Genomic DNA, 115,343 nt, shown 5'->3' with positions numbered 1-115,343 from the left:
GAAATGATTTTCGTTCCCGCTTGATGGTCACTTTCCACTGACCGTGACTCACTACGCATCGTGACGGGAATTACTTTTTTCCTCAACGTTTTTTAAGTATTGATTGTATTATACGTGGGTGTATATGAAAACGCAATGGTAATTTTAATTATTTTCTCATTTTTCAAAGCGTTGATGTCACACATGAATCTTACCGCTGAAATTCAATTCTAATTTTAAAAAATGGCGATATTTGAATAAACAGCACATAGCATGGCATTATTTATTCAAATATCGCCTAATTTTAAATAAACAGCACCAAATATCCCCCGTTAATCCAAATATCATCCATATTTAAATAAACAGCATTTAACGACTAGCCTACTTCTTGCTATCATCCGCATGCTCACGCCGCCACTGCTTCACATAGTCCAGGCGCTTCTTGAATAGGTCTTCGCGACCCTGGTCCGTTGGCTGGTAATATTCGTGACCCACCAACGAATCCGGCAGCGTCTGCATCGTCGTTAGCTTATCCTTCGTATCGTGAGCATACTGGTAATCCTTGCCGTAATCTAGCTCTTTCATCAGCTTAGTTGGCGCATTACGGATCTGTAGAGGAACCGGTTCATCACGCGTTTCCTTGACGTCCCGTTTTGCCGCTTGCCGAGCCTTGTAAATGGCATTGGACTTCGGTGCCAACGCCAGATAAGTCACGGCCTCCGTCAGATGCACATCACACTCCGGCATCCCCAAGAATTGGCACGCTTGAAAGACGTTGACCGCCACATTCAAAGCATTCGTATCGGCCAAACCAATATCCTCACTGGCAAACCGTACCAACCGCCGCGCGATATACAAGGGATCTTCACCACCCTCCAGCATCCGCGACAACCAGTAAATAGCGGCGTCCGGATCACTGTTACGCATGGATTTATGCAGTGCAGAAATAATATTGTAGTGTTCCTCGCCAGTCTTATCGTAAAGTACAAACTTCTGCGAAATCAGTTGCTTCAGGTCTGCCATATTGACGGTCACCTGGTCACCCTCTTTGTTGCCGTTTAGCACCGCCATCTCCAGCGTGTTCAGGGCACTACGCGCATCTCCATTAGCAAATTCGGCGATAGCCCGCAGCTCATCGTCCCCAATTTTAACGTTTCCTTTGAATCCGTCTGGACTCGCCAGCGCATTAGTCAAGAGTTGCTCGACATCCTGGGTCTCCAACGCCTTGAGCACGAACACCTTACACCGAGAAAGTAGCGCCGAGTTAATTTCAAACGAGGGATTTTCGGTGGTTGCCCCGATCAACACGATACTTCCACGCTCCACGTAAGGGAGGAAAGCGTCCTGTTGGGCCTTATTAAAGCGGTGGATTTCATCGACAAACACGATGGTCTTCTCGCCAATCGCCATATCACTTGCCGCCTGCTTCATGATCTTCTTAATCTGGCTGATACTGCTATCGACGGCACTGAATCGTAGAAATTTAGCCTGTGTCTGCCGCGCAATAATCTCCGCCAACGTGGTCTTACCGACACCTGGTGGTCCCCAGAAAATCATCGACGAGACTTCATCATTTTCAATCAGCTCGCGAAGAATCTTGCCGGGTCCCAGCAAGTGTGCCTGACCAACGAAATCTGCAAGCGACCGTGGCCGCACCCGGCTAGCCAACGGTCTATTCTGTTGATTGTCAAATAACGACTCCTGCTCCATGAGAATCACCACCCTTTTAGGTCAATCATAACCCGTTTAGCCACTGAACAAAAGTCATTAAAACTAGTCTCACCATCATCCAAGCGACAAAGGGTGCAAGACCGGGCTAGCTTTTAGACACGCCCTCGTCCATCACGCCCCAACAGCATTCCCCAATCCACTATCGCCCCACATTCCCTAATTGGGCAACCATATTATCCAGTAAGGCCACAGTGAATTGTCTAGTATTTCTTAACTCTATACCGTATGATGGAGAAAATGTCCAGTCCGAATCTGCTAACTGTGGGTTACATTTACTGGCCAATCAAAGGAGCCTCCTTACTATGGAAGACTACGTTGCAATCGATGTCGAAACGGCAAACGCCTCGCGTGCCTCAATCTGTGCCATCGGTATCGCCCAATTCAGGCACGGCGAACTGACAAACAGTTTTTACAGTCACATCAATCCGCACGAATCATTCGCTGCCCGCAACACCGCCAACCATGGTATTGACGCCGCCATGGTCGCTACAGCGCCAACCTTCAGTGACCTGTTGCCGCTCCTCCATCGCTGGATCGATCACCAATTGGTCGTCTCCCACACCAACTTTGATATCTCAGCATTGCGGCAAACATTGGCCAAATACAACCAACCGCAACTCTCGTTTAAATATTTCGACAGCTATGTCGTCTGCCAGCAACTCGTCGACGCCCCCCACCACCGACTAACTGATATGGCTGCCTACTTCGGCATCTCTAACGCCCACGACCATCACGCTCTCAGCGACGCGCAAACGTGCGGCCACATCATCGCTGCCCTCGTCACTCAGCTCGAAGTCCCCACGCTCAATAGCCTTCTCAACGCGGCGGGCTTTCACCAGCTCGGAGTTTCCTCCCAACTGGAACAGAAGAAATTCCAACGAACCAGCGTTCTCGATCTGATGGACATCTCACCTGACGTGAAAACGGCGACGTTCGAAAAATTCACCCCCGCTGCGCTTTTCTACCAACGCAACGTGGTTCTCACCGGCAACCTACAGCTCATGACTCGGGCTACGGCCTTTCAGAAAATCACCGCAGTCGGTGGTACCCCACAGCACACCCTGACTGCCACGACCAACTTTCTCGTGGTCGGCCACACCAATCCACAAGTCGTCGGCAACGATGGCAAGTCACCCAAGATTCGTAAAGCCGAGGAACTCAATCGGGTATTCCCAGTCATCACCATCATCGGTGAATCCGACTTTCTCAAGGCCATCGCCCAATAAATCCGGTCACTAAAACAGAGCCTGAGATCTTGTCCCAGACCCTGTTGCTGTCCAATCCTATATGGTCGAAACGTGTGCCAAAAGACAGCCGGTTCCGCGCTCTCCTAACGATCGCTTTCAGGTAGCGTTCCCCGTTGACCGGCCCACCGCAAACGCCCCCAGATAATGCCGATAGCAAAACCAATCAGTGTTGGTACTAGCCAACCCAGGCCCAGATTCGCAAACGGAATCGTCGTGTGATACAGCGTCAGCAAGCGCTGAATTGGTGCTAAACCAGAGATTGTGGCCGGGGTATTTGCCAGCATATCGAGAATTGCGGGTAGGATGGTAAACGCAATTGTAACCTTGTAAACGATACCGGCATACGGTCGTTGCGAAATGGTCAGTGACAACAGAATCAGTGCCAAGGCCAACGGGTACATCAGCATCAGTACGGGGAGTGACCAGGAAATAATGGTATCGAGGCCCGCATTGGCCACTAGAAAGGATAGAATCGTCGTTGTCCGTAACCAGGCTCGGTAGCTGACCTTTGGGAATAATTTGTGGAAATCTTGCGCAAACGAACAAACCAACCCAATAGCGGTGGTCAACACGCCCAACGTGACCAGCGCACCCAGCAATAGTGTTCCTACACTGCTGAAATAGTGTCCCACAATTTGAGAAAGCGCAATGCCGCCATTTGCGGATAGCTTGAACTGGTTCATGCTCAACGCACCCAGCATAACCAGACCGAAGTAGATCAAGACCTCTAGTGAGATACTAATCAGGCCAGCCTTTGCCGTCAGCTCGGTCAATGCGCGACCACGGTAGCCCAGACCACGGATAGCGTGAATCAGCGTCACACTCAGTGCCAGTAAGGCCACGGCATCCAGAGTGTTATAACCTTCCAGTAATCCACCAATCGTAGCATTTGCTTGATAGGTAGCGGTCGGTACCTGATTGAAATTGCCCATCGGCTTGATAAAGGCTACCAGAAAGACGATCGCCAGTAACGCCAGAAAACCGGCATTAAGGTACTTACCCACAATCTTCAATAGACTATTTTGATGTGTCGCGGCGAGATAGGTCACCCCGAAGAATAGTCCAGTAAATAGCAACATCCCCAGCGTCGAAAAATGCTTGGGAATAAAGGGTTCCACTGCCATCTGATAGGCAGTTGCGGCCGTCCGTGGCGTGGCGAAGAATGGGCCAATCGTCAAGTGGACCAATACCAGAAAAATAGCGGCGAAGTGTCGTCCCAGTGGCCGCGCAAAGTCGAGCAGGCCATCACTCTTGGTGACCACAACGGCTAAGATAGCCAACAGCGGAAACAGTGATCCGGAAATGGCAAAACCCAAAGCGGCAAGAAACCAGTTGGACCCAGCCATTTGCCCTAAATGTACGGGAAAAATCAAGTTACCGGAACCAAAGAACATGCCAAAGATCAACGAACTGACGACTAATAATTGCCCCCAACTTTTTTGCGGTGTTGCTTCAATTTTCTCCATCTTCAATTCCTCCATAACTTAATTTTTTACCCGTAAACGTGAAAAAGAGCCCTCTCCCATACGGGAAAAGGGCTCTACAAGTAGAACGGTACCACCTTTTTGCGGCAGTCACCCACCACACTCATCGCGAACAAACATCCGCTAGCCAGGTAATGGTGGCGACCACGACGGCCTTAGCAACTGTCGAACTCAGAATTAACCTTCACGAACGCGCGGTGGTCACTTTCCACTTTGCGTGACTCCCTAGGCACCAACGGGTTCGCTACTACTTTCTTCAACGTTTTATAAGTATTGTTGAGTATTATAGACCGTGGATTATTAAAAATCAATGGGTAAATTAAAAAAAGATGAGAGAATTTAGCTTAATCATTTAACACGTGTTATTACACGTGTTATACTTAATCTATTCTTAGGAGGAAATCCCTATCGATTCCCGTGAAATTATCAAAATTCTTCGAAAAGACGGCTGGTTCCTTGCCAGAATTACTGGAGATCACTATCATTTTAAAAATCCAGTCAAACCTGGAATTGTGACTGTCCCTCATCCTCGAAAAGATATTCCCAAAGGAACGCTCAACAGCATTTTGAAACAGGCTGGATTGAAGTAAGCTCTAAAACGTAATCAGAATTAGCACACAATTGGAGGTTCCACTCATGAAATACCTATATGCCGCACTTTTTTCACAAAATACAGATGGTCAAGTAGAGGTTACTTTTCCAGACTTGGCACCCAATGCCGCAACCTTTGGTGAAAATTTATCAGATGCTCTGCACATGGCAAATGATGCACTAACGGGTTACCTACTCACGGCTGAGGATACTCATGAAGAATTACCCCAACCGTCAGACCCAATTAGTATCTCCCACACGGTGCAACAATTGATTGTTCCCATTGAGGTTGACACACGAATTGCACGCGAACGGGAGGATAACCGCAGCATCAAGAAAACGTTGACGATTCCAAAATATCTCAACGATTTAGGTGTCGCTGCCCAAATTAACTTTTCTGCGACATTGACCGACGCTTTACATGCTAAATTAGAGGGTTAACTCTTCTAATAAGTTAGTGGTTATGGTCATCACCTGAAAATTCACCGCTTACACCACGCAATAGTCACCCTTCCCAGTTCATTGACACCACCCGATTAACACTGGCCCCGGTCATTTTATGAATTTATTTATTAATCAATGAAATCATTATCCCCATCTATGGTATGCTAATCAGTGTATCTTAGACCGACAAGATGAGCGGGTGAGTCTAATGGATCTTTTTGAAAATTTTCTTCACGACATCTTTAATATAAAATCAGTTATTATGGCCTTAATCACTGTCGGCCTCATCGCCATTATGATAGTCATGACTTATTTCCTAGCGCAACGGGTCGCGCGACTGTCGCGGACCACCACCATTATTCTAGAGTTGATTGAAGCCGTCATTGTCGCTGCTAGTGTCCTTATTCTTCGACAAACCTTCTGGGTCCTAAACGGCGGTAACGTCCTGAGTTGGGGCTATGCCATTGCCCAGTTGATGATTCTGTTATTTAGTCTCTATGCCATGCACAACTTTGCAGTAACCCTAGTCAACCTGTTTATCCCACTATTCTTCTATAGCCAGGCCCTGTACCTGGGCGCCAGCCCCCAACGCTGGTGGGTGTTCGCCCTTGCATTGGCCATTCTGTTTAGTGTCATTCTCTATATCAGCCACCAGCAAGCGCTGGCATTGGATTCCGAGTGGCGCTTTTTACTCTTACAACTCCTGTATGCTTTTGCCTGGTGCATGGTCATCTGGTCCGTGCGCCCCTTCCATCTCTTCTATACAGTCAACGTCCTCGTCGTCTTCATTATTTACATGTGGCTCATTCGGTTCTTCGTTACGCGGGTCAATCGTGTCATCAATCACTTTGCCCGACTGGATCAGGCGGCCAATTACGACGAATTGACTGGCGTCCGCAACCGCGCCAACTTTGATACAACAACGGTAGGCGTCTTCGGTGTTTATCGTCAGCACCCCACGACACCCATCACCATGGCAATGTTTGACATCGATCACTTCAAACAATTCAACGATGACTACGGCCATCTGACCGGTGATGCTGTGCTCAAGCACGTCGCGCACCACTTCAACGAAGAGTTGACTCGGCAAACCAACAATGGCGAGCTTTTCCGGTATGGTGGTGAGGAGTTTGTCATCATCTTTAAAGACACCTCTCCCACCGATGCCCAGCATATTGTCACGTCAATTCGCGACACGCTGCAACAGCATCCCGTAAAAATAAATAACACGCAGCTGGTCGTGACCGTCTCCATTGGCATCTCAGCTCTACAAGCAGATGATGTTGACTTCAACAGTTGGTTCAAACGTGTCGACCATTACCTCTATCTCGCAAAGGAAGCTGGTCGCGATCGTATTACGGTTGAAGGAGACACACGAGAATTTCAATAAACACGCATTTGACAGTGATGCAGGCAGATCCTAATTTTGTGGACCTACCTGTATTTTTTGGCAAATGGAAACGCGCAAAAAAAATCGGCACGGACAAACCTGTCCGGCCGAAATAATTTAATCCTGTTCAGTAACTTTACATTTCCGATTACGCATAAAGATAGCTGCACAGATACCCCCGACGACGACAATACCAGCCGCTGCTAACGTCACGGCACGGGTACCATTGGCGTAAGCCTGCCAAACTGTTTGTTGAATAGCGTGGCCGAATGGCATATTTGATACGCGCGTGCTAAAGGCAATACTGTGCCCCGAGAATGGCCCCGCACTGACCAAGGCCTTATGAATGCCGCTTGCAGCTGCCTGTGGCATGTTGATTTGACCAAAGTGCGCCGTTAAATATTTTTCGTAAACATTATTTTGAACCAACCCCAGGCTAACGATCCCCAGAGTCACACCTATTTGCCGAAAAACATTAATTAACCCAGAAGCCATCCCCATCTCACTCACGGGTACACCTTCCATGCCCGTACTGTTCAGGAGAGGATTGACCATCCCATTCGTGATTCCCATGAGAACCATTCCGGGCCATAATTCAGCGAAGGAGACTCTCACGGTCATTGCGTTGGCCAGCATGAGGAAGCCAATGCCACCTAAGAAGAGGCTCCCACTAATCATCCATTTCTTCGAATAGCGATTCCCTAAGTATCCGGTCAGCGGTCCCAAAATTAAGGACCACATACTAATCGTCAATTGACGAACCCCCGCCTGTAGCGCTGAATAGCCCATATAGTTTTGCATCAAGGCCGTCAGGTAAGTGTTGTAGGAATAAATTCCGGCACCTAACGCTAAAGCCACGATGACGGTACCGACAAAATGAGGATTCTTGAACATCGCCAGGTTGACCATGGGCTGCTTCAAACGGCTTTCAATCCAGATGAAGAGGGCAAAGAAGAGAATAGCAGCACCAAACCATCCCAGCATCTGTGGACTCGTCCACTGCCAATTCGGGTGATTTTCCTTTAAAATCAAGCCGTAGATGAGCGCAAACAGGCTTCCCGCAGATAGGATCATTCCGGCAAAGTCAATCCGATGACTCCGACTCAGATCCGGTACTTCATCGACGTAGATCAAGGTTAAGATGATAGCGATAATCCCAATTGGAATGTTGACGTAGAAAATTGATCGCCAGCCAAATTGCGCAACCAAATAACCACCAACTAGGGGACCGGAAGCCGAGGATAACCCGATAACGGATCCCAGAATACCGAGAGCCACGCCCCGTTTGCTCCCCTTGAAACTAACAGCAACCAGCGCCATGGCAAGCGCGTTCATCCCGGCACCACCGAGGGCCTGCACCCCACGACCAATATCCAAGACCAAGAGGTTGGGCGCCATCCCATTCACAGCCGATGCCAGAACAAAGATACCCAGGGAAATGACAAAAATTCGCTTTAACCCGAACATGTCCCCAATCTTAGAAACGATCAGTAAGGTGACCCCAAGCACCAGTGAGTAGGCGTTTAACACCCACTGAACATTATTAAACGATTCGTTAAAATCACGAACCATGGTTGGTAGCGCCACGTTAACTATGGTGACGTCCAGTAAGGCCATAAAGACCCCTAAGGAAAGGGCCGCTAGCCCGATCCAATTTCGCGTTGACTTAGTCATTTTGATAACTTCCTCCATTTGCTTCGGTTGATCCCAAGTCAGACAACTGCCGATTAGTCCATTTTACTTTCGTTTCGCTACCCGCGATTTGTAGTTCAAGGGAGCGAATCCCCCACTTCAAGGCATTAATCCGACTTGTCGGTGCTTTTTCTAACTTTTCTTGCAAGTGTAGGTAGACCCGTTGATAAATTTCTAAATCCGTTAAGACGGCTGCCTTATATTCATTGAGAATCTGCAGTTGAACGGCTAGGCTTTCGTTTGCCATTCCTTTAAATTTAAAATGATAGAGTGATTCCCGCTTCGCGTCCACGGCAACGGGGGTCATCAGCATCTGGTGAAGGTGTTCGCGCCCCTGTGCGGTGATCTGGGCCAGGCGCTTCCCCCGTGCATCCTCTTTTGCCGACACAAAGATAATATCACCGGCCGCTGCCAGCTTTTTCAAGATGGGATACATGACCCCATTAGAAATCTTTCGGCGTGGTACCAATGTGGTCTCAAGAACCTGTCCCAGCTTATACCCAGACATGTCTCGTGATTCCAAAGTCCCTAATATTAATAGTTCGTACATCTTTTGCCTCCTAGCTAATAGGTCGTAACGACTTATTAAGTATAGGTCTTTTCGACTGGTTGTCAACGTTTAATTACTGGCAGCGTTTACAAAAAAATCGATATTGTTAGTGACCGACCTGCTCCTGAAAAGAAAAATAGTTTATACCCCATAAAGCAGACGCCCATTCCACAACACCTACTCGCTTTTGCCGGTTAACTGAAATAGCAACGGCAGAGACACCCCTCACGATTGTCTCTGCCGTTGCTATTTGTTATAGAAATTTATTTGAACATATTGGCAACTGACGTCCCGTTACTTGGCCGTTGCCTGCACCCCACGGATAAAGACAGCCAAACCGTAATCAAAGGCCTCATCCGGATTGGCTAAATCAATCGGTGAGGGAAACTTCGCCGCGAATTCGGCGGGCATTTGCCGCTGAGTGCCCCGAGCAAAGTACTGCTCGTCAGCCACGTAAGACAGAACAAAGTTATTCCCCATGTTCCCAGCGACCGTCAAATGCTGCTGATCCACCCCCAAGTCCTGCATCAATTTCATGCCCAGCACAATTAATTTCGTCCGGTTAGGCGTAAAGGGATAGGTATTTTCAAAAATTTTGGGCGAGTCGTTCACCCGCTTCAACTCTTCCCGCAAAATATGTGCCAGCTGATAAAAGTCACAGTCTCTGACCTGGGTCAAGCGCTGACTGATCCGACCGGAAATGAGCTCAGCGATACCTTCCATCAACTCATCTTTATTTTTAAAATGAAAATAAAGAGAGGCCGCCTTCACATCCAGCGCCTTCGCTAGCGTTCGCATGGAAAGCTTCTCTAAGCCATCTTGATTCAAGAGCGTAATCGCTGCCAGTTGAATCGTTTGCCGATCAAGTTTCATGTCGTCGTCTCCAATCTAACATCGTTAGTTTATGTCATCAGTATACCACGATTTATGTAAAAAAGGGCTTGACAGATGGCCTAACGGTGTTAGAATATGGTCATAAAGCTAACAGTGTTAGGTTAGCCACTGAATTTAAAATTGGAGGGTTACAAATGATTGTTATTATTACGGTTTCAATTATCATGGTTGGTATTTTCTTCACGGCAGTGACGTTAAAGGGTATGGATGCCACGTTCAAACAGTCTCATACGAATAGGAAATAATTTTTTGTTATTAATCTAACAGTGTTAGGTCAAACCATTTCAGGGGGAATTACATGAATTTTTTAGAGATTAACCATGTTCACAAGTCGTATCACTTAGCGGACGGCACCGCGCTGGCCGTGCTGAACGGCATCAACGCCACGTTTGGTCCTGGCGAGTTCGTTTCCATTGTCGGCGAATCTGGTGGCGGCAAGTCAACGCTGATGAACATCATTGCCGGGTTGGATAGCGATTACACCGGCGACGTCAACGTTAACGGACGCTCACTCAGTCAGATGAACGAACACGAGCTTGATCAGTATCGCCGCGAAAATGTCGGTTTTATTTTTCAATCTTTCAATCTGATTAGCCACCTCACAATTCTGGAAAACGTCTTGGTCGGTCTGGAAATGACCACTCGCGCGCACGCGGACCAGGTCGCGAAAGCCCAGCAGTTGTTGGCCGAAGTTGGCTTGGCTAAACGTGAAAACATGTATCCCAATCAGCTTTCCGGCGGGCAAAAACAACGGGTGGCGATTGCCCGGGCCTTGGCGACCGATCCACAGATTATTATCGCAGACGAACCGACTGGCGCTTTGGACGAGCAGAACACCCAGGAAATTTTAAAGTTACTGGATAAGATTGCCGCACAGGGGAAGCTGGTAATTGCTGTCACCCACTCCCAAGCCGTCGCCACGCACGGTACGCGGATCGTTCATTTGGACCACGGCATTCTCGACCGTGATGAGACACTGAAAATGCCTTACAGTGACACCACCCAGAATCCCACACTAAGGAGCCGGCACTTGCGTTTTCGCGCAATCATCCAAATGGCCCTGAAACATATGCAGCGCAACTTTGGCACCAATTTGCTCATCACGCTGGGCGGCGCGGTCGGTATCTTCAGCGTCGTGCTCATGTTGGCGCTCGGCCGAGGCATCGGCGGATACATCAGCCACGAAATCAGTGGTAACCTGAACCCGACCACCAGCGAGGTCACGCACAAGGTCAAGGACGGCAACACCGCGGCCGTGCAAATGACTGCCAAAGACGTGACGCAACTGAAAGGTCTCAGCAACGTCACCCAAGTGGAGAAGGGTTTCTTCATGCCCAGCGTCCAGGTCCAGTACCACGGCCGCAACGTGACGACCTCCTACTCTCAGACTTATAATCGGACATTCTTGCGCAAGAACCTCATCAAGGGGCAGAACCCGACGCGGACCAACACGATTGTCCTCAGCCGCGACATCGCTAAGAAATACAATAAACGCCACTACCAGGCGTTGCTCGGCAAAAAGGTCACGGTGTACGTCAACGCGACCGACGCCCACCAACGCCCCGTCTTGTTAAAGAAGCAAGTCAGCGTGGTCGGCTTCACCAAGTCCAGTAACACGGCCGTTCTGAGCTGGCAAACGGTGGCCAACATGGCGAAGGCCCAGAACGTGACGCTCAAGCCAACCTTTCTCGCCGTGACGGTCCACCAACTCAAGGACGTCAAGACCTTTGAAGCTCAGGCAAAGAAGCTGAACTATAAGTTGACCGGGGTCGGCTCCTACATCAACACGATCAACCAGTACGTCGCCCTGGCTTCCTACGTGCTCGCGGGGATTGCCGCAATCTCGCTAATTGTCTCCGCTATTATGATTATTGTTGTGCTCTACATTAGCGTTGGTACCCGAACCAAGGAAATTGGGATTCTCCGGGCATTAGGCGTCCGCAAGGCGGATATTCGAGCACTCTTCGTCTCCGAGGCCATGATTCTCGGCCTCCTGTACAGTGTGCTCGGGCTCCTCTTTGCAGAGTTGCTGGGGCTCGCAATCAACGCTGCCGCTAAAGGATTCGTGCACTACAGCATCATCCAGGTGGCGCCCGGCTTCATGCTCTTCGCCATTTTGGTCGGCGTGCTCATCAGTTTGGTCGCCGCTTGGGCACCGGCCCGGAAAGCCGCTAAGCTGGATCCAATTGAAGCATTGTCATACGAATAGTATTGGTTGCATTAGGCTGTGGCGAAGATCACGGCCTTTTTGCTGGCATCAGGTAAAGTGGCCCAAAAGAAAAGACGCCCCGTGAAAATGGCGTCAATGTACTGGTGTTATTGGCAATTATCAGTGTCATTCTGTGTTCAGCAAAGCCTAACGCGCGCCCAACCACGAATGAATCAGTTGGGAAAGGCCAATAATGACCAGCACGCCCACGACTTTAAGGACGATTGAAAAATCCGCGCCGAAGAATAGCCAGGCGCCAATTGCAATTAGCTCACAGGTGAAAATAAGATATTTCATTGTCACTAACCCCCGATAAGTATTTTTAATTTGCCATTCTCGCATTATATGACAGTGGCGCGGCTCCTGCCACTATCAAGCTACTACCAGTATATGCCCGATTAGTAGCACTACTTAGTCTCTGATTTACCTTTGTCTCCTTAATCAGTTTGTTCTTATCATGGTTAAAGCAACATAAAAGCCGTAATAGCAACGTTTATCACGTTCTATCACGACTTTTCAATATGCAAAATCTCATGCACAGATGATCATCAAAATATTTTCAATTCGTGTGCTTACGCCATTTGACACCGACTAATCCCAAGAGTGACCCCAGAACAGCTAATCCCCAAAGCGGGGAAGTCGTGTCCTCATTGGTTTGTGGCAAAGTTGTCTCATCATGCGTTTGTGACAAAGCTGTTCTCTTTGATTTGTTAGGCAACATTGTCGATTGGCTTAGTGGTGTCACGGTGGCGGCCGCAGCCCCTTTAGCTGGAGTTGAATTAATATTAGCTGCCTGGCCACCCTTGTTAGGCGTAATCTTACCCGGCTTGTTAGGTTGCTTGGGCTTGTTTGGTGTACTTGGCTGATTAGGCTTATCAGCATTACCACCACTAGTAACGGCATCATAAACGTAGGTGATCTCGCTGTCCGTATTGCCAAAGGTACCGGTAGCGTTGGCTGGCGACGTGATCAACTTGTACCCATCAACCGTTACCGGACTTGAGGTATAACGCTCACCGGCCTTCCCGGTTAGCGTGACATCTGACGCGACTTGGCTCCCGTTTGAAGTCTCGTAATGAACCGTGATCACCACCGTTGGGCTTGGGTCAACCGGAGGCGTTACCGTTCCACCAACCTTTTTGTAGACAAAAGTCACAGTTTGAGCTGTGTTGGAGAAAGTTCCTGTAGCGTTATCTGGTGTCTTCTTCAATTCATAACCATCAATGGTCTTGGCAACTGCCACGTAGTCTTCGCCAATAAAGCCAGTTAACGTATCCGGTTCAGCGACCTTGCTACCACGTTCATCAACGTAATTTATCGTGACATTGGCAGCTTGGTCAGCCTTGACGTACGGGGTGATCATTTGGAGCACATTGACATCCTTACCGTTAATGGTCGTCGTATAAACAGCATTCAAGAAGTAAGCGTAATCTTCCTGTACTAAGTTTGGGTAATATTGTGCCCAAGGATTATTTGTTTGGCCAGGCATAATTTGATCCTTAATCCCCGCGTAAGAAATTTTATCGCCGTCCAACGTATCACTGCTGATTGCGCCACTCCAAAATGCACGAACGGTTGAATCTGGATGGAATGGTGCTGTGATTGGAACACCAGTTACTGTCTGTAAATCCATTAGTTTAAAGGTCAACCCTTGTGGCGCTTTGACGGGGCTAATCAAAACATATTTATCAGTCTTTGGCATATAGATCAGCTCATTCTCAATGAGTTGAGAATCTAACCTCAAATCTGAATATTGTGCGGCATTTAGCGATGAGAAATCGGCGATGCAATTATTTCCAATTGACAAATTCTTAACATTCTTAAGACCGGTAATCGGTGTAATGTCCCACACCCGTTGCCCCAAGACCTCTAAGTCGGTTAATTTAGTCAGATATTTTAATGGCGTCAGGTCAGTTACATCCCCTCGAACCATATAAGGAGAGTGATTCAAATCATCGGAAATGGTTAAATTAGTTAAATTCGTCGCAAACTCCAACCCTTTAATTGAAAACGACTGCTTACCATCAATGTATGTATTCCGGAAATCAAAATTGTTAAGAAGTAACATGTCAGCCTGCGTAATGTCATCGACAGTCGTCCAAGTCTTACCTGAAGCTTGGATAGCAGGGTTCTTACTCGTATCCGCATATTTTAAAGTCGATAGTACATCCGCTTGTAAGGTCTTGTTTGGCATCCAAGTATCAATCGCTGTATCAGCTGCAACCACTGGCGCCGCCATGCGAGCAGTTGGGGTGGGCGCCATATTTTGATTTAAACTGTCGGTCTTTACCGGTGTATCAGTCTTTACTGGGGCATCGTCATCAGTAACCTTTGCCCCCTTATCAGTCGTATCGCCAGTTGACTCTTGGTCAGTATCAGCTAACGGCTTTTCAACAGGCGCCGGAGCATCAGACTTATTTTCATCTTGTTTATTCGCCGCCTCTGAATCAACTGTAACTTGCTTTTGATTGCCATCGCTAACATCTGCTTGAGGTGCGGTCAACGTCGCCTGTCCATCCGGTGTAGCTGGTTTATCTGGTGTCATTTTCTGACTCACTGCAGAACTATCTCCGACCGTATCCGCATGAGCTGTTTGACCACCCGCAGCCCCCAAGACCAGAGAAGTTGTTACGATTCCGGCGACAATCCAGATTTTTCCCTTCTTGTACATCTTATAATGCTCCTTAGGATTCGTTGAACGAAACATAAATAATACCCCCCTAAAACATATTATGATCACTTGAAAAACAGTTTGTCATATGATGGCTACTCAAATTTCATTTCCGCTAATGCAAGCGCTTCCTAAAACTAATTATATCCAATCAATCGGCTAAAATCTAGTCCATATCCACAAATGTTTTTATACTCTTGCTTTTAAAAAACTATTGAATTATCTTGAGATGCCTGCAAGAAATCATTGCTATCGTGCCATTTATATGATCTGTGCCAACAAAAAGGTTAACACCGTTTAGTCTAATCCAGCGTATTAGTGTACGTCACATAAATTAAAAAGTATAACACCCGTTTTAAGGCGCGCAATCTAACTCACCTTACTATGATGACTATTTTAATCGTTATCAAAATAGATTCTATGATCCGTCTGCCTACATTTAATAATTAGTCAACTGCGTCGAGAATCAAATACGTTCTGTCTAGCTGACTAGAACGCAAAAGAAAAGGCGCCTCATGAAAATGGTGTCCATTCAACAACTCTATTCACTTTTCTGAAAAGGGATACACCATCCAGAAAGGCCCACAAGTTACAAGTCTGCCATCGTTCCCAATTTCATGTATATTTTTTCTGTCGGCAGTTTCTGACCGTACAGCTTTAGCGATGTTCATCGCGAACTTGGTGCCCCCAATCACCCAGCGCAAATAATGCTTGATCCAAGTGGCGACCGATGGTGGTTAATCGATAGTCAACTTGAGGTGGTACTGAATCATATTGTCGTCGAGCAACTACGCCTAATTTTTGTAGGCGCTTTAATTCATTAGAGAGTGCAATTGCCGAAACGCCAGTTACCCGTCGCTGTAACTCATTAAATCTAATTGGTTCATCTTTTATGAGTTCCCAAATAATTCGCAAGCACCATTTTCCTTGGATTATTTCCAAAGCAAATTTAGTGTCACAGTTTTCCATAACAGCCTCCATTTCTTACCCACTAAACATTTTTTTAGTACTTGTTCAGTTCAAAACTGCCATTTATAATAAAGCCGTTCGATATGTCAGTCAACTGTGAAGGAGAAATTACAATGTCACAAGCAACTAAAACCTTAGAAAATTTTTTAAACGCAATCTCACAGATGGATATTGAAAGCGTTCAAAGCATGTTCGCTAACGATGTCACCCAACTCGTCCCATTTGCGCCAGCTGGAACACCTGATAAAATTACGGGTAAACAAGCTGTTGCCAGCACTTTCGGTAGCTTACCACAAATGTTTAAAAACATGAACTACAGCAATGTTGAAATTGTAGAAACGACTGATGACAACTTCGCCATCGGTTTTGCACATGCGGATGCCACCTTAACTAACGATACGCCGTATGATCAAAACTATGTTTTCTATGTTCGTATCAATAATGATGGTTTAATCAGTGAATACCGTGAGTACATGAACCCAGTTAAACTGGGCGAAGCTATCGCTCAATTAACCAAGTAATTATTGCAATTTCAATGGTTCAACTAAAAAAGGAACAGGCAAGCTCAGCTATGAGCGTTGACCTGTTCCTTTTCAGTTTGAACCACTGCTGTCCACATTCACCGGAATTCATATTCTGAGAGGTAAAAGTTGATGGTTCTTCTTACAGTACTTCTGCTAGTTCGATAACTAACACATTTTTCTTGTAGCGGTTTCTAAGTGTAAAACGTCCAAAAAGATGGCTGACTCCAATCGGAATCAGCCATCTTTAACTCATATCTGCAATTCACCCTTAAGACTGCGCCGTATCCGGATCAAACTGCATCCCGCCGCTGAAAGGTGCCGCATCAATTGCCGCCATCTCCTCGTCGGTTAAGTTAAAGTCGAAGTCATCCAAGTTCGCCGCCATGTGTGCCGGGCTCACGGACTTCGTCAACGGAACAATCTGCTTTTGAATCAACCACCGCAAGATCACTTGGCCCGGTTGCTTGCCGTACTTCGTCGCAATCTGATTGACCGTCGCTTCCGTCAGAACATTACTGTCGGGACCACCAAATGGACTCCACGCCTCAACCTGAATGTCATTATCCTGTGCAAATTTAGCCGTAGCCGTTTGGGCAAACCCGGGATGGTACTCAATTTGGTCCAGCATTGGCTTAATCTCAGTATCCTCAATCAACGCTTGTAAGTGATGATCCAAGAAGTTAGAAACACCAATCGCCTTGATCTTGCCGGCCTTGTAGAGATCCTCCAATGCGCGCCAAGTATCTGCGTTCAGCTCACGCCAGTCATCATGCCATTTTGCATTGGCTGGCCAGTGAATTAGGTAAACGTCCACGTAGTCCAAGTCTAGTCGTGCCAAGGAATCGTTGAAAGCCTTAACTGTGCCCTCATAGCCCCGGTGCGTGAACCAAGCCTTGGTGCTGACCAGTACATCCGACCGCTGCAAATCATTTTCAGCCATGGCTTCACGAATCCCTTGGCCGACACTAACTTCGTTGCCATAAGCTTCGGCCGTATCAATCAACCGGTAGCCACTCTTGATGGCATCCTTAACCGCCTTCACCGTATCCGGGCCATCGGGAATGATGGTGCCAAAGCCAACGACTGGAATCTTGTACCCATTGTTTAACGTGTAAGTTGCTGTCATATCCATTTTAATCACCTAATCCTTTTCTGTTTTAATTGAGAACTGTTGAAACATATCTAACATGTCTTGATATCCGTGGGCATCGCTTGGTAAAGCAAAACCTTCACCCGTATTCAAAGACTTGATTTGTGTCATCTCTGTTGGCGTCAACGTAAAATCAAAGACTGCTAAATTTTCACGCATCCGCTCAACGTGGGTCGTCTTTGGAATCGCAACGATTCCGCGCTGAAGCAACCAACGAAGAATGACTTGTGCTGACGACTTATGATGTGCCGCACCAATTTCATTTAGAAGGGGCATGTCAAAAATATTTTGGCTACCAGCGGAGAATGGCGCCCAGGCCTCCATTTGGACATTGAAGTCCACCATTGCTTGCTGGTCTTCCTCACGCTGATTAAAAACATTCGTTTCAACCATGTTGATTGCCGGTCTAACGTCAGTGAAGTTAATCAGGTCTACCAATTTTTTTTGGCTAAAGTTATCGACGCCAATTGCGCGGATTGTTCCCGCCTGATTGGCTTCACTCAAGAAACGCCAAGCCCCATAATAGTCACCGACAGGCTGGTGGATAAGGTATAGATCAACATAGTCAAGCCCGAGCTTTGCCAATGAACGCGCCAAGCCACGCTGTGCACCCGCATAAGAATTATCCGTCAGCCAAAGTTTTGACGTAATGAATAGCTCCGACCGATCCACACCACTACGTTTAATGGCGCGGCCAACAGCTTCCTCATTACCATAGGCTGCGGCTGTATCAATCAGCCGATAGCCCATCTGGATGGCCTGAAACACAGCTTCTTCGGCCTCAGCTAAATCGGTAACCCGAAAAACGCCCAGTCCTAGCTGGGGCATCTGCACCCCATTATTCAATGTCACTTTATCCATTATCTTCAGCTCCTTTGTTTTGATTGTTCAAGTGAAAGCGGAGATAGTCAATCGCCGCCACCTGGCTTTCACACTGGTGAATCTCGGCTAGCCTTTCCTTTCGTTTGCGCGTCAGGAGCCTTAACCGTTGTTCAGTTGTTCGCTGATCCTGTTCGTCAAATTGCAGGTAAATTGCTACCTCTTCTGCCGTAAACCCCATCGTGTAAAGTGCCGCAATGGTTTGCAGGTAGACCAAGTCAGCGTCGTCGTACTGACGTTCAGCAGGCCCGGCCTCATCACGCCTTATCCAGGTGTCGTAATCGTTTAAAACTTGATCAGACAACTGATAGGTTGCTTGTACCGTAAAGCGATCCACTTGCCCTCACCTCACTAATTTTTTATTTTTTCAGATATGGGACCCATAACTATTCTTTTAAAATAGCCACCCGACCAAACACGTGATTCTTTTCCAAATAGTCCTGCGCATCGGCCACCCCATCACGGGACAACGGGAACACTTTCTGAATGGGTACCCGCAATTTACCGGCTGCCATCATAGCCAAGATTTTTGCCAGTGTTCCGGTTCCCTGAGCACTCAAGAACTGTGCCTGCACTTGTGGGTATTGAGCCGTCACATCATTTTCTAGATGTTCTACCAAAGTGACTAACCGGCCACCTGGCTTGACAACGTCAAAGCTGTGCCGCAACACTTCGCCACCAACAGTATCAATCACCAGGTCTAAATCGGCGACGGCATCACGGAAATCAGTATGGTAATCAATAACTTTGTCAGCGCCCAAAGCCTTTAATCGTGATTCATCCTTAGGATTGGCCGTGGTATAAACCGTTGCACCAGCTTGTTTCGCCAACTGGATTGCTAACGACCCCACACCACCAGCACCACCGTGAACCAAGACCGATTGCCCAGCCTGCAACTGACCATTATCAAATAACGCCAAGTATGCTGGCACGCCCACCATCGTAACGGTTCCTTGATCCAGTGCAACGTCCTGTGGCAGCCGGGCAATGGTGTGCGCATCCAAGATAGCCAACTCCGCGTAAGCTCCCAGACTGGTATTGCCCACGATACCCAAGACAATTTCGCCGACTTGGAAATCGGTCACCGCCGAGCCCTTCTTAACGATCCGACCAACGGCATCCGTTCCGAGAACTGCTGGCAATTGAATTGGCATGCGTTCACGGAAATCACCACGCCGCATGCCAATGTCGAATGGACTTACGGACGTGCCCAGAACTTCTATTAATACCTCGCTGGACTTCAAGTCCGGCACCAATACTTCTTTTTCCTCTAAAACTGAACTGTCTCCATAGTCATTCATGACGACTGCTTTAGTTTGCATATTGATTACCTCCATCGCATTTCCTAAGTTGATGACAATAGTGTATCGCCCTTTTACTGATATGTTAAATGCTTATTATGACTGATTAGTTATTCATATCATGCATTTCTTGTAAAATAAAAACCGTGTCCCTTAAAGGCCACGGCTTACCACTCAGTTCTTCTGCATCTTCTCTTCCCGTACAAATCGAATAAACGCCGCCGTTACTTGCGAATGCGGCTGTTGCCCCCGCCAGGCCAACACAGAATTCAGCGTCAGCTTGGGCACTAATGGCACGTAAACCAAATGATCAAAGTGCTGATTCAGCTTCAAGCAAATCACCACGCCATGATTTCTCTGCGCTAACATCGCAGCGTTGTAAACCAGATTGTAGCGGGCCTTGTTCCCCATTTTAGCCGCATATTCACCGGACCAATTGGCCAACTCATTTTGAACGACCTTATCCAGAATGGTAATCACCGGCGTTCCGACAAGATCACCAGGGCGAATCGCTTCATAGCTCGCAAACTTAGAATCCTCGTGCGCGAGAATCCCCCATTCTTCTTTAGCCGTCATCCGGACAAAATCATACTTACCAATTTCCACGGGCTCAATCAAGAGACCCAGGTCAATCGTCCCCTGTTCAATCCAGCCTTTAATATCATCGTTATTACCGCTGTGGAGGGCGAATTTCACTTTCGGATGTTCCTGCTGAAACCGGTCGATGAGGTCTGCGACTTCTTCCATACTCTGCAGCTCGCTACACCCAATCGCAATTGTTCCCGCCAGCTCCTCAGTCTGCTGCAGCTCTTCCCGCGCACGGTCTAGCATATTCACCAAATCCTGTGCGCGTTGCCGGAACAACAGTCCCTCTCTCGTTAAATAGATGCTGTGATTACTGCGGCGAAACAACTCGACGCCCAGCTCTTCTTCCAAGGATTTTAATTGTCGTGACAAAGTTGGTTGCGTTAAATGAAGCAATGCCGCCGCTCGTGTCACGTTTTCCTCTCTTGCTGTCATCAAGAAATAGTTCAGTACCCGGACATCCATGGTAAAAACCTCTTTCACGTATCTCTAATTTGATTCTACTTTAGGCAAGTGGTTATTTACATTAATTTTATCACAGTTCACTTGAAATACATTTCACGTATCACAAGCACAGATTCTAGACTCTCAGGCTGAGCCTTCATTAGCGTTTTGACCTTTAACCCGTCTATATTGTCCCATCAGCCAGTTCTACATCGGGCAATCATTATTCATACTAAACACGTCTGACTCAACCACAAGCCTCTCTTCAATAAATTTATCCCTCAAGAATCATTTCGTCGATGTGCAGATCAAACTACCAATTACGCTCAAGGTTCATAACAAACAACAGCGCATCTATAACCCTTTTAATCGATTCTTAGTTATACAATTATCAAATAACTAGACTGATGAAATAAGTATTTTTAATTTGTCCGACCTTTTACTATACTTGGCCTTGTTGATATGACATGTGTCATTCAAAAAATTAAAAAATGAGGCGATCACATGATTAAGCATATTTTTATTGCAACGATTAAGCCTGGCATTTCAGATGCCGATGTTGAACAAGCCATGACAGCCATGCGCAACATGAAAAACACGGTTCCTGAAATTAAGTCTATTACTGTCGGCCGCTCCTTAGGGTGGGTTGGTAATGCCAACACCGTCAGCATGGTAATTGACGTTGAGGATCAGGCTAGTTTCAATCGGCTGCTTAACAGCGAAGCACACCAACAAGTCAATGCATCAGCCAGTGATTTCTTCCGGACAGATAACTTTGTTCTATCCCAGATTGAATTCTAGCAGGCACTCGAAGATTAGCTTCAATGATCAAGCTTTATTACAACAAGTTTTATATGAAATGTTAGGAGAATAAATAATGAAAAACCAAACTACTGAAATACTCAATATCGAAGTCCCTGTCATTCAAGGTCCAATGCATTGGTTAACTGATGCCTGACTAGTTGCAGCCGTTAGTGAGGCTGGTGGACTAGGAATTCTTGGTTTTAACGCTGGTCAGACAACGGTTACCCGATCCGTTGATGAAACGGTCGAGCGGATGCGCCAAGAGATTAGAAAAGTTAAGCAGCTCACCGATAAACCCTTCGGCTTACAATTAAACCCTACCGGTAAAGAAACTGATCACTTTACCGGGCCAATGATGCAATTAGTCTTTGACGAAGGGTTAACCGCCGTAGCGTACGGTGGTGCAATTCTACCCGAGATTTTCCAAGAACTCCACGCACACAATGTTAAGGTCATCTTCCGTACTGTGGCATCAACTCCGGAAAATTCACGTGAGGCTGAGGTAGCCGGTGCAGATATCATCGTTGCATCTGGTTTCGATGCCGGTGGTACTTTACCTGAAAAAGTCGTTGGCACATTTTCCATGATTCCAATGATTGTCGATGCCGTTGACCATACGCCGGTGCTGGCTTCTGGTGGGATTGTTGACCAACGAACAGCACGTGCCGCTATGGCGTTAGGCGCCGACGGGGTTTACGCAGGAACGATTTTCCTACTGTCACAAGAATCTCGAATGGCAGAGAACGTTAAACAATTGGCCGTGAACGCCGCTGCTGATCAGTTGCTCATGTACCGTGCATTTCCTGGCTATTACCGTTCCTTACCAGGAAAGTTGGCAGACAAACTAGTGACCTTGGACAAATCTGGTGCTTCCGGTCGAGATATTTTTACAGCTGCTGGTGCTTTTGAGGGGATGCATCAAGGGATGATTCTAGGCAATTTAGATCAAGGTTACGCCTCATTAGGTCTAGGCATTTCCAGTGTTCACGAAATCAAGCCCGTCGAGAAGATAGTCGCTGAGTTGGCAGACGGAATTGCACAAGAACTTTAACAATAAATACAAAGGAAAAGGTGAAAAATATGAAAACTGCATTAATTACTGGTTCTGGTCGTCAAGCTGGTCTCGGATTTGAAGTCGCAAAACAACTTGGGGCACAAGGCTATCAGATTATCATTGCTGCTCGTCAATCAGCGCAGGTGACTGAGCGAGTTGCTGAGTTGAAGGACCTAGGATTCCAAGCCCATGGCGTTGTTCTGGACTTAACTGACGAGAACAGCATCTCGCAAGCGGTGAATGCCGTTCAACAGTGGGATTCAAAATTAGACGTATTGGTCAACAACGCCGCAGTCTTTGGCGACTTCACGTCAGTTCTAGAGACTGACATTAAGAACGTTGAGGCAGCGTTTAATACTAATTTTCTAGGCACCTGGCAAGTGACGCAAAAGTTTTATGCACTATTGGCTAACGCTGATACGGCACGTATCGTCAACGTTTCAAGTGGTGCAGGCTCATTCGCGGATCCGGTTTATGGTATCTTGAACGGTTCAATGGGCATGCCAGTTTCAACCTATGCCCTGACGAAGCTTGCTATCAATGGCTTAACCGTTAAAATGGCTAAGGAATTTTCACAGGATAATGTTTTAGTCAACGCAGTCTGCCCAGATGTGGTTAATACTTCAGGTAACGACACGGGCTTTGGACGACCAGTTGGTGAAGGTGCCAAGAGTGTTGTATGGGCCGCAACCTTGCCTGACGATGGCCCTACTGGCGGATTCTATCGCGATGGGCAACCTCTACCTTGGTAATGCCCGCTTAACTTGGCTGTTCCAACTCAGACCACAAATCATTAAAATTTTAAAATGAGTAGCAGATTCTGAAGTCTATTCGACTTTGAATCTGCTATTTTTGTCGCTGCTATGAGCGATGTATTTTATCACAGTTCATCAGATATACATTTTATGTATCACGAACATGTACGATAAGCATTTTTATTATATCGTCGTGGCGCGTATGCTAGTCCTTGTTCTTGAAAGAACGGCGGTTCACCTAGCGATTTCTTTACGCTAATCCTAGCCGGAACAAACAAATCTATTTTACGACTACCCAACTGAAAGGAAGTTTTATCATGAAAATTGCTGTCATTGGTGCCTACGGAAAAACCGGTCGAGCACTGATTCAAGAAGCCACGAAACGCGGTCACTCTGTCCTGGCCATCGCCCATCGTCAACACGATGACGTCGCTTACGACAATCTGCTCATCAAGGATTTAATGGATTTAACCGCGGCTGATTTAGCCGGCGTCGATGCCGTCATTGATGCCGTGAGTGCTTGGACGCCGGAAACATTTGCCATTCACACTACGGGTCTCTCGCACCTCGCACAGATTCTATCTGGTACTGAGACGCGCTACCTGAAGGTTGGCGGCGCCGGCACCCTCTACATCAATGCGGACCACACCAAAATGCTGAAGGATCGCGCAGACTATCCAGCTGATTGGTTACCCCTAGCTGATGCGTTGGTTGCCAGTTTAAATCGGTTACGTTCGTACGCCAATTTAGCTTGGACCTACGTCACACCGGCCTTCAACTACGATGCAGATGGCGCGGCCACTGGCGTTTACCACGTGGACGGCGAAAACTATTTAGCGAAATCCGACGCAGACAGTTACATCAGCTATGCCGACTACGCTACGGGCATGCTGGATATTATCGAACAGAACACCTACATTCGCCAACGCATTACCTTGGTTGGCGGACAGGCGTAGTCTAAAAAATACGGTTGGTCCCTGGTTGTTAGGGCTAACCGTATTTTTTGATAGTTCTATGATTAGGTAATGTTACAGCCATTTGCAACACTGTCACCAATTTCATGCACTGCGATGAGCTGCAATAGTCGATTAACTTTTTTTCGATGACAAATTGGCACAACTTCTATTGGAGATACTCAGCCTGAAGCCTTGTGCAGAGAATCGTTTAACCCTTGGCCGGCCGAGAAATATCAATTTAGATAAGCTAACCTACTGATTTGCTCACCGCACTACTTAAGCGTTGACATATCAATCACGTAGCGGTAATGCACTTTACTATCTAAAATATTCTGGTAAGCTTTTTCAACATCATTAATGCCAATTATCTCAATCTGAGGTTTAATGTCATTTTGAGCTGCAAAGTCTAGCATTTCTTGTGTCATTTGAATTCCGCCAACGTTGGAGGCTGTAACCTTTGCCTGATTTCCGAAGATTGAGAACAGGTTAAACTGAATGTCATTGCTTGGAATGCCCACATAGCAGAAAACACCGTCCGTTTTGACCAACGGCAAATAATTATCTAGATTCATATCAGCTGCCACTGTGTTGAGAATGAAGTCAAAATGACCAGCCAAATTTTGGAAATCTTCCGGTGTCTTCAGGATTTGGTAATCCGTTGCACCAAATTGTTGGGCCTCACCACGCTTACTTTCAGAGTGCCCCAATACCGTAACCCGGGCACCCATTTTTGCTGCAAACTGCACAGCAATATGGCCTAAGCCTCCTAAACCAATAATGGCCACTTGACTATCCTTTCCCACATTGAATCGCTTCAGTGGGTTATACGTGGTAATCCCAGCACACAGTAACGGTGCCGCATCCTCAAGAGCTAATTCATCCGGGATGTGCAGGACAAAGTGGTCTTTAACAACGATTGATTGTGAGTAACCCCCCTGCGTAATTGTGCCATCATCATCTTCAGAATCAAAAACAACGACAACGCCATTTTCACAGAACTGCTCTTGGCCAGCCTTGCATGCTGCACACTGACCACAAGAATTCACAAAGCAGCCAACTCCGACTCGATCGCCAGGTTGAAAGTTTTTAACATCTCTCCCAACTGCTGAAACGATTCCTGAAATTTCATGTCCAGGAACCATCGGGAAATGGGCACCCTGCCACTGCACCATACTGACATCACTATGACAAATACCACAATACTTAATATCGATGGCAACATCATCCGGCCGTAAGTTACGCCGCTCAATTACTGTCTGATTGAATGAAGCAAAATCACCTTTGATATTGGCCGATAGAGCTTTAACTGATTGACTCATAAAAACCACTCCACTTTATTTCGATTTTTTCTAACCTTGGCTTGAATCCACATCTACGCAACCCCCGTCCACACCGGGTATGCGCTTGGACATTTTTTAATACGTCGTTACCACCGCACTCATAATTTGCCATTGACCGTTTACACGTTGCACGTAGAGATCTGTATTCAGTGGCCACTCACTCTTTGCGCTGCCGTGAATGCTGGCAACCACACGGCTTTGTCCAATGATGTGCCAGCCACGGCTCGTCTCTCGCAGACTGACATGATCTTCTACAGAAGAATAATAATGCATCGTTCCCTGTCCTAATTCCTGTAACCATTCACCCTTGGGCTGCACGTAGCCCGTCATATGCGTCAGCGTAAAATCTGGTGCTAACAACTTGTCTAACCTCACCGTATCATCAGCCGCCATCACCGTATTATAGTCACGATAGAGTTTTCGTAATTCCTCATCCATCTTCGGAATCCTCCTTCAGTTAACAATGTCTCATTAGTTACTTCATAAGATCAAAACATCTTATCCACGGTCCTCCACAAAGACACGACCATTTTTTACATACCACGTCATTTAAATCTTAAACACTACTCCCCGGCAGGAAAGTCCGTTGACGCTGCCAAATCAGTCTGCTGCTTAAAATCAGCAACGCGCTTTTCCAGCGTGACAATCGTATTCTCAAGCGCTTGGGAACCCAAGACCATTCGTAGAGGTGCTGGCTCTTGATCAACACTCTCAATGATGCGACTGGCCATCCGTACCGGGTCTCCGGGAGCAAGACCATTAGCTGGATCAAGCATCTTTTGGAATGCATGCGCCGGATTACCTTCATAGGCTGGCAAGAAGTTCGCAACCTGCGCACTGCCATAACGGAACTCAGTCCGCGCACCACCAGGCTCAACAATCGTGACACCAATGTTAAAACTAGCAACTTCTTGGGCGACGGCTTCCATGAAACCTTCAATCCCAAACTTAGCCGCGTGATACATTGAGTTCCCCGGGAAAGCTACTTGACCCCCGTATGAAGAAATCTGAATCAAGCGTCCATGACCTTGCGCCCGCATACTTGGTAAAATCGCACGGACCATTTGGATTGAGCCCGTCAAGTCGGTCGCAATAATCTGGTTCACTTCAGCATCGTTTAATTCTTCAGCCGCACCGAACAAGCCATAACCCGCGTTGTTAACCAACACGTCAATTTGATAGTTTTGCGTTAATTCATCAACTAATTGATGAATGGCCGCAACATCCGTCACATCCAATGACTTGCTCACAAATGTGTCTGGGTATTGGTTCACTAAGTCTTGTACCTTAGCTGCATTCCGAACCGTACCAATGACCGTCTTACCTTGTGCCAAAAGTTGTTCCGTCATTGCGTGACCAAAGCCACTGCTAACACCCGTAATTAACCAAGTTTTTTTTTCCATCAGTCTGATCTCCTTTTTATTTCCGATTAATTCCCAAACTGTTTCGCGTGCCCATCGTAGTATCGTGGGCTAACCGGACAACCAAGTCGGCAATACTCTTACGTGAGACATCGTGGCCACCGAAGGGTTCGCCTTTTTCTGTCACTTCATAATCCGTATCAGTGCCATTATCAAACCAACCTGGCCGGATCACCGTGTAGTTTAAATCAGAAGCCTCGACAACGTCAGCAGCGTTCCGATACCCTTGTAACATGGGATTCTCCGCCAGGTTCCCGCCACCGACACTAGCTGGAATTTCATTATAAATACCCATTGAGGCAATGAATAATAACCGTTTAACATCTGCCTGATCCATGGCCGTCACTAAACTCTTGGCCATCCCCGCTAAGTTACCACTCAAAGCAGCAAAAACCACGTCTTGATCAGCCAAGGCTTCCTGTAGAACAGCACTGTCAGTCACACTACCGGTAATTGCCCGTTCACGGTCAGCACGCAACTGTCCCAAGCGGCCAGTATTCCGTGCCATTAACGTTAACTGGTCATCCGTATTATCCAGGAAATACCGCCGAGTCACGCTACCCACAGAACCCGTTGCACCAATAATTAAAACGTTTGTCATAATGAAATTCCTCCACTTCATCTTTGAATAACCTCAGTCTACAACCTTGAAGTAACTACAAGGCAAGTACAATAGCAAAATAACTTTCAATTTTTTAATCTCTATGATTCAGTACCCAGCCGCCACGCGTTATTCAGTCAACGTTAGCTCTAAGCTGTCCGCCTTCTTTTGTAAAATTGATAAGAGCTCAGCCGGAAAACTACCTAGTCGGCTAACTTGGTACGGCGCAATGTCTTGATCACCAAAATTCAGTGAAAAGGCCTGCCAATCCTGGAAAAAGTAAATGCTACCAGCCGCTACCTTTGCAGTTAAATCCGCTGAATAGTCAATGGTCGTTGGCAATTGGCCAAAATATTCATGACCCCCATTTAACTTAAAAGTCAGGGTTAAAGGCAATTTCGGTAGCACCTGCTTTTCAAAATCCGGATTAACCACCAGTGGAAAACTTTTTTCTTGATAACGTAATTTCATACAAATCACCGCCTATCAGTTAATATGACTCATCTTACCGCCTTGAAGTAACTGCAAGGCAAGACCTTTTACAATTTTCTTTCACCCTTCACAATACCAATCGCGAAAAGCAATGCAATCACGGCTAAAACTGATATCCATACCAGAGACTGGTTATATGAACGAGCTGGCAATTTCGGCTCAGTAACCATCTTCACCATTGATTAGCGTTGCTCCCAGGACGCCCATTCGGCGTTTAACCCTCGGCTGATTGCTAAACCAACCGACTATAGGGATCCACTACCAATGCTTCAGCCATCAAAACTTCCGTGTAAATATCGTGAAGTAAGCTCACATCAACCACATGCTGTCGCGCCTGTTCGGCCAAAAAAGCCCGTTCACTAGCAAAGGCCTGCATCATTGCCCAGCGCTGATCACGGCTTTGCAAAATACTGACCGCCTCATGATGATTGGTAATCCCACGCCAGCGTCGTAAGAACAACGGTAATGGATTGGTCTTATTTTGATCCTGCAGGTCATAAATGACCGTTGCTTTGATTTCCGAATTGAGTTGCAATTTTTCTACACGTGCAATCCCCATCGCGGTCATTTGCTCACGAATCTGAGCCAAGAGGACGGATTTGCTGAGCACATCACCGTCCCGAGGTAAGAGCCATTTGAAGACTAACGTGGGCACCAACATGCTGGCAATAATGACCACAGTTTCTACTAAAATGACCTGTTGGAATTGTGTCGTCGGTATTAAACCCGTAATCGAGAAGGTCATGGCCAAGGTCACTGTTCCGTGAACACCGCCGAACGCAAAGAGCCAGCCGTCCTTGACCTGCCTGCTGGCAACAAAAAAGTAGGCGTAGATGAACCGACTGACTAACAAGAACCCATAAATAGCCAATCCCAGCCAAAGCCAATTCAGCGAAGCGACCATCTGTTGATGCTGTTCCCGAACGATTCGTTCTAAACTGATGCCCAGAATAACAAAGACGCCACCGTTTAGAACCTCTACCACAAAATTCATTAATTCCGTCCCAAAATACATCTGGCGCGATGCTGTAAATCGACTGCCATTGGCCTCACTGTTATGTACCAGCCCCGCAACAACTACGGCGATAATACCGGATACAGTTAATTTTTCCGCAACCAGATAAATAATAACTGGCGTCAGTAGGTAGATTAGCGTCTGCGAAGAAATCACGTTTGCTTCACTACGAACCAGGGCCTGGCGAAAAAGCATCAATCCGAAAGCCAACACCATGCCGACAATTGCACCACCAACCGCTGAGAATAATAGTCGGCCGATGTTTTGACCCAAAGATAGCTGACGAGTTTGCCACCATAGTAATCCTGCCTGCAATAAAATCAGACCGGTTGCATCGTTAAATAACGACTCCATTTTCAGTTGATTGCCGAGATGCTCACTGAACTTTCGACCCGTCACGACGGATTCGAAGGCGGTGGCGTCAGTTGGCGTGCTGATTGCCACCATCACTAAAGCTAGGGGAAAGCTTGTTGCTAACGCCCAGTGAATGCCCAGTGTTGCCACAATGGCTGAACCAATCGCCAGCACAAAAGCCGTGCCCAAAATGCTTGAAAAACCCTTACTAACTTTAAGTATCGGGGTAACTTGCCCTTCAAAAAAGAACAGTGGTGCTAATATTAAAATCATAAAAGTTTCATTTTCAAAGTTCAATACCAACTGGTTCAGCGCTGGCACCCACCCCACAATAACACCTGCAAACAGTGCTAAATATGTCTTAGAAATTCGCGGAACCCACTGCGCCACTATGTTAGCAATCGCTACGGTAACTAACAAAACAAAAGTTGAGGTAAACAGCTCCATCTTTCCAACCTCCTGATTAGCAAAAAGAGTGACCGGTCTCAAATGGTCACCCTGCTATTAATGTGCCGGTTTCCTGCTACCAGCCGATCAGTTTCTGGGATTAAGAATAGAATAGCATTAACCCAATGTCAGGCAAAGCTGGTACTCTCAGAATTTTCTAAAAAATACCGACCTGCTTAAGATTAGTTGCGCTCACACTGTGTAATACTGTTCGTCATTTCGACGCGGGAAAGGTATCCGTATCTACTTCGTATACTTGATTACTTTGGCAGGTACACCAACAGCTACTGCATTGTCGGGGATGTCTTTGGTAACGACTGCTCCGGTACCAATAATAGCGTTCTCCCCAATTGTCACTCCAGGTGCCACATTGACCCGCGCGCCTAGCCAGGCATTCTTTTTGATGTGAATTTCTTTTGTGCTAATCATCCGGATATTGTTGGGCTCATGATTGTCGGTAAATAATCCAACCCCTGGCCCCATCATCACGCCATCATCAATCGTAATGGTTCCGACGGACATCATCGTCAAATTATGATTTGCGTAAACATTTTTGCCCAAGTTCACTCGGTTACCACAATCAATATACATTGGCGGCGTGAAGAAAGTGCCATTCTGCATTTGGCCGTGTAACAGGTCGTTTTCTAGCGCCAAAATTTTTTCGCGATTACTTGGACGCGTCGCATTAATTTCATGACACAGGTCGTTGCACCGATCAATTTCACCATGAACTTCCTTTTGATACTGTGCGTCACGAATATCAATGGTCTTTCCCTGACGGAGATCTTCAAAAACAGTCATTACTGATTCTCCCTTTCTGGTATAACTTCGTTGACTAACTTCAATGCGGTCAATGTCCGTGGGTACCCAATGAATGGCAATAATACCGTGATGACATCCAGTAATTGTTGCTTACTGTTGCCCACCTTTTGATTGGCGCTGATATGGCCGCGAACCTGTGGATCTGCTCCACCCATAGAAATTAGCATTGAAAAGGTCAGTAGTTCTCTAGTCTGCTTATCTAACCCCGTCCGAGTGTAGAAATCACCAAAGCAATTATCAGCTAGGAAGGTTGCGAAGTGTTTTTGATTGCTCGGCGCTGTCGCCAGCATCTGATCAACACTATCACCCGCAATCTGGCGAACAGTGGCTAAACCCTTCTCCGCACGTGTTTCCGGCGTCGTCGTACTTTGTGGTTCTACTGGTAATTGCATACCTTTAGCCTGAAAAACGTCATTAGTGCCATTCAAAAAATCAAAAAATTTTCCCAGTCCAGCGTAAGGAACCGCTTGATACACAATTTCTTTAATCTCAATCGGCGTTACACCAACATTTAAGGCGGCCGTCACCATTGCTTTGTATTCGTTCAAACACTGCATGGCAATTAAGGAGGCCAGCGTCACTTTCAGCCGGAGCTTCGTTTCCAGGTGACTGTGCTGTAAGACCTCATCAAACGCAAAATTATCAAAAAGATCGATAAATTCTGGATCAGTCTGCTTTAACGTTGACTTGTGATTAGGGAACATCTCATCATGATTCTGTTGCGCAATTTTATTAGGCATCAAATAGCTTCCTTTCCGATTTCTCGTTCAATAGAATCAGAATAGTCCCTTGCAGTTACTTCAAGGCAAGACTTTTTTAAATCCGTCATCAAAAAAAAAGACGCCACATAAAAATGGCGTCAAATCAATGATTCTCTTTACTTTTCCAAAAGCCAATGCCCGAAGAGAGACGCCTAAGCATACGGAACCCTCGGTATCAGCTAGTTAAGACCACGTGATTCTCCCCCTGGTTTAGTTTTGTCTAAAAGTCTTGTGCGCGGGAGATACCTCTTGGCTCAACTTAATCGACGCTGACTTTTTACCCCACCTCATTTTTTACTGTTCTATGTTTGGTGGATGTTCCAGAAATTTACGAATCACCGGTCACGGTTGACGTTTACCTTCTGCCGCTCACCCCAGGTACAAATATCCTCCATCACGGGAATCAAAGACTCGCCCAATGGCGTTAAGCTGTATTCAACCTTGGGTGGGATCTGGGGATACTCCTCACGATGGACTAAACCATCAGTTTCCAACTCGCGCAAGGTGCTCGTTAGCGTTTTAAACGATATCGGAACCAGTAAGCGTTTGAGCGCATTGTAACGTAATGGTTGGTGATTTAGGTGGATGGCGTAAAGCGCCTGCATTTTATACTTGCCACCAATTAGCCGTAAAGTGTAAGCAAAGCCCGTATCCTGTAAGCGATTCTCCTTGATGTAATCAATATCTGCCATGACACTCTCCTTTGGGTGAGTACCGCACTTTTATTTGCGTACTTGTTTGCACGTTGATTATATCATAGACTCAACTTATCAACTCAAAGGAGGAATTATTCATGAAAACAATTATCTACGCACATCCCTACGAAGGTAGTCTTAATCATGCCATCTTGACGCGCCTCACCGATTACTTTACGCAGACTGACCAGGCCTACCAAGTGATTGACCTCTATCAAGACGACTTCAATCCACGTTTTTCTAAAGAAGAATTACGCTTGTTTAGCCGCGGCGAAACGCCCTATCAGCTGGTCAAACACTATCAACAGCTAATCAGTCAATCCACTGAATTAATTTTCATCACCCCCATTTGGTGGCATCAACTACCGGCAGAGCTGAAAGGCTTCTTTGATAAAGTCATGTTGAAGGGGTTTGCTTACGAGGAAGCGCCAGAATGGCAAGGCCGGCTGACCTACATTCAAAAGGCAACCGTGATTACAACGGCAACGTTAACCAAAAGTTACTTGAAAATTGAGTCGGGTGATCCGATTCAGAAAAATCTAATCAATCGAGTTTTCACGGACATTGGTATTGATCCTAAGCACACAAACTGGATTCATTTGGGTGAGGCCAATACGACGACCGATGCGGTTCGCCAGCAGTTTTTGACAGATTTACCTCAATTATATTTGCATGGGCAGGACTAGTCCGCTAGCTGTAAAGTCAGCGGTGGTTAAATCGAACGTAATTGCGACCAGATTTAAAATCAATTAAGGGGACTCCCTTGAATCAGCGTAAACTAATTCGAAGGGGTCCCCTTAATGACCAAGCTGGAAGTTAATGACGATCTTCAAACTTGCTTCTACTTCACCTGGATGGCGCCACGTTCCACGGCGCCCTGAATGCTCAGCTCGATAGTTTCTTCCACTGAGTATTGTGGCCGATAGTCAATAAGCCGCTGCGCATTCGCAATGCTGTACTGACCACTACGCGCAATATGATAATACGTTTTATCACTATCAACTGGATTATTTACCCGAGCTACCCATTCAGGCCATGGTAAGAAAGTAATCTTTGCTTCTTGATGAAAGAAACGATATAGCAACTGCGCATAGCCATAAAGGGTGATTGCATTCGTTGACACGGCGTGAAAGCTCTCGCCCAATGACTGGTTTCGATGTTGAATGGCATCCACAAACTGTTGCGCCACATCACTTGCATGGACGTGGTGGAGCGTTTCCATCCCAAAGTTAGGCAAAGCAATTTCCTTGCCATCCGCAATGTCTTGGAAGACCTGCCTGTTTTGATTACCTGCTGGATTAATAATATCCCAACCCGGACCGGAAATCTGACCTGGCATAATGACAGTTGCTGGAAAACCATTTTGGCGGTACTCCTCTTTCAAGTACCGCTCGCTTTGATACTTGTTCTTCCCGTAATCATCTAACGGTTCTTTTAAGCTATTGGGATCAACTGGCAAGACCTGTGCTCTGCCATGTGCCCACACAGAAGAACAAAACAAGTAATGACTAACTGACGTTTGCTTTAAAGCCGCGACAATTTCTTTCGTATTCTCAAACTTGAAATTCACTAGATCAATGACAACGTCAGCGTTCAGGGCAATTAGGCTCTTGGTGAATGCTGCTGTATCATTTCTATCTAATGCGACAAACTGAGCACTTTGCCAGGCCCAGTCGTCAATATAAGGCTGGCGCTCATGGCGACTGATTACGGTGACCTCATTTCCTAGCTTTACTAATTTTGGCACCAAGTAAGACCCAATATGACCGTAGCCACCAATTACAACAATTTTCATTTTTCGTCCTCCTGTTTGTTAAAAACGCCCTCAACGTGATCGTCATAGTGGGTTAATTTTTCTGCCAGTCTAGCGTACGCCCGTTGCATGTCTTTAATCCGTTGGGCCATCTCAACCAACTGTCCTTCTAGCAATTGCTGACGCTGTTGCTTAGTTTCAGCGCCAGCCTTAAAGAGCTGGTAATAAGTAACTAACGTTGAAATACCAATCCCCGAGCTCCGCATACAAGTCACAAAATCAATCCATTCAATTTCATTTTGTGTGTACTCACGATAGCCACGCGAATTCCGTGGAACCTTTGGAATCAGCCCCGCCTTTTCCCAGTATCGTAGGGAATCAATGGAGACATTAAATTTTTTAGCAACCTCGCTACTTTTCACGAATACGCACCTTCATTTCTGATTACATCATAACCTATGGAGTGCGCTCCATAGCAAGAGACAGTTTTAAAAATTTTACGAAGTCCACCAAAACTGTCACCAAAAGAAAAGACGCCACATAAGAATGGCGTCAACTCAACGATTCTATTCACTTTTCCGAAAAAGAATGCGCCCCCCGAGGCCTCTACGCCACTCTCTAGGCATCTCCAGAGGTAACCAGAAGCCGCTAGTTCCCCGCATTCTTTGAGAATCGTTGGCCATTCGGAACCAGCAACCAGTTTCAACCTGTCACCAGACTGTCACCAATTTCATGCACGGGCGATGAGCTGTTAGTCATTGGGCTAACAGCTCTTTTTACGACAAGGTAGTCAGCTCAACTCACAATTATACGGCGGTAATGTATGGCTGAATGAGTGGTTCGACCAGTATCGCACAAAAATTTTGAATTGCTTTCTGCGGGTCGATGCTTTTATTCATCACCCAAGAGAATATCACCCCATACAATTGCATGGATAATACTTGTGCAATCATTTCCACAGGGGTCTCTTTCTCTAGCTGTCCGTGCTGAATTAGTTGGGTCAACAACTCACTAACTTTCCCAAAGTCATACGTCCATTTATCATCGAGAGAATTAGGAACTGCCACAAAACGAATCCAGCCACGGGCACGTTCTACCCCCGCCTTCACCGTAATCTGCATAAAGTTAGCTAAGTAAGCTGAAATGTTTGCGGCCGGTGTCAGCTCATCTGAAATCTCATTGATTTGTGCATTCAGTTGACTGAAATGTTCTCGTTCAAGTTCACCAATGATATCTTCTTTTTTAGGAAAATAATTATAAAAGGTTCCCTTAGCCACGCCGCTGGCCGTCGTGATATCCTCCACAAAAACATTTTCATACCCCCGCTCAACAATCAGTCGGTCGGCAGCGTCTAATAGTTTTCGGCGAGTTGTTTTGGCATTCTCATCGCGTTTCGTCATTTCCAATCACCATTCCCTTTATCCTAACTGGACAGCATCAGTCCGCTATTACTCCCTAATCAGACTAGCATGCCGCCGTAGCAAACGCACATAAATTATCACTAAAATAATGACGACCACCAGAACTAACCCGAGGGCGGTCAGCATAATGTGATGAAGCCCGTTGTACATGATCTGCCGCATGGTCGGGAGCAGCTCTTGTGGAAGTTCACCCACCACCTTTGAGTTGCTCAACTTATTCAGCATACCCATTGTCACCTGTCCATGAGACGCTTTAACCCCGGAATTTAGCGCCTGATTTAAAATAACACCATAAATTGAGGACATAAACGTTTGGCTTAAGATCCGTACCAGATAAGCAAACGATGTCGCAATCGGCACGTCTTTAATACCCGCATCGTCTTGAACAGCCACTTGTAGAACGTTGAAACACAATCCGAGACCCAGACCTTCAAAAGCGCCCATGACTAGCAAAAACCAATAATTAGCGCGATTACCCGCCAGTACCATCCCTAGAAACGCAATCAAAAACGCCCCCGTACCGAGACTGATAATGCCGTAACGACCTAATTTATGCTGGTACAGTGGTCCAATCTCAGAACCCATGAAGTTCGTAATTGACCCGGGAATCTGAGTCATCCCACCAACCAGCGCTGTTAACCCCAGGATTCCCTGCGCCCACATGGGAATATAAATATTGAACGCTACGAATGCACCCCACAGGATGGAAAATAATGTAAAATCAATCACTAATTTAGAATTTTTAAATAGCCGACTTGGAATGATTGGATCTGCAGCGTACGCCTCAACCCGCGCCATGCCTAACAGGACAAGCATCCCCACTACAACTAAACCAATGGTCATCCAAATCGATGTCGTCCCTAACAATTGAATACCAACTAGAATCAGCGACAATCCTAAAATCATCAAGGTAGCACCCTTGTAATCAACAGATGCACGGTTTAAGCGTTCATCTAATTTCAAATAGACTGCCACTAACAAAATCGATAGCACAGCGATTGGTAAATTCAGGAAGAAAACCCAGTGCCAGCTGAAAACATCGACTAACCAACCACCAACTAGCGGCCCAATGATGGACGCCGTGCTAAAGCTAGCGGTCGCAATGCCAATCACTTGTGCACGGCGCTTCAGGTTATTAAATATCTGCGCATAAATAATAAAGGGAATCGTATTCATCCCACCGGCACCGATGCCCATTAGGCCCCGAGCCACGATAAACCAAACGATGTTGGGCGCAATTCCCTGTAAGAGGGCACCCACAGCAAAGAGTCCCGTTCCGGCCATGTACGCCAGCTTGTTTCCTTGACGCTCACCGAATTTACTCCATAGGGGCGTCGAAATTGCCATGCCTAAGAGAAAAATCGCAATGATCCAGCCCATATACTGTAGCCCATGGAGGTCACTAATAATGGCTGGCAAGGCCGTATTCACAATTGTACCATCTAAACCAACCATCCCGTTTGATAGAATCAAGGCAAACGTGACGATCAGTTTTTTATTTCGATTCAACTGTATCATCCCTTCATAAATAGATGCACTAAATATGGCCTTCAGTCATATCCAGTGCATCACATGTTTAATCCACTTTCTCTCATTGTGTTAGCTCTAGCCTGATTATCTGGCGATTCGCGTTAACCACGCAGCTACCTCACCATCAGCCTCATCTACCCGATTACCGTCAATCACCAGAGGTACGGTTAGTGAGACCTTGCCAATACCCTTCGTCCTTAAAATATTTTGAATAACGCGGATACTCTCCCCGCTACCGTAGCCACCTTCAGTTTCAAAGGGGGCAACCTTTTTGCCAGCCAGCGCATCCCCAAAGTCGGTCAAAAATGCCTTCATTGGCTGACTAATCGTCATTGCCCAGGTCTGGAAACCCAGATAAACCGTCTCATATTGGCTCAAATCCGGCAGCCTCAACTGGAGCTCTGGCGGGGTGTTACTCTCCCGTTCAAAGTTAGCGCGGTCAAGGGTTTGCATGTAATCTGCCGGATATGGCTGTGCCAGGGTGATTTCAAGCACATCACTATCCGTGGCCGCCACCAATTTACTGGCTAGTAATTCCGTCGATCCTGAACGTGACCAGTAAATGACGATACTTTTGGCGGTTGATGTCAGCTTTCTTACTGGCGGTTGCGCTTGATTGGTATCCTGGCCATCGGACGGTGTGTATTTACCGCCGCCCCAATCAGAATTCTTTCGTTGTAGTTGATTTGCATAGATGTTCGTTCCCGCTAGCTGCCCAACGACCGGACCTAAGTTAGATTGCTTATTCAAAACTCACGACTTCCTTTCAATAAGTCCCTACGCACGCGTATCCAAGTCCTTAAAGTCATCAAAGAATGCCAGCACACCTTTCGCAGTCTCACGTTTGCCAACCACAGTTTTATTAGCATCCAATAACGAAATTTGAGCCATCTCATCCGCCGATAGGCTAAAATCAAAGACAGCCAGATTTTCACGCATTCTATCCAGATGGCTCGTCTTAGGAATTGACCCAATCCCGCGCTGTAACAGCCAGCGTAAGATGACTTGCCCAACACTTTTGCCGTGAACCTTAGCAATGGCCGTTAGTGTCTGATTGTTAAAAATATCAAACTGGCCGGCCGCAAATGGTGACCAAGCGACTTGCAAAATATCCTGGCTGTTTAAATAGTCCAGCTCATCTTGCCGTTGGTAGAACGGGTGGGTCTCCAAGTAATTTACTTGGGGCTTGATGTCATTGAATTGGATAAAATCGGCTAAGCGATCTTGACGGAAATTATCGACACCCAGTGCCTTAATCTTCCCGGCTTGATACAACTCTTCCATCGCCCGCCAAGCACCGTAATAATCATTGTAGGGTTGATGAATAATGTACAAATCAATGTAGTCCAATCCCAAACGTCTTAGTGAACTCTCAAAGCCCAGCTTGGCATCCGCATAGTTCGCATCCGTTAGCCACAGCTTTGTCGCAATGAATAGCTCATCACGGGGAATCCCGGCTCGCCGAATCCCGCGACCAACGGCTTCTTCATTCTCATAAGCCGTTGCCGTATCAATGTAGCGATACCCCTGCTTCAAGGCCTGGTACACCGCTTCTTCACATTCAGCGTCATCCGTTATCCGAAAGACACCTAACCCAATCATAGGCATTTTGACGCCATTATTTAACGTTCTATAGTCCATTTCTATCGCTCCTCAAAATATGACTCGAAGTCATTTTTACGTTGAGATACATAATATGACTTTAAGTCATTTTTGTCAAATGGACCGTTCCGGCTTTTGAAGTCTCTTCATCTTTACTAGTCGCAAATAAAAATTTGCTGGCAGCAAGCCAAAAAGTTTTTTTGAGAAAGGCTTGACTTAAAGTGTACTTGAAGGTCCATACTCATTTTGAATCAAGGTCACCAAGGATTATGGCAACTCGCAAGAACCCGGCAATTTCCCTCGAAATTTGTTGGGCGTCGTCATCATTCGTTGGCCAACCGATGGACCGTATGTTTTGAAACGACCAGACAAATAGGAGGAAATTAAATATGACTGTTAAAAATAAAGTAATCGTGATCACTGGTGCTTCATCTGGAATGGGTGAAGCTTCCGCAAAATTATTGGCACAAAATGGGGCAAAGGTTGTCCTAGGTGCTCGCCGTGAAGACCGCTTAGCAGCAATCGTTAAGGATATTGAAGACGCCGGGGGCACCGCCACCTACCGTGTCACGGACGTTACCAACCAGGAAGACGTCACCGCCTTAGTCCAATTGGCACAGGACAAATTTGGTGGCCTAGACGTCATCTTTAACAATGCCGGCATTATGCCTTCCTCACCAATGAGCGCCCTGCACACGAAAGAATGGGATACGATGATCGACATTAACTTACGTGGTGTTCTCCACGGTGTCGCCGCTGTCATGCCCATCTTCACAGCTCAAAAACACGGCCAAATCATTACGACCTCTTCTGTTGCTGGGATTAAGAGCTTTGCCGGTGCCGGGGTCTATGGCGCAACCAAGTTCGCGGTCCGTAATTTAATGGAAGTTATTCGGATGGAAAGTGCTGAAGAAGGCACCAACATTCGGACAGTGAGTCTTTATCCAGCAGCCATCAACACGGAACTGCTCCATACCATTACGGATGAAGATACCAAGAAGGGTATGGATACCTTCTACCAGCAAGTTGGTATCAGTCCTGAAGCCGTGGCTAAAGTCGTGAACTTTGCCATTGACCAACCCGAAGACGTTAATGTTAATGAATTTACCATTTATCCAACCAAACAAGCTTAATGGCTGGCAAATTTAAACGTTCTGAAATCTAGACTGATTTCAGAACGTTTTTCTAGAGTAGCGTAGTCTGGTACTAAAGAGAGGTCTAATGATCTGGCTCTCATCTGAAATTGTCTTAGAGCACACCTTTTTAAATCTAGGAGGCATCATATGCAAAAAAACGATAAAATTGTCATTCTCGGCATTACTGGGTACACCGGCTCATGGTTAGCTAAAACGCTGACCGATGCTGGGTACACGAACATCACGGGGACCTATCGTAACGCTGATAAACTGGCAACCCTAACTGAGCTCTTACCCAACATTCACGGTGTCCAAGCTGACTTGTTGGACTCACCCCAGGCGGTCGCAACGGCACTAACTGGGAGCCAGTGGGTCTTCAATAACTCCGCACCGTTCACGGGCCATGAACAATCAACTGCTGATTTTATTGCCACCAAAATTCAGGCTGTGAATAATCTCTTTAAAGGCATTAGCCAAGCCAATACGGTTCAGAAGCTCGTGCAAATTGGCTCAGCAGCGGCCATTGACATGGGGATTGCTGATCCGACTGTCACTACCATCGATGAAGACACTTGGCCCGACCTCGACCACATGGATACCGCTTACGAGCCCTTTATTAACATGAAGGTTCGTGAGGAACAACGCGTCCGTGACCTGGCTAATATTATTAATTTGCCGGTCACCGTTATCCACCCCACCAACATTGTTGGCCCCAGCTTCACCCCTTGGCAACACGACATGATTTACGCGTATCTGCACGGCAGTCGACAGCTGGTTGATGGCCCCATGGACAGTGTGGACGTTCGTGATATTGCCGGCTTGGAACTAGCTGTCATGAATAATCCTCAGAGCAATGGCACCCGGGTCCTCGGCTTAGGATTCACCAGCACCTATCGTGAACTGGAAACAGTTGTACAGGATACCTTAACGCCTGATCAGGTCACACAACTCTTCAGCAAATTACCGACCTTGATTTCTGCCCAGACGGCCTTGGCCTTATGGCAACCCATCTCCTACACGGCTTTCTACAAAGACCAGGCCTGGCGGTTAAACCCGAAGTCCGTTTTAAAAACGAAGTACCCTGACTTTTATCAGTATCGGCACACCACCGCTGAAACGACTTTTAAACAGGCCATTCACAAAATGCTAAAAGATTTTGCTTAAAGGCTTGCCTTGAAGTCGGCTTCAAGGTTTACGCTATGGTTACTTGCGTGATTCAGCTAACGCAACTCGCAGTTAATATATAGAAAGGAAGCACCAATAAATGGCTTACCAAACGATCAATCCATTTAATAACCAAGTTTTGAATTCATATGAGAACATTTCTGACGATCAGTTGGAAAAAGTTTTAACAGATAGTCATGCACTCTATCTCAAATGGCGCGACGAGCCCAGTGAGACTCGCCGAGACACGTTACACCGGATTGCTACTATGATGCGTTCCGAAAAGACCCAGTTAGCCACCACGGTCACCCAAGAAATGGGAAAACTCATTGGTGAATCAGAAGCTGAGGTTGAGCTCTGCGCTGACATCGCCGATTACTTTGCCGACCACGCTGCCGAATTTTTAGCCCATAAACCGCTCGACACCGTCATTGGCGACGCCTACTATGAAAAGCAGGCACTAGGCGTCTTGTTCATGGTTGAACCTTGGAACTTCCCGTACTACCAAATCATGCGGGTCTTTGCGCCCAACTTCATGATTGGTAATCCCATGCTCTTGAAGCACGCATCAAATACGCCAAGTAGCGCCGAAGCCTTTGTCGATATTATTCGGCGGGCCGGTGCACCAACCGCCAGTTTAACCAACCTGTTTGTCGATTACGACCAAGTAGATAAGGCGATTGCCGACCCTCGAGTCGTGGGTGTTGCTTTAACTGGTTCCGAACGCGGTGGCGCTTCCGTGGCAAAGACGGCTGGTCAGAACTTAAAGAAGTCCACTATGGAACTGGGCGGAAACGATCCATTCATTGTCTTATCAGATGCTGACATGAACAAGGTCAAGCGGGTTGCGCCAGTCGCTCGTCTATCTAATGCCGGTCAAATCTGTGCAGCTTCCAAACGATTTATCGTCATGGCAGATAAGTATGATGAATTTTTAACCATGCTGAAGCAGGCCTTTGAACAGGTTAAGCCTGGTGATCCAATGGACCCAGCAACCACGCTAGCCCCCTTGTCTTCAGCGAAGTCCAAAACCACTTTGCAAAAACAGGTCGATGCCGCGGTTGACGCCGGTGCTACGGTTTTTTATGGCAACCATCCGATTGACTTACCTGGCCAATTCTTCCAGCCAACAATTTTGACGGACATTACGAAGGACAATCCCGCCTACAACCAAGAATTATTTGGCCCTGTGGCTTCCGTCTACAAAGTGAACTCGGAAGAAGAAGCCATTGCTTTAGCCAACGACTCTAGTTATGGTTTAGGCAGTGCCATCTTCACGGAAGACACGAAGCACGCCGACGCCGTTGCACAACAGATTGAGGCCGGCATGACCTTTATCAATCGTGCCTGGGCAACGTTACCCGAGCTACCATTTGGTGGGGTCAAGAACTCCGGCTACGGTCGTGAAATGTACGAACTGGGTTTTGACGCCTTTGTGAACGAACACCTGGTTGTCAACGCCAAAGACTAAGCATTCTTTTATAAAACGATCCGAAATCAGCGGCATAAATGGTATCCAATGAGGATGAACATTTATGCCGCTATTTTTGTGCCAACGTCGCCCCTCATTGTGTTGCGTTGCTAGGCCTTTAACTTAGCTTTCCCCTTCAGAAGAATACCCGCCTCACCCATTCAACCAGAACAAATTGACCTAAAATCTGATTTTTTTCAAACTTCTATTGCCCTGAAGCTAGCTTTAAGGTTTATGATGAACTCATCAAATTAATTAAAGGAGCGTTTTTTCATGGAAACTGTAAACTTAAATGATGGTAACACGATGCCTGTCTTTGGCTTTGGTGTCTTTCAAATTGCTGATTTAGCAGCGGCCGAACAAGCCGTTGTCGATGCCATTCATGCTGGGTATCACTTAATTGATACCGCCCAATCCTATGGCAATGAAGAAGCGGTCGGCAAAGGTATCAAGCGTGCTGGCGCTAAGCGCGAAGACTTGTTTGTTACCTCTAAGCTCTGGGTCACTGACACCGGCTACGACGCAACGAAAAAGGCTTTCGAAACAACCTTAAAGAAACTGCAGCTAGACTACTTGGACCTTTACCTTATTCACCAGCCCTACGGTGACGTTTACGGTTCATGGCGAGCCATGGAAGACCTGCAAAAGGAAGGCAAGATTAAATCCATTGGTCTTTCCAACTTCGACAGCGACCGTCTGATTGACTTAACCTTGTTCAATGACGTTAAGCCTGCCCTGAATCAAATCGAAATCAACCCCTGGAACCAACAACCAACCAGCATTGATTTCATGCGCCAGCAGGACATTCAACCCGAAGCTTGGGCACCATTTGCTGAAGGTAAACACAGCATTTTCACCAATGACGTGTTAAGTGAAATTGCTGCAAACCACAACAAGTCAGTGGGTCAAGTTATTCTGCGGTGGTTAACCCAACGGAAGATTGTTGCCTTAGCTAAGTCCGTCCACCCAGAGCGAATGGCAGAGAATCTCGACATCTTTGACTTCACGTTGACTGATGAAGAATTGAAGGCCATTAGTGGTTTAGACCGAAAAGAAAGCCAATTCTTTGATCACCGTGACCCGGCCGCCGTTGCCCGAATTGCTAGCTTACACTAAGAAAATTGAATACTTAAAATATCTAATAGGCTGTGGCAAGTGTTGCAACCTATTAGATATTTTTAAATTAATAAGTGCCAGAAGACAACTGACTCCGCTTAACGGGAATAACCAACCAATCCAGGACTAGGATTAGCCGGTTATCCCCGTTAACGCTCGTCAGCAAGTGCCTTCTAGCACTTTTTTATTTTTCTTTGAATTCCCCCTTGCCTTGAAGCTAACTACAAGGTTTATGATGAAACACATCAAATACAAATACGCAAAGTGAGGAATTTAATTATGTCAAAAAAAACTATTGTGTCACTCATTCTACTAGCCTTACTCATTTTTGGCGGTGGCTATTATGCCATCCAGCGGATAACCGCTAGCACCCCTTCTCCCAGCCAAACGCAAGCCGCGACGACCCATACTTCTAAAAAGAATGGCAAGGCCTTAATTTTATACTATTCCAACTCTGGGACCACCGAAACCGCTGCTAAGTATTTACAGCGGAAGACCGGTGCTGACCTAATTAAGCTCAAATTGTCTCCTGCCTATCCCACAGATTATAGTAAATTAGTGACCGTTGCCAAACGACAAATCGATCGTAATAGCCGGCCCAAAATTACCAATACACCTAACCTAAAGAGTTACAAGACTATCTATTTAGGCTTCCCAACTTGGTATCACCGGCCACCCATGTTTATCAACACTTTTTTTGAAGCCAACACTCTTCGCGGCAAGACGGTCATTCCGTTTACGACTAGCATGAGCAGTCCAATCAGTGTAAGCACCCCTTACTTGAAGCGCATGGCTAAAGGTAAAGCACTCACATTGCAGCCAGGTTTTCGTGCAAACAATGAGTCGACGATTAACCGCTACCTCAAGCAACATCATTTAATTGATTAATTTGCAAGAAAGCGTTTGCCTTAAAGTCGGCTTTAGGGGTTACCCTATAAACTAAGAGCCTTTACCTCTTGATACTGCCATCTAGCCAAGCACCTTCGTACACACACTTCAGTCTACTACACGGAGGATTGTCTATCGGGCAATCCTTTTTATTTTCCCCTTCCCCTAAGGTAGCGTTCAAGCTGTGTTCGTACTACTGCGCTTCTAGTCGTTGACACGTTCTGACGCTAGACATCACGAACCTATATCAAATAACGACAGATGTAAATATTAGCTGTACTTGTCAGACGTATTACCTAGACAAGTGCCCTGACGGAGGATGGTTTAGAATCATGACAATTCAAGAAGTCGCTAAACTTATGGGTATTTCGCAATCAGCCATTCGCTACTATGATCATCAACAGCTCCTGCCATCGGTCAAACGTGACAAGTACAATAATCGTGTTTTTACTGAGAATGATCTTGCGTGGATCAAAATGGTGATTACCTTACGCGAACTGGGCATGCCCGTGCCCACTATCAGAGAATACGTTCAGCTCTCTGCTGAAGGTAAGCAAACGCTCAGACAGCAGCTCAAGATTATGACTGACGAGCAGGAAAGGATTCTAGCCGAGCTCGAGAAGGTCCAAGGACACTATATTATGATCAATCACTGGATTAATCATTATGTTGATGTCCTAGTTGATCCTAACCTAGATAAGTTCCCCCAAGGGATTGACCCCACATTCCCGGATCATTTAAAATAGCTTTTCTCAACAAACGCCCCGTCTAGCAACAAAGACGGGACGTTTGTTTTGGCATCCATGGGGTGATTCAAGAACCAAGTTATATTGTAAACATTTTTCTTTGAAATTAAATCATATCATTTGCCCTCAAGTCGACTTTAAGGTGTATTCTAGCTTCGTTAGTTAAGTCTACTTTCAATAAATTACCGTATTGGAGATGATTTCATTCCCGTAGACAATGTCAACCAAGGACCAACCGCGACTGCTAGCCGGCTCGTTCCACTAAGCTACCGCAATGAACAACAGCAACCGCGCCACGCCCTAATTTATCTACCTGCTGCCTATTTCCAGCTGCCATCCCAGCAATTCAATGTCACTTACCTGATGCACGGCTGGAGCATGAATGAGACAACTTTTCTGCACGACGCTGCCTTCAGACGGATGCTGGATCAGGGAATGGCCACTGGCGAGCTGCTACCACAAATCGTGGTGACACCTACCTATTACCCGACAACCGGCGAGCCAACTGGGAGCTGGGAAAATGATGGCGATTACATTACCGATTTTGTTCAAGCAGAGCTGTGCCAATCGCTTTTACCAGCCGTTGAAACCGCTTACCGGACGTATGCAGCCGGTGATCGGGCGCAAGACCTAATCGACAGTCGGCAACATCGGGCGTTTGCGGGTTTCTCAATGGGTGCCATCACAACTTGGTCTGTTCTTGAGCAACGGCTAGCCTACTTCGCGTACTTCGCCCCTATGGCTGGCGATAGCTGGACCATCACCAATGACGGTGGCCTCTTGCATCCTGACCGAACGGCCAAAAAACTCATAGCCGCTGTGAAGGCCAGCCAACCAGCACCCTTTCACATTGAAGCAACGGTTGGTAGTCAGGACGGCACGCAGAATTCAATGACCCCGCTCATTAACCGATTGCGTCAACTATCCACTAACTTTGATGCCGACCACCTTAGCTACTGGAAAGACCCAAATGGTGGTCACACGTTGGCCTCGGCGACGAATCAATTTGCACACGCGCAAGAAACATTTTTCAAAAAGCTCTTGCCTTGAAGTTAACTACAAGGTTTATGCTTTAACACATAGTCACCTAGGGCCATCGCGTTGGTCCAAACGACTTGTCATTTTGAACTTAATTTGCCTATAAAAGGAGATTGCTTCTATATGAAAATTTTAGTATTAGGTGCCGCTGGTCAAATTTCTCGCTATCTGACGGATTTGTTACTGAACGAAACGACCGACGAGCTAGTCTTGTATGGTCGTAACATGACCACCCGTTTAAACCAGTACGCAGCGAACGACCGGGTCACCTTGATCAATGGCGACTTTGCAGACGAAGCCGCCTTGACTGCAGCAGCAAAGGGTGTTGACGCCGCTTACCTCAACCATATGCATTTAACCTCAGATGTTCAAAACGTGGTCAAGGCTTTAGACGCTAACCATGTTACAAAATTAATTGGTGCCAATATTCTCGGCATCTACGGCGAAGTTCCTGGTAAATTCGGTCAATGGAACTTAAGCATGGTTGGTGGCCAAGCTGGTGAAGATGCCATGCTAGCAAGTGCCGAGGTTATGGAAGACTCCGATCTTGCTGACTACACCGTGTTACGTCTGACCTGGTTGTTCAATCAAGCCGGCAATGAAAATTACGAACTGATTCCTAAAGGTCAACCCTTCAAGAACGCCCAAGTCAGTCGCCAAGCGGTTGCCCGGGGAATCGCAACCATTTTACACGATGCTAGCGGTCAGTACAGTCGTCAAAGCTTTGGTATTGGCGAACCCGATACCTACTTTGACAAACCATCTTTCTACTAAAACAGGTTAACCTAAGGGAGGCATTCTCATGGCAAAATATGAACAAGAAGTAAAGAACGATATCTTCGGCTTTGGTGACTTAAACACAGCCTTTGCGCAGTACTTTTCCGGTAACAGTTATCTCACCGGCTTAGTGCCACCAACAGACGACGTTGATGTCAGTGTCGCTAGCGTCAATTTTGCACCTGGCGTTCGCAATAATTGGCACAAGCACCACGATGGCTTTCAAATCATCCTGGTCACTTCTGGTGAAGGGTGGGCCCAAATTGAGGGTCAACCTGCTCAGAGCCTGAAACCTGGCGACGTGGTCGTATTTCACGATGGCGTCAAGCATTAGCACGGTGCAAAAAAGGATAGTTGGTTCACACACTTGGCCATTAGCAAGGGGACTACTGAATGGCTCGAACCAGTAACTGACGCAGAATTTGCAGACTTGGACAAGTAGGAGGATTAACTCATGGCAGAAAAACAAACAGCTGGTCGCGATAATTTAGGTGACTTTGCCCCTAAATTTGCAGAACTTAATGATGACGTTTTATTCGGTGAAGTCTGGTCTCGTGAAGATCAACTCTCAGCCCATGATCGCAGTATGATTACCATTGCTGCTCTCATGTCTGGCGGCAACTTTCAACAACTAAAGGCCCATCTAGCACTTGGCAAGGCCCATGGGATTACTAAGGATGAAGTCGTTGAAATCATTACACAGTTAGCCTTCTACTGTGGCTGGCCTAAAGCTTGGACGGCATTTGGTCTGGCTAAAGAAGTTTATACGGAAAAATAAGGAGGAACTGATAATGACAGAAGACTACTTAAAGATTCAAAAACAAGGTGTATTTTCAGCTGGCGGCACCTTCCAACAAGCCGCGGGCACGTTCGATCCTATCAATGGTCAAATGGCCCCAGCTGGCCAAACCCGTCACGCCGATCATGCCAGTGTCCTCTATCAGCTCCCCGTTGATGGTAACGGCCACGCAATGATGTTCCTTCACGGCTATGGTCAATCACGGACCGGTTGGATGTCTACGCCTGATGGCCGTCCTGGTTTCTCTGACATCTTCTTGAAAAAGGGCTACGGCGTTTACCTGATTGATCAACCTAGACGTGGTGAAGCTGGCCAATCATCAGTTGCCACTCAGATTCCCGCGACACCAGATGACCAAAACTGGTTCACCCAGTTCCGTTTAGGCTTATGGCCTAACTTTATTGAAAATACGGCCTTTCCCAAAGACGATGCGTCACTTGACCAATTCTTCCGGCAAATGACACCAGATACCGGTGAGTTTGACATTCCCGTTATTACCTCCGCGCTAGTTGCCGCCTATGAAAAATCCGGACCGGCTGTCTTAGTGAGCCATTCTCAAGGAGGCGTCCCTGGCTGGTTCATCGGTATGGCCAGTGAAAACGTCACCGGGATCATCGCAATTGAACCTGGTACCTTTGTCTTTCCAGAAGATGAAGTGCCAGATATTATTCCAACTAAATACCCGATGCCCGTTCAAGGTGTCGGCGTCCCAGCCAAGGACTTCGCCGAACTAGTCAAGAAACCAATTGCCATTTACTTTGGTGACAACATCCCGTCAGAACCTTCCAACGTTCCGGCTTGGGATTTCTGGCGTGGCGTTAAACAATTAGCAAACGAATTTGTCGCAACGGTTAACCGCCATGGTGGTGATGCCAAGGTCGTTTACCTACCTGATGAAGGCATTCATGGTAATGATCATTTCATGTTTGAAGACTTAAACAACCAAGAAGTTGCCGACCACATGGGCAACTGGATGGCTGAACGCAACCTATAAACGGTAGAATACGAGGAGAATAATTTATGAGCGAATTCGCAGTAGAAAAGGCACCTTTAGAAGAATTTGACAGTACCCCGGTCGTCTTTGAAAACCAAGACTCTCATCTCAAATTAGCTGGAATCGTCTATACCCCAGCTAACATGCCGGCCGATGCTAAACTGCCAGCGCTGGTTGTCCAGGGACCCATGGGGGCCACCAAGGAACAGACCCAAAGTTTATACGCACAATTAATGGCAACTCGGGGCTACTTGACGCTGGTCTATGACTATTCTTATATCGGTGCCAGTCAAGGCCAACCTCGGGGAACTGAAGATCCTGCCATTAAGGCCAGCGATATTCACAGCGCCATTAGCTTTCTAGCCGCATACCCCAACGTGGATGCCGACCGCTTAGGTGCAATTGGCATTTGTGGCTCTGGTGTTTATTTACCATTGGCTGCCCTGAATGAAAACCGGTTAAAGGCCATTGCGGTCGTTAACCCCTTCACAATCATTGATACCGTTGAGACTGCACCTAAAGAAGAGATTTTAAAAGAAAAGGCGCTGTACACCAGTACCGGAAAAGCCACCCGTTTAGACTTAATCGAACCTGGCTCTGAGGGCGCTGAGTACTACTTCGATCACAAGCGGGGCGCTGCCGTCAACCGGGTCGAATTTGTGTCTTGGTCCCAATTAGACTGGCAACAATTTCACCCAACTGAAATCGTCAAAGACTTACATTTACCATTCTTGATGATTTGCGGGGAAAACGCCTTTACCCGTCCTGGTGCCGAGGTCATGTTCAAGAATGCTGCCAGCACGGATAAGCAACTGGTCATCATCCCTAAAGCCCGTCACTTCGACTTATACGATGGTCATGACTACGTGCCAAGTGCCATTGAAAATATCGACACCTTCTTATCAGCTCGTCTCTAGTCTAGCTTTCGCTTAAGAGAGTGGGACAAAAGGCGGTTAGCTGGTGAGCATTAAGGCTGATAGCCGAATAATCCCGGGTTTGGATCGTTTGGCTATCAGTTTTAAGCGGAGCCAGCTGCCTTTCGTCCCACGTTTCAGCAATATAGAATTGGAGAACCAAACAGAGTCTGGGGTTTGTCCCAGACTCTTTGCCGTCTGCAGATGCACCTACTCCCCTGAAATTTCAGCTAGGAACTGTACTCAACATAGCGTACAGTAAGGGCATCAGTATGAAAGCGGGGAAGTCCCATGAGTCTATTCGTCTCCTTCTTTGTTCTATTAATTGCCGTCGCCGTAAGCAACATCTTGGCTCGGCTGGTTCCTAAAATATCCAGAACCTATATTAACGTTTTAATGGGAATCGTGGTCGCAGCCATTCCCTTCACAAATCACCTGGTATTGACGTTAAATAGCGACGTCTTTATGCTCATTATTCTAGCGCCCCTTCTGTTCTTTGAAGCACAGCGGACGCCCATCCTGATGGTTCGTAAGCGGATTCCCAGCATTCTGGGCTCAGCGGGGGTCTTGGCTATTGGGTCAGCAGCCGTGGCGACAGTGATTCTATCTGGAATCTTTGGCTTAGCCCTGCCGATTGCCCTAATCATGATTGCTATCTGTACGCCCACCGACGCAACGGCCCTGGACTCCGTGACCACGGGACGTACCTTCCCAGCCGCTACTAAGTCTAGCTTGAAAATGGAATCCCTCTTTAACGATGCGTCTGGCATTGTTCTGCTGCAGGCCGCTCTGCTCTGGCGCACAACGGGACATCTGGGCTTACTGCATAATATCGGTGCCTTACTCTGGTCGGCCGGTGGTGGCGCACTTCTTGGTGCTTTACTGGCTGGCGGCTTTGCACTACTCCGCCAATCCATTGTGCGTAGTAGCGTCAACGTAGTCTCTTCGCAAAATCTGTTCTACGTGTTGACACCCTTAGTCATTTACTTGATTGCTGAGGAAGCTGGTGTCTCAGGGATTATTGCCGTCGTCACTGCCGGACTGATTCATAACAGTGAGGCGAGTCGTAGCCGGTTCGCTGCGCCCCGCCAGATGCACCTGGGCATTCAGACCATTAATTTTATGGATCAAATTTTAAATGGTTTCGTCTTCGTCATCTTGGGGTTGAACCTGGAACGTATCTTCGCCGCTAACTACACGCAAGTCATCGGGTCCTTTGATTGGCTGCTGATTGGTATCGTGGCCTATCTCGCTCTGTTCATCTGTCGTTGGCTTTATGCACGCTTTTTGGTCGGTGACAAGAGTAATCGCACGGCCACGCTATTCGCTTTGGGTGGTGTTCACGGGACAGTCACGTTAGCCATGACCTTTTCGTTAACGTCAAGTCATCTCGGAACAGCCACCTTCAATTTGATTTTACTCGTTGAGACCGTCGTGATTATTCTCAGCATGCTGCTCCCCACCCTGATCTTTCGCTGGTGGCTACCCGTTGATTTAGACGAACGAAATCGTAACCGGCAAACCACAGAAGTTCGCCACAAAATGGTTTTAATCGGCGTTGAGGCGGTCCAAAATCTATCTCTGCCAAGCGAAGTCCGTAATTTGGTTATTTACGATATTAAAGATCAGGACCAGCACAATACGATTGGCTCCTTTGTCACCCAGTGGCGGCGCGCTAGCACGCGGACAGATGTCCTATCGACCCTCCAAAGCGTGGAACAACGGCGGGCCTTAATGGCAGCCTTTACCGCGGAGCGAACTTATCTCTATGATTTAGCGCGACGCCACGTGGTAAGTTCAACCATTGTTTATGATCTTTATAGTGAAATCCTACTAGCTGAATCGCTGGTTCTAGATCCGCAAAATCAATTAATCTAGCGGATCTAGGCCTTAGTTGGCAAGTCCCAAATTTTTAAAATTTCCGCTTGCCTTAAAGTGAACTTCAAGGATTACACTAGGCTCATCAATTAAGGAAAGGAAGTTTTACGTTATGTTAATTCTTTACTATTCCAACTCAGGAACAACCGCTAGAGCGGCGCAACATATTCAGGCCAAAACGAACGGTAAACTCATTGAACTCGACATTAACCCAGCATATCCGACTGAATACGATTTAGTCACTGAAATTTCAAAACAACAGATTGATAGCGATACACATCCCCAAATTACCAATCTGCCCGATTTAACCGATGAAAAGACCATCTTTATTGGTTTTCCGATCTGGTACCAACGACCACCAATGTTCGTGAATACTTTCTTCGAGCAAAGTGATTTGACCGGCAAAACTGTCATTCCATTTGCCACCAGTATGAGCACCCCGATGAGTGCCAACACGGCCTTTCTTGAAGAAATGGCTGAAAACAGCGGTGCCACTTTGCAAACCGGATTCCTGGCCAACTCAAACGACACCATTGACCATTATTTGAGTGACCGCGCCTTGCTAAAGTAACCGGCGCCTTCACCTCGTAGGGCCTGAAAATTAACTTAATCAACACCTATTTTATTGGAGGGATTCTTATGTCAAAAATGATTTTAACGGATGCTAACGTTGCTGAACTGCCCAAGTTTAACGATAATCCTTGGGGCTTGGTTTACGCTGACGCTATCACTGAAAACAAACCGGGTGAGGTCAACATTCACCCCATCAATTACACGTTAAACGGCTTAAAGATTGCTGCCAACATCTACACGCCAGCAAACTATGACCCGAAGAAGCAATACCCAGCCTTAACCGTTGCACATCCTAATGGCGGTGTTAAGGAACAAGTTGCCGGCTTATTTGCCCAACGCCTAGCTGAACACGGCTACATCACCATTACTGCCGACGCCTCCTATCAAGGCGGATCGGAAGGTCAACCACGGATGGTCGACAACCCTGCCTACCGGGTAGAAGATATCCACGGGATGGCTGATGCCTTGTCCCTCTTCCCTGGGGTAGACTATGATCGTATGGGGGCCTTTGGTATCTGTGGTGGCGGTGGCTACACCTTACGTGCTGGCCAGACCGATAAGCGGTTTAAAGTGGTCGCAACCCTGTCTGCCTTTAACTCCGGCTTAGTTCGGCGGAACGGCTTCATGGATTCCGAAGCCAACACCATTCAGGACCGGCTAAAAAACGCTTCAGAAGCACGTGAAAAAGAGGTTCGCGGTGAAGGCGTAGATTATACCCCTGATTTGAAGAAAATGGCCCCTGAAGATGCTGCCAAATTACCTTACGATCTCTACAAGGAAGGCTACACCTACTACGCACAAACCCACGCCCACCCAAAGTCTTCTTTCGTTTACACCGTCAGCAGTTTCTTAAACTTAATGACTTACGATGCCTCCGAGAACATGGACTTAGTCAACGTCCCCTTATTGATGATGACCGGTAAGGCAGCTGATACCTTCTACCTAACCGAAAAGGCCTATGCAAACGCCACGGGAACCTCTGATAAGGAACTCTTCTTAATCGAAGGCGCCCACCACATTGAAACGTATTGGAAGCCAGAATATGTTGAACAAGAATTGAACAAGTTGGTGGACTGGTTAAGCACCCGTCTTTAGTCAAATCCTAAAAGTTGCGCTGTAAAATTAACCAGCGCAACTTTTTTATATTTATGACAAAATAGCTTGCATTGAAGTTAACTTCAAGGTTTATTATCGTATTTGTAATATAATATTAGAGGAGTGATTTAACATGACAAACGTTTTAATTCTGGGTGGTAATGGTGCAATCGCACGGTTAGTCACCGCCAACCTGACCGCTAACGTCGACAATCATGTGACCTTATACCTACGCAATGCAGATCGGGTCAGTGACTTAGTAAATAATCAGGTCACTGCCATTGATGGTGACGTGTTAAATGAATCGGCCTTAACAACCGCCATGGCCAATCAAGACATCGTGTTCGTTTCCATGGGCGCTACCGGCACCGTTAAGCTGACCGAAACGGTGATTGCGGCCATGCAAGCTGCTGGGGTTGCGCGCGTCATTTCCGTGAATGACCTGGGAATCTACGATGAAGTTCCGGGTAAATTTGGCGAATGGAACAAGCAGATGATTGGGAAAGGCGCCCAAGTAGGGAAAGCTTCCGATGACGCCTTAGTTGCTTCTAACTTGGACTACACCACGTTGCGGCTAGCTTGGTTAAACAACCGTGACAACACGGATTACGAGCTGACACAAAAGGGTGACCCCTTTAAGGGAACCAGTGTTTCCCGTAAGAGTGTGGCCGCTGTCGTCACCAAAATTATTGCCGATCCAACGTTTGCTAGTCGGGCTAGCATTGGTATTGACCAACCTGGTACCGACGGCGATACGCCAATGTAACGAAAGGAAAATTGCTAATGAACATTAAACAAGCTGGCGAACTGTTTGGGTTAACGACCGAAACTTTGCGCTATTATGAGCGGGTTGGCGTTATTCCCCCGGTCGCAAGAAACAAGAGTGGCTACCGGGAATTTACGATCAGCGACCTGAACTGGGTCTACCTGGTCACGACCCTGCGCTCAGCTGGGCTTTCAATTGAATCCTTAATCGAGTTTTGCCAGTTATCCCAACTGCGAGATGAGAAAGATATTGGCGGCGCTCAGAAGCAAGTCCTGCGCGATGAACGCGACGAGCTTGATGCCAAGATTGATCATTTAAAAGATGTGCGTGCCTTGTTGGATTACAAGTTAGAGCATTACGACGACCACGTGGCCAAATTTAATGCCGGCGAACCCGTGGAAAAATTGTGGGAGAACCCACCACGGCATCAGGACTAGAATATTGTTTAAGCGGGTCATCCACGTTTTGTGGGTGGCTTTTTTCGTCACCAAAAAAAAAGACGCCACATAAGAATGGCGTCAAATCAACGATTCTATTCATTTTTCTAAAAAAGAATGCGCCCCCCGAGAGTCGAACTCGGATCATGAGGACCGAAATCTCATGTGCTATCCATTACACTAAGGGCGCCTAACACTTCTAGTGTAAGTCAAAACGGGTGACAACGCCAACTAATTTAGCGTGCCCCCGATGCTCGGACAGCCTCTTGTTCCAAATACAGCTCTAATTTCTCAGCACTCTCACGGAAGTCATCATTGAACGTGGCCCCCTGTGCGCTTACCGTAGCCGTTTGTTCGCCGTCGATGTCTGTCACGATCAACGTCTCACCTTGCCAACTGGCAGTATCGTAGTGTCCGTCCTCTACTTGGTCCAAGAATCCTTGGAAAATATCCAAAACGGCCTGGCTGATAATCTCATCTTCAGTCTTATCCTCACCATGTTGTTTTAATTGTAGCTGGCGCAACTGCACCTCGTCCATATCGGTCGGTATCTGAATAAACATTGGAACGCCTCCCATAATTAGTTTTACTGCTATTCTAGCACTTCCTAGCAAAGAAACGAGTGCGAATGTTATCCTCTATTCAAATCTGGTGTAAACTAGGGATAAGCAATCAGACTGACTACTTAGGAGGTGGCTCATGGAAGACTCGATACTAGACTTTACTACGAACCTGGCCATTCTCCACCGGCAATTTCAGCGGGCAATGAATCAGATTCTTGAAGCCGATGAAATGCCGGTTAATATCACTGAATTTTATTTGTTAGTGCTGGTCTCTGAGACCAGCCACCTGAATCAGCGGAAAGCTGCCTGGACGATGGCCGTGGATGAAGGTCTCATGGCCCGGATGGTGCAACACTTGGTTAAACTGTCCCTATTACAGAAGGAAACGGACCCCCGTGATCGTCGTAATCGCCGTTTGAAGTTGACCACCGATGGTAAACGTTTGGTAAAACAAGCTATTGAGGTTCTCCACGATTGGTGGCAACAAGCCACACCAACCGATGCCGACTTTGACTACGCCAGCATCACCGCACAACTTCAATTACTTTCCAGCAGCGTCCTGCAGGATCAGCAAACGGAACATTCATAAATAACCTTGTTTTTCCCCATCTAAGGAGGGATTCATGATGAGTAAAGCCATTACCATTGCCGAAGCGCAACATTATGACGCGCATACCATCAACGAGATCGGTATTCCCGCATTAGTTCTCATGGAGCGCGCCGCCTTGGCAACGTTTAATAACCTGTTAAATGATGATTTTGATTTAAGCCGGGTGGTCGTCGTAGCCGCAACTGGTAACAACGGTGGCGACGGAATTGCTGTCGCGCGTCTGCTTCACATTCGCGGCATCGACGTTGAAGTCTACCTACTGGGAGATCCAGCTAAGGCGACCTCACAGACTGCACAACAACTTAAGATTGCCGACTACTATCACATTCCGTTCACCACCGACCTCAATCACGTGGTCAACGCGACACTGATTGTCGACGCCATCTTCGGGGTGGGTCTCTCACGGGACATCACCGGTAAATTTGCCGACGCCATCAACGCCATTAACGCGGCCGATGCCAAGACGGTGGCTATCGACGTACCATCTGGCATCAATGCGGACACTGGCGAAGTCATGGGGGTAGCGGTCGTTGCCGACAGCACCACCACCATGGCCTACAACAAGATTGGCCTTCTGACCATCACTGGCAAGCAACACAGCGGTACCGTCCACGTAGCTGACATCGGCATCTACGCGCAAGATCATCTCGAGCACGCCCGCTAGACTAAGGCTGCTGACTGAACCAACCGCACTGTACACCACGAGCAATGTTCCGTTAAAGCGTAAACTAAAAGTTACGAAAGCTAGAGTGACTTTCGTGTTTCTTGACTGCGACCAGACCCCCTCCTGAGGATCTGGTCGTTTTTTAAAAGAGTGCGGAACAAGGCGGTTAGGTCCTGAGCATTAACGTCATTAAGGTGAAAAGCCCGGGCCTGGCTTTTTGGCTTAATGGGGTTAAGCGCAGGAGTCTGCCTTGTGGAACACGTTTCAGGAAAGAGTGCGGAACAAAGCGATTAGCTGGCGAGCATTAACGTCGCTAAGTTGAAAATCCCGGGCCTGGATTTTTGGCTTAGCGGGGTTAAGCGCAACCAGCTGCTTTGTGGAACACGTTTCGACTATATAAAATCAAAGAGAAAAGCCCCGAACCAGCAGAAACTCCAAAGGCCCAACCTTTGTCTCATCAGAAAGGTTAAGCGCAACCAGCTTTGGACAGTTTCGGCTACATAAAATCAAAGAGAAAAGCCCCGAACCAACCATAAAGTAACCAACAACCACTAACCACCCAATCCCCCCAAAAAAAGTAATCACACCTCAACCCGTAATTCCCCCAACTCAAGACACCCACCAAACCATCCCCACCCCCTCAAGCCACTTCACAAGCTTTCTCTCCGCAAACCCGGTATACTAGGGCTAACTATATTGGGAGGTGCCCCACATGTCACAACCAGAAACTGGCTTCACCAACGTCCAAGCGCTGGACCCCAGCATTATTGTCGACCTGCGCTACGCCACCACGGATAACTTTACCCATCAAGTCATTTACGATTTTACTACTGCCATCGCCCGCACAGGAACTGCGAACAAGCTCGCCAAAGCGAGTAAGTTACTGCGGTTACAGGGATATCGGCTGAAAGTTTGGGATGCCTACCGCCCCGTATCCGCTCAGGAGCGGCTCTACGATGTCTATCCCGATCCGTCATTTGTTGCCAAACCCAATCCGAACTTCTCCCACCAAAAGGGGGTTACCTTTGATGTCACGCTGTGTGATATTACTGGTAGAGAGTTGGAAATGCAGACGGAATTCGACGACTTCTCAGTTGCCGCTCACCGGGACTTTACCCGGACACCGCTTCAAGATGAACATTATCATATTCTTGACGATGCCATGCGTACAGCCGGATTCTTCGGTTATGAAAACGAATGGTGGGACTACCGCGATACCCAGATGGATGATTATCCACCCGCAAAGGCTGACCCTAACGACTTTCAAATTGCAGAACACGCGTAATCCAAAATAGCGAGTACGCCATAGGACGATGGCCGTGCGCGGACTGTCTTGTGCTCCACGTTTCGCCGATATAAGCTTAAATGCACCAAGAGACTCTGGGACACGCCAGACTCTCTTGGTGTATTTAACTGCTATCGAAAATTTTCAATTAAGCTAACTTAAAACTATTCAAAAAAAAGAATCCAAGCACCTGCTTAGATCCCCTATCAAGGTTTCAATTAATTGCTATATCCCGAGTTCTTCAACATAAAGGAATGATCCGGAATCCGAATCAACGTGAAGCGGTTTGCCAGTCGCCCAGCGTGTAGTCCGAGACCATTAACAAACGACTTCTTATAGGTTGTTTCGATGACACCGACCCACGCCTTTTGGTGGCGTTGGTCATATTTGGTGACCTTCTTTTCATCCCACTTATAAGCCGAAGCCGGCAAGTTGATTGGCTTCTTGCCATCCGAAACGGTGGCGTCGGTACTGCTGACCTGATACTTCTCGCCTTCGGTCAAATACGTATAGCGTTGTACCGGCTTCTTGCCGTCACTATTGTCAACCTCAACGTAATAGGCTGAACCAGATGATGCGCCCGTGTTGATGACCAATGGTTCGTAGCGCGTCGTTTGACTCACCCGATTGCTTCCCAACTGATTCACGTTTTGGAAAAAGGTCGTGTAACTCATCCCACCAAAGAACAGTAGCCACACCACCAACTCAATCGTTGAGATCGTCAAGTTCTTCCCCGAAAAACTACGGTGTTCCTTCACGATCAACTGAATCCGTCTGACCCGCATGTCGTGGACCATCCATACGAGTGCCACGAGGACGATCAGCCATAAGCCCATCCCCACTAAGTTCCATGCTGATTTCATAGTTCCCAATTCCCTTCCAAGAAACAAACCTCTTACGGGTATTTCTGTTCTCTATTAGCTTACGAGATTCATGCCGGGAATACAAGCGCTACTTCTGTAAATTTCTGGGGGTAACACCTTGAAATACTGCTATCGCCGCATAGCCTGTTACATACATTTTCATAATGTGTGGCTTTAACTCTCCTCAGACCTAAGCTATACTAAAATTAATTATTTTATATTTGAGGAGGCCTGTCTCATGTGTACTAGTCTAACCTATACGTCAGCCGCGGAGCACCACTTTTTCGCCCGCACCATGGACTTCCCCACGACCACGCCCTGGCGGCCCGTCTTCTTGCCGCGAAACTATCACTGGCAAACTGCGCTTCATACGTCACGAACGACCCGCTACGCCTTTCTCGGCGGCGGTCGGCCAGCCGTGGACTTTTCGACCTATCTCATGGCGGATGGGATCAACGAAGGCGGCATCACCTGTGCCGAACTCTACCTCCCCGGTGCCGTCAGTTACGCCAGTGATCCCATTGCTGGTCGCGTTAACCTCACGCCCCAAGACTTCATTAACTGGGTATTGGGTGAACACGCGACGTTGGCCGAAGTAGTGGCCGATCTTCCTCAAGTCACGCTGGTGGCACGGCGCTGGGGCAGCGATCCCTACGTTTACCCCTTTCACTGGATCCTCAGCGATCGTAGTGGTCAAACGCTGGTGATTGAACCCACCGGTGGTCCTCTGAAAGCCCAGCTAAATCCGGTCGGCGTTCTGACAAATACTCCCATTCTAGCCACTCACTTGCAGAACTTAAACGCTTTTCTGAAAATTCCGGGAACAGAATTCACCGGACAAACGGTCACGGCCGCGCGTGAGTATCTCCAGAGCGGCGAACCGCTACCCACTGGAACGATCCCCACAACACGCTTCATTCACATGGCATTACGGCGCTGGGGCACCTTGCCGATGACCACGACCGCAGCCAGTTTGCATCAGATTTTCCACTGGTTAGCCGAAGTTAGCCTGCCTTACGACCCTGATCGGCGGAACGAATTGAACCATAATTACACCCATTATCGCGCAATCATCGATATTTCCACGGCAACTTACAATTTTATTTCACGAAATTCTGACCGTTTGCAACAAATAACATTGACGCCAGAAATGGCGGCCCACCGGTATTATCCGCATACATACGCCCCTGAATAATTCGAAATGTTGCAAACCTTAATCTCACCTTTAATCCGATTGATATTCGTTTGAGACATTTCTGTAACAACTCCCTGATAGTATTAAGCATGTTGAATCGAACGAAAGAACATTTAATACTAAAAATTAATTGAAATTAAAGGAGTTTGTTTACATTTATGAAGAAGACGTTAACTAAAATTGTATTATCACTGATCGCTATGGTGGCCTTCACGGTTGCCGGTATCGCCGTTAGCCAACCCGCTAATGCATCCGCTGATACCGTTTCTTACAGCAAGTTACATAAGGTCGCCAAGGCCCAATTAGGTAAGCCTTACGGTTGGGGTTCTACTGGTCCTTCCCGTTTTGATTGCTCCGGCTTTACCGGTTACGTTTACAAGAAGGGTGCTTCTAAGAAGATTCCTCGTACCGCTCAAGCACAATACAACAAGTACAAGCACGTTAGCTACAAGAACATTAAGAAGGGTGACTTGGTCTTCTTCGGTGGTTCTAAGCATTCTATCTCCCACGTCGGTCTGTACGTTGGTGGCGGTTGGATGATCGATTCCCAAAACCGTGGGGTCGTTACGGAAGCCGTTCACGCACCTTGGTGGCACGCTGTTGGTTACGCACGAGTCGCAACCGTTAAGTAACATCTCGTCTAACCTTCATAAATGAAATAAGTTCTAACCCTCGCCGTTACGTCGCAGCGAGGGTTTTTGTATACCGTGTTCCAGCCTAAATTTTGCGAACGGTAAGCTGGCAACCTTGATGCCCTGACCTCATAAAAGCGGCCACCTCAACCTAATCGTGAGGCGGCCGCTTTTCAAACTAACCGATAATTAATGTTGGAACATCACAATCACCCAGCTCAGAGCGGCGAGAAGTGGAAAAATCAGCCACCAGTTCTTCGATAAGAATTCCCACCCGTTCATCGGTCGTTGTCCCTCTGGCAAGGTTTTAACTTCTTTATATGCGTGTGTCTTAGGTTGCGACGTTTGACCCCCGATCAGTTCATTCAGGTCGACCTGTAAGAGATTGGCGAGTTTCACAACTGTATCCAAATCAGGTGAGGTCTCACCCTGTTCCCACTTTGAGATTGACTGCCACGACACGAACAATTCATGCGCCAGTTGTTCCTGTGACAAATTCTGACGGCGTCGTAACTTTACCAGTTGCTGGCGAAATACATTCTCCATACGCTCATCCCCCTCTGACTAAATTCATCATACCTGAAACACCCCGGGCATTCTAGCGAACAAATCTGAACATCCCGCACTTTGCCCGGGACAGTTGCGCCCGTCACGGTTGCAGAAGCGGTGGCAGATATGGGCTCAGGCGCGTCGTTCTACTTAGTCAGTGGATGCTTTTCCCACTGGCTTAGTAGAAAACCAAGCTTGTAGACTCGGTCCTTTCGAGGCTTCAAGTTGTGTTCGCACCGATCCAGCCCATATCTGCCGGCCGGTAAGGCGATGGTTGGACCATGTTGCCTAATTTTAGTCTCCGTATCGTTGTGGCACCAGTCATAATGAATGTTTTGGAACTTTCAACCTTCAGTTCTTTAAAAAAACCGGCTCCCTTTGATCAGGGAACCGGTCCGTCTTGCTTAATTTTCCGTCGGCTGTTTTCAATACGATGACTCGTCTAGATTATCTGTCGCTTAAGCTGTTTGATCTGCCTATCAAAATAATACGTCGTTACCCCATTACACAGAATGACCAGCAGCAGGACCAGTTGAACGGTCACACTGACCTGTAACCAACTCGGTAATTGTGCTGGAAACAAACTGTTACCCACACACAGTAGAAATAGAATTGTTGAACTTAAAATTGGTCCACCAAATTGTTGTTTACGCTTCTTAGCCACTTCTGCAAGAATCTCTTTTTTCTTATAATCATCCACAAGATCCGTCCCCTTTATTAGTAATTGATCTAGGGAGAGATGGTAAAGTTGACACAAACTGATCAAGCTCTCAATGTCCGGAAAGGTTTTCCCCGTCTCCCAATTAGATATTGTCTTAGTTGAAACAAACAGCCGATTTGCCAATTGTTCTTGCGTCCAACTTTTGGTTAACCTCTTCTGCCTTAATTGCTCATTCAGTGCCATCTCTCCTACTCCTAACCTTAATTTGATTGATGATTCCCCACCACCCAATATAGGTTATATTCACCTGCTTTGTCACTAGAAACCTGCTTCTAGTCCCTCTTTTAATGACGATTACGCCAAAATCTCCCCGGCTAAAACCATCCATCACGAAAAGAGCCTCGGCAATCTGCCGAGGCTCTTTTACTTTAACGTCGTAAGCTTAACTTCAGTGGCCGTTTGAAAATCATTTCCGCCACACCAAGTCGATTGGCCAACCAAACGTACAGGCCAACCATCAGTAAACCTAAAACACCGACGTATCCCATTGTTATTAATTTTCCCGTAAAGAAAATACCGCCAAGCACCCATTGGCAGCCGTCGACCAAAAGTGTCGCCAGAACCGCAAATACCAAGTTCAACCGGACGATGGGACGAATGCCACCGAGGGCTACCGCATAGCTTCGCCGAATCAACCGCCAGCTGACGATCGTAATCCAACCAAAGGCAATCCCCGTCGTCAGTAACGCTCCATATCCCTGGAAAAGGTAGACTAACGGCAACTGCAGCACAAGCTTAATGCCTAATCCCGTCAGCAAGTACGTCGTGGCCTTCTTACTCATTCGTAACGCCTGTAGTACCGTCAATAAGTCCAACGCCAGTGCCAAGACCAAGCTCTGCCAGACGTTAGCCACTAAATAAGTCGCCCCGGCCCCGTCAAAGTTGAAGAAGATCCCATAGATGGGATAGGCAAAGGTGCTCACCAACACCACCAGTGGTAACAAAACAAAGGTGAGTAGCTGAACGTTGTTGGTCAACAACGCCCCAATCTGCTGCCGATTTTTCTTAATATCGGCTAATTTACCCGCTAACAACGGCAAAGACGTCTCCGCCACGGCCATCGCTAACGACACAATCACCGTGGTAATCTTGTTAGGATTGGCCGAGAAGACCGTAAAGACGTACTGCGTGGCCGCCGCCGACTGATGCAGCAGTCCTTGCATAATCTGCTTGAAGAAGAGCTGATCAATCAGCTGGCTCAGGGTAATTCCCGAGCCCACGATGACAAAGGGAATTGATTCGTACCCAATCATCCTCAGGAGCTTACCCGCGGCGTGTTGCTTCCCGGTCTGACTCTTGGCCGTCATTTGACGATAAACACCACGCTGACGCCACAGGTGTCCCAGCAAGTAGAGGTAACTAGCAACCGCACCAACAAAGGCTGCTGCGACACTCACGAAGACTGCTTGTACGTAACCTTGACGGCTGACTTCAATCAGCCAATAAGTTCCGCCCAGAATGACGATGATCCGAATGAACTGTTCCCAAAGTTGCGAAATTCCAAATGGTTTGAGATCCCCATTTCCTTGAAACCACCCTCGCAGAATGCTCATTGAAGGAAGAATCACGATAGCCGGGACCAGGCACCGAATCGCAATTGTAGCGTTAGCCACCGAGCTAACAGGACTGTTAGCGGCCAAGACTGGCGCAAGGCCGTACAACAGGCCCCCACAGATGACGCCGGACACCAACATAAAGCCAAATCCCGCAAACGCGATGTGTTTAGAATTAATGAAGCTGTCTTCGCCATTAAAGAACGCTACCCGCCGCGCAATCGCGGACGGAAAACCAGCCGTTCCCAGCGCAATGAACAACGCATAGGGCGTGTAGGCCGTATTAAACAGCGCCTGAGCCACGGTCTGATGTTGGGGCGACCCGATCATCGCCAACCAGGGAATCAGGTAGACGACGCCTAAGATTCGTGAAAAAATGCTCCCAAACGAGAGCCAAAATGATCCTGAAATAATTTTTTTATCCATTAAATTTGCACACACCAATTTAGTCTAGTGCTAACAGCACCACTCGCAAGGATACTCCTCTGCTTGGCCGCTGTACATGGCCAATGCGGCAACACCGGAGAACGGGTTCCCTCGTTGTCCCGAATTGACCGGCATCATTAGACCGACCTGCAGGCGAGCCAGACCCTTACAGGTTCACGCAAGCGTCAACCATACCAAAAAGGCCTTATCCATTGCTGAACCGGCCCTTTCAAATAAATTTAAATTTTTCTTACATCATTTAAACACACACTTCAAGCTAATCTAACCCCGGATCACTGACGGATGCGCCGTGAACCATGCCGTCATGTCGTCAATCCGCTGAATCCGCAAGCTAGGTAAACCGTTCCGCGAGATCCCATGGAAGCTCTGCGGGTAGCGAATGAAGTCCGCGTCGACCCCGTTACGTTTGACGGCGGTAAAGAACTCTTCCGACTGACTGATTGGGCAGCGCATGTCCCACTCGCCGTGGAGCAAGCGAATCGGTGTCGTCACGTTTTGCGCGTAGGCCAATGGTGACTGCTTCCAATAAGCGTCGATACCACCCTCTGCGAACAAGTCGATTGCCAGTTCTTCGGGATTGAAGTAAAAACCAATATCGCTAATACCAAAGAGACTGATCCAGTTGGTCACCGACCGCTGGGAGACGGCCGCTGCAAACCGTTTCGTATGGCCGACCGACCACGTCGTCATGAAGCCCCCATAAGATCCGCCAGCGATGTACTGACGATCCGCATCAAGCTGTGAGAACTTAGCCAACGCCGCGTCCAATCCGGTCATGACGTCATCGAAATCATCTTCACCGTAGTGCCCGTTTACATGGCTTTCAAAGGCTTGACCATAGCTGGTTGACCCCCGAGGATTGAAGAAGACTACGCCATAACCGCGACTCGCATGAACTTGAAATTCATAGAAGAACGCCTCGCCATAGTTGGCATGTGGTCCCCCGTGAACGTAAAGCAAAACAGGCTGCTTCGGTGCCTTGGTTTGCGCTGGCAAGTACCATCCCTCCAGTGCTTGGCCGTCCGCAGCAGTGTAGTCAAAGCGCTGGGGGTGGGCGAACTCATGGGTATCTTCGTAGGCAGCGTTGGGATCATAGCTGACCGTCTCACGCCCATCGGCCACCTTGAACGTCCGCAACTGACTCGGTTGGTCCTGATAGGAAACACTCAGTGCCAACGTCTCAGCATCAACCACATCAAAGTCCACGATTTGGCGAGCCGTGTCGTCAATCAGCGTAATTCCTCGGGCATCGCCCACGTAGAGTTGACTGTGTCCGTGAAAGGCCGTGACGAAGACGACACGGTCGGCATCCAACCAGCGGACAAGTTTACTCCCAGCCTGCTGAACAAAGTCGCCAGCAAACTCCGGGTTCGGATCGGCATCCAAGTCATCGGTCAGACTGGTCAGGTCACCACCGGTTGTGGCAACCAGATAGACATTGGCTACGGTATGACGGCCTGCCGAACCGTTGTCGCCGACTAACGCGACCTGCCGACCATCTGGTGACAGCGTGGCATCCGCAAAATGGCCGTGAATCAAGTTCGCAGTGAGATCTACCGTCTGTCCCGTTTGGGTATCCAGACAATACGCTCCATGAGCAAAGTTACGATCGTCATCAGGATGGTCATCTTGAAGAAGCGTGACGTAACGCCCATCCTGGCTGACCGAGGTTAAACTGAAATCAGCCCCTTGTTGGCAGATTTCGGCCACCGCCCCAGTTGCTGGCAAGTAGCGGCGTAACCGATACGTCGCGTCCTGAGGTAGCCAACCATAGCCGTCAGCTTTATTTACAAGCCGGGTGACGTGTCGGGTCTTGGGGAATTTTTCCTGGTTTGGTAACTTCGGAAGCTCAGCGGTCTCAGTCGTCTTGAAATAAACGCTTTGGCCGTCCGCGGCAGCAATCACCGTATTCACGGTCTCGCCTGGCGTCGCCGTGGTTACTAGCGTCGACTCTCCACCACTAATGGCCACCGTAAATAGTTGGGGCTTCGCCGCGCCAACCTTGGATGCATAGACTAATTGATCGCCGGCAACGGCTGGTTGTAAGTTCAGTTGGCCGTTGACTGCAACGTCTTGAGAATGGCCAGCTTGATCGACACGCTTAATGCTGGCCAAATACTGATTGTTTGCCTCATCAATCCTGTTTTCGACGAAGAAGATCTGGTGATCTGCCGCTGACGCTTGAGACACAGATTTTAATCGATAAAGATCTTGTGCACTGACCCCTTGGGACATACCGCATCGCTCCTAGCTATTTATAAATTTTCTCATTATTTTCTCATCAAATAATTGGTTTAATGTTAATCCAGCACTTGGGCGATGTCAATTGCCAATACTGGACATTGACCCGTCACACCTCTCTGAAACCTGCTACACTAGAGATACCACAGACAGAAGGAGTGAGCTTGAAATGAAAATTGCAATTGCTGGCGCGGGTGCCATGGGTAGCCGCTTTGGCGTAAAACTTCAATCAGCTGGTAATCAGGTTACCTTGATCGATAACTGGGCCGAACACGTCACGACCATTCAACAGCAAGGTTTGACCGTCACGACCGATGATGGGATTGACCACGTTTACCACATGACGGCTAAACGCCCTGAGGATGTTACCGAACAGTTTGACCTCGTTATTCTCTTTACCAAAGCAATGCAGATGGATCAGATGCTCCAACAACTCAGTGGCGTCCTGGGCAACCAACCCGCCGTCTTGACCCTGGCTAATGGGATCGGTAACGTCGAGACCATCGAACGCCACGTCCCTAAGGACCACGTCGTTGCCGGCACCACGATCTGGTCTTCCAGCCTCACCGGGCCGGGCCATATTACGGTTACTGGGACGGGTAGTATTTCTCTGCAGGCCATCGTACCTGAAAAATTCCCAGACTTGCCCGGACTGATCACCACCCTAAACGGGGCCGGTCTCAATGCCAGCCCCGCCGAAAATGTTCTGGCCGCCATCTGGAAAAAGGCCGGTCTGAACAGTGTCCTCAATACTTACTGTACACTATTCGACTGCAACATCGCCGAATTCGGCAGTCTCCCTAACTGGCGGACCCTGAATGATGTCGTCCTTAACGAATTTGAAGCTGTCGCCACGGCTGCTAAAATTCAGTTTAGTGCAGCCGATGTAACGGCCGTGATTGCGGCACAGTTCGACCCTAGCAAGAATGGGGGACACTACCCATCAATGCACCAAGACATGGCTAAGAAACGGCCAACCGAAATCGACTTTCTTAATGGGTATGTCGCCAAGCTCGGGGCCAAGCTCAACGTGCCTGCCCCGACCAACGCGCTACTAGCCCAACTCATCCACGGTCAGGAAAGCTTAAAGGGAATCAAGTAACGGAAAAATTCGAGCACCACGCTATGTGGTTTCACTACCATATGTAGAAAAGTCACACATATTCGTACTATATCTAGTTGTAATTTTCTGAAATTCATCGTAACATAGACCTATACTCATTTTGACCGGTCGTTAGTATTTTTGATTAACGGGTTCGGCAAACCTAGGAGGGCTAGAGACGATGGACGTTTTAAGAAGATCACAGACCACGATGTATCCGGGTGGTCTAACCGTGGAAAATTTAGCTGGAGAGCACGCACCGTTTAATTCCCGCCAGATTCACACGGCATTAACCGCACTAACCAACGACCCTACCGTTGTCCACCGCGTTGAAAGCCTCATCGTGGCCCAACTAGCAGGATTCGACGTCGTCGCAACTGGCACGATCGAGGCCACCGTAGTTGATACGCTTGAGCAGCTTGGTTACGCCAATATGGCCCGAAGCTACCGGAAGCAACAACACGCTTAGTTGGCTAGTGTGCTCCCTTTAATTTTTAAATTTACTGTATTTAAAAAAGTACTGAGCAGATGGCCCAGTACTTTTTTATCCCCACTGACGGAAATTATTGGATCAAGATAATTCCGACCAATCCACTTAATTAATGATAAAAAAGCGATTGCCGAATCAGCTTAAAAGTTGACCCGGCAATCGCTTTATTTATTCGTTTATATTTAGTGTTCTCCGCAAAAAACCGACCAGCACTCCCCCGAGAACTGATCGATCCGGTCTATGAGCTTAATTGTGATTCCAAGTGGTGTAATTCGGCTGTCCGTACTTCACGTGGTAAGAATCGGCGAATTTCCTCTTCGTTGTAACCCACTTCAAGCCGCTTATCATCAAAAATGATGGGCCGTTTGATTAAATCTGGGTACTTAACAACTAAGTCAACAAGTTGGCTAACTGAGAGACTGTCTAAATCAACGTGTAATTCCTTAAATACATTGGATCGCGTTGAGATGATGTCCTCACTGCCATTTTCCGTTAAGCGTAAAATCTGCTTAACTTCGGCGGCATTTAGTGGCTTGGACTTGATATTCCGTTCGTTAAACGCAATGTCGTGTTCCTTCAGCCATGCCCGTGCCTTCCGACTGGATGCGCTACTTGGCGCAATATACAAATTGATCATATCTAAGCACTTCCTTATCGTTGGATTGAGTAACGATAGAAAAAAAAACTGACTTGTTCTGGTTCCCCCCGAATATTTCACTGGACTATCTAGTAGAACCAACTTATATGTTACCACAATTGAATGAATAATCAACCCTTTTTGGAAACTTTCTAAATAACGGTCAACATTTTTTCGTGGGTTGGTTGTCCCTTCCAACTATTTTCGCAATCACTTCTCAGCTTGTGATAAATTGTAAAAATCCTTGGAAACATCGCGGCTTAAGCTTCCACAAAGTTAGGGTAGTCAGTCAACTATCTCGTGAGATGGTCGTAATTAATCGCTAGAAACGGCCCAGGTGTCTCTTTTTGAACTAAATGTATCAATATTCATTACATTTGTTTGAATATACATTTTGATTTTAACTCGGTTCATAAAAGCGCTTACTCAAACTAAACGAAATGGCCAAGCCCTTTCTTTGACAAGTGATTTCTCCCCACTTTCATCCCCCAGAGGCGTAAAATAAAGGCATCATAAATTTCGTTTTTTGTCGGGAGGAACCCGCTTTGTTAGCTTTTTACGCTGTTGTTTTACTGATTGTTGCGACCATCGTCGCCAATACAGTCTATCCCTATTTCCCCGTTATTCCGAAGGCCTTCTACCAGATTTTTGCCGGCGCTATTCTTTCTCTGGTGCCGATGTATCATCACTTTGTCCTCGAGCCCGAGATGTTTATGCTTATCATTATTGCCCCCCTCATGTTCTATGACGGGCAAAATGCGAACGGCCAGGAGCTTCGCCGAAACGTTGGCTCAATCATCTCGATGGCCATTATCTTGGCGGTATTGACTGTCATTGGTATGGGTTACTTGAGCCATGCCGTCCTCACAGGTATTCCGCTAGCTTTAGCCTTTGCTTTGGCCGCCATTGTCACGCCGACCGATGCCGTGGCGGTGTCCTCGATCACAAGTAACATGGCGGTACCGGAGCGCGTGATGGGCATGCTAGAGCGTGAATCGCTCTTCAATGATGCTTCTGGTCTAGTTGCCTTTAACCTCGCCCTTGCTGCTTTTACCACCGGCCAATTCTCTGTGGGCGACGGGGTTAAACACTTCTTCGTTGTCTTTCTGGGTGGCCTCCTGATTGGTGTGATTCTTGGAATTGCGGCTGTCATGGTCCGCCTCTTCCTGGTTCAGAGTGGGAAAGACTCCTCCAGCGTCATCGTACCCTACGACCTCATTATGCCGTTTCTAATCTATTTGGCCGCGGAACACCTTGAACTGTCTGGTATCCTAGCAGTCGTGGCTGCTGGATTGATCTACAGTGCCTCCAGTAACCAGTTGCGACTATCCAGTACACAACTGCAACTGGTTTCCCGCTCCACATGGGGCATTTTTACCAATATTTTAAATGGCTTCGTCTTTGTCCTCCTGGGTGTCTCTTTACCAACTGTATGGGTAAATATTCAACGAGATGACACGAAATCTCTACCCAGTTTTCTCGTATTAGCTGTCATCCTTTATCTGGTCATGCTGGTTCTCCGATACCTATGGATTCGCCTCGACTGGGCATTGATCCATTCCGAAAAGAAGGAACGCCCTTTGAACGCCCTGATTGGCGCGCTCTCTGGTGTCCACGGAACCATCACGTTGGCCATGGCCTTCTCACTGCCGTTAACACTGAATGGTGCGTCCTTCCCCTTCCGAAACACCATGATTTTTGTGGCCGCTGTCGTGATTATTCTCAGTCTCCTCGTCCCAACCATCGTCTTACCCTTTATCTTGCCTAAAAAGACCGTTGCAGTGGATCCAGCGTCTGTCGCTCAGGAACGTAAAGCGCTCGTTGCCTACGCTACCGAACGACTCGTACAGGAAAATCCAGATGATCCTGCTGCTGCACAATCCGTCATCGAGACGCTGAACAGTCAGGCGACTGGGGCACGACCTGACCGCAAAAAAATTCGAGTCCTGCTCAATCAAGCGACCCAAATCGAAGTTAAGAGTGTCCAGAAACTAGCCGACGATGGCGTCATTTCCAATGGCTTCGCTAACCGTTACGTTCGGATGCTGGTCATCAAATCTCAAATGAGTCATCAGAATCCCTTCCAAAACCTGTCCTTGTGGTTCCGCTTCGTTGGCCACCGGGTCACCTTCATGTTCAGTCGTAAATGGCGGCGTGGCAAGCGCATCGCCAAGCAGCGCCAACGCTTGCAGGAAATCCCACACGCACCGGAACAAGAACAGCAACAAGAACAACGTATTCAGCAGGAAAATAAGCAGCTGAAGCGTCGGCCTCGCCGCGATCCACGTGCCGACCAGCGGCAGCGCGAAAATTTCTTGCGGATCGAAGAAGATATTTACACAAATATCATCAAATTTCTCACTGATATTTCCACGGTGGATAACCAAGCCGAGGTCAACACCGTCCGAAATTACTACAACGCGCGGCATCGTCGTTTCGTGACCAACAAGTCCACGGACTACCAGAACGAATTATTTATTCAGGCCTTTCAGTACGAATACACCTACATTCAACAGCAAAGAACGGCCGGCATCATCACCACAGAACTGGCAGACGAACTCTACCAGCAAGTCTCAACGGACCAGATGCTCTACACGCAAGAAATCGCCGGCGCCGATTAGATTATTTCCCCGCCGTCATATTTTCTTCACAATTACCTGTTATAGTTGTTCTCATAACTTACGAATTTACGAACGAATAAGTTAATAATTTTACTCCTCCAAAGTAAAAATTATGGGCGATCCGTTATGGTATCGACCAACTCCAAACGTAATAAACGTTTTTTCTTCAGGCAGCGATGCGGACAATTTGGTCCGGTCGCTGTTTTTTGTTTAAGAGAGTGAAGCAAGCCGTTTAGATTCTGAGCATTAGGGAAATAAGGAGCTTCTGTTCGGCTATGCCGGACAGAAGTTCCTTATTTTTCTAAGCGGAAGGGTCTGGCTTGCGGAACTCGTTTCCGAGGCCGCATGTTTCCGGACATCATGGCGAGAGAAAGTCTGACGATTTAAGCAAAAGCAAGTAGTAGCAACCTATGCCGGACAGGAGTTCCTTATTTTTCTAAGCGGAAGGGTCTGGCTTGCGGAACTCGTTTCGAATCAGAGCGTGAGCGAGGGCGGTTAGACCCTGAGCATTAACGTCAATAAGTGCCAGCTTGGCGGAGCCGAGCCGGTGCTTATTGGGGTTAAGCGGAAGGGACTGCCCGAGGGAACGCGTTTCAGAAGCCGCATGTTTCCGGATATTCTGGCGAGAGAAAGTTTAGAGCTCTAAGTCAAAGTAACGATTAATAACTATGCCGGACAGGAGGACTTAGCTTTCTAAGCGGAGGAACCTGCCCGACTGAACACGTTTCAAAGGTCGCAAGCTTCCGGATATCCCGGCGAGAGCCAACCAAAGTAACCTATCCCGATATTTTCTAACAAAAACAATCTCAAGCAACTAAAATCTCCCCCACTCTCCTCACAAGAACTCGCTCCAGTCAAAAGAAACCGCTTCCCCGTCCCTTTTTTACTCCAATTGTGAGAAAATCCCTCATAATTTAAGAGAATTTGCCATCGTAAATTTACACTCAGTACAAACTAGCTTATAATTTCTTTAACACGTTATAGATTCGGCGGCTGTTCGCTAGTGATCTGTTAGACGTTATTGGAGGGTGAGATCTAATGAAGCTGACAATTTTATCAACAAGCGATACCCACGGGTACGTCTTCCCCACGAACTACGTGAAGAAGGGGAGCCAACTGGGATTCGGACTGGCTCGCGCGGCCACGGTGATTGCCCAGGAGCAAGCCGCCGCTAGGGAACAAGGCCCGGTCATCACCGTTGAAAATGGGGATTTTCTTGAAGGGTCACCCCTGGCCTATTACGTGGCCCGGGTGAAACCCGACCGCGATCCCCAGCCTTTAATGGCCATTTATAACCAAATCGATTACGACTGTGGCATTCTCGGTAACCACGAGTTCAACTACGGTCAAAAATATCTGCAAGCTGCAATTCGCGATGCCAAGCGAACTATTTTATGCGCCAATATTTTAGATAGTAATGGCGATCCCGAATACGGCCAACCTTACCGCATTATTGAAAAGGAAGGCATCAAGGTCGGCGTACTGGGACTCACCACCCAAGCCGTCTACAAGTGGGAAAAGGCGACCAACATTAGTGGCCTACAATTCGAATCGGCTTATATTGCTGCCAAGAAATACGTTCCAATCATGCGTGAACAGGCTGACGTCGTCGTGGTCTGCTATCACGGCGGCTTTGAACGCGATTTAACCACTGGTAAGCCTAACGACATTCACGTTGGCGAAAACGAAGCCTATCACATCTTAGAGGCCATTCCCGGCATCGATGCCCTGGTTACCGGTCACCAACATCGGCAACTGGCAACGGACGTCTTTGATATTCCCACCACGCAACCCGGTTTCCGGGGACAGGCTATTGGTAAGATTACGCTGGATCTCGATCGGGACGCTAACGGTAAGGTCATCGTTGTCAATCACAATTCCGAACTTGTCTCAGCAGCCGAAGCGCCACTGGACGAAAAGGTTTTGAAGGCTGCTAATGGGTTGAACGGCGAGGTCGGTCACTGGCTGGATCAACCGTTGGGCCATATCAAGGGCGATATGACCTTCACCGATCCCTTTGCAGCCCGCATTAACGAGACACCCTACATCGAATTCATTCAAAAAGTGCAAATGGCCACGATGGGCGCAGATATCTCCGCCACGGCGTTATTTAACGATGAAGCCCGCGGATTTGAGAATCCCATTACCATGCGAAATATTATGACCAATTATGTCTATCCAAATGGTCTGTCCCTCTTAAACATTACTGGTGCAGATTTGAAAGGTGCGTTGGAAGTGACTGCCCGTTACTTTAGTTCGCAAGACGGCCAAATCATCGTTAACCCCGCATTCATCCATCCCAAACGTCGCCAATACAATTACGACATGTATGAGGGCATTGACTACCGCATCAACGTAGCTAAACCGATGGGCCAACGGATTGAAAACCTTACCTATCACGGCCAACCGATCGCCGATGATAAACACCTCCGCATTGCGTTGAACCAATACCGTGCGGTCGGTGGCGGCCACTACCCCATGTACAGTGCTGACAAGATCCGCGCTGAAAGTCAGGGTGCGATGAGTGAAATCATTGCGGATTACCTGCAAGAACATCCGACCATCGATGCAACGGCGAATAAAAACTTTACCGTGGTTTACGATCCCGAATAATTTTTGTGTTGTTTAAAGAACAGTTATCACTGTTATCTCCTTTCCTGAGATGCTAGTGATAACTGCTTTTTTAGTTGTGATGTTGTCGTTACCTTCGGGATGGTGAAAATTGTCGCCTGCGGCTGCCAGGAATTCTGCCGCTATGGGGACCGCCTACAGCCAAAGAACGGGCTTCCAGCTCGATTTGAAACCTCGCCAAGTTCAGGCGAGTTTCCAAATACGTCCCGCGATGTAAGACCGGGAAAGGTCACCCCCCGGCCTAACATCGCCGTCACAGCCGGCGCCATCCCTGGCCTCCTCCGGCTAAACTAACTTTCAGCCTGAATTTCTCAGATGCTGACACCTTACATGGCTTTAAACGCTCAGCAGTTACCACACCACTGCATGCACCGCCCCCTACCATATTTAAAATCCTTCCAAAATGTGTCAACAGCAGTCATAAATAAACGCAACAAAAAAGGCAGCCAACCCAATCACTACAGGTTAGCTACCTTCACTTCAGCGACAACGCCCTTAAGCGTTAGCCGCTTTTTTCTTTTTGTGCTTCTTCTTTTTCTTTTCATCGCCAACATACTCAACCGCCATAGACGTCCGTATCGTGGTGACTTTGATCTTGCCGGGATACGTCAGCTTAGCTTCAACCTGCTTGGCCACTTCTTGGGTCAACTTGGCTGAGGCACTGTCGTCCAGCTCTTGTGGCTTGACGATGATCCGTAGTTCCCGACCGGCTTGAATGGCATAGCTTTCCGAAACCCCAGACTGCTCGTTAGCAATCTGTTCCAGCGCGCGTAGACGGTTGATGTAATCCTCAACCGATTCGCTCCGCGCACCAGGCCGTGCACCAGAGATGGCATCGGCGGCGGCGACTAAGTCGGACAACGGTGACGTCTTCTCCACGTCACCATGGTGAGCTGCAATCGCATTGATCACGACATCTTCCTCGCCATACTTCTGTGCAAATTCCGTTCCAATTTCCACGTGGGTGCCTTCAACCTCGTGATCGATGGCCTTTCCCAAGTCATGGAGTAAGCCAGCACGGCGAGCTAAACGCGTGTTGTATCCCAGACGTGCGGCCATAGCGCCGGTCAACTGCGCCACTTCAATCGAGTGAAGTAACACGTTTTGACCGTAACTGGTCCGGTACTTGAGACGCCCAATCAGCTTCATCAGATCGGGATGCATCCAGCCCACGTGGAGCAGGCTGACGGTCTGTTCCCCGGTCTCCCACAGACTATGGTTGACGTCACGCTGGGCATTTTCCACTTGCGTTTCGATCTGTGTCGCGGAGATCCGACGGCTGGCGACCAAATTGGTCAAAGCCACCCGTGCAACTTCGCGGCGAATCGGATCATGCGTACTGATGAATAACGTGGTGTTGTCATCCGGCACGAAAATTAAATCAGTTCCGGTCAACGTCTCGAGAAGGCGAATGTGTTGGCCCTCGCGACCGATAATTTTACTGCGAATCTCACCGTTAGGAACGGTGACCGTGTGTTCCAAGTGTTCCTTCGGTAAATCTTGTGGTCCACTTTCGGTGGCGGAGAGCACCACGTCTTTGGCCCAGCGTTCGGCGCTCGCCACAGCATTATCGTTCAATGCCTTAACTTCAACATCGCGGTCGCGCTTCAATTCTAACTCGGTATTTTGAACCACCGTGTCTTGCGCGGCCTTCGCATCCATCCCCGCCTGCTCAGCCAGAGTCTCTTCGCGCTTTTCACGCAAGTCCCCTGCCTCATCACGACGTAAATGAATCGCTTGCCGCTGATCCCGGTTAGCCTGACTACGCTCATCTAGCATAGCTGTCTGGTCGTCTAAGCGGACGGCCATCTGCCCCATGAGCTGTTCACGCTGCTGACGTCGTTGTTCTCTTACCTGAATATCACTCTGCTGTTCGGTCAATTCATCTTTTACGGATTGTTGATAGGCCAAGGTATCTTGCCGGCTTTTTTGGTTAAGCTGGTCTACCTTTGCTTTGGTCTGCTCGGTCGCCTGGGCAATAATCTCGCGGGCTTTTGCTTGCACCGCCATTAATTCTGCGCGATGCTGTCGCCGTCTGATGAGGTCGCCGAGCACCAGCCCGATCAACAACAGACCGATAATTAGTCCTGTTATTAACAATATGCTGTGCTCCTTAGTATTCAGTCCCGAAAGACTCTCGGGTGGGTTGGTCACTTATCTTGTTAATTATACGCTATTTGCGGCCACAACCCAACCGTTCACGTACGTGGTTTTTCCATCGCTATCGGCACGAACAGCCAGCACAGTAGAGCCAGCTTGAACCCACTCGCGACCCATAAGACGTCAAGTGCCGCCAAATTCGCGAGCCAAACGCCTACGGCACACCCAATCAGAAATGTCAGTAGGACCATAATGAATCGGAAAAAACGTTTGCGAGCGGCCTGATTGCCATCGATCAACGCTTGGTAGGCACTCGTTGCCATATTTTTCGTATTCCCAGTCATGATCCCATTATTGATGGCAATTCCACCGACCTGCCGGAAGATGGTCAGCTCAAAACCAGCCATGATCCCCAGGAAAAATAGTAACCACTGTTCGGGTAAATCCCCCTGTAGTCCGGCCAACACGGCGTAAGCCACCACGTCAATCAGCATCAGCCACCGCATCTGCCGGCGATGATCATGCTTACCCACGTGTTCACTCAACCCCTGTGCTACAAAACATCCGAGAAAATAGCCAATCCAAACAAATCCGTTGACCCACGCGGCCTGCCAGCCAGCCGTGACCAACTTAACCACACCCACGATCAAATTTCCCGTCTGTGCACTGACCAGGACCTCACCGTGCTTGAGAAAGGTGTCTGCATCGATGGCGCCCATCAGGAGCGTGGCACCCAACCCCAGCACAGTGTCGGTCACTGGACGAAATTGCCGTGTCGTCTTCATTTCCATGTGAACCGCCACCTTTCGTGCTGAATAATTGACGTCATCTCATTTTTAAAGACTGTCAGACCATCTATCTTTTCACTAAAACCAATTATTTAATATATTCCGCCAAAAATGCCTTAACCTTACGTTCGTATACGACTGGACTATGAGAGAGTGCCGCCGCATGTTTTGCACCGGGCACAATTAGCAACTGTTTGGGCCCGTTATCGGCCCGATAGACTTGGTAAACCATCCGTGTCGGCACGAACGTATCCGCCCCACCATGGATAAATAGCATTGGTTTGTGGTTCTTCTTGACCGCGGCTACGGCGTTGGCATCCTTAAAATGGAAGCCGGCTTTGACTCTCGCTACCGTGCTGGTCAGGGGCACCAACGGCCAATAGGGAATGTTGTACATCTGCTTAGCCTGGTAGGTGATCTCCGCTTGCGCATCGGTGTACCCACAATCTTCAATGTAGGCCTTCAACTGACTCGGCGTCTTCAGGCCGCTAGTCATCATCGTCGTCGCACCCCCCATGGAGACCCCAAACAGGACGACCTGTGACTGTTTTCCCTGCTTGGCAATAACCTGGTTGACCCATTTTAAATAATCTTTACTCTCATAATAACCATAACTGATGACCTTCCCCTGGCTCTGCCCCTGGCCACGGGTATCCGGAATTAGCGTATTGTAGCCCAGTTGATGGAACATGGCCACGTAGCCACCCATGGCCTCCTTGTTGGAACCGAAGCCGTGGACCAGCACTACTGTCTTCTTGGTAGCCTTGGCCGCCGGAATATAGTCCGCAACTAATTTCAAATTCGCGCCGGCAGCTTTCTCCGTCCACCGTTGCTTCTTCACATCCTGATACCACTTCTTCTGACTATACATGGGATCACTCTTCTTCAGCGTTGTCCCAGTCGCGACAAATGACTTCTTACCGCTAGCCACCGTCATGTTGTAGAAGTACAGACTTGCACCCAGCAAGCCCCCAGCAATCAGCACGACGATTACGCCGACACTGATCAATCCCCATTTTTTTCGCTTACTCACAATTGTTGCCTCCCAATTCTCTGCGCCCACCACGTTCGGGCTACGCGCAATTTCTCTCTTCCGTTAGTATACGGAGTTCTTTCTGCCAGCGCAATTGATATGAAGTTTGCTATAATAGGCACAACATGCGCCGTTTATATGCAATTTCAGCATTTTACATCCGCTTAAATTTGTTAAGCCATTGCCTAGGAGGGCCTGCTTATGAAATATTCTTTGAATTGGGATCTCGATTCACTCTTTAGTGGCGGTATCAATTCCGCCCAGCTACAGACAAAACTAATGGAGATCAAGACGGCCATCGCGACCCTCGGCGATCTCCTGGATCGCTGGGATGCGGCCAGTGACGCCCCCCACTATCAGCAATTTCTAAAGCTAATCACCCAGCTTCAGACGATCGCTACTGGCATCGGCCAGGCGGGCATCTTTATCACTGCCGTGGGTTCCGCAGACGTCAACAATCCCGATGTGGCCCCAATGGAAGCCCAACTACGGGATCTCAGCACTCAAGCCGATAACGTCAGTGGCAAGCTCAAAAAAGTTTTAGTTCAAGTCCCCGACGTTAACTTTGCCGAGATGTTAGCCCAACCCAATCTTAAACCGATCGCTTTCAACTTAAAGGAAATGCGCGAAGATGGTAAGGAACTGCTGGATGATAAGACCGAGGCTCTCATCAGCCGCCTTAACCTCGATGGCAAGGCCGCCTGGAGCTCTCACTACGATTCCCTGGTTGCCACGGTCACCGTGCCCTTCCATGATGCAAACGACAACCCCGTCACATTATCTGCCGGGCAAGCCGACAATAACCTGCTGGGAAACGCCGACCCACAGTACCGGGCCGACCTCTTACCCGTGTGGGAACAAGCTTGGACGGATAAAGAGCAACTCTTCGCCGACACACTGAACCATTTGGCCGGCTTCCGGTTGACCGAGTACGCCGCTCACGGAACCACTGATTTTTTGCGCGAACCATTAAAAGACAACCGGTTGAGTGCCGAAACCCTGAACACCATTTGGCAAGTCGTCGATGACAACAAGCAATTTCTCCTCGACTATCTCGATCGTAAGGCGGCGCTGCTAGGTAAGAAGCACGCCGGTTGGCAGGACGTGGAAGCACCTCTGACTCTCCCTGGTAGTCAACTTCACCACTTCACTTACGACGAAGCTGCGGCCTTTATTGTCAAACACTACGGTGAGTTCTCCCCAAAGATGGCAGCCCTCGCCCAACGCGCATTCGAAAATCGCTGGATTGAAGCCGAAGACCGCGCTGGCAAGGCACCGGGCGGATGGATGGAAAGTGCACCGGAGACCCATGAATCACGAATCTTTATGACCTTCACCGGCTCGCCAAATGACGTCTCCACGCTGGCGCACGAGTTGGGCCATGCCTTTCACTCTAGCGTCATGGAAGACCTGCCTCAGTTACGGCAAGATTATGCTATGAACGTGGCGGAAACGGCCTCGACCTTTGGTGAACTGATTGTGGCTGACGCCAACGTGAAAGCGGCTAAAACCGACGCAGAGAAAATTACGCTGATCAACGCTAAGATGGACAATCCCCTGGCAATGTTCTTGAATATTCGCGCGCGGTTCCTCTTTGAAACGCATTTCTACCAACTCCGCCAGAAGAAACTGGTCACCCCAGCTGAACTCAACGAGTTGATGCTAAATGCTCAGAAGGAAGCCTTCGGTCACGACCTGTCAACTTACTCCCCCCACCTGTGGGCCAGCAAGCTTCACTTCTACATCGACGAGCCTGCCTTCTACAACTTCCCCTACGTCTTCGGTTACCTATTCAGTCTAGGCATCTACGCCAAGGCACAGCAAGAAGGCGATTTCGAAGACAGCTACATCGCCTTACTCCGGGACACGGCGAACATGTCTACCGAAGAGTTGGCACAAAAACACCTCGGTGTCGACCTGACCAAGCCAGACTTCTGGTTGGCTGGCGTCAAATTAATTAAGCAAGACGTCGCAGAATTTATGCGGCTAACCGATTCACTGGTGAAATAGTCAACTTTCGGTTAAAAGCAACGCTAAGTGGTATAATAAGCATAAAGACTATCGAAAGAAACGGGTGAGTTGAATGTTTTCTGAACGACTTCGGGCTTTACGGCGCGGTCAACACATTACATTGGAACAATTAGCAACAGGCTTAAACGAACAACAGTCCGTGGGGCCGGATGACCATTCCAAGAATACAGCTTCGCAGATTGGCAATTGGGAGCGCGGTATTCGGACGCCTTCATTTATCGAGGTTCGTAAGCTCGCGGAATACTTCGACGTCACCATGGACTACTTGACTGGCAAGGCTGAACGTGACGAGTACGATCTTGGACGGTTATTCCTATCTGGTAAGCAACTCAGCTTCAACCGAGAATTGTTGAACGGGCGCGATCGCTATGAAATCTACCAATTGATCGATGGCTATCTACACGGCCGGGAGAACCGGGTCACGCCGCAGGATACCAATCAACAGGAAGAATTGGATCTGCATTTAGACGACCATTAACTACGATGAGTCGGCCGGTTCTCGCCGGTCGACTTTTTATTGCTCATTAAAAATAAAAATTCACTTTCGAAAGGACCCTCTCCCTTGAATCCTAAAAAACTCAAAAAGCTCAAGAAAAAGATTCGTCACCAACCCTTAACACAGCGGAAAACTACCTATATCGCACGGATGACGGACTATTATCAGCAATTCAATGACTTCCCAGCCATTAAGATTTTAATCAGTAACATTCTGCTGGCCGACCGGATGCTGGCCGCCGGTGACCTGCCACAACAAGTGCCCCTCCTTCAGCTACCTGATGATGTTCAGGACCAGATTTTCAAGAAACTAGGCGAAAAATATCCTGCTGGCGATGCGACCGGAGATAAGCTCTGGAACCAGCTAACTGCCGCTCTGCCCGACTTGGACCACGACTTGCGGTCCTTCCGTGATTACTTGGAGACTCACTACGGGATGTGGGCCTACACGTCCGCCCCGTTTGTGGCCGACCTCGCCAAGTTCGTGGGGGATCGTGCCGTGCTGGAAGTAATGGCCGGTAACGGCTACATTTCTAAAGGCCTCCGCGACGCCCACAAGACGGTCTACGCCACGGATAGTCAGGCGTGGACTAGCGAAAATGAGACCGGTCGGCATCCCTTGACGGCCATCGAGCCGCTAGCCGCCGTTGCTGCCTGGGAAAAGTATCAGGATGACATCGGTGTGGTCGTCATGTCCTGGTCCCCAGATGGCTTACCCTTAGATTGGGAGCTGCTGCAAGCCATCCGTGCCGCCAACAAGAACGTGGACTTCGTTGTCATTGGCGAACCCCATGGTGCAACCGGCTCCGAAGACTTCTGGAATCATGCCGAACTCCTGGAAAACAAAGCTACCCGTGCATTGAACCACCACTTCACACCGATTGATTTGGTCAAGGATCACGTTTACCTCGTGAAATAGCACCCGAATATGACAAATTAACAAACTAGTCGCTACCGGTTTACCTGATATTAACCTTTTGCTATTATATTAGAGGTTAACCGACATAGGGAGGGCACCATTTATGGTAGCACTGGGGAATATCTTATTTTACGGTTTGGGAACTTTACTGGCCATCGCGTTAGGTTATGCGGTGTTTGCAAGTTATCAGGCCCATCGTGATGAGTAACTAAAAAGGTGCGTCAGCCAAAAATGGTTGACGCACCTTTTCATGACTCAAAATAGTCGTATAATACTTTCAAAATATTTTGGCGCTTATCAAGAATTCGCGCAATGCTAACTTTCTTTTTAGAAAAATCTCGATCTTTTCTAACATCTGCGAGGATTACTAAGGCATATTCCAATCTCCTAAAATTTCTTCTTAATGTCTGCCAAAGTGTACGCTTTTCCTTGTCGGGCCTTTTCCATCATTTGGATTAATTCAACAGCAGCCGCTTTTTTCTGCATCAATTCATATTCGTTCAAATCTGCAGCTAATTTGCCGCATAATTTTATCGATATTCCGCCCAAACCAGAACCAGACTCAACACAAACATCAGACCAATGGCGATGGCGTGCCAACGTTTATTGCCAGCGAAAATGGCGATGTATTCACGGATAATAGCGTTGGGCAGGAAGAACTTCGCCGTGTGGGCGCCAATTCCGTTAGCTTTTATACCGGCTTTACGGGCAATCATCCCCGCGCGAAAGGTGTGGTAGCCGTTGGTCACAAAGGTTACCCTTGGCTGAACGGTGCTCCGGTCATCAATGATCTTCTTGGAAAAGACCATGTTCTCATAGGTTGTTTTCGACTGGTCTTCGGCAATCGCCTGTTCGGGCGGTAATCCGTGGTCAATGGCATACTGCCGCATGGCCACACCCTCCGGCACCGTTTCATCAGCACCTTGACCCCCGGAAAAGATGATGACGGGTCCCTGGCCAATCTTACGAACTTGCTTGCGGTAAAATTTCAAAGCGCGGTCGATCCGTTGACCCAGTAGTGGGGAGACCTCATCCCCATTTAACAGACCCGCCCCCAAGACGATCAGATAATCCTGCCGATAACGGGGATGGTTGAACTGATAAATCACCAGCATCGTTAAGTAATTATAGAACCAGAAGAGCACGTAGAAAATGATCATACCAGGAAATAAATTAACAAATGTGGCGATCGGCAACGGTAGATAAAGCGAGGTCAACCGCATGATAAACGGTGCCAGCAGAATTGCGATGCCTAGAAACAACGTCAGCATGTTGGCCAGCGTATGGCTTTCGCGCCGCCAGACGATCCACGCATTCCACAGCAAGAGGAAGGCTTGCAGCGCAAACGCCAACCCAATCAGCAGAATCACCCCGATGAAGGCAATCAAGCTAAAGCCGAACAGGAGCTTGTTGCCATACCCCATAATCGAGACGGCCAGCATGACCATGGTGCTGTAGAAAAATAGTGAGAACCAAAGACCATTACTCAGTCGCCGTTTCTCAATAGCATAACAGGTAACGAAGATAGCACCAAAAAAGAGCGGTACCAACCAGCCCCAGTAAACAACTGGGGGGATATTAAATAATTCATCTTGCATGAGACTCCTCCAAAACACTTGATAAGTTTAGGATACCACGTGCAGCCAATTGCGCCAAAAACCCCATCTGCATATTTTGATGGGTCTTTTAGTGTCTATTCGTTGTCAACCACGCCCGTTTAAAAACGGACACTTGCGAAAACCACACCCCATTGCTTTGAGCTTTCTTGGTGACAGACTTTTGGTGCCTATGAATTTCTGTCTCCTAGCACCTAATATTTTCGACAAGGTGTACACCCATACAAAATAATAAATAGAAAACTAATCAGATATGCCACGAGATAGCTCCAATTCGCCATTAACACCGTAAATATTGGTTCCTCCGGCGTTTTAAACTCCAACGCCTGGAGGCTTTGTTCATCCAAAATCCCCCTCAACACTGTTTATAGACGATGCAAATAAGGACTCATACGGTGTCAGGTGGCCATTATCAGAATTGATCACCTGCGAAAATTCTTTTGAAAATGCGAAAACCAATAGCGCCAGTCGTGCACCGTCCTTTTATAAATATCCTTGTTTTAAGGGGCTAGCCAAACTTCCGGTAGTCCCGTATACTACGCAAACCATCTGAATTTTACGACTGAACTTGCCGCTTAAATCCACTTGCGTTGTCCGTCAATTTCGCCCCATATCGGGATACGACTAAGCTTTATTTTGACCACTGAACAACGCAAAAAAGGCCGCCATAACGGCAGCCTTTTCGTGAACACCACACAGGATCTACGGGGGTAAAGGGTCGATTATTTGCTGTGTGGTGCCTTGGGATGGAGCACCGCGGCCTTTTGGGGGATTGTCTGGTCACGGCCAAGATACATCTGGTAGTACGGCGGTACGGCGTTGACGACCTTCAGGAGCTTCTCCGTCAGAGTGGGCAACTCTGCCGGATCAACCTGTGGCAAGTCGGCTACCGTCACATCGCCATGGATGCCCTGGAACCGCTTGAGCCGTTCCAAGAGGTACCGGATGTCGTAACGCGAGGGGTTGACTTCCAGTGGCTTCTTGTCGAAGTTCAGCAGTTGATAAACGGCTTCTAACCCGGTCCGTACGGAAGTTTCTACCGTGAAGACCACGTCATCGTCGATTTCCACAAACTGCCCTAACAGGCCCAGGTTGGTGCATCCAGCCGGCACGCCCAGCGGACGGTCGCCCGCCTTCCGTGGCATGAACTGACTGGTACAGTATGGCATCATGGCCGTCGACATGTAGGTGTGGGCGAGAACTTCATCCTTGATGTCGAGCATTCCCAGATGATAGAGCAGTTCCGTCAGGATTTCATCCCCGGTACAGTCCCACATCCGTTTCTTGATGTAGTTTCCTTCATTTTCACCATACAGGCCATAGCCCCAGCCGACTTCTTCGTCATCCGCTTGGTATGGGAAGAATGGCTTGTGGTGGATTTCAAAGGACATGTCCCAGTTGGAATCCTTGAACGTCATCAGACCACCGGTACCAGCTGGACTGCCAGACATCTCTTCGATTCGCTTGAAGAATTCAGGGTAATCCTTAACCGTTGGGAAGAACGAGATCCACTTGGTCTTGTCGATTTGACCCAGGAACTTCTCGGGATGCCCGAATTTGGCGTCCTTCTTTGCTAAATTCTGCCAAATGGTGAAGGTTCCCATATCCTCGGTATCCCGGTTCGTCGGCGCCACGGTATGGTTGTCGCCGAAGGTACTGTTTTCACTGATAGACCCCGTCGTGACGAACACCAAGTCCTGCCGGTTCACATGCACGTTGGCGTTACTACCGTCGCGGGTCGCAATAATTTCGTTGACCGTGTTGTTGGCATCGGAGAAGCCCAGGTCGGTCACGTTAAAGTTATTTTCAAAGTGAACACCCTGGTCGATCAACCAACGTTCGATTGGTAAGATGATGGCGTCGTATTCGTTGTACTTCGTGTGAACGAAGCCCTCTAAGTATTCGTGCCGGGAAATAAAGGTGAACCGTTGCCAGTACCGGCGACATTCGATAGCACTGTGATAGTGCTTGAAGGCCAATTGGCTGTGGAAGCAAGTCCAGAAGTTGGTACGGAAAAATTCAGGATCGAAGAATTCATCCAACCGTTTGTCGGCCAACTCCTCTTCCGTCGAGTTCACGATCAGTTGCATAGCCGCTGCGTATTCCGGTTTTAATTTATAATCATGATAATGGCTGTCGATCTCACCTTGATTAATAATGACCCGTGCTTCACTGTGAATTGGTTCGTCACGGTTGAAGTCAACCACGTCATCCAACACCGTCCGGCCTGGATTTTCCAACGATGGAATCTTACTGCAGAGGTACCACAGACATTCCATGTAGGGTTCCAACTCACGTTCAGCCCGACACAGGTAACCTTGACTGTCCTTGGTTCCGTCCATCGAGCCCCCCATAACGGGCTTCTTCTCAAAAATGGTAATGTTACGCGCTGGCATTTGCGCATCATCAATCAGAAATGCTGCTGTTGCCAATCCAGCAATCCCACCACCAACAATATTTGCACGTCGATCGTCAATCCCAGCCGGTTTTAGCGGCCGATACATCGTTTGATAGATATTCATGGAGATGACCTTCTTCGTTTTGGATTTCTTGCTTGTCTCCACGATACGGCCAGAAGAAAGCGGAAACAATTGACAGAAAAAGCGGGTTGTCAAAATTTTGACAGCTCGCTGGAAGTGTAAAATCCAATTCGGTCACATCCGCCATTTGATAAATTATCGACGACCTCGCAGATCGGCAGCTGGCGTGCTAATCGCCTACTCCGCGTATTTATGTAACGCCTTTTTAAAGTCCCCCTGAATCAACACGCCGGTCTGTTCAACGATGTCACGAGGATCCTCTTTGAGCCCGTCCTTGACCCATTCGAAGATCAACGCAATGAACGCCAGACTGTAGAAATGCGCAATGAAATCCTTGTGTTTCTGCGCCACCTGCATGCCCACTGCTTGGCGCTCAACGACGGCTAAGATGTATTGGTAGAGCACTGTATAGATGTATTTCTCTAGCAAGTCACGGTACGCCGACTGATAGGTGTTCTCTACCAGGTAGCGGTTGGCCTTGATGGTCACCATCACGTTGTAGAAGCCGTGCTGCCAATTGTCATAATCTGCGACGTTCTTGAGTGACTCAGCCGTAGCCTCCTTGGCCGTCCACTCAACCAGTTCATAGATGTCACTGAAATGATTATAAAAGGTCTGCCGTGTTAGATCACAGGCATCAACGATTGATTTGATCGTAATCTTATCGACCGGCGTCCGTTGCAACTGAGTCACCAGCGCCGCCGAAAGCTGTTGCTTGGTATTCTTTCCCATAGGTCATCGCCCCTCACAAGGCTAGTATATAATGATTGGCCGATAGGAACAATGGCCGTCAGTTATTGCTAATAACCGTTACCCATCAGTACGTAAAAAAGCCATTGCAGGTCACTTTACGACCGCAATGTTGCGCTGGCACCCTTCTGGTAAGATTTGACAACCTTGGTCAAACAAACATTTTCATACCGGCGAATCATCGTCTTTGCACGAACTGATTTGACCGTTTTGAGTGCCATCTTTAACTGTCCACGATTTATTGGTTGCGAATTAGACGGTTCCTCCAGACTATCCGCAAACACCTCAACCGCAGTACTCGTTTCTACAGAATAACCGTTAACACCACGCTTTGAGACATCTAGATGCCAAGTCAGGCCAATGCCCATTGTTATCACTAAAACCAGCAAACCCTTATACCATTTATTTGAAATTATTTTTCTCCTCCATTGCGTTTCTTCATTAGCTTTTTCTATGTATTAACTATAACATTAAAATGATATTTAGACGCACCACACATTTGAGCGTATGGATAGTTTATCACTCGTACTCGTTTAGGATACCGGCTCATATTATAGAAGAGATGTTTCACTATTTGAAACTATTCATTTCTAAATACTTTCTAAAGATATTCATTTTAAGCGTTTTCATTATCAATGAGTCTCACCGTAATCACGTTACGACCCTTGTAAAGGCGGCTAACTTTTTTGAATGACGGAATTATCTGCCAGGCCATTTACGACGCCTTGAATAAGTGACCTCATATTGCCATTCATGCACTGATTCTTCGTGGTGACCCTCAAAATTATCATAAAAAAAACGTCCAACCGGCCAAAGGCCAATCAGACGTTTTTCACACAGCATTCGTCGAAACGAATGGATTTATCTCGGAATCCACATTCCCTCAAAATCAGACACGTCACAATTCGGTGACATATGTGCCCTGCTGACAAATTCACCTAGCCGCATGTGCGGACGCCCCTTGCAAGCAAGGAACGCGTGATTTCTCGACTCATCGCATAAGAACAATAGTACCACAGCCATTGTCCCAACGCAAGCCTATTTCTTTTTTACATCGGTTTCTTCTTTATTGGTTGCGACGGCTTGGAGCTTTTCAATCTGCAAGCCTAACCAGTCATGGAGACTTTGATCGGCCGTAGCTGCCTGATCAACGTAGGTTGTAGCCGGTGCCAACGCATCGATCCGCAAGCCGGAAACGTTGATGTCTGGCGTTTCAATCACTGCGTAGACGTTGAGTTCACGCTCTTCATCCGTTTCCATGATTTTACCAATGGTCTTGGTATCCTGCAATGGCAGGTTGATGACGCTCAGTTCCAACCGCACGGAAACTTCCGTATCGGTCACGTTTAACTCAGCCTGTGCTAACTGGTCCGCACTGATCTGTTGCCGGATAAAGTCCGCCAACGGGGCCATGACGCTATCTGGATCCGCAAAGAACTTCGCTTGCGTGGTTTCCGCTGTGAAATGTTCCAGTTTATCATCTGCTACCGCGTCAATAAACGTCTGTACTTCTCGCTTCATTTACCCACCTCTTTTTGATGCTGAAATCTATCCCGATCACGCTTATCTCGCTCGCGCTTCCGCAATCGTAGCGCCAGAACCAGCCAGTAGGCGTTGGCCGCCATGACAGCGATGCTCCCTGCCGACATCAGCACCCGAATCATGAAGGTTGCCTTATCATAGCTCCACATCGTGACCAGCACACTGATCAGCGACAAAGTATAGAGCGCAATGACGAGTCCCATCAGGTAAAACGATGGCTTCCAATCCAATGCTGCCAACACAATGGTCACCGCATAAAGGCCGAAAGCCAAGAAGGTGGACCGCCAAAATTCACTCATGGACGTGGTCAAGCCGACAAACGTCCGGGACATCAGAAAATTAATAACCAGGAAACCAAACATCGAGATGATGGCCCAGGCAATCACGTTACGATCTTTCATTTAGAATTAAACTCCTCAATAAGTGCTCAGTAATTAAAAACGTGGCCACAATCGACCACGCTTTCGTCAATTTCATTTTCTATTCTAACGTATCTGACCTATAAAATCAGCAAATCTACCAATCTTAGACGATAATTAATCGACTAATAAGTCCAGGACATCTTTCGTATCGATCCCGTTGAAGTACAACTGGGTGTTGACGCTGTTCAAAACAGCGCCCACGTGCTCACGATCGTACCGCACGCCCTTGAGCTGATCCGCCAATTCCGTGACATCACTTGGCCCAAAGAAATCCCCGTAGAATTTAATATTTTCAATCTTTCCGTTGTCGACCAACAACCGGGCATCAACGGTCCCGGCTGTGAAGTGTTGACGCTTCTTGACCGTAAATTCTGGAGAATTGCCATAGACCCAGTCCCAGTTGGCGTAGTACTCGTTAAAGATTTCATCAATAGAGGCCTGTTCGCTGTCGGCAATCTGAACTTCCTTGTCCGCAATGGCATCGAGACTGTCCACATGGAACAGTTCTTTCAGCAAGGTGTCTCTGAATTCGGGCACGGTCAGGTTTTGATATTCTGGTGCTAAGTAAGGCTTTAAATTCGTGACCCGTGAGCGAACGGACTTGATCCCCTTCGACTTCATCTTGTCTTCTGGCACGTTTAACGTGTGGGCAATCACATCTTGATCCACGTCAAGCATCAACGTCCCGTGAGAGAATGTCTTGCCACTGTGTGAATACATCGCGTTTCCAGAGAACTTCTTGCCGTCAACTAAGATATCGTTTCGACCAGAGACTTCTGCCGTTTTGGCGCCCATGGCATGCAGCGCATCCACAATGGGTTGGACGAAGGATTTGAAATCGCCAAATTCTTCACTGTCGCTATCAACCACGAAGCTAAAGCAAAGATTACCGAGATCTTGATAGACCGCACCACCACCCGATAACCGACGAGTGACCGTGATGTCATTTTCCTCCACGTATTTTTGATTGATTTCTTCCAACGTGTTTTGGTTCCGACCAACGATGATGCAAGGTCCTTCGTAGTAGAACAAAACCAGTGGTTCATCGAACTTCTTATTGTTCATTAAGTACTGTTCGGTTGCTAAGTTGTGACGAATATCATGTGATTTCATGGCATACCAATACATAACTCAAAAACCCCTTTCGAATTAACCAACCGCCGGGTAACGACCCCGACTATGATAAATGATAGCACGCATTGGAACCGATTACAATTTAGCACCAATATAATGGAAAAGAGTGTGCAAACTGCCCCCGCTTGGGATGGTGGAAATGGCGTAGGGACTGGGAAGTACTGGGATTTATAGGGTTTCCTGAAAATTGTAGAAATGTCGTGGGCTTGGTGATCGTCATTTGGATAGTGGCTTAACTATCTCTTTGTGGTGCTCACCCGTTTGCGGACAGACTGGTTCGAGGATTTTCTCCTTAATTTCACATTGCCGAAACGTGCTCCACAAAGCAGCTGGTTGTGCTTAACCCCGCTAAGCCAAAAATCCAGGCCCGGGATTTTCAACTTAGCGACGTTAATGCTCGCCAGCTAATCGCTTTGTTCCGCACTCTTTTAACAAAAAAGATCCACTCGCAATCAACTGCGGGTGGATCCAGCCCCCGTCAGAGTTCACCTCTGGCGGTTATGACTGTTATTAATGATGGCCTTAGTCACCATTCGAATTTGTACCTCTATTATAACGCCGCTAACTAAAGTTTAGTAGGATTTAGCTCATAAACTAGTCGTTAAGTAGACGTTGAAAATAACCGTGGTCGTGAAGGTCCTGCTTGAGGTCGGTCATCGTGAATCGATGATAGAACTTCCGATAATCCTCATCAGCTAACGTGAATAGATCAGTCAGCGTTTGCGAAATGTTGGCGGAAATATCGGTCGTGTCTGTGGCCTTCGTGCCCTTAGAATCGCCCGTAATGAAACGCGCGTAGCTAATTGTCGGTGGAATCGTCAGGTCATAAAGCTCCCCCACGTTGATTTCATCAAGGCTCCGAATTAATTGGTACCCGCCATTTTTCCCAACGGAACCCTCAATGTAACCTTGCTTGTGCAACACGGAGAGGATGTTGCGGATCATCACCGCATTTAGTTGTAGTGACGTTGCCAGTTCGCGGCTCGCAATCTTCCGGGGACGATTCTCATCCAGATAGAGCAAGCTGTGCACGGCAACGGAAAAGTCTAATCTCATCGTCTAGCCATCGCTTTCAAAAAGTCTGTAATTAATACTGGTATCATACCACATTCCGTGACGTAACACGTCGTTCTCCGGCAATCCATGAGCAAATTCTCATCTCGAATATACATGCATATTTTTTCAAAAGCTTGTATACATCAGCCCTGTTAATCATTGGTTTAGCAAGCAAATTGCCCAACTTACAACAATTAGGTTAAATTTTTTATCATTTTATTAGTTATCTGCGAAGATTGATATAACAAAGTTTATGAGGATTTTATGAATAAATTATGACCACTTTTAAGAATTAAGGGGTTGTAAATGAGAATTTGATTAACTATAATCAAAAACAATTATTGTTCAGGAGCAAATTGAATACGCAAATGCGTTTATTCATCGGGCTTCATCTACAAATGAGAGGTAGATTAGAACATTGGGAGGGATTTCCGTGGAAACCGCATCAAACTTTCTAAACATTAAGGACGTCAGCACGGCTTTCAAGATTAATGGCCAGTACTACGACGCCATCTCCCACATTAACCTCCAGGTCCAACACGACGAAATTCTCGCCATCGTTGGTGAATCAGGTTGTGGTAAAAGTACCCTGGCCACTACCATCATGGGTCTCCATGATCCGGCAGAGACTAAAATTTCCGGTGAAGTAGACTTTGAAGGCACCGACCTCCTCAAGTTAGATGAAAAAGGTTATAACCAATTCCGGGGCGCTAAAATCGGGATGATCTTCCAAGATCCTTTATCAGCTTTGAATCCTTTAAAGAGAATTGAAGACCAAATCAGTGAAGTCATGGACTATCACACCGACCTATCCGCTGAAGACAAGCACAACCGCGTTATGGAACTGTTAAACCAAGTTGGGATTGTCAATCCCCAACGAACGGCGCGCCAATTTCCTCACGAACTTTCCGGTGGGATGCGTCAACGGGTCATTATTGCCATCGCGATTGCTTGCAAACCAGACTTAATTATCGCCGACGAACCCACCACGGCGCTGGACGTAACCATTCAGGCCCAGATTCTGGACGTGCTGCGTGACATTCAAAAGGAAAACCACGCGGGCATCATCCTCATTACCCATGATTTAGGCGTCGTTGCTGAGACGGCCGACCGCGTTGCCGTCATGTATGCCGGCCAAATCGTCGAACAGGGGACGGCCGAACAGGTCTTCAACACCCCTGAGCATCCCTACACGCGATCTCTACTCCGGTCAATGCCCCAACGAGACAACGAAAACGATGACCTCTACGTCATCAAGGGTAACGTACCTTCCCTACAAAAGATGCCAGCTAAGGGCGATCGGTTCGCTCCCCGAATTCCTTGGGTCCCCGCCGAAGCTCATGAAGAAAATCCGACTATGCACGAGGTAGCACCGGGCCACGAAGTCCGCTGCACCTGCTACAAACATTTCCAGTTTCCAGATGAACAAGGGAGCGTGACGGTATGAGCTTAATCGAAATTAAAGATTTAAAAGTCCACTACCCGATTCGCTCCGGATTCTGGAACCGGATCACTGATTCCGTTCGAGCCGTGGATGGTGTCAGCTTCAACATTGAAGCTGGCGAAACCTACGGACTGGTTGGCGAATCCGGCTCTGGTAAGTCCACCACGGGCAAATCCGTGGTTGGTCTGGAAAAAGTGACGAGCGGTTCAATCATGTACAAGGGTCTCGACATCACCAAAGCAGAGAACCGGCATAAATTGGATTATAACCACGACGTTCAGATGATCTTCCAAGATTCCCTATCGAGTTTGAATCCGCGAAAGCGAATCGAAGACATCATCGCCGAGCCACTCCGTAACTTTGAGCATCTCAGCAAGGACGACGAGAAATTACGCGTTTTGCAATTATTAAATATCGTTGGGCTGGATGCCGATGCCTTATACAAGTACCCCCACCAATTCTCCGGTGGCCAACGGCAACGAATTGGGGTCGCCCGTGCGGTGGCCACCAATCCTAAGTTGATTATCGCTGATGAACCCGTCTCTGCGCTCGACCTTTCCGTTCAAGCGCAGGTGTTGAACTTCATGAAGAAGATTCAACGGGAATTCGGCATCTCCTACTTATTTATTTCCCATGACTTAGGGGTCGTGCGACACATGTGCAGCAACATTGCCATCATGAATCGTGGCCGACTGGTCGAGATTGGAACCCGGGACGATATTTATAATCATCCCCTCCACATCTACACTAAGCGGCTCTTAGCTGCCATCCCCGAAACCAACGTCAACTCCCGTGAGGCCCACCGTGCTTCTCGGTTAGCCGTTGAACAGGTCTACCAAGACCAACAAAGTAAGTACTACGACGAGAACGGTGCGGCCTACCCCTTAGTGCAGGTCACTCCAACGCACGCCGTCGCCTTACCACAAAATATCGCGCAACAACTCGCTAACCAGGAAGGGGAGGTGCAGGCCTAATGTGGAAAACGATTCTACGGCGTTTCTTGATCATGATTCCCGAAGTCATTGTCCTAAGTATTCTGGTCTTCCTCTTAGCCAAGGCGATGCCCGGTGACCCATTTACTGGCTCCATCAACCCCAAGGCGGACCCCGCACAGATTCACCATTTGATGAAGATCAACGGCTTGTACGACCCTTGGTACCAACAGTATTGGAACTGGGTCGTCCACTTGTTCCACGGTAACTTAGGGAACAGTTATCAATATCAGGAACCCGTTACCCGACTGATCGGTGGCCGGGCCGCCAACACCTTATGGTTAGCCCTCTTCACTATGATTCTGACCTACGCTTTCGCCTTACCAATGGGCGTCTATGCCGGTCGACATGAAGGTAAGTTACCCGACGCCATTATCCGGGTCTACACCTACGTCACCTACTGTATTCCCTTCTTCGTTATCTTAGTTATCGGAATCTGGATCTTTGGTTACGTTCTGGGCTGGTTCCCCACGACCGGATCAATATCGTCGGACGCAACCGGTTGGCTACATACCTTCGGGTCGCGTTTCTACCATATTCTGTTACCTGGTCTACTCGGTGCCTTGTTCGGAACTGTCAACATTGTCCAATACTTACGTTCCGAAGTCATTGATTCCAAGCATTCTGACTACGTGCGGACGGCACGTTCTAAGGGTGTCCCAAGCAAGGACATCTACCGTCACCACATCTTCCGGAATTCCTTACTTCCAATTGCCGCTTTCGCTGGTTACTCGATCACCGGTCTGTTAAACGGGTCGATCTTTACCGAAACGGTCTTCTCCTATCCCGGGATGGGTTTGCTCTTCGTGAACTCCATCAGCTACCGAGACTACACGGTCATTACCGCATTAGTCCTGATTTACGGGATTTTGAACCTAATTGGAACGTTACTCTCAGATATTATTCTCAGCATTGTTGATCCACGAATTCGAATCCAGTAAAGGAGGCTAAAACAGAATGGCAGAAAATTTCGAACAACACTCAGACATTTCCGCAGCTGATTTAGCCCGGCTGACGCAAGAGGCTCAGGCGGAAGCCACCCCTTCGACGGCTAAAATCATCTGGAGTGAATTCAAGGCGGACAGACCCGCCATGGCGGCACTCATTATTATTGTCGGTTTCATTCTCTTCGTTATGATTGGGGCCTTGTTCATCAATACTCCAAAAATGATGGAGACCAACATCATGGGTTACTTCAACCAACCCTTTACCGCGGACTATTGGCTTGGCGCCGATTCCGCCGGCCGCTCAGTTGCTAAACAATTGATTGTGGGATCGCGGAACTCAATTGGGATCGCCATCGGCTTGACCGTGATCTCATCCACCTTCGGGATCTGTTGGGGCCTGATTTCCGGATACTTCAACGGGTACATTGATTGGGGCATGCAACGGGTCTACGACTTCATGATGATGTTACCAATGACTATGATGATCATTGTCTTGGTCACCATCATCCCGCACTACAACTCCGTTACTTTAACGTTCATCTTCTCCATCTTCTACTGGGAAGGCACGTCACGGCTGATTCGATCACGGACTTTAGCTGAATCGGAAAAGGACTACGTGGCCGCCTCCAAAGCTTCCGGAACCAGTCATTGGAAGATCATCTTTAGAGAAATCATGCCGAATATTTCGTCGTTGATCATCGTGGATTGTACCCTGTCCTTCGCCGAAAACATCGGGGTTGAAACCGGGCTTTCCTACCTGGGATTCGGGCTACCTAGCCAGACACCTTCCTTAGGGACCATGATTGCCAATGCCAACGACCCTAACAACATCACCCAATACTGGTGGACGTGGTTACCGGCCGCACTCGAGATTATTATTCTTTGTTTATCAATTAGTTATGTTGGCCAAGTTCTGCGTCGCGCTGCGGATTCATCACAACGGCAAGGTTCCGTCAACTAGTCCTTCAAAAGTCATAACCCATTTGAGGAGATGGTGCCCACTCAAGCAGTACCTTTTCAGCCCAGTGTCGTGACGAGTGATCCTGAGGAGAATTACCCGCCTGTCTCATCTAGAGGATTTTAAAAATCAAGGGGGAAACATAGTATGGATAAGAAAAAGCTCGCATTGTCTGCGATGGCGGTTCTCGCAACCGTTAGTCTCGCAGCATGTTCCAGCAAAAGTTCATCCAGTTCTAAGAGCGGAACCAGTGGTGCTTCCGTTCAACTGAAGGCTGCCTATAAGAACACCAAGGCAACCGACAAGACTGCGACAAAGAACAGTACATTGAAGCTTGCCGAACCAAATGACTCGCCATTCCAAGGGATCGCTGACCCTGTTCTGTCGACTAACTCCGAAGATGCCGACGTCTTCTCACCTGGTGGTGACCAACCCGGCAACATTAACGGTCTGTTCCACACTGACAAGAACTTCAAGATTATCAAGGGGGGCTTAGCCAACCAAACGATCAATAAGAAGGCTAAGACCGTCACGATCACCTTACGGAAAGACGCCAAGTGGTCCAACGGTTCTGCTGTAACTGCTAAAGATATCGAATACCCTTACGAAGTGATCGCTAACAAGAACACGACTTCTCAACAATACTCTGCAGACTACAATGCCATCAAAGGGATGTCTGCCTACCATACGGGTAGTGCCAAGACCATCTCTGGGATTACCTTCCCCGATGGCCAGACGGGCCGGACTGCCGTTATTCACTTAACCAAGGTCACCCCTGCCATGCAGTATTTGGGCAACTCCTTTATCTGGGGTAGCGTTGAACCTTACAACTACATCAAGAACGTGTCGATTGCTAAGTTAGCTTCATCCAAGCAAATTCGGAAGAACCCACTCTTCACGGGTCCTTACAAGTTGGATAAGGTTGTCGAAGGTGAATCCACGACTTGGTCACCAAACAAGTACTACTACGGCAAGACGCCACAGATCAAGCACATCTCGATCAACGTGGTTTCTTCTAATAACATCGACAAAGCCATCCAATCTAACAAGTATGATTTCACTGTGCCTAACAGTGTCATGCATGGGACTGACTACAAGCAATTGAAGAGTGTTAAGAACTACAAGATTGTGGGTCAACCTGCCTTGTCATACGACTACTTTGGCTTTAATGTCGGTCACTACGACACGAAGACGCAAAAGAACGTCATGGACAAGAACAGCAAGATGGCAAATAAGAGCTTGCGTCAAGCCATGATGTACGCCTTGAACCTCGATGCCATCAGCAAGAAGTTCGGGAACGGGGTTACTTGGCGTGCTAACACCTTGATCCCACCGATCTTCACCAAGTACTGGGATTCTTCAGCCAAAGGTTACCCTCTGAACATCAAGAAGGCTGACAAGTTACTGTCTGACGCCGGTTACAAGAAACGTAACGGTAGCAAGTGGCGTTCCGATCCTAATGGCAAGAAGCTAACTATCTACTTCGGTGCCATGACTGGGACTTCCGCCCAAGCTGCCGAATACCAAGACTACCTGCAACAATGGCACAAGGTTGGCTTGAACGTTCAATTTACCGGTGGTAAGACGATGGAAATGAACAGTTTCTACTCTACTTTACAAGCACCAAAGCAAAGCAAGATTGACGTCTACGCCGCTGCCTGGGGCTTGTCATCCGAACCTACCCCTACGCAAATGTACGGTGAAGATGCTACCTACAACATGGGTCACTTCGTCTCCAAGAAGAATACCCAGTTGATGGCCAACATGAACAACAGCAAGGCTTGGAACGAAGCTTACCGTGCCAAGGCCTTCAAGCAATGGCAGAAGTACATGAACGAACAAGCTGCCGTTGCACCAGATTCATTCAGTTACAACTGGGGTCCTGTCAACAAGCGAGTTAAGGGCTTTGATATGGGCGCTGCTAACGCCAACTTCTGGACTAACCTGTCATTGACTTCTTCAAGCATGAAGTAAGCTGAGACACCGTTAGTTTCACTGGAACCGTCGTTTCCTTCGGGATACGACGGTTTTTGTTGTCCTTAAGATTAAAGACTGCCGTCTGCGATTGCCAGCGATTCCGTCTGCTATGGGGACCGCCTTCAGCCAAAGTACGGGCTTCAAGGTCACCCCATATTGTAAGACCGGGAAAGAACAAATGCCCGACCTAACAACATCGACACAACTGACTGCATCCCTGGCCTCCTCCGGCTAAGAATGGTTTAACCCTAAGGACAACACCACCAAACGTGCAACTTCTATGCGACATCGCTCTCACATGCCATAGCAACTCCCCTTCTTCATTCCAGCTTCTGTATTCGCCACTATACGCGAATACCTAGTAAGCACCAAGCACTAAGTCTCCGCCACATCAGCCTTTATAAGTATTTTAATAACGCCGGAGGTCACGGCACACTAACCACCAGGTGCCAAATTTTTCGACTGAGATACTCCCCGATATTTATTCTGTTATAGCGCCTGCCACCCGTTAGCCAACCTCCCCAACCCAGTCGTCGGAATGGCGATAATCCCCGTTAGGTTCGATACTGGGGTTACTTTTAGTTACATGGGAGATGCATTGCCATGACCACTGCCAATCCCCATTGGGATCAAATCCAACACGCTGCCGTTGATCGCTTGCGCCGCGCTCACCACCATCTCTGGGAAAATATCAGTATCTACCTCGGTCTCTTCGCCGTGGAGTTTTTCTGCGCACAGGTTGGGCATTCTCAGGTGCTTCAGGCCGACGCCTTTAATAATCTCTCCGGTATCTTTTCCACTGGTCTTCTCATGACCGGACTGTACATTGCAGCTAAGACCAAAGACGACGATCTCTGGGGTGCCCCCATTTCCAAGGAGGAGCAGGTCACCCTAGGTCCCCGCATCCAGCAGTCGCGCTTTCGCTTTGAAACCATTTACACGCTGATTGCTGGCCTGGTCATGGTAATCATTGCCGCCGATATCATCTACAAGGCTCTGCTCGTCTTGATTCAGCGACCGACCTATCACTTGGAACAAAGCGTTGCCGTTGTTGGCGCACTGATTTCCGGAATCCTTCTGACTGGGCTGTGGCTCTCCAATCGTCATTGGGCCAAAGTACTTGCCAACACTGCGCTAACCGCGGCGGCCCGTGATTCCCTGACAGACGCGCTGACCAGCGTCGTGACCGTCCTGACTATCATTAGTGTGGCCTGGTTGCGGGCAACTTGGCTCGATGGCTTAGCCAGTCTGATTCTAGGCTGCTACATTCTCTACACGGGAATCAAGATTTTTCGGACCAGCAGTCTGAACCTCGTCGACTACTTCGATCCTCAGCTGGAACACCGCTACCGCCAACAGATTGCCGCCTTTCCTGGTGTGCGTTCGGTGGTCTTTCTCAAGGCTTACTACGATGGCAATCTCATCATGGTCAGCGTCACCGTCGCCGTCGATCCGCAAATGACAGCTGACACAATTTACGACATGACCCGTCAGATTGATCGTGTCATGCAACGCCGTTTCAACGTGGCCGCCACGGCCTTGATGGTCGTCCCGTGGGATCGCGTCTAATTCTGTAATGAAAGAAGCTGGCCTGATGATGAAGATAAAACATACGTCAATTTCCACCACGCTCCTCGTATGGATCGGTATGCTAGGCTTCATGTTGCTTATGAGCCGAATACTGGTGTCCTGCCACCTTAACTTAAACCCCCGCGATGTTCTGGAGGATGGCCTCTCACTACTCGTATTGGCAGGCCTCCTTCATTTCTGGCTGGACACCCCTCTCTTCTGGCGACCGCGGATATCCTTTCCACGTCAGTTGCTCATCAACCTCCTGCCGTTATTCTACCTCGGTTTTTTAACCCTTTCCGTCTCGCTCAGGGGTCCCTTATCCCTACAACACACGCTGACGGGCCTTGCCGTTGCCCCGGTCGTGGCTCTCTACGAGGAAACCCTTTTTCGTGGTTATATTCTGGAAAGTTTCCTTCGCCTGAGCAAATTCAGTAATGTCCTGCCCGCCGTCTTCTGGAGTAGCTTACTCTTTGGGCTCTCTCATCTGATGAATCTCGCCCGGCAAGATCTCCCTACAACGCTGTATCAAGTTGGCTTTACCTTTGGCCTCGGCACCCTGTACGCAGCCATTTACTTACGGACGGGCAGCTTATGGTGGCCGATTGTCCTCCATTTCGCCAATGATTTCATCGTTCTAGCTGGAACGGGATCTGTTGTTCAGGTAGCCCCTAACCTATTTACCATCAGTTTTAGTGCCATTGAATTTCTCGTCGAACTGGCTACCGTCTTCTGGTTATTGCGGCCAAAACAACGGAAAAACATCGCCACGCATTTTCAATTGTGAGCGGCAGATTTTTTTACAATCCATCAACCCCCTTAATTGCGGCTTTTTCACGTCCTTTCACTGCGGGACGTGCAATTAAGTGCTTACACATTCGCCAATAAATGATATAGTATAGGTAAAGTATCATCATGTCTCGTGAAGGGGTGGCATTCTTTATGTTACAACAATACAAGAACATTCTGGTTCCCGTTGACGGTTCTAAGGCAACCCAACCAGTTTTAGAAAAAGCAATCGAAGTCGCTAAACGTAACCAAACACATCTTGATATCTTAAACGTCCTCGAAGTTAACCAATTTAGCGATACTTATGGTGGCGCTGTGAGTGGTGATGTCATTTACAAGCTCTCACAAGACGTTCAAGACCGGTTGGAAAGCTTGAAGCAACAAGCAATCAATGCCGGTGTTCCCGATGTCAGCATTCACGTGCGTTTCGGAAATCCTAAGCCAGTTATTGCGCGGGAATTCCCTGCAGATCACGGTTCAGAATTAATCGTGATTGGCTCAACTGGTCTGACCGCCGTTGAACGGTTAATGGTCGGCTCAGTTACCAACTACGTCAGCCGTTCCGCTATTTGTGACGTGCTGATCGTCAAACCAGAACTTACGAAATAACAGTTAACTTAAAATGACCCGCCGCTTTTGCGGTGGGTCATTTTGTCTGGTCAGGACTCATTTCTGGCCGATCTAACCATTTCTTTGAAAAGGAGTCTCTCATGGACTGGACCTACACCATCACAATTCCCTTCGATCAGGCACCGCTGCCTCTACGACAACTCTTGATTGCCTGGCTGATTCCCAAACATCTGATTCACGACCTACGGATCAGCCAACGCGTCCTGGTCAACGGCGCTTACCGCACAATGAATCAACCGGTCATGGCTGGAGACACGGTTCGCCTGACCTTTCTACCAGGCGACTTTGCCGAGCCCTTTCCCAACGTGGCACCGGATAGCGCGGCAACGGTCGCAGTCCTCTATGAGACGGCCGACCTACTCATTATCAACAAGACACGAGGGAGTAAAACCCACCCCAACCAACCCGGTGAACGCGGAACCACTCTCAATCACGTGGCGGCTTACCTGGGTGATGCGCAACCGGGGCCTTACATTCTGAGCCGTTTGGACCAGGAAACCACCGGCGCCTTGATGATGACCAAAACGCCTGCCGTGGTTCCCATCATGGTCCGCAACATTGCCGAAAAGCGCGTACAGCGGACATATCTGGCCTGGATTCATGGTCGACTCACCGGTAGTGGTACCTTCACCGATCCCATTGGCCGCGACCCCCGCGATAAACGTAAGCGGCAAGTAAACGGCGTGAACGCCCAGTCCGCCATAACCCACTACGAGGCCGTCGATTACCAAGCCAACGCGACGCTAGTCAAACTTTGGCTGGAAACTGGGCGAACTCACCAACTGCGCGTACACTTAGCGGCCGCGGGACACCCCTTGATTGGTGATCCGCTGTACGCCCCTACCAGTCAGGACCGTTTACGGCTTCACTGCTGGCGTTTAGCCTTTCCACAGCCATTTACCTTAGATGGGCCTTCAACAACCGTGATGGCCCCCGTACCGGCTGATTTTGCCACATTCTCGTGTGAGTAAGGGTTGGCGAAACTGACAAACGCGTAAACGTCAATTTTTCCACGATAAGGACGATTGTGGTTGTTAATCATTGAATCCAGTTATACTATAGTCAGTTGATATGGCTAGGGGGGATTTGATGCGCTGGCAACAAAAACTAGCCCTAATCATTCTTGCGGGGATGTTAGCCATCTTATTGATTTGGGGAGTAGTCAACTTAAGTTAGTATCGTTTGATAAAGTTAAACCTAGCGTAATTCCGGATGCGGCCGGGATTACGCTAGGCTTTTTTGTTTTTCGGACGTATGTAGGAATTTTGACACTGCTGGGGATTGTTTAAGTTTTTCTTGGGTTTGGTGAATATGTGCGACTAAAACTGGAATTTTTACATTAGTTGTAAGTATGGGGGCGATTTTTTAGAATTGTGGGTGAATTGGATTCAACGAGAATCACCTGTTAGATTGTATTCAAAGATTTAAGCCGCTGTTGTCCTGCATGGAAATTGCTGACTATTCCGATTTAGTTCGTTAGGCTTGCTCTCGTCGGTATATTCGGAAATATGCGGCCTTTGAAACGTGTTCAGTCGGCAGGCCCCTCCGCTTAGAAAGCTAAGTCCTCCTGTCCGGCATAGGTCGCCAATGCTTACTTTTGCTTAAATCGTCAGACTTGCTCTCGCCAGGATGCTCGGAAATATGCTGCCTCTGAACCGTGTTCAGTCGGGCAGGTCCCTGCGCTTAACAAAATAAGTGACTCCTGCTCGGCATAAGTTGCTAATGCTTGCTTTTGCTTAAATCGTCAGACTTGCTCTCGCCAGGATGTCCGGAAACTTGCGGCTTCTGAAACGTGTTCAGTCGGGCAGGTCCCTGCGCTTAACCCAGATAAGCACCGGCTCGGCTCCGCCAAGCTGGCACTTATCTACGTTAATGCTCAGGACCTACCGCCCTTCTTCACACTCTGTTTCGAAACGAGTTCCGCAAGCCAGATTCTTCCACTTATTTCCCTAATGCTCGGAATCTAAACGGCTTGCTCCACTCTCTCAACACAAAAAAACCGGAGTAACCAGCTCCGGTTCCCATAGCATCATTGAGTTTTGCAACATCCTCGAGGTGTAGTCAGGAAAACGCTGTTCACTCAGCTTAGCCATAATCTCAATATGTAGTTTATTGAGCAACCTGATTGAACTAGCTTGGGACCACTAGCACAATCTGTAAAGGTAACTCTAATCCTTACGATAAGAGTTATTTTCACAAAGTCGAGAACCCGTCAAACTGCCGGATTATTCGGGCTTCTCTGAAAGATTGATTGGTATTACATGTCCCAGTATATCAGATGGCAGTAGAATTGCAAGCGTTTTCAGTTAGAGCCTTATTGGTAGCATTACTTTTTAGTTAATTGTTTCATCAAACAAACTTTGTGAAACTTCCAATGGTTGAACTACCCTTTGGGCAACGCAATAATAAGCTGGCCCCAATGTACCTTGGTTTTTAACGTACAGGTCGCCGTTTGCGGTAACGAACGCTGGAGTCTGGAGAAATCTAGCATCCCCCGTTCAGCAACGACGCGATTCTTGCCATCGACTTTGGCATCCAATGGCACCGGAAAGGTCAGTGAGAGGCGCAGAGACTGTGTAGTCTCCGCGAGCTCTAACGTAATCATCGACGGGGCGATGTGGCTAATCGACGGAATAATCGGCGGTAACGTCTTGTCAATTGCGGCAACCATCTCCTTGAGTGTGGCCACGGTAGCTGTCAACGGCTCCGGAACTTTTACGAAGAGCTGGACGCCCTGGTCGCGAGCCATCAGATAGTTATGATAGAGACCGTAACGGAGGCTTGAGCTGGGAATGTTGGACAAGTCATCGATTGTCAATTCAGCAGCGTTGCTAGTTTCCCACCCCGAACGAATATCGATGTAGAGTTGCCGAAAGCCCTCGTAGTCCTTATCTTCCAAGTAGCCTCCCAGCCCCAGTAACATGTTTTGATAATCGTGGCTGAATTTGCGGACGGTGGCTAACTGCCGGTTGAGTTCAGTCGTGTATTGCTCCCGAAACTCCTGTTGCTGTGACTGAAGTTGCGTGTGTTCCTGCTGCAAGTGGGTCTGTATCAGCATATATGTACTCAATGTCAACCCAACGAGAAGTGTCCCGGAGATTCCTGCCAGAAAAATCAGATAGTGGTCGGAATCTGCCAGGCTCTGTAGCGAGTATTCGAAGAGAATGTATATCAATCCCAAGACTGCCATGAAGATGAGAAAGAGATACTCCGTGGTCCGCCCCAACATCGACTGAATCAGATTCTCCATCGGTGCCCGCGTGAGCAAGATACCCATCGCAACCATGGTGAAAATCACGCTGTCAATGGTCAGCTCCGTGAGCGTTCCCCAGACGCTGGCCGCAAACCGGTCACTGGTCAACCGAATCGTACCCGCGATGACCAGCATATCCACGAATTCTATTAAAAGATAGGCAAGAATTGAAACATCTATGAATGCGGGTAAAAACTGCCAGTTATTCTGAAAAGCCAGCAGACCAATTTCTACAGCCAGTAACACGATAATCGGCAACATACCCAGGAGTTTGCTGGTCGCCGTGAAGGGATTCAACAAGTCCAGTGCCGTGAAGCCCAGTCCCATGACCACACAATAAAGTAGAAAGTTCTTCACGTGCAGGTGTGGAAACCAGTAGTATTGAAAATAGACAAACCAAAAAACCAATGAAAAATCTGCTAGTCCAAAACTGACCGCATTGACCGTAATCACGTACTCACCTCCCCGGCTTCGTCAAAATCACTGTGAAATACAATCGACCGCGCTTGATCGCAATCTGAAGTGCAGCATTATCCGTCTGATCAATAATATCGTGAACTGTGCTCAAGCCCAGCCCGTGACTGCCCCCCTTTGTGGTGTAACCAGCCCGCATGAACTGGTTAATCTGTGGCGGATCCTCCCGCGACACGGGATTGGCAACGGCCAATTCAACGGCATCGGGATAATCTAAGATCGCACAGTAAATCGTGGGATTATTTCCAACGACCGGTGCTTCAATCGCGTTATCCAGCAAAATACCCATGATGCGCAGGAGATCAACACTATCTATAGGCAGCGTCTTAACTGGCGTGGGAATTTCAAGGCGAATGTCGCGACCCTTATTTTGCGCCGCCAGCAATTTCTGAAACAATAAACTCTTCAACGGCGGATCACTTAGCTGCTGTAAACCATCAGCTTCGATGCCGACTAAGTGATGGGTTGCCGACCAGCGTGAACTCAACGTTTCATAGTAGGCCGCCAAGCCCTCATAGTCCTCTTCGTCTAGGTAATCACCAAGCCGTAACATCTGCTTTTGATAGTTCTGCTTAAACTGCCGAATGGCCCGAACCTGATCGGACATTCGCCGGTCATAGCGCGTCTTAATCAAGGTTTCTTGGTAGTTAGCTCGAACGCGCTGGCGGTGAAAGAAGCTTTGGAAAAAGACAAATAAGCTCACCGAAATCAGCAGAACCATGACTAGTTCAATACTTAACGCAAAGGTCAGCATCGCGTGAGTAATCTGTAGGTGATGAATGATCAGTGAAGACATCTCAGCCAGGACGGCAAGGCTGCCTAACAAGGCCATCACCGTCCACTGTTCCTTGCGGCTGAACTCCAAGGCGTCCAGGTTCCCTGGCTGAACCCGCATCCCAGAAACGCCGACCGAGATCAGCATATAAATGAAGAATTGAAAGATCAATCGCGTCGCCAAACCAGAAACACTGTTGGTCTCAGCAAGTCCCCACAGTTCAATGGACACCTGCCGACAAACGTCGTTAATCAGCACCACAACGAGGAAAATGACAATTGTTGCATTGACGAATATCAGTGTTGATTTTCGTCGGTGACGGATCAAGTACGTTAACGCGCTGATTGGTGGAATCAGCAATGCCCATGACTGTCCAATAAACGCCGGAATCAGTCCCCAGCCAATCCATTTGAGCGGCAACTTCCAGTTCTGCGGGCGAATAACCCCCACCCACAGCGTGATGAACCACTGCATGGTCACGGCCAGGGCTAAACTTACCCAGAAGTGTCGATCAAAGATTTGAAGTAAGTCCACCGTCATTTTGTACGCACCCTCTTAGGACTTTAAATGTTTTTGAACCAACGTCTTAACCTCATGGAACCGGCGAGTGGCAATATCAGTCTTGTCCCCATTTGGAAAAACCAGTCGCCGGGTTGCCTCATCAATGCCAGTCACATTGTCAAGATTGACAAGAAAACTCTTGTCGGTTCGATACAGCTCCGGGTATTGATCAGCGATATCCTTCAAGAAACCGGGGAACTCAACAAGTTGGCTAGCCGCGTGAACCGTCACCTTGTGAGGCGTTTCCGCGGTCGCCACAAAATACACGTCTCCCATGGGTAGGCTGAAGGATCGGCCCCCAATATTGTAGCTAAATAAATTTTCAGTATTGCCTAAGTAATTGGTGTAACGCTGATACCCATAGTCGACGTTTTCCCGCAACTTCTGATCGATCTGTGCGCGCCCCAGGTCCTTGACCACAAAATCCATAGGCTCCACCTTGCGTTCGAAAGTCAACAGCGCCATTTCGGAGTGAGTCGTCACGAAGACGATCTCCGCAAACCCTAGCTGACGACGAATGGCAATGGCCGTCTCCAATCCGGTCGTGTCTTCGGCCGGGAATTCAATGTCGAGAAAGAACAAGGCATACTCCGGCGGATTGTCCGCCAAATCTTTTAATAGCGCCTGTGGACTGGGCGTAGCCAACCGAATTTCCATATCATAATCATTGATCATGATGTAGCGTTTCACCACGTCCGCGTAGTGCGCTAATTGTTCCTGATTATCTTCACAAAGATACACGGCTAACACCAAATCACGTCCCTTCATCATTTTCCCGTAATCGAAAAATTGTTACTATTACGACTCAATTATACCGTAACCCTATCACTCATTAATGTACCTTGATTTTCTGACAGTTGCAATCGTTTTTGTCCATAAAAAAGAACCATCCCCTCAGATGGTTCTCCTTTAATTGGATTATTTAATTACCGGCGCTGGCTAAATTAGCACTCCCCCAAGTTCTAATTAAGTCGTGAAAGCCTTAGGTATTCCGAAATAACCCGTTCGTACGCTTACTCTTCAGCCGATCGCTGAAATCCTTGCTACTAGTCGTCCTAAAGTTTCCGACCAATTCTATTCTGCCAAGCTGACCTCTTGATTAGATAATCTCGGGGTACGAATCCGGTTAAGGCCTCCCCCAAAGTGTGACCTTAACCACGCATACTTTAATTAGTTGATTCGCAACATCAGTCCTGTGAAAACTGACCCCTTCCAACTGTCATAACTTTAACATGATTTCGGTTTATCAGGCGCTAAGTTACAAAAACGTCAATATTTGCACGTTAAAGCAGTAAAAATCGACACAATTTAATTGTGTCGTAACGAATAAGTGACAAATCCGCCTAAAATCAGTGGCCCTACGAAAACCAGCGCAATGTCGATCAAACCGCGCCAGTACCACTTTAGCGGTGCTTTGGGAGCCGCCTCAAGTCGCGGTTCACGCTTGGGTTGCTGCATCTGCTCATAGACGGATGCCGTCTGCTCAGCGGCACGTCGCTTTCGTTTCCGCCGAATCGTGGGTGCTTTAACGTCACGCTTGTCTTCTAGGATGACCCATTTGGCGAACGGAAAGCATAGCCAACTGAATAGAAAGTACCAGTCGGCACCGGTCATACCAGGCAACAAACGCCATTGTGTGTAATTTAAGTGACCAAACGTGGCGATGACCAGCGCAAAGACTAGGCCAATGCCTGCCTGTCGTAACCAATACCGTGCGGACAATTTCATGGGGAGAACTCCTTTTCTTTTTCGCAAAAATTGGTAAAATTGGGGGTGAATTCTAAGGGAATGAGGTGTCAAACCATGGCACGAGATTTTAATCCCATCACGGCGGCGGGGTATCACGATTTACAAGCAAAAATTGCAGCACTAGAGGCTGACCGACCCGAGAAAATCGCGATTCTCGCGGAGGCACGGGCCCACGGAGACCTTTCGGAAAACGCCGAGTATTCGGCGGCCAAGCGGGACCTGCGGCATTTGGAAAGCCAACTGCGTTTCTTCAATAAGCAGCTCCAGTATGCCAAGGTCGTAGACCCCAGTAAGGATGACAAGGTCGAGCTGGGTAAATGGGTCACCGTCAGGTTCATGGATGATAACGATCAAGTGAGCTACCAACTGGTTGGCACCCAAGAAGCTGATCTGGATGCCGGTAAAATCACGCGCGTCTCTCCACTGGGTAAAGCCCTGCTGGGACATTACCCCGGTGAAACGGTCACCATTCAGGCACCCCATGCCAACTATCAGGTCCAACTTATCACCGTTACGCTCTACCAGCCTAAATAATATTAATCATATTATACCATTTAAAAAAAGACTGCTGAGGATCGTCCAAAACGATTCTCAGCAGTCTTTTTGTGTGGTCACATTCTTTCTACGGCTACTGTCCCACTGACCGAAAGACGGGTAGTAAAATATCATCCACCATTTCATTGCGGGCAGTCTGACTCAACTCTTGGTGGCTCACAACTTCATTACCGCCACGACTAATGTGTGGTGGATCTTGATTGCCCTTTTCGTGCGCGGAATCGGTCAAGGCGGACTGATAATTCCAGTCATGGCCGACAGCTACACGGGCGTTCCCAAGCCTTTAATTGCAGAGGCCACAACGGCCACGCGAATGCTCCAAAACATTGGCGGTGCCATGGGAACCGCCGTGCTCGCCACAATCATTCAACACGAAGCACCTCGCATCGGCATGAACGCCGCTTACCAAACCGCCTTTATGTGGTCGGTCGGGTTCATCGTCATCACCGCCATTCCAGCTTGATTTCTGAGTCATGGAAAAATTAGCCGGTAACTTCAAAATCTTAAGAACGCAGCAAATCCTGTTATGACGGGCTTATTAGACCGCCTGCCAAATATTAAATTAAAATTAAGCTTGACATCTCATCCAATTTTAATTATTGTAAGACACATCAACTAAACCAAAACAAACTTTTGAAAGCGAGGGATTTTCATGATGACCATACAAACAGCGCAACCAACTAAAACGATGAAGACCCTCGCTATTCAAAACGCAGCCTTATTATTAACGAAGAAGGACCCGGTTACTTGACCTTGAGCTAACACTCAAAATTCAAGTTCTGAGCCCTTCTTTCCCGTGTGGTAATGAGGGCTCGGTACACGTGTAAGACCTCATTCACCCAGTGGATGAGGTCTTTTTGTTAGTCCGAAGGAGGTTTGTTAGCAAGTCTGTACCATCAAAACACAATTTAGAAAGCGGGAATTACATATGATCAGATGGCAAAAAAACATGGTTAAAATTGGGGCCCTCGCAACGATCGTTTTGGCACTGGCGGGTTGTAGCACAGCAAAGTCTAACGGCAGTGGCCAAGGTAACAATCCTGGTAAAACCATCAAAATCGGCGTCAACATGGAGCTTTCAGGTTCAGCCGCTGGCTATGGTCAACAGCAGAAACAAGGAATTCAATTGGCCGTTAATAAAATTAATAAGGCTGGCGGTATCAAGGTCGGCAATACCAAAAAGAAGATTCAACTAGTGGTCCGTGACAATAAGACCTCTAACACCACTGCGGCGTCGGTCGCCGCTCAACTGGTCAACAATGACAAGGTCGTCGCCGTAGTTGGTCCCGCCGCAACCAATGCCGGCACCGCATCAATTCCTAATATGACTAAGGCGCAAGTTCCCTCCGTCAGTCCTTCCGCAACCGACCCCGGCTATACATTGCAGAAGAACGGCGATGTCCAGAAATATATTTTCCGCGCCTGCTTCCAGAATAATTTCCAAGGCTCATCCGCAGCGAAATTCATGACCAGCACGCTCAAGGCTAAGAACGTCGCCATTCTAACGGACAACTCCAGTGACTATGGTACTGGGCTGACTAAGGCCTTCAAGCAGACTTATACCGGAAAAGTCGTCAGCAACCAGACTTTCCAAGAAGGCGACAAGGACTTCAACGCTATCCTGACGTCATTGAAACACAAGAATATCGACGCCATTTACGCCCCCGGTTACTACTCAGAACTGGGCTTAATCATTAAGCAAGCCCGGCAAGCCGGCATTGACGTTCCTATCGTGGGAAGTGACGGCATGGCCGATGCCAAACTGGCCAAGATTGCCGGAAATTCAAATACCAACAATATTTACTACACCACCCCCTTCTCAACGAAGTCCGGCGAAACCAACACCCTCGCCGCAGCATTCTTGAAGGCGTACCAGGCCAAGTACCACACCACGGCCCCAACGTTCTCCGCGCTGGCTTATGACTCTGTCTACATGATCAAGTCCGCAATTGAAAGCGAAAAGTCTGCTAACTCCGTAAAGATTACCGCTGGTTTGGCTAAGATCACAGATTTCAAGGGCGTCACGGGAACCATCACCATGAATAAGAATCATAACCCTGAAAAATCGATGACCATCGAAAAGTTGACTGACGGGACAGTTTCGCAGGCCTACACCATTAAATAATCCAAGTAGATCGGAGGAATTACATGCAAACATTCGGACAACAACTGATTAACGGTCTCTCGCTCGGCAGTATTTACGCGCTACTCGCCCTGGGTTATACCATGGTCTACGGCATCATTAAGCTAATCAATTTTGCTCATGGTGACATCTATATGCTGGGGGCCTTCTGGGGCTACTTCGTGATCAATCAGTTACACTTCAATTTTATTTGGGCCATGCTTTCCGCCATGATTTTCTGCGCTTTAATTGGCGTCATTATCGAGTATTTCGCCTACCGACCGCTTCGCCACTCTCCCCGGATTACCGCATTGATCACGGCGATTGGTATTTCCTTCCTATTGGAGAACGGCATGACTTACCTGTTCACGGCCAACACGCGGAGTTTCCCGCAGGTCATCAAAACGGTGACTTATCACCTTGGCGGCCTCCGCATCTCCAATATTCAACTCTTGATTCTTGGGACGGCCTGCTTGTTGATGCTCCTCCTCGAGTTAATTATCAAGCGAACCAAGATGGGACGAGCCATGCGCGCGGTATCCGTTGATCCAGATGCTGCCCAGTTGGTCGGCATCAATATCAATCACACGATTTCTTTTACATTTGCCCTGGGATCCGCAATGGCCGGTGCTGCCGGCGTCCTGATTGGATTGTATTACAACGCCATTGACCCGCTGATGGGCATGACGCCCGGGATCAAAGCCTTCGTTGCCGCTGTTATTGGCGGCATTGGGTCGGTTCCCGGTGCTTCAGTCGGTGGTTTCCTAATTGGACTACTGGAAACTGGCGTCCAAGCCATTGGCCTGTCAGCCTACAAGGATGCCGTGGTCTACTTCGTCCTGATTGTCATTCTGCTGGTCCTTCCAGCCGGACTATTCGGGAAAAAGACGAAAGAGAAAGTGTAGGTGCCTCATCATGAAAGCAAATTTTAAATACAACATTTCTTGGTTAGCGGTCATGGTTATCGGCTTCGTTGCGATTGACGCCTGCGAATTTCTCGGGATCATCAATGCCTTTATTGAAAACATGCTGGTAACCATTGGCATCAACATTATCTTAGCAACCGGTTTGAACTTAATTATTGGTTTCTCTGGACAATTTTCACTTGGTCACGCCGGCTTTATGGCAATTGGTGCTTACGCGACCGGGATCATAACCCAAAATATCGCCACGTCATTAGGCTTCTACCTCTCCATGGTCGTTGGTATTATCATTGCCATGATCGCCGCCCTGATCGTGGGGATTCCCACGTTACGTCTTCGCGGCGATTACCTGGCGATTGCCACCATGGGGGCTGCCGAAATCATTCGAATTTTGATCAATAACTTAAAAATAACGAACGGTGCAGCTGGACTCTTCAACATTCCACCATTGGTGACTTGGGCGACCGTCTACGTTTTGATGTGCCTCACCACGATTGTCACGGTCAACTTCATTCATAGCCGCAACGGTCGTGCCATCATGTCGGTCCGTGAAGACGAGATTGCCGCTGAAGCCATGGGTATCAACCCGACACGTTGGAAGTTGGCCGCCTTTGTCTTTGGTGCTGCGACGGCTGCCATTGGTGGCTCGCTTCACGCCGCCTATATTCAGACGATTGCACCCGGTGACTTCAACATCATGGCCTCCATCGCTATTCTAATTATTGTCGTTCTGGGTGGTGTTGGGAGCATTACGGGGACCTTCGTTGCCGCAATCGTCCTAGGAATTCTCGATACCATTCTACAAAACTTTGGTACCCTGCGAATGATCATCTATTCACTGGCCTTAATTCTGATTATGATTTTCAAACCTTCTGGCCTCTTAGGCAACCGGGAGCTGTCCTTCAAACACCTCGGCTCTCATCAACGAAAGGAGCAATCCATTCATGAGTAGTCCCTTACTAACCGCACAACAAATCGTGAAGAACTTCGGTGGCCTGACCGCCGTTGCCAATGTCTCAGTTCACTTCAATCAAAATGAACTCGTCGGCCTAATTGGTCCTAATGGCGCTGGAAAAACGACACTGTTTAATCTACTTACCGGGGTCACACCCGTGACCTCCGGTGCCATCAGCCTCTACACCGACCATGGCGTCCAGTCCTTGAATGGCAAACATCCCGCAGAAATTGCTCAAGCCGGTCTCTCACGGACTTTTCAAAACATTCGCTTATTCAAGGAGCTCAGCGTTCTTGACAACGTTCGGATTGCCATGACCAACCATTACCACGAGGGATTTCTCGCCAGTATCTTTCGCGTTCCAAAATTCTATCGCACTGAAGCTGACATGACCCTTGCCGCACAAAAACTGCTCGCTATCTTCGACTTAACTAGTGTTGCCGACCAACAGGCAAAGAACTTGCCTTATGGGATTCAGCGACGCCTAGAAATTGTCCGTGCCCTTGCAACAAAGCCCAAACTGCTTTTCTTGGATGAACCGGCCGCCGGAATGAATCCTGAAGAAACTGCCGATTTAACACGCTTGATTCGCCAGGTTCAGCGCGATTTTCATATCACGATTGTCCTGATCGAACACGATATGTCCCTGGTCATGAACGTCGTCGAACGCCTCTACGTATTGGAACATGGCGCACTGTTGGCCGAGGGTACCCCGAATGAGATTCAACACAATCCCGCCGTTATTAAGGCCTATCTAGGAGATGAAGCTTAATGTTATCAGTCAAAGATCTCGTTGTTAACTATGGCGCCATTCAAGCCATCAAAAAGGTGAGCTTTGAGATTCACACCGGTGAAATTGTGACCTTGATTGGTGCTAACGGTGCTGGGAAATCCACAATTCTCCATACAATTTCCGGTATCATGCGGCCCATCAGTGGGCAGGTCACCTACTTAGATCGCCAGATTCAAAAAGTCACTGCTCCCAAGATTGTCCAAGCCGGGATCTCGCAGGTTCCTGAGGGACGGCATATCTTTTCCGGGCTTTCCGTGCAGGAGAACCTACAAATGGGCGCCTTTCTCCGCAAAGACCGGAATCATCTCGCCCAATCCTACGAAGACGTCTATAACTATTTTCCCGTCCTCAAACAGCGGCGTCAACAAGATGCAGCCACCCTCTCAGGTGGGGAGCAACAGATGCTAGCCATGGGCCGTGCCTTAATGGCCAAGCCAAAACTGATGTTACTCGATGAACCTTCTATGGGCTTAGCCCCCATCTTCATTAACGAAATCTTCGATATCATCCGCGCTATTAACGCTGCTGGTACCACGGTCCTATTAATCGAGCAAAACGCCAACAAGGCCCTTTCAATTGCCGACCGCGGTTACGTTCTCGCATCTGGTGAGATTAAACTCAGTGGAACTGGTCAAAATTTACTGGCTAATCCGGCCGTACAAAAGGCCTACCTAGGAGGATAACTATGAGTGTAGCAGATTACATGAGCACCAAATTAATCGTCATTACCCCACAAACTACGGTGAGCGTTGCGATCGAACTGATGAAAACAAACGCCATTCACCGCCTACCCGTTCTAGATGGTAGCACCTTAGTGGGTATCGTAACTCAGGGCATTATCGCCCGTGCACTGCCTTCACAGGCCACCAGCTTGTCTGTTTATGAAACCAATTATTTATTGACCAAGACCACCGTCGCAAGTATCATGGAACGCCACGTTCAGACCATCCCCGCGACTGCCCAGTTGGAAGATGGCATTTATCAAATGCGCCAACACAAGATCGGTGTCCTACCAGTAATACAAGCCGAACAAGTAGTGGGTATCATCACCAACAACGATATTCTTGATGCCTTTCTCAACATTTCAGGCTACGGTGAACCCGGTATTGTTTGCCGCATTAAGGTCAACCACGACCACACGGGAATTATCTTTCGTATCGGCCAAGTCTTAGCTGAACACAACCTCAGTATTCAAACGTTAATGGTTGTTCGTGAACATCAGGAGCGCGTCATTGAGCTTCACATTGACAGTGATCAAGCAACGACCGTGAATCAGGTGTTAGCAACTGCCGGCTTCGATGTTATTTAGCAGTCCCACGCTTCGCTTTCTTTTGACCCATACTACAGGAAACGATCACCGATTACCTTAGTTTTCCGAAATTCGCCAGAAGTATCGTATCTACCCGGTAAGTAGTCACTGGCAACAACAACTATTTTAATAACGCCGCACTATTTGCTAACGGGAACGTCTCCCACCAGAAACGGCCTCTTTGGGTCAGCAAAATGGCGCGTCAATCCAACTCTAATGAGTCAGATTGACGCGCCATTTTAATTTTGAATTAATCACCGATTAAAGTCGTCTATGACTACTTCAATGGCTTCCATTGCCAAGCATTAACTTCTGGCAAGTCAGTCCCAACTTCACGGATGTAAGCGTTATGCTTAGCAACCATGTCGTCCATCCGTTGTGCGAAGTATGCGCCCTTAACAGCGTATGCATCGATGTCATCAACGGCTTCCTTAGCCAAGTGGTAACGGTCCAAGTGGTTCAGGACACGCATGTCAAATGGCGTCGTAATGTCACCGTTTTCACGGTAACCATGAACGTGTAAGTTATGGTTGTGACGGTCGAAGAATAAGTCCTTAACTAAGCCTTCAAAACCATGGAAGGCAAAGATAACAGGCTTGTCCGTCGTGAAGAGACGGTCGAACTCATCATCGGAGATACCACGAGGGTCCAACTTAGGAGAACGCAACTTCAACAGGTCAACCACGTTGATGAAGCGGATCTTCATATCTGGGAATTCGTCATGCAACAATGAAATTGCGGCTAATGATTCCCAAGTTGGTTCAGTACCAGCGGCAGCGAAGACAACGTCAGGTTCTTGACCTTGGTCAGTAGATGCCCAGTCGATGTAGCCCAGACCATTGTGAACCAGGTTAGTGGCTTCATCAATAGAGAACCATTGTGGACGTGGGTGCTTTGACGTTACAATCAAGTTAATCTTTTCACGGCTCCGGAATGCGACGTCACCAACGGCTAACAAGGTGTTAGCATCGGCCGGCAAGTATTCACGGATGAATGCTGGCTTCTTTTCGGCCAAGTGGGTCAACATCCCAGGATCTTGGTGGGTGTAACCGTTGTGGTCTTGCTGGAAGACAGTTGACGTGTCAACGAAGTTCAAGGATGGGTAGTCATGACGCCATTCTTGTTCTGCAGCCTTACGCAACCACTTGAAGTGTTGGGTCAACATGGAATCCACGACCCGACCGAATGATTCGTAAGTTGCAAAGTAACCGTGCCGACCAGTCAGAATATAGCCTTCTAACCAACCTTCAGCTTGGTGTTCTGAAAGTTGAGAATCGATGATCCGGCCTTCGTGAGCCATGTTTTCATCGTTAGGTTCTTTGATGCCTTCCATCCATTGACGCTTACCATAATCCAAAGCAGCGTACAGACGGTTAGACTTCGTTTCATCAGGACCAAAGCCACGGAAAGTGTCTGGGTTCAACTTCATGATGTCAGCCAGATAGTCAGACCAGACCAACATGTCTTGGGCAATCGTCTTACCATGCTCAGTTGTATCCACGGCATACTTCTTGTAGTCAGGCAACTTCAATGGTTGTGGCTTGATCCCACCATTAGTGATTGGGTTCATCGCCATCCGTTGTTCACCCTTAGGTGCCATGTCGCGGACTTCTTGCTTAACAGTACCGTCTTCGTTGAATAATTCTTCTGGCTTGTAAGACTTCAACCAGTTGACCAACATGTCAGCGTGTTCCATGTCGCCAGCAGCAACAGGAATTGGCACTTGGTGAGCACGGAATGAGCCTTCGATAGGGTTCCCATCCAAGTCAGCCTTTGGACCAGTCCAGCCCTTAGGTGAACGGAAGATGATCATTGGCCACTTAGGCAACGTTTCGTCATTGTTTTCACGGGCATTCTTTTGAATAGCCTTGATCTTACCAATGACTTCGTCCATCGTCTTAGCCATGTCTTCATGAACCCGCATGAAGTCAGTATCCCCAACTTCAATTTCAACAAAGTGAGGATCCCAGCCCATACCTTCAAAGTACTTCGTTAAGTCTTCGTCGGACATCCGTGACAGGATAGTTGGGTTAGAAATCTTGAACCCGTTCATGTTGATGATTGGTAAAACAGCACCATCTTTGATTGGGTTAATAAATTTGTCAGAGAACCATGAAGCAGCCAGTGGGCCAGTTTCAGATTCCCCATCACCAATTTCAACAGCGGCAATAACGTCTGGGTTATCTAAGATCGCACCAGTACCGTGTGAAAGGCTGTAACCAAGTTCTCCACCTTCATGGATAGAACCTGGGGTTTCAGGTGCAGCATGGGATGCAACCCCACCTGGGAAGGAGAACTGCTTGAATAAACGCTTCAAGCCTTCTTCATCTTGGGAGATATTAGGATAAATTTCACTATAGCTACCATCAAGATATGAGTTAGAAACCATAACTTGGCCACCGTGACCTGAACCTTCAATATAGAACATGTTCAAGTCATACTTCAGGATAGCCCGGTTTAAGTGGGCATAGATGAAGTTTTGAGAAACAATAGTTCCCCAGTGACCAATAGGCTTAATCTTAACATCGTCAGAGGTTAAGTCACGCTTCAATAATGGGTTGTCACGCAAGAATAACTGACCAACTGACAGGTAATTTGCTGCACGCCAGTACTTGTCAACGCCTTCCAAGTATGCCTTGGAGTCGAAGTCTGCATTTGCCATGTAATTAACACTCCTTCTTTGAATTCGTAACTGCACAATCTAGTTGATAGAAAATGTTGTAAAATTTACCTCGTAGTGAATACCGGGATGATTTTTACAGTTCTATCATAACGTTTTTTATAAAAAAGTCAACCTTTTTATAAATTGGACCGTATCAATTGTTCCAAAAAAAGGACCTCGTTGTAAAACCTTGATACAAAGGTTCTATGTCAACTGTTGTTGGTAATTCCATTTATAAAATTGTCTAATCCTTTGAGATTAGGCAATTTTTTTTGAGCCCAAATGCCAGATGAATCCTTAATCTAAAGCTTGTGAAACAGCCAAAGC

At 47.9% G+C, this 115,343-nt stretch carries 106 protein-coding genes, 1 tRNA gene and 2 pseudogenes; 57 read left to right on the top strand and 52 right to left on the bottom strand.

Translation table 11 applies throughout. The features are described 5' to 3' along the window. Window positions 1-360: 360 nt before the first annotated feature. Window positions 361-1,689 (bottom strand): replication-associated recombination protein A, encoded by a 1,329-nt coding sequence (locus ACKTSF_RS08890; RefSeq protein WP_407888623.1) that lies wholly within the window; start codon window positions 1,687-1,689, stop codon window positions 361-363. A gap of 323 nt (window positions 1,690-2,012) precedes the next feature. Here ACKTSF_RS08890 and ACKTSF_RS08885 point away from each other — a divergent pair, with 323 nt between their 5' ends. After that, a complete protein-coding gene (locus ACKTSF_RS08885; protein ID WP_407888621.1) occupies window positions 2,013-2,936 on the top strand; it encodes an exonuclease domain-containing protein in 924 nt (307 codons plus the stop codon). A gap of 104 nt (window positions 2,937-3,040) precedes the next feature. Here the strand turns inward: ACKTSF_RS08885 and brnQ are convergent, their stop codons facing one another. After that, window positions 3,041-4,414 carry a branched-chain amino acid transport system II carrier protein gene (gene brnQ, locus ACKTSF_RS08880; RefSeq protein ID WP_407888677.1) on the bottom strand — a complete coding sequence of 458 codons (1,374 nt, stop codon included), beginning with the start codon at window positions 4,412-4,414 and terminating at the stop codon, window positions 3,041-3,043. A gap of 428 nt (window positions 4,415-4,842) precedes the next feature. Between brnQ and ACKTSF_RS08875 the strand changes: the two genes are divergently transcribed. The 3 genes from ACKTSF_RS08875 to ACKTSF_RS08865 all read left to right on the top strand — a co-directional run bounded on the left by ACKTSF_RS08875 (window position 4,843) and on the right by ACKTSF_RS08865 (window position 6,866). Beyond that, a complete protein-coding gene (locus ACKTSF_RS08875) occupies window positions 4,843-5,031 on the top strand; it encodes a type II toxin-antitoxin system HicA family toxin (RefSeq protein WP_407888675.1) in 189 nt (62 codons plus the stop codon). Window positions 5,032-5,077: 46 nt separating this feature from the next. Beyond that, complete coding sequence (locus tag ACKTSF_RS08870) at window positions 5,078-5,473, top strand: type II toxin-antitoxin system HicB family antitoxin (protein WP_407888619.1); 396 nt, start codon at window positions 5,078-5,080, stop codon at window positions 5,471-5,473. 265 nt (window positions 5,474-5,738) lie between these two features. Further along, entirely contained in the window at window positions 5,739-6,866 is a 1,128-nt protein-coding gene (locus tag ACKTSF_RS08865; protein WP_407888617.1) for a diguanylate cyclase, read from the top strand. A 117-nt stretch (window positions 6,867-6,983) separates the two neighbouring features. Here the strand turns inward: ACKTSF_RS08865 and ACKTSF_RS08860 are convergent, their stop codons facing one another. The 3 genes from ACKTSF_RS08860 to ACKTSF_RS08850 form a co-directional block, all read right to left on the bottom strand. Beyond that, a complete protein-coding gene (locus ACKTSF_RS08860) occupies window positions 6,984-8,540 on the bottom strand; it encodes an MFS transporter (RefSeq protein ID WP_407888615.1) in 1,557 nt (518 codons plus the stop codon). After that, window positions 8,533-9,108: a PadR family transcriptional regulator gene (locus ACKTSF_RS08855; protein ID WP_407888614.1), complete on the bottom strand. Its 576-nt coding sequence runs from the start codon at window positions 9,106-9,108 to the stop codon at window positions 8,533-8,535. Before ACKTSF_RS08855 ends, ACKTSF_RS08860 begins: the two co-directional genes overlap by 8 nt. A gap of 294 nt (window positions 9,109-9,402) precedes the next feature. Continuing rightward, window positions 9,403-9,981 carry a TetR/AcrR family transcriptional regulator gene (locus ACKTSF_RS08850; RefSeq protein WP_407888612.1) on the bottom strand — a complete coding sequence of 193 codons (579 nt, stop codon included), beginning with the start codon at window positions 9,979-9,981 and terminating at the stop codon, window positions 9,403-9,405. Window positions 9,982-10,300: 319 nt separating this feature from the next. On the opposite strand from ACKTSF_RS08850, the gene ACKTSF_RS08845 reads away from it, so the two are divergent. Beyond that, the gene (locus ACKTSF_RS08845) at window positions 10,301-12,211 is read left to right on the top strand and encodes an ABC transporter ATP-binding protein/permease (protein WP_407888610.1); all 1,911 of its coding nucleotides are present in this window, start codon (window positions 10,301-10,303) and stop codon (window positions 12,209-12,211) included. Window positions 12,212-12,358: 147 nt separating this feature from the next. On the opposite strand, the gene ACKTSF_RS08840 is transcribed toward ACKTSF_RS08845, so the two are convergent. From ACKTSF_RS08840 to ACKTSF_RS08830, 3 genes are all read right to left on the bottom strand, one after another. Continuing rightward, window positions 12,359-12,508 (bottom strand): hypothetical protein, encoded by a 150-nt coding sequence (locus ACKTSF_RS08840; RefSeq protein WP_407888608.1) that lies wholly within the window; start codon window positions 12,506-12,508, stop codon window positions 12,359-12,361. A gap of 262 nt (window positions 12,509-12,770) precedes the next feature. Continuing rightward, on the bottom strand, window positions 12,771-14,918 hold the full coding sequence (locus ACKTSF_RS08835) for a MucBP domain-containing protein (protein WP_407888606.1): 2,148 nt from the start codon (window positions 14,916-14,918) through the stop codon (window positions 12,771-12,773). 621 nt (window positions 14,919-15,539) lie between these two features. Further along, window positions 15,540-15,863, bottom strand: coding sequence for a winged helix-turn-helix transcriptional regulator (locus ACKTSF_RS08830; RefSeq protein WP_407888604.1), 324 nt, complete (start codon window positions 15,861-15,863; stop codon window positions 15,540-15,542). Window positions 15,864-15,964: 101 nt separating this feature from the next. Here ACKTSF_RS08830 and ACKTSF_RS08825 point away from each other — a divergent pair, with 101 nt between their 5' ends. Then, window positions 15,965-16,372 (top strand): nuclear transport factor 2 family protein, encoded by a 408-nt coding sequence (locus ACKTSF_RS08825; RefSeq protein WP_407888602.1) that lies wholly within the window; start codon window positions 15,965-15,967, stop codon window positions 16,370-16,372. A gap of 271 nt (window positions 16,373-16,643) precedes the next feature. Here ACKTSF_RS08825 and ACKTSF_RS08820 read toward each other — a convergent pair whose 3' ends face one another. The 5 genes from ACKTSF_RS08820 to ACKTSF_RS08800 form a co-directional block, all read right to left on the bottom strand. After that, the gene (locus ACKTSF_RS08820; protein WP_407888600.1) at window positions 16,644-17,507 is read right to left on the bottom strand and encodes an aldo/keto reductase; all 864 of its coding nucleotides are present in this window, start codon (window positions 17,505-17,507) and stop codon (window positions 16,644-16,646) included. 9 nt (window positions 17,508-17,516) lie between these two features. Continuing rightward, complete coding sequence (locus ACKTSF_RS08815) at window positions 17,517-18,386, bottom strand: aldo/keto reductase (protein ID WP_407888598.1); 870 nt, start codon at window positions 18,384-18,386, stop codon at window positions 17,517-17,519. Next, a complete protein-coding gene (locus ACKTSF_RS08810) occupies window positions 18,379-18,741 on the bottom strand; it encodes a MerR family transcriptional regulator (RefSeq protein WP_407888596.1) in 363 nt (120 codons plus the stop codon). Before ACKTSF_RS08810 ends, ACKTSF_RS08815 begins: the two co-directional genes overlap by 8 nt. Before the next feature lie 49 nt (window positions 18,742-18,790). Further along, the gene (locus tag ACKTSF_RS08805; RefSeq protein ID WP_407888595.1) at window positions 18,791-19,726 is read right to left on the bottom strand and encodes an NADP-dependent oxidoreductase; all 936 of its coding nucleotides are present in this window, start codon (window positions 19,724-19,726) and stop codon (window positions 18,791-18,793) included. Window positions 19,727-19,879: 153 nt separating this feature from the next. Next, window positions 19,880-20,773, bottom strand: a complete 894-nt coding sequence (locus ACKTSF_RS08800; RefSeq protein ID WP_407888593.1) for a LysR family transcriptional regulator — start codon at window positions 20,771-20,773, stop codon at window positions 19,880-19,882. Window positions 20,774-21,238: 465 nt separating this feature from the next. Here ACKTSF_RS08800 and ACKTSF_RS08795 point away from each other — a divergent pair, with 465 nt between their 5' ends. From ACKTSF_RS08795 to ACKTSF_RS08780, 4 genes and pseudogenes are all read left to right on the top strand, one after another. Then, window positions 21,239-21,535 carry a Dabb family protein gene (locus tag ACKTSF_RS08795; RefSeq protein ID WP_407888591.1) on the top strand — a complete coding sequence of 99 codons (297 nt, stop codon included), beginning with the start codon at window positions 21,239-21,241 and terminating at the stop codon, window positions 21,533-21,535. A gap of 169 nt (window positions 21,536-21,704) precedes the next feature. Next, window positions 21,705-22,589: pseudogene (locus tag ACKTSF_RS08790) on the top strand (NAD(P)H-dependent flavin oxidoreductase); the annotation flags it as partial. A gap of 29 nt (window positions 22,590-22,618) precedes the next feature. Beyond that, window positions 22,619-23,344 (top strand): SDR family NAD(P)-dependent oxidoreductase, encoded by a 726-nt coding sequence (locus ACKTSF_RS08785; protein WP_407888589.1) that lies wholly within the window; start codon window positions 22,619-22,621, stop codon window positions 23,342-23,344. Between the two features lie 320 nt (window positions 23,345-23,664). Next, on the top strand, window positions 23,665-24,303 hold the full coding sequence (locus ACKTSF_RS08780; protein ID WP_407888587.1) for an NAD(P)-dependent oxidoreductase: 639 nt from the start codon (window positions 23,665-23,667) through the stop codon (window positions 24,301-24,303). Between the two features lie 272 nt (window positions 24,304-24,575). Here the strand turns inward: ACKTSF_RS08780 and ACKTSF_RS08775 are convergent, their stop codons facing one another. From ACKTSF_RS08775 to ACKTSF_RS08735, 9 genes are all read right to left on the bottom strand, one after another. After that, window positions 24,576-25,622, bottom strand: a complete 1,047-nt coding sequence (locus tag ACKTSF_RS08775; protein ID WP_407888585.1) for an NAD(P)-dependent alcohol dehydrogenase — start codon at window positions 25,620-25,622, stop codon at window positions 24,576-24,578. Between the two features lie 96 nt (window positions 25,623-25,718). After that, a complete protein-coding gene (locus ACKTSF_RS08770) occupies window positions 25,719-26,081 on the bottom strand; it encodes a nuclear transport factor 2 family protein (RefSeq protein WP_407888583.1) in 363 nt (120 codons plus the stop codon). Window positions 26,082-26,206: 125 nt separating this feature from the next. Continuing rightward, a complete protein-coding gene (locus ACKTSF_RS08765; RefSeq protein WP_407888581.1) occupies window positions 26,207-27,046 on the bottom strand; it encodes an SDR family oxidoreductase in 840 nt (279 codons plus the stop codon). A 16-nt stretch (window positions 27,047-27,062) separates the two neighbouring features. Then, complete coding sequence (locus ACKTSF_RS08760; protein WP_407888579.1) at window positions 27,063-27,686, bottom strand: NAD(P)H-binding protein; 624 nt, start codon at window positions 27,684-27,686, stop codon at window positions 27,063-27,065. A gap of 108 nt (window positions 27,687-27,794) precedes the next feature. Beyond that, window positions 27,795-28,136, bottom strand: a complete 342-nt coding sequence (locus ACKTSF_RS08755) for a cyclophilin-like fold protein (protein ID WP_407888577.1) — start codon at window positions 28,134-28,136, stop codon at window positions 27,795-27,797. Window positions 28,137-28,389: 253 nt separating this feature from the next. Then, entirely contained in the window at window positions 28,390-29,973 is a 1,584-nt protein-coding gene (locus ACKTSF_RS08750) for a cation:proton antiporter (protein WP_407888575.1), read from the bottom strand. 243 nt (window positions 29,974-30,216) lie between these two features. Then, on the bottom strand, window positions 30,217-30,774 hold the full coding sequence (locus tag ACKTSF_RS08745; RefSeq protein WP_407888573.1) for a DapH/DapD/GlmU-related protein: 558 nt from the start codon (window positions 30,772-30,774) through the stop codon (window positions 30,217-30,219). Next, entirely contained in the window at window positions 30,774-31,535 is a 762-nt protein-coding gene (locus ACKTSF_RS08740; RefSeq protein WP_407888571.1) for a carboxymuconolactone decarboxylase family protein, read from the bottom strand. Before ACKTSF_RS08740 ends, ACKTSF_RS08745 begins: the two co-directional genes overlap by 1 nt. 356 nt (window positions 31,536-31,891) lie before the next feature. Continuing rightward, window positions 31,892-32,248: a winged helix-turn-helix transcriptional regulator gene (locus ACKTSF_RS08735; RefSeq protein ID WP_407888569.1), complete on the bottom strand. Its 357-nt coding sequence runs from the start codon at window positions 32,246-32,248 to the stop codon at window positions 31,892-31,894. Window positions 32,249-32,349: 101 nt separating this feature from the next. Here ACKTSF_RS08735 and ACKTSF_RS08730 point away from each other — a divergent pair, with 101 nt between their 5' ends. Beyond that, window positions 32,350-32,937, top strand: coding sequence for an NAD(P)H-dependent oxidoreductase (locus ACKTSF_RS08730; RefSeq protein WP_407888567.1), 588 nt, complete (start codon window positions 32,350-32,352; stop codon window positions 32,935-32,937). A 155-nt stretch (window positions 32,938-33,092) separates the two neighbouring features. On the opposite strand, the gene ACKTSF_RS08725 is transcribed toward ACKTSF_RS08730, so the two are convergent. The 6 genes from ACKTSF_RS08725 to ACKTSF_RS08700 form a co-directional block, all read right to left on the bottom strand. After that, the gene (locus ACKTSF_RS08725; RefSeq protein WP_407888566.1) at window positions 33,093-34,046 is read right to left on the bottom strand and encodes an NAD-dependent epimerase/dehydratase family protein; all 954 of its coding nucleotides are present in this window, start codon (window positions 34,044-34,046) and stop codon (window positions 33,093-33,095) included. Next, a complete protein-coding gene (locus ACKTSF_RS08720) occupies window positions 34,043-34,426 on the bottom strand; it encodes a MerR family transcriptional regulator (protein ID WP_407888564.1) in 384 nt (127 codons plus the stop codon). The genes ACKTSF_RS08725 and ACKTSF_RS08720 overlap by 4 nt, the downstream gene beginning before the upstream one ends. Before the next feature lie 384 nt (window positions 34,427-34,810). Beyond that, window positions 34,811-35,404 (bottom strand): TetR/AcrR family transcriptional regulator, encoded by a 594-nt coding sequence (locus ACKTSF_RS08715; RefSeq protein ID WP_407888562.1) that lies wholly within the window; start codon window positions 35,402-35,404, stop codon window positions 34,811-34,813. Window positions 35,405-35,452: 48 nt separating this feature from the next. After that, entirely contained in the window at window positions 35,453-36,943 is a 1,491-nt protein-coding gene (locus ACKTSF_RS08710) for an MFS transporter (protein ID WP_407888560.1), read from the bottom strand. Window positions 36,944-37,039: 96 nt separating this feature from the next. Further along, window positions 37,040-37,705, bottom strand: a complete 666-nt coding sequence (locus tag ACKTSF_RS08705) for a flavodoxin family protein (protein ID WP_407888558.1) — start codon at window positions 37,703-37,705, stop codon at window positions 37,040-37,042. 27 nt (window positions 37,706-37,732) lie between these two features. Then, on the bottom strand, window positions 37,733-38,596 hold the full coding sequence (locus ACKTSF_RS08700; RefSeq protein WP_407888556.1) for an aldo/keto reductase: 864 nt from the start codon (window positions 38,594-38,596) through the stop codon (window positions 37,733-37,735). A gap of 350 nt (window positions 38,597-38,946) precedes the next feature. Here ACKTSF_RS08700 and ACKTSF_RS08695 point away from each other — a divergent pair, with 350 nt between their 5' ends. From ACKTSF_RS08695 to ACKTSF_RS08615, 17 genes and pseudogenes are all read left to right on the top strand, one after another. Next, a complete protein-coding gene (locus ACKTSF_RS08695) occupies window positions 38,947-39,690 on the top strand; it encodes an SDR family oxidoreductase (RefSeq protein WP_407888554.1) in 744 nt (247 codons plus the stop codon). Between the two features lie 150 nt (window positions 39,691-39,840). Further along, on the top strand, window positions 39,841-40,857 hold the full coding sequence (locus ACKTSF_RS08690; RefSeq protein WP_407888552.1) for an NAD-dependent epimerase/dehydratase family protein: 1,017 nt from the start codon (window positions 39,841-39,843) through the stop codon (window positions 40,855-40,857). 100 nt (window positions 40,858-40,957) lie between these two features. Further along, on the top strand, window positions 40,958-42,328 hold the full coding sequence (locus ACKTSF_RS08685) for an NAD-dependent succinate-semialdehyde dehydrogenase (protein WP_407888550.1): 1,371 nt from the start codon (window positions 40,958-40,960) through the stop codon (window positions 42,326-42,328). A 273-nt stretch (window positions 42,329-42,601) separates the two neighbouring features. Beyond that, window positions 42,602-43,444, top strand: a complete 843-nt coding sequence (locus tag ACKTSF_RS08680; RefSeq protein ID WP_407888548.1) for an aldo/keto reductase — start codon at window positions 42,602-42,604, stop codon at window positions 43,442-43,444. Window positions 43,445-43,723: 279 nt separating this feature from the next. Continuing rightward, complete coding sequence (locus ACKTSF_RS08675) at window positions 43,724-44,332, top strand: flavodoxin (protein ID WP_407888546.1); 609 nt, start codon at window positions 43,724-43,726, stop codon at window positions 44,330-44,332. 332 nt (window positions 44,333-44,664) lie between these two features. Beyond that, entirely contained in the window at window positions 44,665-45,078 is a 414-nt protein-coding gene (locus ACKTSF_RS08670) for a MerR family transcriptional regulator (protein WP_407888544.1), read from the top strand. 378 nt (window positions 45,079-45,456) lie between these two features. After that, window positions 45,457-46,128 (top strand): alpha/beta hydrolase, encoded by a 672-nt coding sequence (locus tag ACKTSF_RS08665; RefSeq protein WP_407888542.1) that lies wholly within the window; start codon window positions 45,457-45,459, stop codon window positions 46,126-46,128. Between the two features lie 111 nt (window positions 46,129-46,239). After that, window positions 46,240-46,890, top strand: a complete 651-nt coding sequence (locus ACKTSF_RS08660; protein ID WP_125583813.1) for an NAD(P)H-binding protein — start codon at window positions 46,240-46,242, stop codon at window positions 46,888-46,890. 28 nt (window positions 46,891-46,918) lie between these two features. Further along, window positions 46,919-47,335, top strand: a pseudogene (locus tag ACKTSF_RS08655) (cupin domain-containing protein). Between the two features lie 12 nt (window positions 47,336-47,347). Next, complete coding sequence (locus ACKTSF_RS08650) at window positions 47,348-47,671, top strand: carboxymuconolactone decarboxylase family protein (RefSeq protein ID WP_407888539.1); 324 nt, start codon at window positions 47,348-47,350, stop codon at window positions 47,669-47,671. A 13-nt stretch (window positions 47,672-47,684) separates the two neighbouring features. Beyond that, window positions 47,685-48,686, top strand: coding sequence for an alpha/beta hydrolase (locus ACKTSF_RS08645; RefSeq protein ID WP_125583810.1), 1,002 nt, complete (start codon window positions 47,685-47,687; stop codon window positions 48,684-48,686). A 26-nt stretch (window positions 48,687-48,712) separates the two neighbouring features. Beyond that, on the top strand, window positions 48,713-49,603 hold the full coding sequence (locus ACKTSF_RS08640) for an alpha/beta hydrolase (protein WP_407888534.1): 891 nt from the start codon (window positions 48,713-48,715) through the stop codon (window positions 49,601-49,603). 288 nt (window positions 49,604-49,891) lie between these two features. Further along, window positions 49,892-51,478 (top strand): cation:proton antiporter, encoded by a 1,587-nt coding sequence (locus ACKTSF_RS08635; RefSeq protein WP_407888532.1) that lies wholly within the window; start codon window positions 49,892-49,894, stop codon window positions 51,476-51,478. Window positions 51,479-51,590: 112 nt separating this feature from the next. Next, on the top strand, window positions 51,591-52,049 hold the full coding sequence (locus ACKTSF_RS08630; RefSeq protein ID WP_407888530.1) for a flavodoxin: 459 nt from the start codon (window positions 51,591-51,593) through the stop codon (window positions 52,047-52,049). A gap of 68 nt (window positions 52,050-52,117) precedes the next feature. Further along, entirely contained in the window at window positions 52,118-53,146 is a 1,029-nt protein-coding gene (locus ACKTSF_RS08625; protein ID WP_407888529.1) for an alpha/beta hydrolase, read from the top strand. 133 nt (window positions 53,147-53,279) lie between these two features. Then, window positions 53,280-53,912: an NAD(P)H-binding protein gene (locus ACKTSF_RS08620; RefSeq protein ID WP_407888527.1), complete on the top strand. Its 633-nt coding sequence runs from the start codon at window positions 53,280-53,282 to the stop codon at window positions 53,910-53,912. Window positions 53,913-53,929: 17 nt separating this feature from the next. Then, the gene (locus ACKTSF_RS08615) at window positions 53,930-54,349 is read left to right on the top strand and encodes a MerR family transcriptional regulator (protein ID WP_407888525.1); all 420 of its coding nucleotides are present in this window, start codon (window positions 53,930-53,932) and stop codon (window positions 54,347-54,349) included. Window positions 54,350-54,467: 118 nt separating this feature from the next. On the opposite strand, the gene ACKTSF_RS08610 is transcribed toward ACKTSF_RS08615, so the two are convergent. Together ACKTSF_RS08610 and ACKTSF_RS08605 are read right to left on the bottom strand one after the other, a co-directional pair. Further along, a tRNA-Arg gene (locus ACKTSF_RS08610) sits at window positions 54,468-54,539 on the bottom strand. Between the two features lie 46 nt (window positions 54,540-54,585). Further along, the gene (locus ACKTSF_RS08605) at window positions 54,586-54,912 is read right to left on the bottom strand and encodes a hypothetical protein (RefSeq protein WP_407888523.1); all 327 of its coding nucleotides are present in this window, start codon (window positions 54,910-54,912) and stop codon (window positions 54,586-54,588) included. Between the two features lie 136 nt (window positions 54,913-55,048). On the opposite strand from ACKTSF_RS08605, the gene ACKTSF_RS08600 reads away from it, so the two are divergent. The 3 genes from ACKTSF_RS08600 (at window position 55,049) to ACKTSF_RS08590 (ending at window position 57,471) form a co-directional block, all read left to right on the top strand. Then, entirely contained in the window at window positions 55,049-55,501 is a 453-nt protein-coding gene (locus ACKTSF_RS08600; RefSeq protein ID WP_020089135.1) for a MarR family winged helix-turn-helix transcriptional regulator, read from the top strand. 34 nt (window positions 55,502-55,535) lie between these two features. Then, window positions 55,536-56,186 carry an NAD(P)H-hydrate epimerase gene (locus ACKTSF_RS08595; RefSeq protein WP_407888521.1) on the top strand — a complete coding sequence of 217 codons (651 nt, stop codon included), beginning with the start codon at window positions 55,536-55,538 and terminating at the stop codon, window positions 56,184-56,186. 712 nt (window positions 56,187-56,898) lie between these two features. Continuing rightward, on the top strand, window positions 56,899-57,471 hold the full coding sequence (locus ACKTSF_RS08590) for a M15 family metallopeptidase (RefSeq protein ID WP_407888519.1): 573 nt from the start codon (window positions 56,899-56,901) through the stop codon (window positions 57,469-57,471). A 218-nt stretch (window positions 57,472-57,689) separates the two neighbouring features. Here the strand turns inward: ACKTSF_RS08590 and ACKTSF_RS08585 are convergent, their stop codons facing one another. After that, the gene (locus ACKTSF_RS08585; RefSeq protein ID WP_407888517.1) at window positions 57,690-58,334 is read right to left on the bottom strand and encodes an LVIS_2131 family protein; all 645 of its coding nucleotides are present in this window, start codon (window positions 58,332-58,334) and stop codon (window positions 57,690-57,692) included. A gap of 238 nt (window positions 58,335-58,572) precedes the next feature. Here ACKTSF_RS08585 and ACKTSF_RS08580 point away from each other — a divergent pair, with 238 nt between their 5' ends. Further along, complete coding sequence (locus tag ACKTSF_RS08580) at window positions 58,573-59,529, top strand: linear amide C-N hydrolase (RefSeq protein ID WP_407888515.1); 957 nt, start codon at window positions 58,573-58,575, stop codon at window positions 59,527-59,529. A gap of 158 nt (window positions 59,530-59,687) precedes the next feature. Next, window positions 59,688-60,161 (top strand): C40 family peptidase, encoded by a 474-nt coding sequence (locus ACKTSF_RS08575; protein ID WP_407888513.1) that lies wholly within the window; start codon window positions 59,688-59,690, stop codon window positions 60,159-60,161. Between the two features lie 189 nt (window positions 60,162-60,350). Here ACKTSF_RS08575 and ACKTSF_RS08570 read toward each other — a convergent pair whose 3' ends face one another. The 4 genes from ACKTSF_RS08570 to ACKTSF_RS08555 all read right to left on the bottom strand — a co-directional run bounded on the left by ACKTSF_RS08570 (window position 60,351) and on the right by ACKTSF_RS08555 (window position 65,666). Further along, a complete protein-coding gene (locus tag ACKTSF_RS08570; protein WP_407888511.1) occupies window positions 60,351-60,707 on the bottom strand; it encodes a helix-turn-helix domain-containing protein in 357 nt (118 codons plus the stop codon). 445 nt (window positions 60,708-61,152) lie between these two features. Next, entirely contained in the window at window positions 61,153-61,614 is a 462-nt protein-coding gene (locus tag ACKTSF_RS08565; protein WP_407888509.1) for a helix-turn-helix domain-containing protein, read from the bottom strand. Window positions 61,615-61,799: 185 nt separating this feature from the next. Beyond that, on the bottom strand, window positions 61,800-63,410 hold the full coding sequence (locus ACKTSF_RS08560) for a polysaccharide biosynthesis C-terminal domain-containing protein (RefSeq protein ID WP_407888507.1): 1,611 nt from the start codon (window positions 63,408-63,410) through the stop codon (window positions 61,800-61,802). Between the two features lie 282 nt (window positions 63,411-63,692). Next, window positions 63,693-65,666, bottom strand: coding sequence for a S9 family peptidase (locus ACKTSF_RS08555; protein WP_407888505.1), 1,974 nt, complete (start codon window positions 65,664-65,666; stop codon window positions 63,693-63,695). 175 nt (window positions 65,667-65,841) lie between these two features. Here ACKTSF_RS08555 and ACKTSF_RS08550 point away from each other — a divergent pair, with 175 nt between their 5' ends. Together ACKTSF_RS08550 and ACKTSF_RS08545 are read left to right on the top strand one after the other, a co-directional pair. Next, a complete protein-coding gene (locus ACKTSF_RS08550; RefSeq protein WP_407888503.1) occupies window positions 65,842-66,774 on the top strand; it encodes a ketopantoate reductase family protein in 933 nt (310 codons plus the stop codon). A 181-nt stretch (window positions 66,775-66,955) separates the two neighbouring features. Further along, window positions 66,956-67,243, top strand: a complete 288-nt coding sequence (locus ACKTSF_RS08545) for a hypothetical protein (protein ID WP_407888501.1) — start codon at window positions 66,956-66,958, stop codon at window positions 67,241-67,243. Window positions 67,244-67,502: 259 nt separating this feature from the next. On the opposite strand, the gene spx is transcribed toward ACKTSF_RS08545, so the two are convergent. Continuing rightward, window positions 67,503-67,901, bottom strand: coding sequence for a transcriptional regulator Spx (gene spx / locus ACKTSF_RS08540; RefSeq protein ID WP_125700584.1), 399 nt, complete (start codon window positions 67,899-67,901; stop codon window positions 67,503-67,505). A 545-nt stretch (window positions 67,902-68,446) separates the two neighbouring features. Here spx and ACKTSF_RS08535 point away from each other — a divergent pair. Further along, the gene (locus tag ACKTSF_RS08535; RefSeq protein ID WP_407888499.1) at window positions 68,447-70,522 is read left to right on the top strand and encodes a Na+/H+ antiporter; all 2,076 of its coding nucleotides are present in this window, start codon (window positions 68,447-68,449) and stop codon (window positions 70,520-70,522) included. A 1,038-nt stretch (window positions 70,523-71,560) separates the two neighbouring features. Further along, the gene (locus ACKTSF_RS08530) at window positions 71,561-73,135 is read left to right on the top strand and encodes a bifunctional metallophosphatase/5'-nucleotidase (protein WP_407888497.1); all 1,575 of its coding nucleotides are present in this window, start codon (window positions 71,561-71,563) and stop codon (window positions 73,133-73,135) included. A 513-nt stretch (window positions 73,136-73,648) separates the two neighbouring features. Here ACKTSF_RS08530 and rny read toward each other — a convergent pair. The 3 genes from rny to ACKTSF_RS08515 all read right to left on the bottom strand — a co-directional run bounded on the left by rny (window position 73,649) and on the right by ACKTSF_RS08515 (window position 77,074). After that, window positions 73,649-75,253 (bottom strand): ribonuclease Y, encoded by a 1,605-nt coding sequence (gene rny / locus ACKTSF_RS08525; RefSeq protein ID WP_407888495.1) that lies wholly within the window; start codon window positions 75,251-75,253, stop codon window positions 73,649-73,651. Window positions 75,254-75,351: 98 nt separating this feature from the next. Continuing rightward, a complete protein-coding gene (locus tag ACKTSF_RS08520; protein WP_407888493.1) occupies window positions 75,352-76,044 on the bottom strand; it encodes a YoaK family protein in 693 nt (230 codons plus the stop codon). An 85-nt stretch (window positions 76,045-76,129) separates the two neighbouring features. Further along, window positions 76,130-77,074, bottom strand: coding sequence for an alpha/beta hydrolase (locus tag ACKTSF_RS08515; protein WP_407888491.1), 945 nt, complete (start codon window positions 77,072-77,074; stop codon window positions 76,130-76,132). Window positions 77,075-77,275: 201 nt separating this feature from the next. Here ACKTSF_RS08515 and ACKTSF_RS08510 point away from each other — a divergent pair, with 201 nt between their 5' ends. The 3 genes from ACKTSF_RS08510 (at window position 77,276) to ACKTSF_RS08500 (ending at window position 80,519) form a co-directional block, all read left to right on the top strand. Beyond that, on the top strand, window positions 77,276-79,084 hold the full coding sequence (locus ACKTSF_RS08510; RefSeq protein ID WP_407888489.1) for a M3 family oligoendopeptidase: 1,809 nt from the start codon (window positions 77,276-77,278) through the stop codon (window positions 79,082-79,084). A gap of 73 nt (window positions 79,085-79,157) precedes the next feature. After that, a complete protein-coding gene (locus tag ACKTSF_RS08505; protein WP_407888487.1) occupies window positions 79,158-79,583 on the top strand; it encodes a helix-turn-helix domain-containing protein in 426 nt (141 codons plus the stop codon). 84 nt (window positions 79,584-79,667) lie between these two features. Then, window positions 79,668-80,519, top strand: a complete 852-nt coding sequence (locus ACKTSF_RS08500) for an SAM-dependent methyltransferase (RefSeq protein WP_407888485.1) — start codon at window positions 79,668-79,670, stop codon at window positions 80,517-80,519. Between the two features lie 530 nt (window positions 80,520-81,049). On the opposite strand, the gene ACKTSF_RS08495 is transcribed toward ACKTSF_RS08500, so the two are convergent. The 8 genes from ACKTSF_RS08495 to ACKTSF_RS08460 all read right to left on the bottom strand — a co-directional run bounded on the left by ACKTSF_RS08495 (window position 81,050) and on the right by ACKTSF_RS08460 (window position 89,579). Beyond that, window positions 81,050-82,117, bottom strand: a complete 1,068-nt coding sequence (locus ACKTSF_RS08495; RefSeq protein ID WP_407888483.1) for a YdcF family protein — start codon at window positions 82,115-82,117, stop codon at window positions 81,050-81,052. A gap of 740 nt (window positions 82,118-82,857) precedes the next feature. Further along, complete coding sequence (locus tag ACKTSF_RS08490; RefSeq protein ID WP_407888481.1) at window positions 82,858-84,657, bottom strand: oleate hydratase; 1,800 nt, start codon at window positions 84,655-84,657, stop codon at window positions 82,858-82,860. Between the two features lie 195 nt (window positions 84,658-84,852). Further along, a complete protein-coding gene (locus tag ACKTSF_RS08485) occupies window positions 84,853-85,407 on the bottom strand; it encodes a TetR/AcrR family transcriptional regulator (protein WP_407888479.1) in 555 nt (184 codons plus the stop codon). Window positions 85,408-85,523: 116 nt separating this feature from the next. After that, window positions 85,524-85,646 (bottom strand): hypothetical protein, encoded by a 123-nt coding sequence (locus tag ACKTSF_RS08480; RefSeq protein WP_407888478.1) that lies wholly within the window; start codon window positions 85,644-85,646, stop codon window positions 85,524-85,526. Between the two features lie 817 nt (window positions 85,647-86,463). Further along, window positions 86,464-86,946: a hypothetical protein gene (locus ACKTSF_RS08475; protein ID WP_407888476.1), complete on the bottom strand. Its 483-nt coding sequence runs from the start codon at window positions 86,944-86,946 to the stop codon at window positions 86,464-86,466. Beyond that, window positions 86,943-87,368 carry a hypothetical protein gene (locus tag ACKTSF_RS08470; protein WP_407888474.1) on the bottom strand — a complete coding sequence of 142 codons (426 nt, stop codon included), beginning with the start codon at window positions 87,366-87,368 and terminating at the stop codon, window positions 86,943-86,945. The genes ACKTSF_RS08475 and ACKTSF_RS08470 overlap by 4 nt, the downstream gene beginning before the upstream one ends. Before the next feature lie 135 nt (window positions 87,369-87,503). Further along, complete coding sequence (gene lplA / locus ACKTSF_RS08465; RefSeq protein ID WP_407888472.1) at window positions 87,504-88,517, bottom strand: lipoate--protein ligase; 1,014 nt, start codon at window positions 88,515-88,517, stop codon at window positions 87,504-87,506. Window positions 88,518-89,117: 600 nt separating this feature from the next. Further along, complete coding sequence (locus ACKTSF_RS08460) at window positions 89,118-89,579, bottom strand: RrF2 family transcriptional regulator (protein ID WP_407888470.1); 462 nt, start codon at window positions 89,577-89,579, stop codon at window positions 89,118-89,120. A gap of 433 nt (window positions 89,580-90,012) precedes the next feature. Between ACKTSF_RS08460 and ACKTSF_RS08455 the strand changes: the two genes are divergently transcribed. From ACKTSF_RS08455 to ACKTSF_RS08415, 9 genes are all read left to right on the top strand, one after another. Further along, complete coding sequence (locus tag ACKTSF_RS08455; RefSeq protein ID WP_407888468.1) at window positions 90,013-91,026, top strand: ABC transporter ATP-binding protein; 1,014 nt, start codon at window positions 90,013-90,015, stop codon at window positions 91,024-91,026. After that, window positions 91,023-91,997: an ATP-binding cassette domain-containing protein gene (locus ACKTSF_RS08450; protein WP_407888466.1), complete on the top strand. Its 975-nt coding sequence runs from the start codon at window positions 91,023-91,025 to the stop codon at window positions 91,995-91,997. Before ACKTSF_RS08455 ends, ACKTSF_RS08450 begins: the two co-directional genes overlap by 4 nt. After that, the gene (locus ACKTSF_RS08445) at window positions 91,997-92,956 is read left to right on the top strand and encodes an ABC transporter permease (protein WP_407888464.1); all 960 of its coding nucleotides are present in this window, start codon (window positions 91,997-91,999) and stop codon (window positions 92,954-92,956) included. The genes ACKTSF_RS08450 and ACKTSF_RS08445 overlap by 1 nt, the downstream gene beginning before the upstream one ends. A gap of 16 nt (window positions 92,957-92,972) precedes the next feature. Beyond that, window positions 92,973-93,923, top strand: coding sequence for an ABC transporter permease (locus tag ACKTSF_RS08440; RefSeq protein ID WP_407888462.1), 951 nt, complete (start codon window positions 92,973-92,975; stop codon window positions 93,921-93,923). 144 nt (window positions 93,924-94,067) lie between these two features. Further along, the gene (locus tag ACKTSF_RS08435) at window positions 94,068-95,894 is read left to right on the top strand and encodes an oligopeptide ABC transporter substrate-binding protein (RefSeq protein WP_407888460.1); all 1,827 of its coding nucleotides are present in this window, start codon (window positions 94,068-94,070) and stop codon (window positions 95,892-95,894) included. Between the two features lie 606 nt (window positions 95,895-96,500). Further along, window positions 96,501-97,466, top strand: a complete 966-nt coding sequence (locus ACKTSF_RS08430) for a cation diffusion facilitator family transporter (protein ID WP_407888458.1) — start codon at window positions 96,501-96,503, stop codon at window positions 97,464-97,466. 7 nt (window positions 97,467-97,473) lie between these two features. Further along, the gene (locus ACKTSF_RS08425; protein WP_407888456.1) at window positions 97,474-98,253 is read left to right on the top strand and encodes a CPBP family intramembrane glutamic endopeptidase; all 780 of its coding nucleotides are present in this window, start codon (window positions 97,474-97,476) and stop codon (window positions 98,251-98,253) included. 155 nt (window positions 98,254-98,408) lie between these two features. Beyond that, window positions 98,409-98,864 carry a universal stress protein gene (locus tag ACKTSF_RS08420; protein ID WP_020089089.1) on the top strand — a complete coding sequence of 152 codons (456 nt, stop codon included), beginning with the start codon at window positions 98,409-98,411 and terminating at the stop codon, window positions 98,862-98,864. 101 nt (window positions 98,865-98,965) lie between these two features. Next, entirely contained in the window at window positions 98,966-99,856 is an 891-nt protein-coding gene (locus ACKTSF_RS08415; RefSeq protein ID WP_407888454.1) for an RluA family pseudouridine synthase, read from the top strand. Between the two features lie 1,412 nt (window positions 99,857-101,268). Here ACKTSF_RS08415 and ACKTSF_RS08410 read toward each other — a convergent pair. From ACKTSF_RS08410 to ACKTSF_RS08395, 4 genes are all read right to left on the bottom strand, one after another. Further along, window positions 101,269-102,591 carry a signal transduction protein gene (locus ACKTSF_RS08410; RefSeq protein ID WP_407888452.1) on the bottom strand — a complete coding sequence of 441 codons (1,323 nt, stop codon included), beginning with the start codon at window positions 102,589-102,591 and terminating at the stop codon, window positions 101,269-101,271. A 4-nt stretch (window positions 102,592-102,595) separates the two neighbouring features. Continuing rightward, window positions 102,596-103,927, bottom strand: coding sequence for a sensor histidine kinase (locus tag ACKTSF_RS08405; protein ID WP_407888450.1), 1,332 nt, complete (start codon window positions 103,925-103,927; stop codon window positions 102,596-102,598). A gap of 15 nt (window positions 103,928-103,942) precedes the next feature. Continuing rightward, on the bottom strand, window positions 103,943-104,719 hold the full coding sequence (locus ACKTSF_RS08400; RefSeq protein ID WP_407888448.1) for a response regulator transcription factor: 777 nt from the start codon (window positions 104,717-104,719) through the stop codon (window positions 103,943-103,945). A gap of 537 nt (window positions 104,720-105,256) precedes the next feature. Then, window positions 105,257-105,676 carry a hypothetical protein gene (locus ACKTSF_RS08395; protein ID WP_407888446.1) on the bottom strand — a complete coding sequence of 140 codons (420 nt, stop codon included), beginning with the start codon at window positions 105,674-105,676 and terminating at the stop codon, window positions 105,257-105,259. A 75-nt stretch (window positions 105,677-105,751) separates the two neighbouring features. On the opposite strand from ACKTSF_RS08395, the gene greA reads away from it, so the two are divergent. The 8 genes from greA to ACKTSF_RS08355 all read left to right on the top strand — a co-directional run bounded on the left by greA (window position 105,752) and on the right by ACKTSF_RS08355 (window position 112,354). Next, window positions 105,752-106,231, top strand: a complete 480-nt coding sequence (greA, locus tag ACKTSF_RS08390; protein ID WP_407888444.1) for a transcription elongation factor GreA — start codon at window positions 105,752-105,754, stop codon at window positions 106,229-106,231. 172 nt (window positions 106,232-106,403) lie between these two features. Continuing rightward, window positions 106,404-106,715: an MFS transporter gene (locus tag ACKTSF_RS08385; protein ID WP_407888442.1), complete on the top strand. Its 312-nt coding sequence runs from the start codon at window positions 106,404-106,406 to the stop codon at window positions 106,713-106,715. A gap of 465 nt (window positions 106,716-107,180) precedes the next feature. Next, a complete protein-coding gene (locus ACKTSF_RS08380) occupies window positions 107,181-108,377 on the top strand; it encodes an ABC transporter substrate-binding protein (protein WP_407888440.1) in 1,197 nt (398 codons plus the stop codon). Between the two features lie 23 nt (window positions 108,378-108,400). Beyond that, window positions 108,401-109,279, top strand: a complete 879-nt coding sequence (locus ACKTSF_RS08375) for a branched-chain amino acid ABC transporter permease (RefSeq protein ID WP_407888438.1) — start codon at window positions 108,401-108,403, stop codon at window positions 109,277-109,279. A gap of 10 nt (window positions 109,280-109,289) precedes the next feature. Continuing rightward, entirely contained in the window at window positions 109,290-110,249 is a 960-nt protein-coding gene (locus ACKTSF_RS08370; protein WP_407888436.1) for a branched-chain amino acid ABC transporter permease, read from the top strand. Further along, window positions 110,242-111,024 carry an ABC transporter ATP-binding protein gene (locus tag ACKTSF_RS08365; protein ID WP_407888434.1) on the top strand — a complete coding sequence of 261 codons (783 nt, stop codon included), beginning with the start codon at window positions 110,242-110,244 and terminating at the stop codon, window positions 111,022-111,024. Before ACKTSF_RS08370 ends, ACKTSF_RS08365 begins: the two co-directional genes overlap by 8 nt. Next, window positions 111,024-111,728: an ABC transporter ATP-binding protein gene (locus ACKTSF_RS08360; protein WP_407888432.1), complete on the top strand. Its 705-nt coding sequence runs from the start codon at window positions 111,024-111,026 to the stop codon at window positions 111,726-111,728. The genes ACKTSF_RS08365 and ACKTSF_RS08360 overlap by 1 nt, the downstream gene beginning before the upstream one ends. A gap of 2 nt (window positions 111,729-111,730) precedes the next feature. After that, entirely contained in the window at window positions 111,731-112,354 is a 624-nt protein-coding gene (locus ACKTSF_RS08355; protein ID WP_407888430.1) for a CBS domain-containing protein, read from the top strand. Between the two features lie 277 nt (window positions 112,355-112,631). On the opposite strand, the gene ACKTSF_RS08350 is transcribed toward ACKTSF_RS08355, so the two are convergent. Next, complete coding sequence (locus ACKTSF_RS08350; protein WP_407888429.1) at window positions 112,632-115,016, bottom strand: phosphoketolase family protein; 2,385 nt, start codon at window positions 115,014-115,016, stop codon at window positions 112,632-112,634. Window positions 115,017-115,343 lie beyond the last annotated feature (327 nt).

It is taken from the genome of Levilactobacillus muriae (assembly GCF_045862015.1).
Classification (GTDB): domain Bacteria; phylum Bacillota; class Bacilli; order Lactobacillales; family Lactobacillaceae; genus Levilactobacillus; species Levilactobacillus muriae.
This window is presented reverse-complemented; position numbering and strand designations above follow the sequence as displayed.

Coding starts and splice junctions, on each gene's coding strand:
- ACKTSF_RS08890 (WP_407888623.1), bottom strand. CDS start 1,689: ATGGAGCAGGAGTCGTTATTTGACAATCAACAGAATAGACCGTTGGCT.
- ACKTSF_RS08885 (WP_407888621.1), top strand. CDS start 2,013: ATGGAAGACTACGTTGCAATCGATGTCGAAACGGCAAACGCCTCGCGT.
- ACKTSF_RS08870 (WP_407888619.1), top strand. CDS start 5,078: ATGAAATACCTATATGCCGCACTTTTTTCACAAAATACAGATGGTCAA.
- ACKTSF_RS08865 (WP_407888617.1), top strand. CDS start 5,739: ATGGCCTTAATCACTGTCGGCCTCATCGCCATTATGATAGTCATGACT.
- ACKTSF_RS08860 (WP_407888615.1), bottom strand. CDS start 8,540: ATGACTAAGTCAACGCGAAATTGGATCGGGCTAGCGGCCCTTTCCTTA.
- ACKTSF_RS08855 (WP_407888614.1), bottom strand. CDS start 9,108: ATGTACGAACTATTAATATTAGGGACTTTGGAATCACGAGACATGTCT.
- ACKTSF_RS08850 (WP_407888612.1), bottom strand. CDS start 9,981: ATGAAACTTGATCGGCAAACGATTCAACTGGCAGCGATTACGCTCTTG.
- ACKTSF_RS08845 (WP_407888610.1), top strand. CDS start 10,301: ATGAATTTTTTAGAGATTAACCATGTTCACAAGTCGTATCACTTAGCG.
- ACKTSF_RS08840 (WP_407888608.1), bottom strand. CDS start 12,508: ATGAAATATCTTATTTTCACCTGTGAGCTAATTGCAATTGGCGCCTGG.
- ACKTSF_RS08835 (WP_407888606.1), bottom strand. CDS start 14,918: ATGTTTCGTTCAACGAATCCTAAGGAGCATTATAAGATGTACAAGAAG.
- ACKTSF_RS08830 (WP_407888604.1), bottom strand. CDS start 15,863: ATGGAGGCTGTTATGGAAAACTGTGACACTAAATTTGCTTTGGAAATA.
- ACKTSF_RS08825 (WP_407888602.1), top strand. CDS start 15,965: ATGTCACAAGCAACTAAAACCTTAGAAAATTTTTTAAACGCAATCTCA.
- ACKTSF_RS08820 (WP_407888600.1), bottom strand. CDS start 17,507: ATGGATATGACAGCAACTTACACGTTAAACAATGGGTACAAGATTCCA.
- ACKTSF_RS08815 (WP_407888598.1), bottom strand. CDS start 18,386: ATGGATAAAGTGACATTGAATAATGGGGTGCAGATGCCCCAGCTAGGA.
- ACKTSF_RS08805 (WP_407888595.1), bottom strand. CDS start 19,726: ATGCAAACTAAAGCAGTCGTCATGAATGACTATGGAGACAGTTCAGTT.
- ACKTSF_RS08795 (WP_407888591.1), top strand. CDS start 21,239: ATGATTAAGCATATTTTTATTGCAACGATTAAGCCTGGCATTTCAGAT.
- ACKTSF_RS08785 (WP_407888589.1), top strand. CDS start 22,619: ATGAAAACTGCATTAATTACTGGTTCTGGTCGTCAAGCTGGTCTCGGA.
- ACKTSF_RS08780 (WP_407888587.1), top strand. CDS start 23,665: ATGAAAATTGCTGTCATTGGTGCCTACGGAAAAACCGGTCGAGCACTG.
- ACKTSF_RS08775 (WP_407888585.1), bottom strand. CDS start 25,622: ATGAGTCAATCAGTTAAAGCTCTATCGGCCAATATCAAAGGTGATTTT.
- ACKTSF_RS08770 (WP_407888583.1), bottom strand. CDS start 26,081: ATGGATGAGGAATTACGAAAACTCTATCGTGACTATAATACGGTGATG.
- ACKTSF_RS08765 (WP_407888581.1), bottom strand. CDS start 27,046: ATGGAAAAAAAAACTTGGTTAATTACGGGTGTTAGCAGTGGCTTTGGT.
- ACKTSF_RS08760 (WP_407888579.1), bottom strand. CDS start 27,686: ATGAAGTGGAGGAATTTCATTATGACAAACGTTTTAATTATTGGTGCA.
- ACKTSF_RS08755 (WP_407888577.1), bottom strand. CDS start 28,136: ATGAAATTACGTTATCAAGAAAAAAGTTTTCCACTGGTGGTTAATCCG.
- ACKTSF_RS08750 (WP_407888575.1), bottom strand. CDS start 29,973: ATGGAGCTGTTTACCTCAACTTTTGTTTTGTTAGTTACCGTAGCGATT.
- ACKTSF_RS08745 (WP_407888573.1), bottom strand. CDS start 30,774: ATGACTGTTTTTGAAGATCTCCGTCAGGGAAAGACCATTGATATTCGT.
- ACKTSF_RS08740 (WP_407888571.1), bottom strand. CDS start 31,535: ATGCCTAATAAAATTGCGCAACAGAATCATGATGAGATGTTCCCTAAT.
- ACKTSF_RS08735 (WP_407888569.1), bottom strand. CDS start 32,248: ATGGCAGATATTGATTACATCAAGGAGAATCGCTTACAGGATACGGGC.
- ACKTSF_RS08730 (WP_407888567.1), top strand. CDS start 32,350: ATGAAAACAATTATCTACGCACATCCCTACGAAGGTAGTCTTAATCAT.
- ACKTSF_RS08725 (WP_407888566.1), bottom strand. CDS start 34,046: ATGAAAATTGTTGTAATTGGTGGCTACGGTCATATTGGGTCTTACTTG.
- ACKTSF_RS08715 (WP_407888562.1), bottom strand. CDS start 35,404: ATGACGAAACGCGATGAGAATGCCAAAACAACTCGCCGAAAACTATTA.
- ACKTSF_RS08710 (WP_407888560.1), bottom strand. CDS start 36,943: ATGATACAGTTGAATCGAAATAAAAAACTGATCGTCACGTTTGCCTTG.
- ACKTSF_RS08700 (WP_407888556.1), bottom strand. CDS start 38,596: ATGGACTATAGAACGTTAAATAATGGCGTCAAAATGCCTATGATTGGG.
- ACKTSF_RS08695 (WP_407888554.1), top strand. CDS start 38,947: ATGACTGTTAAAAATAAAGTAATCGTGATCACTGGTGCTTCATCTGGA.
- ACKTSF_RS08690 (WP_407888552.1), top strand. CDS start 39,841: ATGCAAAAAAACGATAAAATTGTCATTCTCGGCATTACTGGGTACACC.
- ACKTSF_RS08685 (WP_407888550.1), top strand. CDS start 40,958: ATGGCTTACCAAACGATCAATCCATTTAATAACCAAGTTTTGAATTCA.
- ACKTSF_RS08680 (WP_407888548.1), top strand. CDS start 42,602: ATGGAAACTGTAAACTTAAATGATGGTAACACGATGCCTGTCTTTGGC.
- ACKTSF_RS08675 (WP_407888546.1), top strand. CDS start 43,724: ATGTCAAAAAAAACTATTGTGTCACTCATTCTACTAGCCTTACTCATT.
- ACKTSF_RS08670 (WP_407888544.1), top strand. CDS start 44,665: ATGACAATTCAAGAAGTCGCTAAACTTATGGGTATTTCGCAATCAGCC.
- ACKTSF_RS08665 (WP_407888542.1), top strand. CDS start 45,457: ATGAATGAGACAACTTTTCTGCACGACGCTGCCTTCAGACGGATGCTG.
- ACKTSF_RS08660 (WP_125583813.1), top strand. CDS start 46,240: ATGAAAATTTTAGTATTAGGTGCCGCTGGTCAAATTTCTCGCTATCTG.
- ACKTSF_RS08650 (WP_407888539.1), top strand. CDS start 47,348: ATGGCAGAAAAACAAACAGCTGGTCGCGATAATTTAGGTGACTTTGCC.
- ACKTSF_RS08645 (WP_125583810.1), top strand. CDS start 47,685: ATGACAGAAGACTACTTAAAGATTCAAAAACAAGGTGTATTTTCAGCT.
- ACKTSF_RS08640 (WP_407888534.1), top strand. CDS start 48,713: ATGAGCGAATTCGCAGTAGAAAAGGCACCTTTAGAAGAATTTGACAGT.
- ACKTSF_RS08635 (WP_407888532.1), top strand. CDS start 49,892: ATGAGTCTATTCGTCTCCTTCTTTGTTCTATTAATTGCCGTCGCCGTA.
- ACKTSF_RS08630 (WP_407888530.1), top strand. CDS start 51,591: ATGTTAATTCTTTACTATTCCAACTCAGGAACAACCGCTAGAGCGGCG.
- ACKTSF_RS08625 (WP_407888529.1), top strand. CDS start 52,118: ATGTCAAAAATGATTTTAACGGATGCTAACGTTGCTGAACTGCCCAAG.
- ACKTSF_RS08620 (WP_407888527.1), top strand. CDS start 53,280: ATGACAAACGTTTTAATTCTGGGTGGTAATGGTGCAATCGCACGGTTA.
- ACKTSF_RS08615 (WP_407888525.1), top strand. CDS start 53,930: ATGAACATTAAACAAGCTGGCGAACTGTTTGGGTTAACGACCGAAACT.
- ACKTSF_RS08605 (WP_407888523.1), bottom strand. CDS start 54,912: ATGTTTATTCAGATACCGACCGATATGGACGAGGTGCAGTTGCGCCAG.
- ACKTSF_RS08600 (WP_020089135.1), top strand. CDS start 55,049: ATGGAAGACTCGATACTAGACTTTACTACGAACCTGGCCATTCTCCAC.
- ACKTSF_RS08595 (WP_407888521.1), top strand. CDS start 55,536: ATGATGAGTAAAGCCATTACCATTGCCGAAGCGCAACATTATGACGCG.
- ACKTSF_RS08590 (WP_407888519.1), top strand. CDS start 56,899: ATGTCACAACCAGAAACTGGCTTCACCAACGTCCAAGCGCTGGACCCC.
- ACKTSF_RS08585 (WP_407888517.1), bottom strand. CDS start 58,334: ATGAAATCAGCATGGAACTTAGTGGGGATGGGCTTATGGCTGATCGTC.
- ACKTSF_RS08580 (WP_407888515.1), top strand. CDS start 58,573: ATGTGTACTAGTCTAACCTATACGTCAGCCGCGGAGCACCACTTTTTC.
- ACKTSF_RS08575 (WP_407888513.1), top strand. CDS start 59,688: ATGAAGAAGACGTTAACTAAAATTGTATTATCACTGATCGCTATGGTG.
- ACKTSF_RS08570 (WP_407888511.1), bottom strand. CDS start 60,707: ATGGAGAATGTATTTCGCCAGCAACTGGTAAAGTTACGACGCCGTCAG.
- ACKTSF_RS08565 (WP_407888509.1), bottom strand. CDS start 61,614: ATGGCACTGAATGAGCAATTAAGGCAGAAGAGGTTAACCAAAAGTTGG.
- ACKTSF_RS08560 (WP_407888507.1), bottom strand. CDS start 63,410: ATGGATAAAAAAATTATTTCAGGATCATTTTGGCTCTCGTTTGGGAGC.
- ACKTSF_RS08555 (WP_407888505.1), bottom strand. CDS start 65,666: ATGTCCCAAGGGGTCAGTGCACAAGATCTTTATCGATTAAAATCTGTG.
- ACKTSF_RS08550 (WP_407888503.1), top strand. CDS start 65,842: ATGAAAATTGCAATTGCTGGCGCGGGTGCCATGGGTAGCCGCTTTGGC.
- ACKTSF_RS08545 (WP_407888501.1), top strand. CDS start 66,956: ATGGACGTTTTAAGAAGATCACAGACCACGATGTATCCGGGTGGTCTA.
- spx (WP_125700584.1), bottom strand. CDS start 67,901: ATGATCAATTTGTATATTGCGCCAAGTAGCGCATCCAGTCGGAAGGCA.
- ACKTSF_RS08530 (WP_407888497.1), top strand. CDS start 71,561: ATGAAGCTGACAATTTTATCAACAAGCGATACCCACGGGTACGTCTTC.
- ACKTSF_RS08520 (WP_407888493.1), bottom strand. CDS start 76,044: ATGGAAATGAAGACGACACGGCAATTTCGTCCAGTGACCGACACTGTG.
- ACKTSF_RS08510 (WP_407888489.1), top strand. CDS start 77,276: ATGAAATATTCTTTGAATTGGGATCTCGATTCACTCTTTAGTGGCGGT.
- ACKTSF_RS08505 (WP_407888487.1), top strand. CDS start 79,158: ATGTTTTCTGAACGACTTCGGGCTTTACGGCGCGGTCAACACATTACA.
- ACKTSF_RS08495 (WP_407888483.1), bottom strand. CDS start 82,117: ATGCAAGATGAATTATTTAATATCCCCCCAGTTGTTTACTGGGGCTGG.
- ACKTSF_RS08490 (WP_407888481.1), bottom strand. CDS start 84,657: ATGAATATCTATCAAACGATGTATCGGCCGCTAAAACCGGCTGGGATT.
- ACKTSF_RS08485 (WP_407888479.1), bottom strand. CDS start 85,407: ATGGGAAAGAATACCAAGCAACAGCTTTCGGCGGCGCTGGTGACTCAG.
- ACKTSF_RS08480 (WP_407888478.1), bottom strand. CDS start 85,646: ATGGCACTCAAAACGGTCAAATCAGTTCGTGCAAAGACGATGATTCGC.
- ACKTSF_RS08475 (WP_407888476.1), bottom strand. CDS start 86,946: ATGAAGCGAGAAGTACAGACGTTTATTGACGCGGTAGCAGATGATAAA.
- ACKTSF_RS08470 (WP_407888474.1), bottom strand. CDS start 87,368: ATGAAAGATCGTAACGTGATTGCCTGGGCCATCATCTCGATGTTTGGT.
- lplA (WP_407888472.1), bottom strand. CDS start 88,517: ATGTATTGGTATGCCATGAAATCACATGATATTCGTCACAACTTAGCA.
- ACKTSF_RS08460 (WP_407888470.1), bottom strand. CDS start 89,579: ATGAGATTAGACTTTTCCGTTGCCGTGCACAGCTTGCTCTATCTGGAT.
- ACKTSF_RS08450 (WP_407888466.1), top strand. CDS start 91,023: ATGAGCTTAATCGAAATTAAAGATTTAAAAGTCCACTACCCGATTCGC.
- ACKTSF_RS08445 (WP_407888464.1), top strand. CDS start 91,997: ATGTGGAAAACGATTCTACGGCGTTTCTTGATCATGATTCCCGAAGTC.
- ACKTSF_RS08440 (WP_407888462.1), top strand. CDS start 92,973: ATGGCAGAAAATTTCGAACAACACTCAGACATTTCCGCAGCTGATTTA.
- ACKTSF_RS08435 (WP_407888460.1), top strand. CDS start 94,068: ATGGATAAGAAAAAGCTCGCATTGTCTGCGATGGCGGTTCTCGCAACC.
- ACKTSF_RS08430 (WP_407888458.1), top strand. CDS start 96,501: ATGACCACTGCCAATCCCCATTGGGATCAAATCCAACACGCTGCCGTT.
- ACKTSF_RS08425 (WP_407888456.1), top strand. CDS start 97,474: ATGAAAGAAGCTGGCCTGATGATGAAGATAAAACATACGTCAATTTCC.
- ACKTSF_RS08420 (WP_020089089.1), top strand. CDS start 98,409: ATGTTACAACAATACAAGAACATTCTGGTTCCCGTTGACGGTTCTAAG.
- ACKTSF_RS08415 (WP_407888454.1), top strand. CDS start 98,966: ATGGACTGGACCTACACCATCACAATTCCCTTCGATCAGGCACCGCTG.
- ACKTSF_RS08405 (WP_407888450.1), bottom strand. CDS start 103,927: ATGACGGTGGACTTACTTCAAATCTTTGATCGACACTTCTGGGTAAGT.
- ACKTSF_RS08400 (WP_407888448.1), bottom strand. CDS start 104,719: ATGATGAAGGGACGTGATTTGGTGTTAGCCGTGTATCTTTGTGAAGAT.
- ACKTSF_RS08395 (WP_407888446.1), bottom strand. CDS start 105,676: ATGAAATTGTCCGCACGGTATTGGTTACGACAGGCAGGCATTGGCCTA.
- greA (WP_407888444.1), top strand. CDS start 105,752: ATGGCACGAGATTTTAATCCCATCACGGCGGCGGGGTATCACGATTTA.
- ACKTSF_RS08380 (WP_407888440.1), top strand. CDS start 107,181: ATGATCAGATGGCAAAAAAACATGGTTAAAATTGGGGCCCTCGCAACG.
- ACKTSF_RS08375 (WP_407888438.1), top strand. CDS start 108,401: ATGCAAACATTCGGACAACAACTGATTAACGGTCTCTCGCTCGGCAGT.
- ACKTSF_RS08370 (WP_407888436.1), top strand. CDS start 109,290: ATGAAAGCAAATTTTAAATACAACATTTCTTGGTTAGCGGTCATGGTT.
- ACKTSF_RS08365 (WP_407888434.1), top strand. CDS start 110,242: ATGAGTAGTCCCTTACTAACCGCACAACAAATCGTGAAGAACTTCGGT.
- ACKTSF_RS08360 (WP_407888432.1), top strand. CDS start 111,024: ATGTTATCAGTCAAAGATCTCGTTGTTAACTATGGCGCCATTCAAGCC.
- ACKTSF_RS08355 (WP_407888430.1), top strand. CDS start 111,731: ATGAGTGTAGCAGATTACATGAGCACCAAATTAATCGTCATTACCCCA.
- ACKTSF_RS08350 (WP_407888429.1), bottom strand. CDS start 115,016: ATGGCAAATGCAGACTTCGACTCCAAGGCATACTTGGAAGGCGTTGAC.